General features: G+C 72.0%; 96 protein-coding genes and 1 pseudogene (2 of these 97 running past the window's edge). 46 read left to right on the top strand and 51 right to left on the bottom strand.

The features are described 5' to 3' along the window. Together IL992_RS18620 and IL992_RS18615 are read left to right on the top strand one after the other, a co-directional pair. Positions 1-331, top strand: partial view of an ABC transporter permease gene (locus IL992_RS18620; RefSeq protein ID WP_193204622.1) — the 3' portion only. Its footprint begins 509 nt before the window's first position; 331 of the gene's 840 nt are visible here — the last part of the coding sequence; its start codon lies off the left edge, out of view; the stop codon is at positions 329-331. Positions 332-392: 61 nt separating this feature from the next. Continuing rightward, complete coding sequence (locus tag IL992_RS18615; RefSeq protein ID WP_193204621.1) at positions 393-1,664, top strand: nucleotidyl cyclase domain-containing protein; 1,272 nt, start codon at positions 393-395, stop codon at positions 1,662-1,664. Positions 1,665-1,670: 6 nt separating this feature from the next. Here the strand turns inward: IL992_RS18615 and IL992_RS18610 are convergent, their stop codons facing one another. From IL992_RS18610 to IL992_RS18595, 4 genes are all read right to left on the bottom strand, one after another. Continuing rightward, positions 1,671-2,951 (bottom strand): M20/M25/M40 family metallo-hydrolase, encoded by a 1,281-nt coding sequence (locus IL992_RS18610; RefSeq protein WP_193204620.1) that lies wholly within the window; start codon positions 2,949-2,951, stop codon positions 1,671-1,673. Then, positions 2,948-4,786, bottom strand: a complete 1,839-nt coding sequence (locus IL992_RS18605; protein WP_319018649.1) for a S9 family peptidase — start codon at positions 4,784-4,786, stop codon at positions 2,948-2,950. The genes IL992_RS18610 and IL992_RS18605 overlap by 4 nt, the downstream gene beginning before the upstream one ends. Then, on the bottom strand, positions 4,783-5,904 hold the full coding sequence (locus IL992_RS18600) for a C39 family peptidase (RefSeq protein ID WP_319018648.1): 1,122 nt from the start codon (positions 5,902-5,904) through the stop codon (positions 4,783-4,785). Before IL992_RS18600 ends, IL992_RS18605 begins: the two co-directional genes overlap by 4 nt. A 115-nt stretch (positions 5,905-6,019) precedes the next feature. Beyond that, complete coding sequence (locus IL992_RS18595; protein WP_193204618.1) at positions 6,020-7,141, bottom strand: DUF5925 domain-containing protein; 1,122 nt, start codon at positions 7,139-7,141, stop codon at positions 6,020-6,022. Positions 7,142-7,303: 162 nt separating this feature from the next. Here IL992_RS18595 and IL992_RS48405 point away from each other — a divergent pair, with 162 nt between their 5' ends. Further along, positions 7,304-8,092, top strand: a complete 789-nt coding sequence (locus IL992_RS48405; protein WP_193204617.1) for a peptidoglycan recognition protein family protein — start codon at positions 7,304-7,306, stop codon at positions 8,090-8,092. Here the strand turns inward: IL992_RS48405 and IL992_RS18585 are convergent. The 3 genes and pseudogenes from IL992_RS18585 to IL992_RS18575 all read right to left on the bottom strand — a co-directional run. Next, positions 8,089-8,406, bottom strand: a pseudogene (locus IL992_RS18585) (protein kinase domain-containing protein); the annotation flags it as partial. The gene IL992_RS48405 and the pseudogene IL992_RS18585 sit on opposite strands and share 4 nt — an antisense overlap. A 247-nt stretch (positions 8,407-8,653) precedes the next feature. Continuing rightward, a complete protein-coding gene (locus IL992_RS18580; protein ID WP_193204615.1) occupies positions 8,654-10,642 on the bottom strand; it encodes a sensor histidine kinase in 1,989 nt (662 codons plus the stop codon). Beyond that, positions 10,635-11,303 (bottom strand): response regulator transcription factor, encoded by a 669-nt coding sequence (locus IL992_RS18575; protein WP_193204614.1) that lies wholly within the window; start codon positions 11,301-11,303, stop codon positions 10,635-10,637. Before IL992_RS18575 ends, IL992_RS18580 begins: the two co-directional genes overlap by 8 nt. Before the next feature lie 187 nt (positions 11,304-11,490). Here IL992_RS18575 and IL992_RS18570 point away from each other — a divergent pair, with 187 nt between their 5' ends. From IL992_RS18570 to IL992_RS18545, 6 genes are all read left to right on the top strand, one after another. Then, complete coding sequence (locus IL992_RS18570) at positions 11,491-11,877, top strand: hypothetical protein (RefSeq protein WP_193204613.1); 387 nt, start codon at positions 11,491-11,493, stop codon at positions 11,875-11,877. Continuing rightward, a complete protein-coding gene (locus IL992_RS18565; protein WP_193204612.1) occupies positions 11,874-12,578 on the top strand; it encodes a hypothetical protein in 705 nt (234 codons plus the stop codon). The genes IL992_RS18570 and IL992_RS18565 overlap by 4 nt, the downstream gene beginning before the upstream one ends. 75 nt (positions 12,579-12,653) lie before the next feature. Continuing rightward, positions 12,654-14,486 (top strand): methylmalonyl-CoA mutase subunit beta, encoded by a 1,833-nt coding sequence (locus IL992_RS18560; RefSeq protein ID WP_193204611.1) that lies wholly within the window; start codon positions 12,654-12,656, stop codon positions 14,484-14,486. Beyond that, positions 14,483-16,624, top strand: a complete 2,142-nt coding sequence (gene scpA, locus IL992_RS18555) for a methylmalonyl-CoA mutase (RefSeq protein WP_193204610.1) — start codon at positions 14,483-14,485, stop codon at positions 16,622-16,624. Before IL992_RS18560 ends, scpA begins: the two co-directional genes overlap by 4 nt. Then, positions 16,621-17,598, top strand: a complete 978-nt coding sequence (gene meaB, locus IL992_RS18550; protein ID WP_193204609.1) for a methylmalonyl Co-A mutase-associated GTPase MeaB — start codon at positions 16,621-16,623, stop codon at positions 17,596-17,598. The genes scpA and meaB overlap by 4 nt, the downstream gene beginning before the upstream one ends. Positions 17,599-17,697: 99 nt before the next feature. Next, complete coding sequence (locus tag IL992_RS18545; protein WP_193204608.1) at positions 17,698-19,662, top strand: CehA/McbA family metallohydrolase; 1,965 nt, start codon at positions 17,698-17,700, stop codon at positions 19,660-19,662. A gap of 14 nt (positions 19,663-19,676) precedes the next feature. On the opposite strand, the gene IL992_RS18540 is transcribed toward IL992_RS18545, so the two are convergent. The 9 genes from IL992_RS18540 to efeU form a co-directional block, all read right to left on the bottom strand. After that, positions 19,677-20,297, bottom strand: a complete 621-nt coding sequence (locus IL992_RS18540) for a hypothetical protein (RefSeq protein WP_193204607.1) — start codon at positions 20,295-20,297, stop codon at positions 19,677-19,679. After that, positions 20,284-21,891 carry an extracellular solute-binding protein gene (locus IL992_RS18535; protein WP_193204606.1) on the bottom strand — a complete coding sequence of 536 codons (1,608 nt, stop codon included), beginning with the start codon at positions 21,889-21,891 and terminating at the stop codon, positions 20,284-20,286. The genes IL992_RS18540 and IL992_RS18535 overlap by 14 nt, the downstream gene beginning before the upstream one ends. Beyond that, complete coding sequence (locus IL992_RS18530) at positions 21,888-23,051, bottom strand: toxic anion resistance protein (protein ID WP_319018647.1); 1,164 nt, start codon at positions 23,049-23,051, stop codon at positions 21,888-21,890. Before IL992_RS18530 ends, IL992_RS18535 begins: the two co-directional genes overlap by 4 nt. Positions 23,052-23,123: 72 nt before the next feature. Beyond that, complete coding sequence (locus tag IL992_RS18525) at positions 23,124-24,239, bottom strand: hypothetical protein (protein WP_193204605.1); 1,116 nt, start codon at positions 24,237-24,239, stop codon at positions 23,124-23,126. A 190-nt stretch (positions 24,240-24,429) separates the two neighbouring features. Continuing rightward, positions 24,430-25,551, bottom strand: coding sequence for an MFS transporter (locus tag IL992_RS18520; RefSeq protein WP_226873302.1), 1,122 nt, complete (start codon positions 25,549-25,551; stop codon positions 24,430-24,432). A 105-nt stretch (positions 25,552-25,656) separates the two neighbouring features. Next, complete coding sequence (locus IL992_RS18515) at positions 25,657-26,133, bottom strand: RrF2 family transcriptional regulator (protein WP_193204602.1); 477 nt, start codon at positions 26,131-26,133, stop codon at positions 25,657-25,659. Between the two features lie 50 nt (positions 26,134-26,183). Then, positions 26,184-27,455 (bottom strand): iron uptake transporter deferrochelatase/peroxidase subunit, encoded by a 1,272-nt coding sequence (gene efeB, locus IL992_RS18510; RefSeq protein WP_319018646.1) that lies wholly within the window; start codon positions 27,453-27,455, stop codon positions 26,184-26,186. Beyond that, positions 27,452-28,588, bottom strand: a complete 1,137-nt coding sequence (gene efeO, locus IL992_RS18505) for an iron uptake system protein EfeO (RefSeq protein WP_193204601.1) — start codon at positions 28,586-28,588, stop codon at positions 27,452-27,454. The genes efeB and efeO overlap by 4 nt, the downstream gene beginning before the upstream one ends. Positions 28,589-28,603: 15 nt before the next feature. Then, positions 28,604-29,446, bottom strand: coding sequence for an iron uptake transporter permease EfeU (gene efeU, locus IL992_RS18500; protein WP_193204600.1), 843 nt, complete (start codon positions 29,444-29,446; stop codon positions 28,604-28,606). A gap of 365 nt (positions 29,447-29,811) precedes the next feature. Here efeU and IL992_RS18495 point away from each other — a divergent pair, with 365 nt between their 5' ends. Both IL992_RS18495 and IL992_RS18490 read left to right on the top strand, forming a co-directional pair. Continuing rightward, entirely contained in the window at positions 29,812-31,395 is a 1,584-nt protein-coding gene (locus IL992_RS18495; protein ID WP_193204599.1) for an ABC-F family ATP-binding cassette domain-containing protein, read from the top strand. A 43-nt stretch (positions 31,396-31,438) separates the two neighbouring features. Continuing rightward, entirely contained in the window at positions 31,439-32,404 is a 966-nt protein-coding gene (locus IL992_RS18490; RefSeq protein WP_193204598.1) for a hypothetical protein, read from the top strand. A 68-nt stretch (positions 32,405-32,472) separates the two neighbouring features. On the opposite strand, the gene IL992_RS18485 is transcribed toward IL992_RS18490, so the two are convergent. Further along, positions 32,473-32,730, bottom strand: coding sequence for a TFIIB-type zinc ribbon-containing protein (locus IL992_RS18485; RefSeq protein ID WP_079319226.1), 258 nt, complete (start codon positions 32,728-32,730; stop codon positions 32,473-32,475). 19 nt (positions 32,731-32,749) lie between these two features. Next, the gene (locus IL992_RS18480; protein WP_319018645.1) at positions 32,750-33,595 is read right to left on the bottom strand and encodes a phosphotransferase family protein; all 846 of its coding nucleotides are present in this window, start codon (positions 33,593-33,595) and stop codon (positions 32,750-32,752) included. 23 nt (positions 33,596-33,618) lie between these two features. On the opposite strand from IL992_RS18480, the gene IL992_RS18475 reads away from it, so the two are divergent. Next, positions 33,619-34,512 (top strand): LLM class flavin-dependent oxidoreductase, encoded by an 894-nt coding sequence (locus IL992_RS18475; RefSeq protein WP_193204596.1) that lies wholly within the window; start codon positions 33,619-33,621, stop codon positions 34,510-34,512. 10 nt (positions 34,513-34,522) lie between these two features. Here IL992_RS18475 and IL992_RS18470 read toward each other — a convergent pair whose 3' ends face one another. The 4 genes from IL992_RS18470 to IL992_RS18455 are packed head-to-tail and all read right to left on the bottom strand — an operon-like array spanning position 34,523 to position 36,482. Further along, on the bottom strand, positions 34,523-34,792 hold the full coding sequence (locus IL992_RS18470; RefSeq protein WP_193204595.1) for a hemerythrin domain-containing protein: 270 nt from the start codon (positions 34,790-34,792) through the stop codon (positions 34,523-34,525). A 55-nt stretch (positions 34,793-34,847) separates the two neighbouring features. Beyond that, positions 34,848-35,168 carry a hypothetical protein gene (locus IL992_RS18465; RefSeq protein ID WP_193204594.1) on the bottom strand — a complete coding sequence of 107 codons (321 nt, stop codon included), beginning with the start codon at positions 35,166-35,168 and terminating at the stop codon, positions 34,848-34,850. Further along, a complete protein-coding gene (locus IL992_RS18460) occupies positions 35,165-35,875 on the bottom strand; it encodes a DedA family protein (RefSeq protein ID WP_193204593.1) in 711 nt (236 codons plus the stop codon). The genes IL992_RS18465 and IL992_RS18460 overlap by 4 nt, the downstream gene beginning before the upstream one ends. Next, the gene (locus IL992_RS18455; RefSeq protein ID WP_193204592.1) at positions 35,868-36,482 is read right to left on the bottom strand and encodes a class I SAM-dependent methyltransferase; all 615 of its coding nucleotides are present in this window, start codon (positions 36,480-36,482) and stop codon (positions 35,868-35,870) included. Before IL992_RS18455 ends, IL992_RS18460 begins: the two co-directional genes overlap by 8 nt. A 135-nt stretch (positions 36,483-36,617) precedes the next feature. On the opposite strand from IL992_RS18455, the gene IL992_RS18450 reads away from it, so the two are divergent. Further along, complete coding sequence (locus IL992_RS18450; protein ID WP_319018644.1) at positions 36,618-37,811, top strand: sensor histidine kinase; 1,194 nt, start codon at positions 36,618-36,620, stop codon at positions 37,809-37,811. A gap of 49 nt (positions 37,812-37,860) precedes the next feature. After that, positions 37,861-38,520 carry a response regulator transcription factor gene (locus tag IL992_RS18445; protein WP_193204591.1) on the top strand — a complete coding sequence of 220 codons (660 nt, stop codon included), beginning with the start codon at positions 37,861-37,863 and terminating at the stop codon, positions 38,518-38,520. Here the strand turns inward: IL992_RS18445 and IL992_RS18440 are convergent. Then, a complete protein-coding gene (locus IL992_RS18440; RefSeq protein WP_193204590.1) occupies positions 38,517-39,575 on the bottom strand; it encodes an LLM class flavin-dependent oxidoreductase in 1,059 nt (352 codons plus the stop codon). The genes IL992_RS18445 and IL992_RS18440 overlap by 4 nt on opposite strands. Before the next feature lie 89 nt (positions 39,576-39,664). Here IL992_RS18440 and IL992_RS18435 point away from each other — a divergent pair, with 89 nt between their 5' ends. Continuing rightward, the gene (locus tag IL992_RS18435) at positions 39,665-40,444 is read left to right on the top strand and encodes an HAD-IIA family hydrolase (protein WP_079319985.1); all 780 of its coding nucleotides are present in this window, start codon (positions 39,665-39,667) and stop codon (positions 40,442-40,444) included. A gap of 42 nt (positions 40,445-40,486) precedes the next feature. After that, positions 40,487-41,122, top strand: a complete 636-nt coding sequence (locus IL992_RS18430; RefSeq protein WP_193204589.1) for a hypothetical protein — start codon at positions 40,487-40,489, stop codon at positions 41,120-41,122. A gap of 6 nt (positions 41,123-41,128) precedes the next feature. Here the strand turns inward: IL992_RS18430 and IL992_RS18425 are convergent, their stop codons facing one another. Then, the gene (locus IL992_RS18425; RefSeq protein ID WP_319018643.1) at positions 41,129-42,298 is read right to left on the bottom strand and encodes a PucR family transcriptional regulator; all 1,170 of its coding nucleotides are present in this window, start codon (positions 42,296-42,298) and stop codon (positions 41,129-41,131) included. A 122-nt stretch (positions 42,299-42,420) separates the two neighbouring features. Between IL992_RS18425 and IL992_RS18420 the strand changes: the two genes are divergently transcribed. Genes IL992_RS18420 through IL992_RS18405 form a run of 4 tightly spaced genes read left to right on the top strand, consistent with a single transcriptional unit; the run spans position 42,421 to position 47,610 of the window. Then, entirely contained in the window at positions 42,421-42,987 is a 567-nt protein-coding gene (locus tag IL992_RS18420; protein ID WP_193204588.1) for an urease subunit gamma, read from the top strand. After that, a complete protein-coding gene (locus tag IL992_RS18415) occupies positions 42,984-44,636 on the top strand; it encodes an urease subunit alpha (protein WP_193204587.1) in 1,653 nt (550 codons plus the stop codon). Before IL992_RS18420 ends, IL992_RS18415 begins: the two co-directional genes overlap by 4 nt. A 19-nt stretch (positions 44,637-44,655) precedes the next feature. Continuing rightward, positions 44,656-45,948, top strand: a complete 1,293-nt coding sequence (locus IL992_RS18410; protein WP_226873300.1) for an MFS transporter — start codon at positions 44,656-44,658, stop codon at positions 45,946-45,948. Between the two features lie 27 nt (positions 45,949-45,975). Then, entirely contained in the window at positions 45,976-47,610 is a 1,635-nt protein-coding gene (locus IL992_RS18405; protein ID WP_193204585.1) for an amidohydrolase, read from the top strand. Positions 47,611-47,699: 89 nt separating this feature from the next. Here IL992_RS18405 and arfB read toward each other — a convergent pair whose 3' ends face one another. After that, positions 47,700-48,122 carry an alternative ribosome rescue aminoacyl-tRNA hydrolase ArfB gene (gene arfB, locus IL992_RS18400; RefSeq protein ID WP_193204584.1) on the bottom strand — a complete coding sequence of 141 codons (423 nt, stop codon included), beginning with the start codon at positions 48,120-48,122 and terminating at the stop codon, positions 47,700-47,702. Between the two features lie 161 nt (positions 48,123-48,283). Here arfB and IL992_RS18395 point away from each other — a divergent pair, with 161 nt between their 5' ends. Both IL992_RS18395 and IL992_RS18390 read left to right on the top strand, forming a co-directional pair. Beyond that, positions 48,284-49,117 (top strand): hypothetical protein, encoded by an 834-nt coding sequence (locus IL992_RS18395; RefSeq protein WP_193204583.1) that lies wholly within the window; start codon positions 48,284-48,286, stop codon positions 49,115-49,117. A gap of 30 nt (positions 49,118-49,147) precedes the next feature. Next, positions 49,148-49,726, top strand: coding sequence for an HAD family hydrolase (locus tag IL992_RS18390; protein ID WP_193204582.1), 579 nt, complete (start codon positions 49,148-49,150; stop codon positions 49,724-49,726). A gap of 73 nt (positions 49,727-49,799) precedes the next feature. On the opposite strand, the gene IL992_RS18385 is transcribed toward IL992_RS18390, so the two are convergent. Together IL992_RS18385 and IL992_RS18380 are read right to left on the bottom strand one after the other, a co-directional pair. Next, the gene (locus IL992_RS18385) at positions 49,800-50,465 is read right to left on the bottom strand and encodes an AIM24 family protein (RefSeq protein ID WP_193204581.1); all 666 of its coding nucleotides are present in this window, start codon (positions 50,463-50,465) and stop codon (positions 49,800-49,802) included. A 107-nt stretch (positions 50,466-50,572) separates the two neighbouring features. Continuing rightward, a complete protein-coding gene (locus IL992_RS18380) occupies positions 50,573-52,027 on the bottom strand; it encodes an MFS transporter (protein WP_226873298.1) in 1,455 nt (484 codons plus the stop codon). A 151-nt stretch (positions 52,028-52,178) separates the two neighbouring features. On the opposite strand from IL992_RS18380, the gene lon reads away from it, so the two are divergent. The 7 genes from lon to IL992_RS18345 all read left to right on the top strand — a co-directional run bounded on the left by lon (position 52,179) and on the right by IL992_RS18345 (position 61,561). Next, positions 52,179-54,539 carry an endopeptidase La gene (gene lon / locus IL992_RS18375; RefSeq protein ID WP_193204579.1) on the top strand — a complete coding sequence of 787 codons (2,361 nt, stop codon included), beginning with the start codon at positions 52,179-52,181 and terminating at the stop codon, positions 54,537-54,539. Positions 54,540-54,865: 326 nt separating this feature from the next. Continuing rightward, on the top strand, positions 54,866-55,810 hold the full coding sequence (locus IL992_RS18370) for a methionine ABC transporter ATP-binding protein (protein WP_193204578.1): 945 nt from the start codon (positions 54,866-54,868) through the stop codon (positions 55,808-55,810). Then, complete coding sequence (locus IL992_RS18365; protein WP_193204577.1) at positions 55,807-56,463, top strand: methionine ABC transporter permease; 657 nt, start codon at positions 55,807-55,809, stop codon at positions 56,461-56,463. The genes IL992_RS18370 and IL992_RS18365 overlap by 4 nt, the downstream gene beginning before the upstream one ends. 22 nt (positions 56,464-56,485) lie before the next feature. Then, on the top strand, positions 56,486-57,319 hold the full coding sequence (locus IL992_RS18360; RefSeq protein ID WP_193204576.1) for a MetQ/NlpA family ABC transporter substrate-binding protein: 834 nt from the start codon (positions 56,486-56,488) through the stop codon (positions 57,317-57,319). A 67-nt stretch (positions 57,320-57,386) separates the two neighbouring features. Continuing rightward, positions 57,387-58,526: a Fic family protein gene (locus tag IL992_RS18355; protein WP_193204575.1), complete on the top strand. Its 1,140-nt coding sequence runs from the start codon at positions 57,387-57,389 to the stop codon at positions 58,524-58,526. 59 nt (positions 58,527-58,585) lie between these two features. Beyond that, entirely contained in the window at positions 58,586-60,121 is a 1,536-nt protein-coding gene (locus IL992_RS18350; RefSeq protein WP_193204574.1) for an acyl-CoA synthetase, read from the top strand. A gap of 135 nt (positions 60,122-60,256) precedes the next feature. Further along, positions 60,257-61,561, top strand: coding sequence for a S1C family serine protease (locus IL992_RS18345; RefSeq protein ID WP_193204573.1), 1,305 nt, complete (start codon positions 60,257-60,259; stop codon positions 61,559-61,561). 72 nt (positions 61,562-61,633) lie between these two features. Here the strand turns inward: IL992_RS18345 and IL992_RS18340 are convergent, their stop codons facing one another. The 8 genes from IL992_RS18340 to IL992_RS18305 form a co-directional block, all read right to left on the bottom strand. Further along, positions 61,634-62,521 carry a MurR/RpiR family transcriptional regulator gene (locus IL992_RS18340; RefSeq protein ID WP_319018642.1) on the bottom strand — a complete coding sequence of 296 codons (888 nt, stop codon included), beginning with the start codon at positions 62,519-62,521 and terminating at the stop codon, positions 61,634-61,636. Between the two features lie 12 nt (positions 62,522-62,533). Further along, positions 62,534-63,364 (bottom strand): carbohydrate ABC transporter permease, encoded by an 831-nt coding sequence (locus tag IL992_RS18335; RefSeq protein WP_319018641.1) that lies wholly within the window; start codon positions 63,362-63,364, stop codon positions 62,534-62,536. Continuing rightward, a complete protein-coding gene (locus IL992_RS18330; RefSeq protein WP_319018640.1) occupies positions 63,361-64,260 on the bottom strand; it encodes a carbohydrate ABC transporter permease in 900 nt (299 codons plus the stop codon). The genes IL992_RS18335 and IL992_RS18330 overlap by 4 nt, the downstream gene beginning before the upstream one ends. Positions 64,261-64,343: 83 nt before the next feature. Further along, positions 64,344-65,654 (bottom strand): extracellular solute-binding protein, encoded by a 1,311-nt coding sequence (locus IL992_RS18325; RefSeq protein WP_193204572.1) that lies wholly within the window; start codon positions 65,652-65,654, stop codon positions 64,344-64,346. A 160-nt stretch (positions 65,655-65,814) separates the two neighbouring features. After that, the gene (cydC, locus tag IL992_RS18320; RefSeq protein WP_319018639.1) at positions 65,815-67,545 is read right to left on the bottom strand and encodes a thiol reductant ABC exporter subunit CydC; all 1,731 of its coding nucleotides are present in this window, start codon (positions 67,543-67,545) and stop codon (positions 65,815-65,817) included. Continuing rightward, entirely contained in the window at positions 67,542-69,290 is a 1,749-nt protein-coding gene (cydD, locus tag IL992_RS18315) for a thiol reductant ABC exporter subunit CydD (RefSeq protein ID WP_193204571.1), read from the bottom strand. Before cydD ends, cydC begins: the two co-directional genes overlap by 4 nt. Positions 69,291-69,300: 10 nt before the next feature. Further along, the gene (locus IL992_RS18310; protein ID WP_193204570.1) at positions 69,301-70,047 is read right to left on the bottom strand and encodes a cytochrome d ubiquinol oxidase subunit II; all 747 of its coding nucleotides are present in this window, start codon (positions 70,045-70,047) and stop codon (positions 69,301-69,303) included. Between the two features lie 14 nt (positions 70,048-70,061). Continuing rightward, on the bottom strand, positions 70,062-71,249 hold the full coding sequence (locus IL992_RS18305) for a cytochrome ubiquinol oxidase subunit I (RefSeq protein WP_193204569.1): 1,188 nt from the start codon (positions 71,247-71,249) through the stop codon (positions 70,062-70,064). Positions 71,250-71,332: 83 nt separating this feature from the next. On the opposite strand from IL992_RS18305, the gene IL992_RS18300 reads away from it, so the two are divergent. Beyond that, complete coding sequence (locus IL992_RS18300) at positions 71,333-71,656, top strand: helix-turn-helix transcriptional regulator (RefSeq protein ID WP_076436494.1); 324 nt, start codon at positions 71,333-71,335, stop codon at positions 71,654-71,656. Here IL992_RS18300 and IL992_RS18295 read toward each other — a convergent pair. Then, positions 71,616-72,332 (bottom strand): permease prefix domain 1-containing protein, encoded by a 717-nt coding sequence (locus tag IL992_RS18295; RefSeq protein ID WP_193204568.1) that lies wholly within the window; start codon positions 72,330-72,332, stop codon positions 71,616-71,618. The two genes, IL992_RS18300 and IL992_RS18295, sit on opposite strands and share 41 nt — an antisense overlap. Before the next feature lie 358 nt (positions 72,333-72,690). Here IL992_RS18295 and IL992_RS18290 point away from each other — a divergent pair, with 358 nt between their 5' ends. The 3 genes from IL992_RS18290 (at position 72,691) to IL992_RS18280 (ending at position 76,737) form a co-directional block, all read left to right on the top strand. Then, a complete protein-coding gene (locus IL992_RS18290; protein WP_079314503.1) occupies positions 72,691-73,161 on the top strand; it encodes a universal stress protein in 471 nt (156 codons plus the stop codon). Positions 73,162-73,242: 81 nt separating this feature from the next. Beyond that, positions 73,243-74,124, top strand: a complete 882-nt coding sequence (locus tag IL992_RS18285; protein ID WP_193204567.1) for a universal stress protein — start codon at positions 73,243-73,245, stop codon at positions 74,122-74,124. Between the two features lie 159 nt (positions 74,125-74,283). Next, on the top strand, positions 74,284-76,737 hold the full coding sequence (locus tag IL992_RS18280) for an ExeM/NucH family extracellular endonuclease (protein ID WP_193204566.1): 2,454 nt from the start codon (positions 74,284-74,286) through the stop codon (positions 76,735-76,737). 48 nt (positions 76,738-76,785) lie between these two features. Here IL992_RS18280 and ctaD read toward each other — a convergent pair whose 3' ends face one another. Next, entirely contained in the window at positions 76,786-78,471 is a 1,686-nt protein-coding gene (ctaD, locus tag IL992_RS18275; protein WP_193204565.1) for an aa3-type cytochrome oxidase subunit I, read from the bottom strand. A gap of 121 nt (positions 78,472-78,592) precedes the next feature. On the opposite strand from ctaD, the gene IL992_RS18270 reads away from it, so the two are divergent. Next, positions 78,593-78,958, top strand: a complete 366-nt coding sequence (locus tag IL992_RS18270; protein ID WP_193204564.1) for a thioredoxin family protein — start codon at positions 78,593-78,595, stop codon at positions 78,956-78,958. Between the two features lie 120 nt (positions 78,959-79,078). Here the strand turns inward: IL992_RS18270 and IL992_RS18265 are convergent, their stop codons facing one another. Together IL992_RS18265 and IL992_RS18260 are read right to left on the bottom strand one after the other, a co-directional pair. Beyond that, positions 79,079-80,449: a class II 3-deoxy-7-phosphoheptulonate synthase gene (locus IL992_RS18265; protein ID WP_193204563.1), complete on the bottom strand. Its 1,371-nt coding sequence runs from the start codon at positions 80,447-80,449 to the stop codon at positions 79,079-79,081. An 11-nt stretch (positions 80,450-80,460) separates the two neighbouring features. After that, positions 80,461-81,708: an FAD-dependent oxidoreductase gene (locus IL992_RS18260; RefSeq protein ID WP_193204562.1), complete on the bottom strand. Its 1,248-nt coding sequence runs from the start codon at positions 81,706-81,708 to the stop codon at positions 80,461-80,463. A 119-nt stretch (positions 81,709-81,827) separates the two neighbouring features. Between IL992_RS18260 and IL992_RS18255 the strand changes: the two genes are divergently transcribed. Further along, positions 81,828-81,995, top strand: a complete 168-nt coding sequence (locus IL992_RS18255) for a hypothetical protein (protein WP_161627906.1) — start codon at positions 81,828-81,830, stop codon at positions 81,993-81,995. A 29-nt stretch (positions 81,996-82,024) separates the two neighbouring features. On the opposite strand, the gene IL992_RS18250 is transcribed toward IL992_RS18255, so the two are convergent. The 4 genes from IL992_RS18250 to IL992_RS48400 all read right to left on the bottom strand — a co-directional run bounded on the left by IL992_RS18250 (position 82,025) and on the right by IL992_RS48400 (position 86,939). After that, the gene (locus IL992_RS18250) at positions 82,025-83,053 is read right to left on the bottom strand and encodes a phosphotransferase family protein (protein WP_193204561.1); all 1,029 of its coding nucleotides are present in this window, start codon (positions 83,051-83,053) and stop codon (positions 82,025-82,027) included. Next, positions 83,054-83,950 carry an aldose 1-epimerase family protein gene (locus IL992_RS18245; protein ID WP_319018638.1) on the bottom strand — a complete coding sequence of 299 codons (897 nt, stop codon included), beginning with the start codon at positions 83,948-83,950 and terminating at the stop codon, positions 83,054-83,056. Positions 83,951-84,409: 459 nt separating this feature from the next. After that, positions 84,410-85,732 (bottom strand): GH1 family beta-glucosidase, encoded by a 1,323-nt coding sequence (locus IL992_RS18240; RefSeq protein WP_226873297.1) that lies wholly within the window; start codon positions 85,730-85,732, stop codon positions 84,410-84,412. 4 nt (positions 85,733-85,736) lie between these two features. Then, positions 85,737-86,939, bottom strand: a complete 1,203-nt coding sequence (locus tag IL992_RS48400) for a 2-oxo acid dehydrogenase subunit E2 (RefSeq protein WP_193204558.1) — start codon at positions 86,937-86,939, stop codon at positions 85,737-85,739. 155 nt (positions 86,940-87,094) lie between these two features. On the opposite strand from IL992_RS48400, the gene IL992_RS18230 reads away from it, so the two are divergent. After that, complete coding sequence (locus tag IL992_RS18230; protein ID WP_193204557.1) at positions 87,095-88,297, top strand: RNA-guided endonuclease InsQ/TnpB family protein; 1,203 nt, start codon at positions 87,095-87,097, stop codon at positions 88,295-88,297. 13 nt (positions 88,298-88,310) lie between these two features. Here the strand turns inward: IL992_RS18230 and IL992_RS48395 are convergent, their stop codons facing one another. After that, entirely contained in the window at positions 88,311-89,288 is a 978-nt protein-coding gene (locus IL992_RS48395; RefSeq protein ID WP_193204556.1) for an alpha-ketoacid dehydrogenase subunit beta, read from the bottom strand. Then, complete coding sequence (locus IL992_RS18220; RefSeq protein ID WP_193204555.1) at positions 89,285-90,295, bottom strand: thiamine pyrophosphate-dependent dehydrogenase E1 component subunit alpha; 1,011 nt, start codon at positions 90,293-90,295, stop codon at positions 89,285-89,287. The genes IL992_RS48395 and IL992_RS18220 overlap by 4 nt, the downstream gene beginning before the upstream one ends. Before the next feature lie 441 nt (positions 90,296-90,736). Here IL992_RS18220 and IL992_RS18215 point away from each other — a divergent pair, with 441 nt between their 5' ends. The 9 genes from IL992_RS18215 to IL992_RS18175 are packed head-to-tail and all read left to right on the top strand — an operon-like array spanning position 90,737 to position 108,233. Further along, a complete protein-coding gene (locus IL992_RS18215; RefSeq protein WP_193204554.1) occupies positions 90,737-96,379 on the top strand; it encodes a non-ribosomal peptide synthetase/MFS transporter in 5,643 nt (1,880 codons plus the stop codon). After that, on the top strand, positions 96,376-97,962 hold the full coding sequence (locus IL992_RS18210; RefSeq protein WP_193204553.1) for a class I adenylate-forming enzyme family protein: 1,587 nt from the start codon (positions 96,376-96,378) through the stop codon (positions 97,960-97,962). The genes IL992_RS18215 and IL992_RS18210 overlap by 4 nt, the downstream gene beginning before the upstream one ends. Before the next feature lies 1 nt (position 97,963). After that, positions 97,964-99,550, top strand: coding sequence for a condensation domain-containing protein (locus IL992_RS18205; protein ID WP_193204552.1), 1,587 nt, complete (start codon positions 97,964-97,966; stop codon positions 99,548-99,550). Then, positions 99,544-99,777, top strand: coding sequence for a phosphopantetheine-binding protein (locus tag IL992_RS18200; RefSeq protein ID WP_193204551.1), 234 nt, complete (start codon positions 99,544-99,546; stop codon positions 99,775-99,777). Before IL992_RS18205 ends, IL992_RS18200 begins: the two co-directional genes overlap by 7 nt. Continuing rightward, positions 99,774-101,552, top strand: coding sequence for a condensation domain-containing protein (locus tag IL992_RS18195; RefSeq protein WP_193204550.1), 1,779 nt, complete (start codon positions 99,774-99,776; stop codon positions 101,550-101,552). The genes IL992_RS18200 and IL992_RS18195 overlap by 4 nt, the downstream gene beginning before the upstream one ends. 16 nt (positions 101,553-101,568) lie before the next feature. Next, on the top strand, positions 101,569-101,784 hold the full coding sequence (locus tag IL992_RS18190; RefSeq protein WP_404804766.1) for an MbtH family protein: 216 nt from the start codon (positions 101,569-101,571) through the stop codon (positions 101,782-101,784). After that, positions 101,781-103,220: a condensation domain-containing protein gene (locus IL992_RS18185; protein ID WP_193204548.1), complete on the top strand. Its 1,440-nt coding sequence runs from the start codon at positions 101,781-101,783 to the stop codon at positions 103,218-103,220. Before IL992_RS18190 ends, IL992_RS18185 begins: the two co-directional genes overlap by 4 nt. Before the next feature lie 13 nt (positions 103,221-103,233). Next, positions 103,234-105,129: a non-ribosomal peptide synthetase gene (locus IL992_RS18180; protein ID WP_193204547.1), complete on the top strand. Its 1,896-nt coding sequence runs from the start codon at positions 103,234-103,236 to the stop codon at positions 105,127-105,129. Continuing rightward, positions 105,126-108,233: a non-ribosomal peptide synthetase gene (locus IL992_RS18175; RefSeq protein ID WP_193204546.1), complete on the top strand. Its 3,108-nt coding sequence runs from the start codon at positions 105,126-105,128 to the stop codon at positions 108,231-108,233. The genes IL992_RS18180 and IL992_RS18175 overlap by 4 nt, the downstream gene beginning before the upstream one ends. A gap of 192 nt (positions 108,234-108,425) precedes the next feature. Here IL992_RS18175 and IL992_RS18170 read toward each other — a convergent pair whose 3' ends face one another. Further along, positions 108,426-109,379, bottom strand: a complete 954-nt coding sequence (locus tag IL992_RS18170; protein ID WP_193204545.1) for an SDR family oxidoreductase — start codon at positions 109,377-109,379, stop codon at positions 108,426-108,428. Positions 109,380-109,500: 121 nt separating this feature from the next. Between IL992_RS18170 and IL992_RS18165 the strand changes: the two genes are divergently transcribed. Further along, entirely contained in the window at positions 109,501-110,091 is a 591-nt protein-coding gene (locus IL992_RS18165) for a TetR family transcriptional regulator (RefSeq protein ID WP_193204544.1), read from the top strand. 91 nt (positions 110,092-110,182) lie between these two features. Here the strand turns inward: IL992_RS18165 and IL992_RS18160 are convergent, their stop codons facing one another. The 5 genes from IL992_RS18160 to IL992_RS18140 form a co-directional block, all read right to left on the bottom strand. Next, on the bottom strand, positions 110,183-111,202 hold the full coding sequence (locus IL992_RS18160; protein ID WP_193204543.1) for a LacI family DNA-binding transcriptional regulator: 1,020 nt from the start codon (positions 111,200-111,202) through the stop codon (positions 110,183-110,185). Between the two features lie 28 nt (positions 111,203-111,230). Beyond that, positions 111,231-112,622 carry a GH1 family beta-glucosidase gene (locus IL992_RS18155; protein WP_193204738.1) on the bottom strand — a complete coding sequence of 464 codons (1,392 nt, stop codon included), beginning with the start codon at positions 112,620-112,622 and terminating at the stop codon, positions 111,231-111,233. Positions 112,623-112,663: 41 nt separating this feature from the next. Continuing rightward, complete coding sequence (locus tag IL992_RS18150; protein ID WP_193204542.1) at positions 112,664-113,470, bottom strand: carbohydrate ABC transporter permease; 807 nt, start codon at positions 113,468-113,470, stop codon at positions 112,664-112,666. Positions 113,471-113,553: 83 nt separating this feature from the next. Then, the gene (locus IL992_RS18145; RefSeq protein WP_193204541.1) at positions 113,554-114,528 is read right to left on the bottom strand and encodes a carbohydrate ABC transporter permease; all 975 of its coding nucleotides are present in this window, start codon (positions 114,526-114,528) and stop codon (positions 113,554-113,556) included. Positions 114,529-114,612: 84 nt separating this feature from the next. Next, positions 114,613-115,343, bottom strand: the 3' portion of a protein-coding gene (locus tag IL992_RS18140; RefSeq protein WP_193204540.1) for an ABC transporter substrate-binding protein. The gene runs 619 nt beyond the window's last position; only the last 731 of its 1,350 coding nucleotides appear in the window; the start codon falls outside the window, past its right edge — the gene reads right to left on this strand; it ends in the stop codon at positions 114,613-114,615.

Below are 115,343 nucleotides of genomic sequence, written 5' to 3'. Positions count from 1 at the left end.
GGACTTCGTCGCGGCGGCCCGCATGCTGGGCGCGAGCGACCGCAGGCTCATGGTGCGGCACATCCTGCCCAACTCCGTCGCGCCGGTCATCGTGGTGGCCATGCTGAACGTCGGGAACGTCATCGCGGGGGAGGCGACCCTCGACTATCTCGGCGTCGGCCTGCAATATCCCGACGTGTCGTGGGGCCTGCAGTTGAACATCGCCCAGACGTTCTTCGCCGAGCACCCCCACCTGCTGGTCTTCCCGGCGTTGTTCCTCACCGCGACCGTGCTGAGCTTCCTCATGCTCGGCGACGTGGTGCGCGACGCCCTCGACCCCCGCCTGCGCTGAGGCTCCAGCTTCGTCACCCGAAGTCCCGGAACGAACACGGTGCGTGCGTTAGCGTGCGCCCGTGTCCACCGATCTCCCCGCCCGGCACGACCCGGGAGCCTTCGACCTCGCCAGGGACGCGGCCCCTGGCCTGCCGCTGACGCTCGTGGAGCGGTGGCGGGCGAGCGGCCGTACCGCCGCCGACGCCCGGCGCCTGCTCGGCGCGCACGTCACGACCGGATACAGCGTGGTGTCCGACTCGGCCGGGCTGACCAGGCTGAGCCGCAGCCTCGGTCTGCTGGAGGTGCTGGCGCTCATCGACGGCCCGAAACGCGTCCTGCACGCGTACGGGACCGGCGCGGGCGGCCGGGCCGTGGGCGTCTGGGCGGCCGACAACGCGCAGATGTTCCATCCCGCCTCGACCGGCGCGGGGACGCTGCTGTCGGCGCTGCTGCGGGCCCAGGACGAGATCGGGCGCACCTGCCGGATCCGCGTCGGCATCGGCGTCCACCACGGCGACTACTACGACCTGGACGGCGGCCTGTACGGCCCCGAGGCCGACGCGATCGAGCACCTCGCGGAGAACCACACCGAGGGCGGCGAGATCGCGGTCACGGCGGCGGTGGCCGAGCGGCTGCCCACCGGCCACGGCTTCGTCCTGCGCCGCAAGGACGGGCACGACGGGCGGGACGGGCCTCTGGGCGCCGTCTACCGGGTGCTCGACGGCCCGCGCGCCGGCGACGCGGCGCCCCCCGGCGGCTGGTACCCCATCCCCTATCCGGCGGCCTTCTACGAGGACCTGCTGCGCCTCGACCCACAGGACGCCGGGGCACAGGACGCCGGGCTCGCCGCGACGCTCGCGGAAAAGCACCTGCGGGAGCGGACGGTGGTCCTGGTCGAGCGCGGCGAGGCAGGGACGGGGAACGACGCTTCCGAGGTCGAGCTGCTGCGGAGTCTCGACCTGTCGGCCCGCATGCGGGAGATCGGCCTGCGCCTCCTGCCCGCGGAGGGCGCCGTCGAGGTCAAGGTCGCCGGTCCGCTGGCCATCTACCTGTTCGACGATCCCGGCCCCGCCGTGCCCTTCGCCCTGGACCTGCGCGCCGCCCTGGCCGAGGCCGGGATGACCTGCCGCATCGGGCTGGACAGCGGGCCGGTGCTGTCCGGGCGGACGCCGGACGGCGGCCACGACGTGGCCGGCGCGCCGGTGAACCAGGCCTCCAAGATGGCCCAGGACCTCGCCGCTCCCGGCCTGGTCTGCCTGAGCGAGGCGGTCGCCGCGCATGCCGACCTGGACGGGTTCGCCCTCGTCCGGCACGCCGTCTCCGGCGTGGACCTGACCTTCTACCAGAACTGATCGCTTCTACGACGGCGCGACGAGCAGCCGGTCGAGGACGCGGACGCCGAACTCCAGGCCCTCGACCGGCACGCGCTCGTCGAGGCCGTGGAACATGCCGAAGTAATCGAGGTCCGGCGGCAGCAGCAGCGGCGCGAAGCCGTACCCCCTGATGCCGATCCTGGCGAACCACTTGGCGTCGGTGCCGCCGGTCATGACGTACGGCACCGGCCTGCCGGCGGGGTCCTCGGCGAGCAGGGCGGCGGTGAGCTCGTCGAACAGGCCCTCGGCGGGGGAGGAGACGGCCTCCTCGAAGCTGACGAACTCGCGGGTGACCTTCGGGCCGAGCAGCCGGTCGACGGTCTCCAGGAACTCGTCGCGCTGCCCCGGCAGGAACCGGCCGTCCACGTGGGCCTCGGCCGTGCCGGGGATCACGTTGACCTTGTATCCCGCGTCGAGCATGGTCGGGTTGGCCGAGTTGCGCAGCACGCCCTTGAACAGGGCGGCCGCGCGGGGAATCCGCTCGATCTCCTCCTCCAGCCGGTCGACGTCGATTGGCCGGCCGAGCGCGCGCGACAGCTCCTCGATCAGCCGCGCCACCTCGGGCGTCAGCCGTACGGGCCAGGGGTGGTCGGCGAGGCGGGCGAGGGCCCGGGCCAGCTCGGCGACGGGGTTGTCCACGGCGGGCTTGGACCCGTGACCGGGCACGCCGCGGGCCGTCAGGCGCATCCAGGCGGTGCCGCGCTCCCCGACGGCCACCGGGTAGACGCGGACGTCGCCCTCATACCAGGAGAAGCCGCCGGACTCGCTGATCGCCTCCGTGCAGCCCTCGAACAGGTCGCGGTGCCGCTCGACCGCGTGGCCCGCGCCGTACTCGCCGGTGGACTCCTCGTCGGCCAGGAACGCCAGCACGAGGTCGCGCCTGGGGCGCACGCCCCTGCGCGCGTTCTCGCGGGCCCAGGCGAGGGTCATGGCGAGCGTGCCCTTCATGTCGACCGCGCCCCGGCCGTGCACGCAGCCGTCCTCGATCTCCCCGGAGAACGGGTGCGTACGCCATTCGGCGGGGTCGGCGGGCACGACGTCGAGGTGCCCGTGCAGGAGCAGCGCGTCGGGGCTGTCGCCGGGGATGCGGGCCACCACGCTGGTGCGACGCGGCGCCGACTCGAACACCACCGGCTCGATGCCGACCTCGGCGAGCAGGGACGCCACGTACTCGGCGGCCCGCCGCTCGCCCGGCCCGTCGCCGGACCCGTCGTTGGTGGTGTCGATCCGCAGCAGTTCCGAGCAGATCGCCGCGACCTCGCTCACGACATGCCACCTTCCAGCTTCAGGGGCGGGACCTCGGGCGTCGGGAAGCCGAAGACGATCCCGTAGAACGCCAGCTCGGCCTCCAGGGCCCGGACGATGGTCTCCTCACGCCGCCACCCGTGCTGTTCCCCCTCGAACGTGAGGTACGCCCACCGGTGCCCGTGGCGGGCCAGCGCGGCGGCGAAGCGCTCCGACTGCGCCGGATCGACCACCTTGTCCTCCAGGCCGTGCAGGAGCAGGGCCGGGCCGGACGCCCGTTCGGCGTGCAGTTCGGGCGACCTGTCGAGGTAGCGCTGCCGGGTCTCGGGCAGCGGGCCGATCAGCCCGTCGAGGTAGCGCGACTCGAAGTCGTGCGTCTCCGCCGCCCAGTGTTCGGGGTCGGAGATGCCGTAGTGGGACACCGCGCCGCAGAAGACGTCGCTGTGGACGAGCGCGGCCATCGACGTCCAGCCGCCGGCGCTGCCGCCTCTGATCGCCACCTTCTCCGCCCGTCCGCTGTCCAGCAGCCACCGCGCCACCGTCTCGCAGTCGCGCACGTCGACCACGCCCCAGTTGTGCCGCAGCCGCTCGCGGTAGGCCCGGCCGTAGCCGGTGGAACCGCCGTAGTTGACCTCGGCGACGCCGATCCCCCTGCTGGTGAAGTACGCGATCTCCAGGTCGAGCACCGGCGGGGCCGCGCTCGTCGGCCCGCCGTGCACGAACACCACGTACGGCGCGGGCCCGTCGCCCGCCGGGGCGTACAGGTGCGCGTGGACCCCGTCGACGGTCACGGCCTCGGGCGTGGGCAGCTCGGCGGCCGCGGGCACCGGCTTGCCCGGGGACAGCACCTCGTGCGCCCCCGTCTCCAGATGGACCCGCACCACCTCGGACGGCCGGTGGGGCGAGGCCGCGACGCCCACGACGTGGGAGCCCCGGGCGGACAGGGCGGGCGCCCAGTAGGTGTAGCCGCCGCCGACGTCCCTGATGGATCCGGTTGCCCCACCGGCCGGCACAGGGGCGTCGATGACCCCGAGCCGCCGCTCGTCGGCCGTGCCGTACACGGTGGCGATCCGTCCGTCCGCGACGGCGAAGAACGTGCCGCCGATCTTCCAGGTGGCATCGCCGAACTCCAGCGGCACCGGGGTCAGGTCGCGGGCCGTGCCGTCCATGCCGACGAGGTGGATGTTCCACCAGCCGGTGGGGTCGCTGACGGCGTACAGGCTCTCGTCGTCGCGCCACTCGGCCTGACAGGTGGACGCCCCGGACAGCAGGACGCGGTGGGGACCGCCGTCCACCGAGCCGACGCAGAGCTCGGTGGCGTCCCACGGCATATCCGGATGGTTCCAGCCGATCCAGGCGAGCGACCGCCCGTCCGGCGAGACGCGCGGGTTCATCAGGAAATGATGGGTCTTCACCACGCTGCGCAGGGGGGAGCCGTCGAGCGGCACCGCGACGATGTCACGCTCCCCGCTGCGGGCGTCGCCCCGCTCGCGCACGCACCACACCTCGTCGCCGTGGACGACGAGGTCGGCGTAGCGGGCGGGGTCCTCTGGGGTGAGCGGCACCGGCTCCCCGCCGGGGGAGCACAGGTAGATCCGGCCGTCCGCCCAGTTGGTGAACACCAGACGGCCCTCGTGGGCCCGCCAGGACCGTCCGCCGTACTCCATGACCCGGTTCCTGGCGTTCCAGCCCTGCGGGAGCACGTCCTCGATCACGCCGTCGGCCCTGCGCCGCACCACGCAGCGCCGGCCGCCCTCCCGCGGGCGCGGCTCGTCCCACCAGACCTCGTCTCCCGAGATCTCCACCCACAGCGGGCGGTCGTCCACCCGCGCGACGTCGACGGCCCGAATGGTCACCAGTTCCCCCCGGAGTCTGGAAGCGGAGTGCCGGGGGGATGCACGATGTGCGCGATCCCCCCGCTGCTCGTGGCGCGCAGCCAGACGCTCTCGAACGCCGTGCGCGGGTATACCCGCCGCACGCCCTCGTCGTCCGGCGCGGCCGGATCGTTCGCGATCACGTCGCCGTCCGCCGTGAATCCGGTGACGACCATGAGGTGTCCGCCGGTGGAGTATCCGGAGCCGGGAAGCTCGTGATCGCGGAACGCCTGAGAGGTGATCACCGGGATCCCGGCGGCGATGAACCGCTCCAGCTCGGCCAGCGAGCGCAGCCGCGTCACGAAGCCGTCCAGCCCGTAGCGACCGGCGTACGCGACGCCGAAGGGCCAGTTGCCGGTGCCCTGGTAGCTGTGGTCGTACATGTCGCGCGCGGCGTGGTCCACGGCCGGGCACGGGTCGCCGGGGCTGACCCAGGCGAGGTCGGCCGGGGCGGGCCCCAGCCCCCAGTAGCCCAGGACCATCGTGAACGACGCGGGGCTGCACCAGGACTCCCCGCCGCCGTCCCACTGCGGGTAGTGCCCCACGTGGACCTTCTGCGAACGGCGCGGCACGTCGAGCTCGACCGCCCGCGGCCCGGGCGGGCCGCCTCTGCCCGCCTGCCCCACCGCCGAGGCCATCACGGTGAGCGAACGCACGCCGCCGCCGCTGCCGTACAGGGTGACGCGCACGCGGTAGGACGTGACGGGGCGGGCGGCGACGAAGGTGTCCACGGCGACGTCCCCGTCGGCGTCACCCTGCCCGGGCAGCGACGTGCGATGGATGTCGGCGTCGGTCTCGGCCCACCGGCCCATGACGTACCACTTGGTGAGCTCGCCGGTGACGGTCCGCGCCTGGATCTCGATCTCCAGCCAGGCGCCGGGCGGCGCGGCGGCCGTCCACGACGGCACCAGCTCGGTGGCCGCGAAGCCGATCTCCCGCTCCGGTGACGTCCAGCGGAGGTAGGGCCACTCCCGCTCGCCGCCGGGCGCGAACGGATCCAGATATTTCGCCGTCCCCGTCTCCCGGGCCTCGACGGACCACCGGTGGAGGACGACGGGGCTCACCTGGGGGCTCGGTCCGGCCGACAGCAGGGTGACCACCTCGCCGATTGTTGTTACCGCCCCGACCTGGCACATCGGATGGTTTACGTATCCGACACATGGGACGCTACGCCATCGGCGACGATGCTCCGTGCGGCCGGTCGGAGACAGCCGGTCAGAGATAGAGGCCGGTGGCGGGGGCGGGTTCGGCGGCGACGGCCGGGCGGCCGTCCCGCAGGGCGAACAGCTCGGCCAGCGTCGCACCGCCCGGACCGGCGCCTCCGGCATGGCCCAGCCACTCGGCCGCCTGCGCGGCCTCGAACCGGCCCACCTCGATCTGCGCCAGGCACCGCCCGGGCCGTACGACCGCCGGATGGAGCCTGCTGAGGTCCTCGTTGGTCGTGATGGCCACGAGCACGTCCCTGCCCTGGCCGAGCAGCCCGTCGGTCAGGTTGAGCAGGCGTGACAGGCCCTGGCCCGTCGACTGCTTGGCCTCGGCGCGGATCAGTTCGTCGCAGTCCTCCAGGACGAGCAGCCGCCAGCGCGGCTCCTCGTCCTCGCCCGGGCCGTCCCAGCCGACGGCGACGTCCATCAGGTAGCCCGGGTCGTTGAACAGCAACTCGGGGTCGAGCACGCAGTCGACCTGGCACCAGGACGCCCACTCGCGCGCGAGCGTGCGCAGCAGCGTCGTCTTGCCGGTGCCGGGCGGGCCGTGCAGGAGGACCAGCCGGCCCGTCACATCGGCCGCGGTGGTCGCCATGAGGGCGTCCAGGCGACCGGCGGCGGCCGTGGGGTAGTTCCTCCTGATCTCCCGCCAGGAGGAGGTCGTGATGGGCTTGGCGGAGCGGTGCGGCCCGTGGCTCGACCGCCACCAGAAGCCCATCCGCACGTGATCGGCGTCGGGCGCCGCCTCCTCCGCGTTCCTGGTCGCCTGCTCAAGGACGGAGCCGGCCAGTTCCTCGCTCACCGCCGTGGCGGTGAGCGTCGCCGACCGGTTCGCGCTGCGGACCACCCGCAGCGTCCATCCGTCTCCGGCGATCAGCCGGGTCTCGTGCCCGTCGGCGTGCTGGGCGACGCGCAGCAGCCGGCCGCCCTCGGCGGTCAGCGGCGCGTCGGCGCGGACCCGGCCGAGGTTGGCGGTGCGGGACCAGGGCTGCTCGCCGGTGGCGAACGGCGACAGGGCCATGGCGTCGATCACGTCGGCCGGGCTGTCGGTGTCGTCGAGCCAGATCCGCATCGGCACCGGCGGTGGGGGCGTGGAGTGAGGAGAGAAGTCGACCTCCTTGACAACGGACATACAGCGATGATCTCGACGTACGACTCGCTCTGTCGAACGGATTTATGCGGCAATTCAGTTTCCTTGCCGTTTAAGCAGTTTCTTATGGGCAAAAAGCAGTACCTGCTGGGGCGTTACCGCTACGCTCGGTGTCCAGTCGTACGGTTTTCAACGGAGAGCACTGTGGCCATCGATCTCGTGTCCCGCGCTGAATGGGGCGCGCGTCCTCCCAGGGGCTCGTACTCGTCGCTGTCCTCCACGCGGGGCGTGAAAGTCCACTACACCGGCGGCCGGGTGGACCCGGGCATCGTCACCGACCACGCCAAGTGCGTGGCCATGGTGAAGTCCATCCAGGACTTCCACATCGACGGCAACGGCTGGATCGACATCGGATATTCGATGGTGGCCTGTCCGCACCGGAAGGTCTTCGTCGGGCGCGGGCCCGGACACCTGCCGGCCGCCAACGGCCCCGGCCTGAACTCCGGCCACTACGCCGTGCTCGGTCTCGTCGGCAACGCCGGCCTGGTCCAGCCGACCGACGGCATCCTGCACGCGATCCTGGACGCGGTGGAGTATCTGCGCGCCAAGGGCGGCGCGGGCAAGGAGATCAAGGGCCACCGCGACGGCTACTCCACCGACTGCCCCGGCGACCCGCTGTACGCCTGGATCAAGAAGGGCGCGCCGCGTCCCGGCACCACGCAGCCGCAGCCCGACCCAGAACCGGAGCCAGAACCGCAGCCCACGCAGAAGTGGCCCGGCCGCCAGCTCAGGTATCCGCCCGTGATGCGCGGCGACGACGTGCGCACCTGGCAGGCCAGGATGAAGGAGCTCGGCTACGACATCGCCGTGGACGGCGCGTACGGGCCGGACTCCCAGAACGTGTGCCGCAGATTCCAGAAGGACCGGCACCTCGACGTGGACGGCGTCGTCGGCCCCGACACCTGGAACGCCGCGTTCGCCGCCAAGTCTTAGGCGCACCGCCTGAGGAGCCCGGCGGGATCCTTCGCGACGCAGGCCCAGATGATCTGCCACAGGGCGTCCGGCATCCCGGGCAGTCGCCGGGGCACGGCCGTCGCATGCCGCCGCAGCACCACCATCGGATGGTCGGCCACGAACGGGGGACGCCCGGCGAGCAGTTCGTAGAGGATCAACCCGATGGCGTACACGTCCACCGCCGTCGTGGGGGTGCCTCCCTCGGCCACCTCCGGAGCCAGGTACGTGGGCGTGCCGATGACCGAGGTGGTCTGGGTGAGACCCGGCCCGTGCAGGATGCGGGCCACGCCGAAGTCGGTGAGCCGCGGCCCCGTCCGCGCCCATCGTCCCGCCCCTCCCGTCCATGACCGAGATCACAATACTGAGGAAGATCCAGACGGAACCCGTCCGTAAGCCGCGGGACACCCGGTCGCGGTCCGCCCCGGCCAGCGGGATCTCTGGGCACGAGTCCGCGCGCCCAGCACTGTCTGGGCGAAACGCAGGGAATGCCGGCATGCCACGTAGTGGGCGCACCTGGCCGCCTTCGCCGCCACGCCTTCGCTAGTTCACCGGCAGCGGCAACCTCGCCCTGACCTCCCAGCCGTTCGCGGTCGGCCCGGCGGTGGCCGATCCACCGATCTCCTCGGCCCTGTCCCTGATCGAACGCAGGCCCACCCCGGGAGACCAGGAGGACGGCGGATCTCCGTCGTCCTCCACGGTGACGACGAGATCGCGGTCGGCCGACACGCTGATGACACACCGGCGCCCGTCGGAGTGCCTGATCACGTTGGCGAGCGCCTCGTTCGCGATGCGGTACGCCGCCAGTTCGACCGCGGGTGACAGCGTGGGAAGCGACCACGGCGCGTCGAGTTCCACGGCGATCCCGCGGCGGGCCTCACCGGACAGCCCCGCCACCTTCTGGCTCAGGGCGCCGACGAGACCGAGATCGTCGAGTTCAATGGGGCGCAGCCCGTAGACGACGTCGCGCACCGAGTCGAGCGCGGTGCGCAGATCGGCACGCACCTCCCCGAGCAGCCGTTCCGCCTCGTCGGTGTCCGAACGGATCAAGTTGGACGCCGCGTCGGCGAGGAAGGTGACGCTGGCCAGCATCGGCCCGAGACCGTCGTGCAGCTCGCGCTGCAGCCGCACCCGTTCGGCCGCGCCGGCTTCAATCGTTGCGATGCGGGCCTGCCGGACCTGCTCGCTCAGCGCGGTGGCGTGCAGGGCGACGGACAGCGGAGTCGCGATGAGGTCGAGCGCCCGCCGGTCGCTGTCGTGCAGCCGGCCCTCGCCGCGGCGCAGTCCCACAACGAGGCCGCCGACCGGGGTGCCCCGGTATCCGAGCGGGATCTCCGACGACGGGGAGCCGTCCGGGACGCCGGCCGCGGCCAGCTCAGCGCCGGTGGGGCCGTGCAGGACGAGCCACGGAAGGCGCAGTGCCGCTCGCGTCCGGTCGAGCACGTCGGTCAGGTCGTCGTCGTGGCGCAGCCGCTCGCCGATCCGTGAGGCCGTGGCGGCGGGATCGGAGCGGGTGCCGTAGAAGACGCGGTCGATCAATCGCTGCAGTGCCAGTCGCAGCGGCGTGAAGCAGATCGCCACGACGATCGACGAGCCGATCGCCACGCCGCGCTCCGCGCTCTCCGGCACCAGCAGTGAGAACGCGGCGACGAGGCCGGCGTAGACCGCGACGACGACTGACACGGTCAGGCCGTACAGCAGCGCCCTGGACAGCACGAGCCGGATGTCGAACAGCTCGTACCGCACGATCGCGATCCCGATCGCGATCGGGAAGAGCGTGAACGACAACAGGAACAGGATCGGCCCGTCCCCGGTGAGCCAGCGCTGCGAGTTGATCAGCAGACCGGCCAGCAGCGCCAGGATCAGCCAGAGCAGCCGCCGCCGAGTGCGTTCGCCGCCGCGGACGTAGCGTCGAACCAGGGCGACGATCACCGCTACCCAGAGCGCCGAGTTGAGGTAGCCCATCGCGTCGTCGAGCGGGCCGGAAACGGTCAGCCCAGCGGAGAGGATCGTGGTGGCCTGCGGGTGATCCCAGTAGTAGGCGTCGGAGAGCAGTCCGCTCACCAGTTGGTAGCCGCCGCTCACCCAGAGGAGACAGGCCACCGGCAGCCAGCGCCGGGACGGCAGGCGCCCTGTCGGGAACATCAGCAGAGCCACCGGGAACAACCCCGGCAGGCCGGCCTGCCATGCCCCCATGGACACGGTGGCGAGCGCGCGGACGGCCGGAACCGGCCAGCCGGCGCGGATGGCGAACAGCAGCAGCATCACCGCGGCGGCCGTCATCAGGTGACCGATCCCGCACACCAGGAACATGGGCCCGATGAGGTTGCGCGTCCCAAACCACGCGATGACCGCTCCCGAACCGAGGAATCCGATCCCGATGACGAGGTTGGTCAGCGTGTAGGAGTCGACGAAGGCCCGCCACCCGGCCCCGGTGACGACGGTGAACGCGATCGAGACCAGGGCGAGCACGCCGCCGGCCGCCACCGTGACGATCAGCGGAGCCCGCGCCCACCGGACGGCGTCAGTCACGCCGACCCAGCCCAGCGTCCTTGGCGATCACGATGGCCTCCCCCCGGGTGGCCACGCCCAGTTTGAGGAAGATCGCTGAGATGTGGTTTCCGACGGTCTTCGGCGAGAGCGCCAGCCGATGGGCGATGGCGCCGTTGGTCGCGCCGGTGGCGACCAGGTCGAGCACTTCCCGCTCGCGTGGCGACAGTTGGGGCAGCACAGGCGAGTTCCGGTCGTCCGTGAGCCGCCCGAGCACCCGCCCCGCCACGGCCCCGCTGAAGATCACGTCTCCGGCGGCGATGGCGCGGATGGCGCGCTCGATCTCGTCCTGGTCGGCCGTCTTCAGCAGGTATCCGCGCGCGCCGGCACGCAACGCCTGCGCGATGAGGGTGTCCTCGTCGAACATCGTGAGCACCAGCACGGCCGTGGCGGGATGGTCCCGGGTGATCCGCCGGGTCGCCTCGACGCCGTCCACGCCCGGCATGCGCAGATCCATCACCGCGACGTCGGGACGGAGCAACGCGACCTCGCGCAGCGCCTCCGCGCCGGTGCCGGCCTGGGCGACCACCTCGATCCCCGGCAGGGTGCCGAGCAGCGCGGCGAGCCCGCGCCGGACGACCGGGTGATCATCAGCCAGGAGCACCCGGATGGGCGGGGAGCCGTCCGCCTGCTGGGGGGTCATGGGCCGATTATTTCGCCGCCCGACCGGGGCGAATAGGGGCGCGGTCCCGGCAGCGCCGGGAGAATTCCCGGTCCGGACGGGCGAGGACATGACGGCGGCCTCATGCCGCGGTGGCACGGGAGGCCGAATCTGGACGAGATCCCGCACGCGATGGTGCGGTGACCCTTCGGATCGGAGCAGAAATCTGATGTCCGCCACCATTCCTCCGGAAACCCCCGCCGCGCCCGCACGCAGGTCCTCCCTGCTCGCCCGAACCGGGCTCGTCCTCGCCGGCCTGCTCGCCCTCGGCGACATCCAGACGTCGGTGTCGCAACTCCCCGACGACCCGGTCGTCCCGGGCGTGCTCATCGCGGTCTCTGTGATCTCGCTGGTCGCCATCCCGTTCGCCTGGCTGGGGGCGAAATGGGCCAGGAACGTCGTGGTCGTCGTGCGGGTGCTGGCCGCCCTGAGCGCGGTACCGGCCTTCATCGCGCCCGGAATCCCCACCGAGTGGATCATGATGGCCGCAGCCGGGATCGTCCTGTCGCTCGTCGCCGTCGTCCTCCTGCTCGTCACCCCGAGGGGGGCGCGATGAGCGCGGGATCGCTCTCCGGCGCCGCACCGCGGCGGGACCTGCGCACGGCGAGCCGGGTGGTGTCCGCGATCCTGATGCCGATCGGTCCCGCCTGCGTGGCCGTCATCCGGCTCGTCATCCCCGGCGGATCAGGCGACGTCGGGGCCGAGGTCGCGGCGAATCCCGGCGCACAGCGGCTCGTGCTGCTTCTCGGCATCCCGGCGCTGTTCACCCTGCTGCCGGGCGCGTACGCGGCGCTGCACCTCGGCCGGCGGCACCGTCCCGTCCTGGCCGCCTGGGCCGCCGTGTTCCTGATTCCCGGCTACCTCGGCATGACGGTGCTCGGCGCGGGAGACTCCGCGGTGCTCGCGGGTCGGAACATCGGCTTGGCGCCGTCGGATATCACACGTCTCAGCGAGGAGATCCTCTTTCTGAACATGGTCCCGGCCCTCGTCTTCGTGGTGGGTCACATCGCCGGCACGGTGTTGCTCGGTGTCCTGGCCATCCGGGCCAGGCTGATCCCGCTGTGGGCGGCGGCCCTGCTGACGGTCTCGCAGCCGCTGCACCTCACCGCGATCGTCGTCGTGAACGCGTGGCTGGACCTGGTCGCCTGGGGGCTGACCGCCGTGGGCATGGGGTTCCTCGGGCTGCGGGTGCTGCGCACGCCGAACGACGAGTGGGAGCTTCCGTCCTGCACGGCCGCCTTCGCCGACAAGAAGTAGCCGCCCAGACAAGCTTGTCCGCAGACCGGGACCCCGGGGCCCCGGACTTAAGCCGCTGCATTTAGCATCCGGTTCATGACGGTGCCGCCTGTTGAACTCGACGATCTCGCCGATCCCGCAGCGGGGTTCCCGCAGGCCACGCGGGAGCAGTGGAGGACGCTCGCGGCCGAGGTGCTGCGCAAGTCCGGCTGGGACGGTTCGCCGGACGAGGCCGAGGCCGCCCTGACCACCACGACCTACGACGGGGTGGCGGTCGCCCCGCTGTACGACGCCGCCGACCTGCCGGCCGCGGCGGGAACGGCGCGCGCGGTGCGCGGCCCGGGCGCATGGGATCTGCGTCAGCGGCACGCCGACCCCGATCCGGCCGCGACCCGGGAGGCGATCCAGGCCGACCTGGAGAACGGCGTCACGTCCCTGTGGCTCGACCTGAACGCGATCGATCCGGCCGCGCTGCCGGCCGTGCTCGACGGCGTCCTGCTCGACCTCGCCCCGGTCGTCCTCGACGCCGGCCCACGTACGGCGGAGGCGGCGGAGGCGTTCCTGCGCTTGACAGATGGGATGGCCGCGGGGGCGGCGCTGCCCGGGGGCAACCTGGGCGCCGACCCGATCGGGCTGGCCGCCCGCACCGGCGCGACCGTGGACACCGGCGCCGCCGTGGCGCTCGCCCGCCGGTGCGCCGCCGATCACCCCGGCCTGCGGGCGATCACCGTCGACGCGCTGCCCTACCACGACGCGGGCGGCGCCGACGCCGAGGAGCTCGGCTGCTCGGTCGCGACCGGCGTCGCCTACCTGCGGGCGCTGACCGGCGCGGGCCTGACGGCCGAGCAGGCGTTCGGGCAGCTCGAGTTCCGCTACGCCGCGACCGCCGACCAGTTCCTCACCATCGCCAAGCTCCGGGCCGCCCGGCGGCTGTGGGCGCGGGTCGCCGAGGTCACAGGGGTCGCCGGAGAACCCGGCAGGCAGCTTCAGCACGCGGTCACCTCGTCGGCGATGATGACCGTCAGGGACCCCTGGGTGAACATGCTGCGCACGACCGTGGCCTGCTTCGCGGCCGGGGTGGGCGGGGCCGACGCGGTCACCGTCCAGCCGTTCGACGCCTGCCTCGGGCTGCCCGACGCGTTCGCCCGGCGCGTCGCGCGCAACACCCAGTCGCTGCTGGTGGAGGAGGCGAACGTCGCCCGGGTGGCCGACCCGGCCGGCGGCTCGTGGTACGTGGAACGGCTCACCGACGACCTCGCCGCCCGGGCCTGGGAGTGGTTCAGGGAGATCGAGCGGGCCGGCGGCATGGCCGCCGCGCTGGAGCGGCTGGTCCCCGAGCGGCTGGCGGCGACCAGGGCCAGGCGCGCGGACAACCTCGCCCACCGCCGCGACCCGGTCACGGGGGTCAGCGAGTTCCCCGACCTGAAGGAGAGGCCGGTGTCCCGGCGGCCAGGCCCCGGGCTCGCCGTCACCTCCGGCAGCGTGTCCGGTGGGGGACTGCCGGTGATGCGCTACGCCGAGGAGTTCGAGGCGCTGCGCGACCTCGCCGACGCCCAGCCGAGCCGGCCCACGGTGTTCCTCGCCACGATCGGGCCGGTCGCCGCGCACACCGCGAGGGCGACGTTCGCCGCCAACCTGTTCGCTGCGGGCGGCATCGCGACCGTCACCAGCGGCCCGGGCACCGACCCGGCGGCGATCGCCGCGGCCTTCCGCGACTGCGGCACCCCCGTGGCCTGCCTGTGCTCCAGCGACCGGCTCTACGGTGAGCACGCCGCGGTGGTCGCCGCGGCGCTGCGGGAAGCCGGGGCGCGCACGGTCTGGCTGGCCGGGAAGGGGGAGTATGAGGGCGTGGACGCCACCCTGTACGCCGGGTGCGACGCGCTCGGGGTGCTCCGCGCGACGTTCGACGATCTGGGAGTGAGCCGATGATTCCGGATTTCTCGGAGATTGACCTGGGATCGGGCGCCGCGGTGGCGGACATCCCCGACGGCCCGGCCCGGGAGACTTCTGCCTGGGAGACGCCCGAGGGCATCGCGGTCAAGCCGTTCTACACGGCGGCCGACCTGGAGGACGGCCCGTCCCTCGAGACCTACCCGGGCATCGCGCCCTTCCTGCGCGGCCCGTACCCGACGATGTACGTCACCCAGCCGTGGACCATCCGGCAGTACGCCGGGTTCTCCACGGCCGAGGAGTCCAACGCGTTCTACCGGCGCAACCTGGCGGCGGGGCAGAAGGGCCTGTCGGTCGCCTTCGACCTCGCGACCCACCGGGGCTACGACTCCGACCACCCCCGCGTCGCCGGCGACGTCGGCATGGCGGGCGTGGCGATCGACTCGATCTACGACATGCGGCAGCTGTTCGACGGGATCCCGCTCGACCGGATGAGCGTGTCGATGACGATGAACGGCGCGGTGCTGCCGATCCTGGCGCTCTACATCGTCGCGGCCGAGGAGCAGGGCGTCACGCCCGACAAGCTGGCGGGGACCATCCAGAACGACATCCTCAAGGAGTTCATGGTCCGCAACACCTACATCTACCCGCCGGACCCGTCGATGCGGATCATCTCCGACATCTTCGAGTACACCTCCAAGAACATGCCGAAGTTCAACTCCATCTCGATCTCCGGCTACCACATCCAGGAGGCCGGGGCCACCTGCGACCTCGAGCTCGCCTACACGCTGGCCGACGGGCTGGAGTACCTGCGCGCCGGGGTGCAGGCCGGGCTCGACATCGACGCGTTCGCGCCGCGCCTGTCGTTCTTCTGGTGCATCGGCATGAACTTCTTCATGGAGGTCGCCAAGCTCCGCGCCGCCCGGCTGCTGTGGGCCCGCCTGGTCAAGGGCTTCGGCCCGCGCAACCCCAAGTCGCTGTCGCTGCGCACGCACAGCCAGACCTCCGGATGGTCGCTGACCGCGCAGGACGTGTTCAACAACGTCGTACGGACCTGCGTCGAGGCGATGGCGGCCACCCAGGGGCACACCCAGTCGCTGCACACCAACGCCCTGGACGAGGCGCTCGCGCTGCCGACCGACTTCTCGGCGCGGATCGCCCGCAACACCCAGCTTCTACTCCAGCAGGAGTCGGGCACCTGCCGGGTGATCGACCCGTGGGGCGGCTCCTACTACGTCGAGCGGCTGACCCGGGAGCTGGCGCGGGCGGCCTGGGGCCACATCCAGGAGGTCGAGCGGGCCGGCGGCATGGCCCGGGCCATCGACCAGGGGCTGCCCAAGATGCGCATCGAGGAGGCGGCGGCCCGCACCCAGGCCCGCATCGACTCCGGCAGGCAGCCGGTGATCGGCGTCAACAAGTACCGCCCCGAGGCCGACGAGCCGATCGAGGTGCTCAAGGTCGACAACACGGCCGTGCGCAACCAGCAGATCGACAAGCTGCGCAGGCTGCGCGAGGAGCGCTCGGCCGACGCCGTCAACGAGGCGCTGGAGGCGCTGACGAAGGGCGCGGCCGGCGGGGAGAACCTGCTGGAGCTCGCGGTGAACGCCGCCAGGGCCAAGGCCACGGTCGGGGAGATCTCCGACGCGCTGGAGAAGGTCTTCGGACGGCACGCCGCGCAGATCCGTACGATATCGGGCGTGTACCGGGCGGAGGTGGGCGGCGCCGCGGACCGGGTCCGGGAGGCGTGCGCGCAGTTCGAGAAGGCGGAGGGCCGCCGGCCCCGCATCCTCGTCGCGAAGATGGGCCAGGACGGCCACGACCGGGGCCAGAAGGTGATCGCGAGCGGCTTCGCCGACCTCGGCTTCGACGTCGACGTCGGCCCGCTGTTCCAGACGCCCGAGGAGGTCGCCCGGCAGGCCGTCGAGGCCGACGTGCACGTGGTCGGGGTCTCCTCGCTGGCGGCCGGGCACCTGACGCTGGTGCCCGCGCTGCGGCAGGCGCTCACCGGCCTCGGCGCGGAGGACATCATGATCGTGGTCGGCGGCGTGATCCCGCCGGGCGACGTCGCGGAGCTGCGGGTCGCGGGCGCCTCGGCGATCTTCCTGCCCGGCACGGTGATCGCCGACGCCGCCCTGGAACTGCTGCGCGAGCTGTCCGCCCGGCTGGGTCATAAGTGACCGCGCCGGGGATCGAGGACTACGTCGAGGGCGTGCTGTCGGGCGACCGGCGGTGGACCGCCCGGGCGATCACGCTGGTGGAGTCGACCAGGGCCGACCATCGGGAGATGGCGCAGCGGCTGCTGGTCGAGCTCACCCCGCACTCCGGCAAGGCCCGCAGGGTGGGCGTGTCCGGGGTGCCCGGGGTCGGCAAGTCGACCTTCATCGAGGCGCTCGGCACCCATCTCACCGGGCAGGGGCACCGGGTGGCCGTGCTGGCCGTGGATCCCTCGTCGCGACGCTCGGGCGGCAGCATCCTGGGGGACAAGACCCGGATGGCCAGGCTGTCGGCCGATCCGAACGCCTTCATCCGGCCGTCCCCCACGGCCGGGACGCTCGGCGGCGTGGCGAAGGCCACCCGGGAGGCCATCGTCGTCGTGGAGGCGGCGGGCTACGACATCGTGCTCGTCGAGACGGTCGGAGTCGGTCAGTCGGAGACCGCGGTCGCCGACATGGTCGACACCTTCCTCCTGCTCACCCTCGCCCGCACCGGTGACCAGCTCCAGGGCATCAAGAAGGGCGTGCTGGAGCTGGCCGACGTCATCGCGGTCAACAAGGCCGACGGCGAGCACGAGACGGCCGCGCGCAAGGCGGCGCGGGAGCTGTCCGGGGCGCTGCGGCTGCTGCGCTCGGCCACGCCCGTGCTGACCTGCAGCGGCCTCACCGGCGCCGGGCTGGAGGAGCTGTGGGCGCACGTCGTGCGTCACCAGGAGGGCGCGGACCTCGCCGCCAGGCGCAGCCGTCAGCAGGTCGAGTGGACGTGGGCGCTGGTCAGGGAGCGGCTGCTGGGCATGCTCCGCGACGCCACCGGGGAGATCGCGCCGGAGATCGAACGGCAGGTCCTCGACGGCACCCTCACCCCGGCGCTGGCCGCCGACCGCATCCTGGCGGCCTTCCTTCATGACACTCGGGGGATCCCCTTTCCTCCCGGGTGAGAAAGATCGCTACCCGTGTGACCGGGAATGCACTGTTGCACGTTTTCCCCGGCCGGAACCGTGCCACCATGTGGCCGCTTTCGATTACGGGGAGGTGCGATGAACCACGATCCGATGATGCCACCGCAGGTGGAGCGCGCTCTGCGGGAGTATCGCGCGTTACTTTCCGCACACGGGATCACCTGGGGAGAGCCACCACTGGGATACGTGCGGATGATGCCGTTCCTCCGGTTCCCGGAGGAGGCCGACCGGATGAGCATCAGGCCGGACCTCGACGCGGAGTTCCGTGACGCGCTGGACGGCGAGGTCCCCCGGGGCCTCGTGGCGCTGCGGCTGACCGCGGACGGCCACCGACTGAAGCACCGTCTGGAGCACGGTCCGGCCCGGCCGCTGCTGTCGCCGGGGCCGGTGCCCGTCGTCCTGCTGGTCGATTCCGCGCTGCCGCACCCGGTGGAGGTGACGGCCGACGGCGTGCCGTACGGGATCGTGGCGGGCGGGGCCAAGCTCCTCGACGTGACGACCGCGACCGTGCTCACGGTGGACGGCGAGGCGGTGGACCTGTCGGGGCTGGCCCGGCCCGCGCCGGCCGCGCGCCTGCGGTTGCGCGCGGGCTTCCCGTGCCGCTGGAGCGTCACGTCGGCGGACGGCCAGGGGTGGTATCCGGAGGGAGTGCCGGAGCGGCGCGACAACGACGACAGGCCGTTCTTCCACGGCGACGACATCGTGCTCGCCGTGCCCTGCGAGCCGGTCACGATCCGGGTCACGCGTGGCATGGAGTACGGCATCACCGAGACGACGGTCGTCCCCAGGACGGGGGAGGAGACGCTGGTCGGCCTCGCGCCGCAGCGGCTGTACCACGCCGCCGCCCGCGGCTGGTACGGCGCCGACCTGCACGTCCACATGAACTGGGCGGGCGACCTGGTCGCCGTCCCGGCGGAGGCGGCCGCCGCGCAGCTCGGCGAGGACCTGCACGTGCTCAACCTCGTCGCCGGGAACGTCGCGGGAGACCGGGTCTACGACCGGGAGGCGCTCCAGCACTGGGCCGGGCGCGACCTGCCGTGGTCGGACGCCGGGCACGTGGCCCGGATGGGCGTGGAGTATCGCAACGACCTGTTCGGGCACGTCCACGTCTTCGGCGTGGCCGCGCCGCCCGCCGTCTACCACACGGGCTTCGGCGCGGACGCCGACTGGCCGCCCAACGCGGCGGTCTGCGGCGACCTGCGGGAGCCGCGCGCGGTGCTCGGGTACGCCCACCCCTTCCACGGCCCGGTCTCCTCCCCGGAGGACGTGGCCGCGAACGGGACCAGGAACTGCACCGGCCGTGCCCTGGTGGTGGACGCCGCGCTCGGCCTGGTCGACGGAGTGGAGGTGCTCCACTTCAGCGACCTGTCGCCCGCCCCGGGGACGGCCGAGGTCTACCGGAGGCTGGTCGGCGCGGGCAACCGGCTCGCCGCGCTCGCCGGGACCGACACCATGCTGTCGTTCACCCGCCAGGACACGGTCTCCAGCCCGCCGGGCTGGGAGCGCGTCTACGCCCGTGTCGACGGGCCGCTCAGCGCCGAGTCGTTCGCCGAGGCCGTACGGCGGGGCCGCACGTTCGCCACCACCGGCCCCTGGCTGGAGCTCACGGTGGACGGCCTGGGGCCGGGGGAGACGCTCGTCCTGGAGGGCGGCGAAACGGTCGCGATCCGGGCGCGGGCCGTCGGGCCGGAGGTGGAGCACATCGAGATCAGGACGGCGGCCGGAGTGCTCGCCGAGGGGCCGGGCCACGAGATCACCGCGTCCCTGTCCGTGACCGACCCCACCTACGTGGTCGCCGTGGTCCGCGGCGGCCCCCATCCGCGCTCCCCGCGCGGGCGCGCGTACGCCCACACCAGCCCGGTCTACCTGGACGTGCGGGGACGGCACGTGGCAAGAGAGGAGGACGTGCGCTGGTGCCTGCGGTGGCTCGACCTGCTCGACGAGCTGGTCAGGGTCAGGGCCCGCCTGCGGACCCGGGCACAGCTGCGCGACCACCTCGACCTGATCGAGAAGGCCAGGGCGGTGTACGAATCGCGGCTGTGAGCAGAGATCTGTGACTACAGGTCGAGCGACGACCCGCCGAAGCGGTCCCGTAGGAACCGGCCCTGGTCCCTGAGCGCCTGCTCGTCCCCCTGGTAGACGGCCTCCGCGATCGCCGACAACCCCGACTCCAGCAGGCCGAGCTGGGCCATCAGCTCCTCGTGCGCGCTGCGCTCGCGCGACCCCCGGCGGGTCAGCGCGTACGACCTCGGCAGGTTGGCGTACGCCTCCAGGCTGGTGGGCAGGTAGTCGCGGATGGCCTGGGAGACGACGTGCAGGTGGTCGGGGGCGGAGGTGAGCGCCTCCGCCCTGGCGAGCACGTCGCGCAGGATCGCGGCGAGGTCGCCGACCTTGGCCACGACGTCCTCGGGGAAGCGGGGTGGCGACACCTTGGCCACGAGGACGTCGAGATCGTCCCGCAGCGCCCGTGTCTCGACCTCGGCGTGGGAGATCGTCAGCCGCACCCGGTCGGGCGGGGCGAGCAGAGCGCCCACGCCGTACAGCCCGGCGACGACCACCGGCCACAGCGAGCCGGCGAGGCCGAGGAAGTGCAGCCCGAGGCCGCCGAGTGCGAGGGCGGAGCCGACGATGTTCCGCGTCGAGCCGAGGTAGGACAGGATCCGGTCACTGGTAGCCACGGATCTCCTTGAACGCCGAGGCGAGCGACGCCTGCCTGGCGTCGAACACCGCGCCGCCGGTGAGCGTGGCGACCTGGCGCATCTCGGACACGTCGCTGTCGCCGAACAGCACCACGAACGTGGGGATCCGGGTGCCCAGGGCCCGGCAGAAGCCGGCGAAGTCCTCGTAGGAGGAGCCGTCGGTGTTCTCGCCGTCCGTCATGAGCACGACCGAGGTGAAGTCCTCGCCGCCCTGTCCACCACCCTGTCCACCACCCTGGCCGCCCCGGGCCGTCTCGTACGCGTCGCGCAGGCCGTCGTAGATCGCGGTGCCGCCTCTCGCCGTCAGGCCCTCGCCGTACGCGCGGATCTGACGCAGGACCGCCGCGGGATCGCGGTCCGGCACCGTGAACGTGCTCGCCGGGCCGGCCCCGGTGCTGAACGGCAGCAGCGTGACCGTCTCCCTGTTGCGGAACCGGGAGAACTGGCCGGAGGCCGAGGCGTCGGCGCCGGTCAGCGCGGCGAGCGCCTGCTTGAGCGCGTCGATGCGGTCGCCCTCCATCGAGCCGGAGGTGTCCAGCACGAACACCGTGCGCGACGGGCGCCGCACCTGGTTGAGGTACACGTTGATCAGCGCGTCGGCGGCGCTGCGCCGGTTGGGGAAGGGCAGCTCCAGCAGCGGGGCCGTGCCGAACCTGGCGTCCGGCCGCACCTCGGGCACGATGGGCCGCCGCGCCGTGGTCGTCATGATCTCGCGCTGCACCCCGGGTGTGCGCAGCCAGGCTGCCAGCTTGCCGTACAGCTCCTTCTTGGGAGAGGAGGCGAGCAGCGTGAGCGGGTAGTCGGCGGTGACGACGCCGTCGCCGGGATAGACCAGCGTGAGCGGCTCCCCGGAGGCGGTGCGCAGGCCGAGCAGCACGGACTCGTAATTGATCAGCCCGTCCACGTCGGTGCGCCGCCGGAAGGCGTCGGCGAGCCAGCCCGAGGAGCCCGCGGTGAGGGTCTGCGCGGAGAAGAACCCGGTGAGCCGGGGAGTGACGGCCGTGATCTGGGCCTGGTCGAGCGCCTCGCCCGCGTCCGACAGCGCCGCCGCCACACCGACCAGAGCGGAAAAGCCCGAGTTCGACGACGCGGGGTTCGTCATGCCGAAGGTGAAGCGGTGTTTCCTGGCGGCCTCGGCGATGTCCGACCAGGTCGACCGGCCGGTGTCCCAGCCGAGCTCGCGGGCCTTGGCGCGGCTGAGGCCGAGCACCACGGGCGAGACCATGATCTTGGTCTGGGTGGACAGGCGCGCGCTCGCCCCGTCGATCAGGGACAGGTAGCGGTTGGAGGAGAACCAGACCGCGTCGTAGCGGCCGTCCGCGCCGCCGTTCGCCACCTGCTCGGCGCCGTCCAACGTGCCGGTGTAGGAGAGCGACACCTTCACGCCCGCCGCGCCGGCCGCCTTGGCGAGCAGCGGCTCCAGGTCCTTGATCTCGCTGCCCGCGAGGACGCGCAGCACGTCCGGGCCGTCTTCCGTCGGGGCATCCCCGCCCGCGCCCGAGCAGGCGGCGGCGACGGTGAGCGACAGGGTCAGCAGCAGCGCCAGGGCGGCGGCCGTGATCGCTCTCCTCACGACCCCGCCTCGTCGCCGCGGCGGGACCGCTCCAGATAGGCGCGGGCGTGGTCGAGCTCCGCGGTGAGGTTGTCGACGGTGACGGCCATGCTCTCCACGGCCTTGGCCTTGAAGCCGTCGATCATGTCCATCGTCGAGTAGATGTTGTCGAACGCCTTGCTCAGCGCCTCCATGCTCACCGTCGTGGCGGCGGCCTGGGTCTGGATGTCTCCCGCCTGGGTGCGCAGCATCTCGCTGGTCGCGAGGATCAGGTCAGAGGTGGTGGTGTTCAGCGCCGTGATCTGGTCGAGCACCAGCTTCTGGTTGGCGAGGGCCTGCGCCACCGTGACGGCCGTGCGCAACGCCGCGATCGTCGTGGTGGTGGCCCGCTCCACCCCCTTGATCAGCTCCAGGTTGTTCTTGCGCACCAGATCCAGCGCGAGGTAGCCCTGGGCCGACACGGCGAGCTGGGTCAACAGGTCCTGATGCTTCTGGCGCACGCCGAACAGCGCGTCCGACCGCAGGGCGTTCGCCTTCTCGGGGTCGGTGAGCTCGATCTGGTCGATCCGTCCCTGCAGCTCCGCGTCGAGTGCCGCCGCCAGCACCGCGTACTCCTGGAGCTTCGTCATCGACTCCCAGAGGTTCGCCTTCTCGCCCTCGATGGCGGCGTTGTCCTTGCGCAGCTCGTCCTGCCCGGACTTGAGCGCCCGGATGATGTCGTCGATGTGCTTTTGCGCGCTGCGGTATTTGGCGAAGTAGTCGCGGAGCCGGTCGCCGAACGGGATGATCCCGAGCAGCCGCCGGGTGCCGGCGGTCGCCTGCTTGGGGTCGAGGTCGACGATCGTGCGGCGCAGCGCGACGAGCTGACCGGCGACCCGCGCCTGGCCGTCGGCGCCCTCGCCCTTGGCCGACGCCAGCGCCGCGACCGGGCGCTTGAGCATCCGGTTGGCCACCTGGGAGGAGGCGCGGATCTCCGAGTCGCCCATCGAGGTGATGTCGTGCACCTTCCCGGTGAACTCCGGCGACCGGTGATCGAGCGTGGTGAGCTCCTCGGCGAAGCCGGCCGCCTTGCGGGCGAGTTCGGCGCCGCGCTCGCCGGGGAGCGGCAGCATGCCGGCCGCCTTCTCGGCCGGCACCGCCGCCACCGGGGCGGGCGGAGTCAGCACCAGATCTTCGGACACGGGTGTCCTCTCTTCCTGGGACTCTTCCTGGGCCCTGTCTTCCTGGACCCTGTCTTCCCGAACAAAGGGGGGTCAGGACGACGGCTTCGCACCGGCCAGGTAGCGCTGCTCGACAGTCGAGATGAGCTCTTCCAGCCGGTCGTAGGCCGGCGGCTCGACGACGTCGACCAGGCTCGCGGGCACCGGTGCCTTGGTCGTGGCCACCAGGTCAGCGAAGACCTTGGGGTCGGCGGTGCGGAAGCCGTACCTCGCGGCGAGACGCGCGAACTCGGGATCCTCCTGCAGCAGCCGCCCGACCTCCGCGGCCCGGTCCGTGAGCGGGACGAGCGTGTGCTTGCTGAGCACGGTCGGCGCGGGGTAGATCAGCCGCATGTCGGGCCGGATCGCCCCGCCGCCCGCGAACAGCCGCGCGGCGTACTGCGCCTCGTAGATCACCACCATCGGCGTCTTGCCGATCCCCAGCGCGAGGTAGTCCTCGAAGGGCGCCTCGGTGGAGGACTCCGAGTAGCCCTGGTCGAGGAACAGCGGGGCGACCGTCCGCGCCACCTCGGCGACCTGCGCCCGCGAGGTAACGACGTCGTCGCCGTTGGCCACGTAGCTGGTCGCCGCGAGATACATGGCGGCCGAGTTCGAGGTACGGACGTCCGTGGTGGTGAGCAGGACCCGCTTGCGGGCACGGTAGGAGGTGTTGCCCGGCAGCGCGTCCCAGCGGGTGCCCTTGGCGACGAGGCCGAGGAACCCGCGCAGGTCGAGGACCTGGTAGCCCGCGCCCGAGTCGTGGACCACGCCCGCCTTCGCGAGCACGTCCACGATCGGCTGGAACGTCGCGACCGCCATCGGCGAGTAGAACGGCGAGTACGTCCGCGCGATCTTGTGCGCCTGCCTGATCTTCTCGGCGGCCGGGACGCTCGAGGGAAAGGCGAAGTCGTAGGGGCGCAGGTCCACCGTGGTCGCGATTTCGCGGGATCCCGCGGTGTCGACCTCGACCCGCAGTCCGTGCCTGGCGAACGCCGCCCTGACCGCGGGATCGTCAAAGAAGGGCTTCTTCTCCGAACCGATCACACCACGGACCGTGGTGAGCGTCCGCTGCTCACCGTCGCTGCCGCCCCCGCCGTTGCCCAGCACGAGGGCGAGGACGACGGCGGCGCCCAGCGCCAGCGCCAGCCCGACCCCGATCCAACGTTTCATTCATGCTTTCCTTCGCCCCGTGGCTCTGATCCCCGTATTCCGGATTATGGGAGATAGAGGGATTGGGTGAGCGAGAGGAGAAGGGCGCGACTGAGAATTCAGGAAATGTTCATTGGGAAGTAATGAATGGGGTCGGCGGCGATTTAATGCCGAGAATACCGCTATATCACCTTTTGTCGACCGGGTGGCGTCAGCGGTACCGGCGGGTGACGGCCAGGTAGGGCAGGCACATCAGGGCAAGTCCCGCGCAGACGGCGAGCGCCACGGGTGGGCCGACCGGAAGCAGCGTGCCGGCCAGCGCCGTGCCGAGGCCGATCCCGGCGTACAGGGCCGAGGAGTTCAGGCCGACGACCACGGCGGTCTCCCCGGGCGCGGCGTTGATCAGGCGGACCTGCTGCGCCGGGGTCTGGAACCAGGTCGCCGCGCCCCAGGCCGTCATCAGAGCGGCGGTCAGCGGCAGCCAGTGCGTGCCCGCCCCGGCCGCCCAGGCGAAGACGGCCAGCGTCGCGGTGAGCAGGGAGAACCCGGCGGCCTGCACGGGGATGGGCCCGTGCCGGTCCACCATGACGCCCGCCACCAGGTTGCCCGCGACCGCGCCGACGCCGTACAGGAACAGCAGCCAGGTCTCCGCCCGCGCTCCGGCCCCGAGCGCGCGCATCACGGGAACGGCGAAGGCGTAGAGCCCATAACTGGCGGCCAGGCCGAGCACGGTCAGCGGCAGCACCGCGACCACCCCCGGCCGCCGCAGCGCCGCCAGTCGCTCCCGCAGCGGGATACGGGGGTTGCCGGGCAAGGCGGGCATCGCGGCGAACACGCCGAGCGCGCAGACCGCGCACAGCGCCGCGACCAGACCGAGCGCCGCGCGCCAGTCGAGGATCTTCCCGGCCAGGTTGCCCAGGGGCACGCCGAGGGCGGTGGCGACGGTCAGGCCGCCGACCACCACGGCCAGCGCCCGGGCCCGCTGCGTGGGCGCGACCAGCGACGCGGCCACCGCGCCCGCGTTCGGGGTGAACGCCGCGGCTCCGGACGCGGCCAGGACCCGCGTGATCATCAGCGCGGCGAAGTTCGGTGCCAGTGCCGAGGCGAGGTTGGCCAGGGCGAGCACGGCCAGGGCGCCGACCAGCAGGGCGCGGCGCGGCATGCGGGCCAGCGCGGTGGCCAGGACGGGCGACAGCACGGCGTAGGCGATGGCGAACGCCGTCGCCGACTGCCCGGCGGTGCCCTCCGTCACGCGCAGGGAGTGCGCCATCGCGGGCAGGAACCCGGCCACCACGTACGCGTCGGTCCCGACGGCGAAGGTCCCGAGGGCCATTACGAGGGTCGAGCCGAGTCCTCGGGGTGCGGCCTCGCGGGGGCTAATCGGGACATCCAACGTCCCTGTTTTGTCCATGAGAATTCTCCGTGCCAAGGTGGGGGATCAGTCGGTCATGCGGCCGTAGTTGCGGCGGGTGCGCGCCGCGCCCGCGGGGGCCTGCTCCATCAGGTCGGCGATCGTGCGGCCGGCCAGTTCGCGCCGCCACGCCAGCTCGGCCCGGCGCATCAGGCTGGAGATGCCGCAGGGCCGGTCGAACTCGGGGCCGGCGTCACGCCCGCTCACTCCGCGCTTGCGGATCTCCGTGCAGCGGAACGCCTCGAGCGGCCCCTCCACGGCGGTGACGACGTCCATCACCGTGATCCGCTCCGGTGGGCGGGCGAGCGACCAGCCGCCCCGGACGCCGGGGGTGGAGGTGAGGATCCCGGCGCGGGCCAGCGGCTGCAGCCGCTTCTTCAGGTACTCCTGCGGCAGGTCGAACCAGGCGGCGAGGCGGCGGATCGACACGGGGGCCTGGTCGTCGAGCCAGCCCAGCGTCACGCAGCAGTGCAGGCCCCACTCGACGCCCTCGCCCATCCGCATAACCGGGACTATACACGTCCCGGTTTTTCGCGGAGGCGGCGGGGGCGGTGTCAGGCGAACAGCGTGCGGCCCCAGTAGTCGCCGCCGTCGGCCACCCCGGGCGGGCAGGCGAACAGGCCGCTGGAGACGTGCTTGATGTACTCGTTCAGCGCGTCCTTCTGGGACAGCATCCGCTGGATGGGGACGAACTGCTTGCGGGGGTCACGCTGGTAGGCCATGAAGAACAGGCCGGCGTCGAGCCGCCCGAGGCCGTCGGAGCCGTCCACGTAGTTGTAGCCGCGCCGCAGCAGCCGCGCGCCGCCGTGGGCGTCGGGGTGCGCGAGCCGTACGTGCGCGTTGCCGGCGATCACCGGCGTGCCGTCCGGGCCCTTCTTGGCGAAGTCCGGCGCGTCGAACTCCCCGTGCCCGGTGAGCGGCGCCCCCTTGCCCTTGTCGCGGCCGAAGATGGCCTCCTGCTCGGCCAGCGGGGCGCGGTCCCAGGTCTCGATGTGCATCCGGATCTTGCGGGTCACCAGGTAGGTGCCGCCGTCCATCCAGGCCGGGCCGTCGCCGGGCGCGGCCCACAGGTGGTCGCGCAGCATGGCGGTGTCCTCGAGCTTGAGGTTGTTGGTGCCGTCCTTGAAGCCCATGAGGTTGCGCGGCGTCGCCTGCGCCCGTGAGGTGGACGAGGTGCGCCCGAACCCGAGCTGCGAGTAGCGGACGGAGACCTTGCCGAAGCCGATACGGGCGAGGTTGCGGATGGCGTGCACCGCCACCTGCGGGTCGTGCGCGCACGCCTGCACGCAGATGTCCCCGCCGGAGATCCCGGGCTGCAGGTCCTCGCCGGGGAAGGCGGGCAGGTCGGCCAGTGCGGGCGGCCTGCGGTCGGCGAGGCCGAACCGCTCGTCGAACAGCGACGGGCCGAAGCCGACGGTCAGCGTCAGGCCGGAGGCGGGCAGGCCGAGCGCCTCGCCGGTGTCGTCCGGCGGCGCCTCGGGCGCCCCGCCCACGGCGCCGAACGTGCCCGCGTCCTTGCCCTGGGTCATCCGGGCCGCGGCGGCGGTCCACTCCTGGAGCAGCTCCACCAGCTCGGCCTTCTTCTTCGTGATCACGTCGAACGCCACGAAGTGCAGCCGGTCCTGGGCGGGCGTGGTGACGCCCGCCTGGTGCGGGCCGTAGAAGGGCACGGGGTCGGAGGTGGAGGCCGCGTGGGCGACCGGCTCCTCCGCGAACGACCGGCTGACGACGGCGCCGGCCCCGACGGCGGCCACGCTCGCCGCGCCGAGGCCGAACAGCCGTCTGCGGCTGATCCCCGTGCCGCTCGCTGTGCTTTTCCGGGTCACCGGGCCACCACCGAGGCCACCTTGCTGATCGGCTCGGCCAGGGCGTTGATCGCGTCGGACAGCGCCTTGAGGTCGTCCTTGGACAGATCCGTGTGCAGCTTCCAGCCGTCGCCGCTGCGGTGGGCGGCGAGCGCGTTCTCGGCGTCGGCGAACTTCGCGTCGAGCGTCTTCACCAACTCGGCGTCACGCTCCTCGAGCACCGGCCGCAGCGCCTGGACGGCGGCCTTCGAGCCCTGCAGGTTGGCGTCGAAGTCCCACAGGTCCGTGTGCGAGTAGCGGTCCTCCTCGCCGGTGATCTTGCCGGTGGCGACCTCGTCGAGCAGCCCCTTGGCGCCGTTGGCGAGCTGCACGGGGGAGAGGTCGACCGTCGCGGACTTCGTCACGATCGTGTTCACGTCGGTCATCAGCTTGTCGGCGATCGGGCCGTCGCCGCCGACGTCCTTCTTGACCCACAGGTCCTTCTCGATGCGGTGGAAGCCCGTCCACTCCTCGCCGTCGGCCACGTCGTTCTCCCGCGCGTCGATGGCCGGGTCGAGGTCGCCGAAGACCTCGGCGACCGGCTCGATCCGCTCCCAGTAGGTGCGGGCGACCGGGTAGAGCTCCTTGGCCTTGGCCACGTCGCCTGCCTTGACCGCCTCGGTGAACTCCTTGGTCTTGTCGAGCAGCGTGTCGGACTGGCTCTTGATGTAGCGCTTGTAGCTGGCCACGGCCTCGGCGAGCTTGGCGTCGCCGGTGAGCGGCTTGTGCTCGCCGCTGACCTTGAGGGGGCCGCGGATGCCCTTGCCGGTCATCCCGGGCTTGCAGGCGGTCTCGTACACGCCCGCGGGGAGTTCCACCACGACCTCGCGGGTCAGGCCGGGCACGATGTTCTCGACCTCGCCCATGACCCGGTCGCCCGCGGCGTACACGTAGAACTCGGTGACCTTCGTGCCGTTGTTGGTGATCGAGAAGGTCGAGGTGCCGGCGGCCAGGTCGGACTTCGCCACCTTGCACTCGGTGTCGGTGGCGGCCACGGTGATCTTCCCGTCGCCGGCCGCGGCCGCCTCGGTCGTGGTGCCCGAGCCCGTGGACGAGCAGGCGGTGAGGCCGGCGAGGGCCAGCGCCGCGGCGGCCAGGACGGTGGGGGTGCGCATGTCGGTGGACTCCGGTCAGGAAGCGGGCTGGGGAGACTTGGAAGCGGGACTCGCCGGCGTCTTGGCCGCGGGCCGCAGGAACAGGATGAGGACGGGAACCAGGTAGACGACCCAGGCGACGGCCTCCAGCACGCTGGGCTGCGGGGTGATGTTGAACATCCCGCTCAGCAGCGTCGAGTACCAGGCGCTGGGGTCGAGCACGCCGCTGATGTCGAAGGCGTAGGTGTTCAGGCCGGGCACCAGCCCCGACTCCTGCAGGTCGTGCACGCCGTACTTGAAGATCCCGGCGGCGACCAGGACCAGCAGCAGGCCCGTCCAGGTGAAGAACTTGGTGAGGTTGATCCGCAGGGCGCTGCGGTACAGCCCCCAGCCCAGCGCGACCGAGGTGAGCAGCCCGAGCGTGATGCCGATCAGCGGGCTCGCGCTGCTGGTCGCGCCCTGGACGGCGGCGAACCACAGCAGGGCGGTCTCCAGTCCCTCGCGGGCGACCGACAGGAACGCCACCACGACCACGGCGGTGGCCCCGAGTTCCAGGGCCGCGCCCATCTTCTCGCGCAACTCGCCCGACATCTTGCGGGCCGCCGTGCGCATCCAGAAGATCATGAAGGTGACGAAGACGGTCGCCGCCAGGGACGTCACGGCGTCGAACATCTCCTGCTGCTGGGTGGCGAGGTGGGCCGCGGTGAAGGTCAGCAGCGCGCCGAACGCGACGGAGAGGAGGACGGCCACGCCGACGCCCGCCCAGACCATGGGCAGCCGTTCGCGGCGGTCGCTCTTGACCAGGAAGGCCACGAGGATGGAGACCACAAGAGTGGCCTCAAGGCCCTCGCGAAGGCCGATGAGGTAACTCGCGAACACATCGTCCTCCGGACGCTCGGTAAGCCTTACCTAAGTTAGGGCAGGTTCACCTTACCGACAAGGTCCCGAACTCGTGGAGCGGGGTAGGACTTTTGTCACCTTCAGGGGCGGCTGAGGCGACGCCCCGGCGGGCGGTGGATTAATTCGGTGGCGTCCCATCTCCGCTCCCCGTTATCGTGACGGACGTCCTGCCGCCGCACCCTGGAGGGTCACTTGGAGCTCTGAGGTCCCGACACCGCGCCCACGGCCGCCATCGGTGGTCCGGCGCAGCGACCTCAGGCAGACCCTCGCCTCGCGGCCCGTGCCCGCGGTGTCTCCGTGCGTTTGTTCACCATTTCGCCCTTGGGGATACCCGGAGCCGCTTCATGTCTCATTCCATTGTCTGTACGGATCTGTCGTTTTCCTGGTCCGACGGGACGCCCGTCTTCGAGGAGCTCGACTTCACCTTCGGCGCCGGCCGGACCGGGCTCATCGGCGTCAACGGCAGCGGCAAGTCCACGCTGCTCAAGCTGATCGCCGGAGAGCTGACCCCGACGGGCGGCTCGGTGTCGGTCACCGGGCGGCTGGGCTACCTGCCGCAGAACCTCCCGCTCGGCGCGAGCCGTACGGTGTCCGACCTGCTGGGGATCACGCCCGCGCGGGAGGCGCTGCACGCGATCGAGAGGGGCGACCTGAGCGAGGCGAACTACGACGCGGTGATCTGGGACGTCGAGGAGCGCGCCCGGGCCGAGCTCGACCGTCTCGGGCTGACCGGCGTGGACCTCGACCGGACGGTCGCGACGCTCTCGGGCGGCGAGACCGTCATGGTGGGCCTCGCCGCACGCTTCCTCGCCGAGCCCGACGTGCTGCTGCTTGACGAGCCGACCAACAACCTCGACCTCGACGCGCGCCGACGCCTGTACGACGCCGTCTCGTCGTGGACGAGGACGCTGGTGGTCGTCAGCCACGATCGCACGCTGCTCGACCTGGTGGACCAGATCGCCGACCTGCCCGCCCGCCGTACGTACGGCGGCACGCTCAGCGAGTACGAGGAGGTGCTCGCGGTCGAGCGGGAGGCCGCCGAGCGGATGGTCCGCGCGGCCGAGGGCGACCTGCGCCGCCAGCGGCGCGAGCTGGCCGAGGCGCACACCAAGCTGGCCCGGCGGGTGCGCTACGGCAACAAGATGTACGAGCAGAAGCGCGAGCCCAAGATCATCATGCAGGAGCGCAAGCGCCAGGCCCAGGTCTCGGCGGGCAAGCACCGGCTGATGCACGAGGAGAAGGTGGCGGCCGCCCGCGAGCGGCTGGCCGAGGCGGAGGACGCGGTGCGCGACGACGCCGAGATCCGGGTGGAACTGCCCGCCACGGAGGTGCCGGCCGGGCGCACCGTGCTCGAACTGGACGGCCTGCGCACGGCCGCCGGGCCGATCGGCGACCTGATCGTCCGCGGCCCGGAGCGGGTCGCCCTGCTGGGGCCGAACGGCTCGGGCAAGACGACGCTGCTGCGCACGATCCTGGGGGAGATCCCGCCGGGCGAGGGCTCGGTCCGTCGAGGCGTCCCGGTGCGTTACCTGCCGCAGCGGCTCGACGTGCTCGACGACGCGCTCAGTCTGGTCGACAACGTGCGGGCGGTCGCGCCCGCGGCGTCGGTCAACGCCGTCAGGGCCGGGCTCGCCCGGTTCCTGTTCCGGGGCGCACGGGCCGAACGGCCGGCCGGCACGCTCTCCGGAGGTGAGCGGTTCCGCGCCGTGCTGGCCTCGCTGCTGCTGGCCGAGCCCGCGCCGCGGCTCCTGCTGCTGGACGAGCCGACCAACAACCTCGACCTGGCCAGCGTGCGCCAGCTCGCGCAGGCGCTGTCGGCCTATCGGGGAGCGCTCGTGGTGGCCTCCCACGACCTGCCGTTCCTGGAGTCGATCGGCATCACCCGGTGGCTCACCCTGGGCCCGGAGGGGATGACGTCGTCGGCGTGAATACGTGTTGACAGCGTCCGCTCACCGGCTGACAGTGTTTCGCGTGATCTCCCCCCGGACCTTCTCGCGCACCGTCCCGGCCGGCGCCGTCGCCGTGCTGGCCGCGTCCGTCACGCTCGCGGCCTGCACGGCATCGCCCGGCGGATCGGGAAAGGCCGTCTCCGGCGAGGAGGCGGCGCCGTCCGCCGCCTCCTCAGGCCCGCCGGCGCTGACCCCGGAGGCGTACCGGAGCGCGCTCGACGCCGCCGGCCGCCCCGCCCGCACGACGCTCGCCGCCATCGCCAAGGCGCGGACCTTCCGGTCGCTCCACCAGCGCATCGGCCGGGCGGAAAGCGCCCTGGAATCCGCGCTGGAGCGGCTCGGGGGCCTGCGGCCTCCCGCGGACGTCGCCCCCGAGCACACCGACTACGTCGCGGCGCTGCGCGGCCTGAACGGCAGGCTCGGCGCGCTGGACGAGGACGTGACGTCGCACGCCCTGTGCAACGGGACGGCGGTGCTGGCCAGGCTCGGCCGGTCGGGCGAGTTCAAGGCCCTCAGGGCGTCCGCGGGCGACCTCGCGAAGGCCGGAGACTACCCGGTGGTCCAGATCAAGCCGCCGGCCCAGCGCGCCCGCCGCCTCGGCAACGGCACGATGCTGCTCTCCGCGATCCGGGGCGGCCGGAGCAGCCTGACCGTGCAGAACGGCGGCGCGCAGGACGGCGTGGTGACGCTCGTGCGCGGAGGGCGCAAGGCGGTCAGCTTCTACGTGCGCAAGCGGTCGAGCGCGAAGGTCGCGAACATCAAGGACGGCACCTACCGTGTCTACTTCACCACCGGGGTGGACTACGACAGGAGCAGCCGTGCCTTCACCAGGAACTGCGGCTTCTCCAAGTTCGACGACCCGCTGACGTTCCGGACCCTCTACTCGGGCGGCGGCGTGAGCTGGAAGGACTGGACGCTCACCCTCGACGCCGTGTTCGGCGGGAACGCCACCACGAGCGAGGTGGACCCGGACGCCTTCCCGGCATGACCGGACACGGCAGAGGCCGCGGCCCGGATCCGGGCCGCGGCCTCTTTCTGAAGCCTCTGGGAAGGGGCTCAGCTGGAGAACAGCATGCCGACCCAGCTGTTGCGCCGGTGGCCGTAGTGGCCCCCGTGGTGGCCGCCCCAGGCGGGCCCACCGTGCGCCGGCGGCGGGGGAGCGTAGTGCTGCTGAGCCCACTGGGACTCCATCCGGGTCAGCGTCTCCAGCTCGCCGTAGTCGAGGAAAATCCCCCGGCAGTTGTCACACTGCTCGATGTGGACCCCGTTGCGGTCGAACGTCCGCATCCGGCCACGGCACTTGGGGCACTCCATGTGACGAACTCTCCCTCGGTCAGGTCTCGGCCTCCGTGGCCGCGACGATCCTCACACAGGCGGACACCAGGGCCTCGGCGGCGTCGTCGGGCGGTTCCCCCGCCCGCGCCGCCGTGGCCACCGCCGTCGCGGCCAGTTGGACGGTCAACGCCCGGGCCGGCCCGTCGAGTTCCCGCCACGGGTCCTCGGCGGAGACGGCGGTCCCGCCGGTCGCGAGATAGGCGGTGAGGAAGCGTTCCCAGTCCCGGGGGTCGAGCAGGCCGGCGGCGTACCACGCGGCCGGGCGGGCGAGGTCCCACGCGGGGTCGCCAGCGCCCAGGTCGTCGGGGTCGATGAGCAGCCACGCCCCGTCGTGCCGGACGATCTGGCCGAGGTGCCAGTCGCCGTGCGTCAGCGTGCCGCCCTCCCTGACCGGCGGCAGCGTCGCGTACGCCGCTCTGATGGGCGCGGCGACCTGGTCCGGGACGCCGGCCGCCGCCAGGTCGGCCATGGCCCTGGGCAGCCGTGACGGTCCCCCGGCGGGCGGCAGCCCCGCGGGAGCCGGCCGGGCGTGCAGCAGGGCGAGCAGCCGTCCGCCCTCCTCCCACGGGGTCGTCCCCGCGTCGACGTCGGCGATGGTGAGGGGCTCGCCGGCGGGCCAGATCGTGACGAGCCTGCCGCCCAGCCGTTCGAGGCCGAGGGGAGGCAGCATGACGCCGGGCAGGTTCCCGGCGGTGTCGAGGCGGGCACGCAGGGCGTGTTCGTCGGTGTCCGGGGGATGGGCCTTGACGACGACGTCCCCGGCCCTGACCACGAGCACGCGGGTCTGCTTGAGCACCGTCACCGGCCCGTCGCGGCGCGCCAGCCGCGCCAGTTCCTCGATCACGGGGGACACCCTAGGGTGCCCTCATGAGGATTGGGTTTTCGGTGCCGGTGTCGGGCTCGTGGGCGACGCCGGAGAACATGAGGCGGATCGCGCGCCGCGCGGACGAACTCGGCTACCACGGGGTGTGGACGTTCCAGCGTCTGCTCTATCCCGTCGGCAACCCGATGGGGCCGGTCTACCGGAGCGTGCACGACCCGGTCGTCGCGCTCGCGTACCTGGCGGGCGTGACCGAGCGGGTACGGCTCGGGGTGGCCGTGCTCAACCTGCCCTTCGTCTCCCCGGTCCTGATGGCCAAGCAGCTCGCCTCCCTGCAGGAGGTGTCCGGCGGCAGGCTCGACGTGGGCCTGGGGCTCGGCTGGCTGCCCGAGGAGTTCGCCGCCTCCGGCGTGCCGATGGAGCGGCGCGGCAGGCGCGGTGAGGAGTACGTCGGCCTGCTGCGGCGGCTGTGGACCGAGGACGTCGTCGAGCACAAGGGCGAGTTCTACGAGGTGCCGCCCTCCCACCAGGACCCCAAACCGGCCACGCCGCCGCCGGTGATGCTCGGGGGCACGGCCCGGGTGGCGCTGGAGCGGGCCGGGCGGATCGCCGACGGCTGGATCAGCTCCAGCCGCGCCGACCTGGACACGATCGACCAGCAGATCGCCATCGTGAAGGAGGCGGCCCGGCGGGCGGGCCGCGACCCCGGCGCGCTGCGGTTCGTCGTCCGCGGCGTCACCCGCGTCCGCCCCGGGGACGAGGGCCCGCTGACCGGGTCGTACGACAAGATCAGGCAGGACGTCGAGGCGCTCGCGGCCAAGGGCGTGACCGAGGTCTTCCACGACCTCAACTTCGACCCGGAGATCGGCAACCCCGAGGCCGACCCCCGCGATTCCATGCGCCGCGCGGAGGAGGCCCTGGAAGCCCTCGCCCCCCGATGAGCCGCACGGCCTAGAGTCCTTCGGGAATCTCGGCCATCTGGTTGAGCAGGGGCACGAGCAGCTCCTCCTCGTAGTCGAGGTGGGCCTCCAGCTCCGCCGCGAGGCGATCGAGTTCGGCGGCGACCTCCGGAGCGTCCACTCCGGGGGCGGCGTTGTCGAGCAGAGCGCGGCTCCGCGCGAGGATCCGCCCCACGACCCGGTGTTCGCGGCGGAGCCGGGCCAGCACCTCGGACGACGCCGCGCGCTGGGGCGTCCGGCACTGGGGCGCCGGGCGCCTCATACGGCGTTGTCGTTACCGGGCGGACGCCCGCTCAGGCGGGCGTCCGCGACGCGGCTCAGGAGCAGTTCCACCTGATGCCCTGGTAGTTCAGCCCGTTGCCCCACTTGTACGTCCGGTAGTGACCGGGTCGGACGATGTAGCAGGGGCTGTCGGGCCCCACCCGCCGGACGGAGAAGGAGACGGTGTAGCCGCAGTTGTTGGTGACCTTCACGGTCTGGGTGACGTAGCCGGACGAGTGGTTGACGCGCGCGCAGCTCGCGGCGCTCACGGACGCCGGGGCGGCGGACGCGGCGCCGGCCTGAGCGGCGGCGGCGGCGGTCAGCAGCGCCGCCGCGGACAGGGTCACGGCGCCGTTGCGGATCCCCCGTAGGATCATGATGCTTCCTTTCGCCGGATAACCCCGGAGGGGCCCCTCCCCTCCGGTCTCGTTGTCTTGGATGTCCGGCGGCCTGCCGATGTTCGCGGTCTCCGCGATTTTCCTGGAACGCGTCCGCGCGGAACACGCCCTCGCTCCGTGACCGCCAGGGACACGACGAGGACGACCCCCACGGCGAGCGGCCCGGCGACGGCCAGGTGGGCGGGCATCGCGTCCACGAGGTCGGGGACGAACCGGCTGAGGGTCACGAGGGTCGTCGCCCACGCCGCCGCCGTGGGCACGCTGACGCGGGCGAAGGCTCCGTACGGCACACCCGCCCAGCCCGTGAGCCTCGGCACGAGGGTGCGCGCGGCGCCGAGCCACTGACCGCCCGCGACGGCCCAGGCGCCTCTCCTCGCCACCATGCGGCGGGCCCGCGCCCACGCGGCGGGGGCGAACCGGCCCACCAGAGGGTGGATGGAGGCGGCGCCCTCACGTCTGCGGCCCTGGGCGTACGACAGCTGCGTGCCGGCGACGGCGGCCGCCACGGCCACGGCGAGTGTCCCGGCGAACGGCAGCGCGCCGAGGCGGGTGAGGCAGCCGAGGGCCACCAGAACGCTCGTCCCCGGCAGCGCCACCCCGGCGAGCGTGCCGGCCTCGGCGACGATCAGCATCGCCGCGACCCCGAGCACGAGGGGAGCGGGAAGCCGGCCGAGCAGCTCAGTCACGGCCCACCGGCCTCCGGCACACGTACGCCAGGCCGGGCGGCACGTTGCGCCAGACCGGCCCGGTCGTGAGCACCTCGTCGAAGGCGGCGCGCAGGCGCCGCCGGAAACGCCGCGCCCGGGCCAGCGGCACCGCGGGCAGGTAGGTCACCGTCGTGAACGCCCCCGTCGGGCGCAGCACCCGCCCGACCTCCCCGAGGATCGACTCCTGCACGTCCTCGGGGAAGAGCGTCCACGGCAGCGTGCTGACCACGGCGTCGACCCGGGAGACTCCCCGTTCGCCCAGCAGCGCACCGAGGCGGGCCGCGTCGCCCTGGAGCACGTCCAGCCAGGGCCGGGCGCGTCGCAGGTGCGCCACCATCCCCGGGTCGATCTCGACCGCGAGCTGGCGGGAGCCGGGGGCGAGCCGTTCCCGGATGGCCTCGCTGATCGCGCCGGTGCCCGGGCCGAGCTCCACGATCACTGCGGGGCCGGTCGTCGGGACGACGGCGGTGAGCGCCCGCGCGAGCGAGCGCGAGCTCGGGGCCACGGCTCCCACCACGCCCTGCCGGCGCAGCGCCACGCCCGCGAACGCCCTCAGATCGGAGACCTGCCGGACTGTCTCGTTCATGCGGCCCATCAGACCGGTGCGGGATCCGCGCCCGCCAGCCGCCCCGGCCTACTCGCGGAGGTATGGCCAGCCCTACCTCCACAGGTGGGCCTGGCCGTCTTCGACCGGGCACGGACCGCCTCTAGGGTGGGTCGGGTGCGCCCCAACGGCTCGTGGCAGGCCGTCGCCCGCAAGGACCTGCTGGCGACCTCGCTGCCCTGGCGCGCCCTCGCCTACCTGGTGACGGGCGCGGTCGTCGGTGTGGTCGTACTGGCGTCGCTGGTCGTCTCGCTGACCGCCGGGGCGCTGCTCACCGTCTTCCTGGTGGGCGTGCCGCTGCTGGCGGTCCCGGTGGTCGCCGCCGTGCCGCTGGGCGCGGTCGAACGCCGGCGGCTGCGGATCATGGACGCCGAGCCCGCGCCGAGCCCCCACCGCCCCGCGCGCCCGGGTCCGCGCGGATGGCTCGGGACGCGCCTGCGGGAGCAGGCGACATGGCGGGCCCTCGCCTACACGGGCCTGCTGGCCGTCGTGCTCGGCCCGATCGAGCTGATCGCCCTGACGTACGGCCTCCTGGCACCGCTCGTGATGATCTGCGCCCCGATCAGCGTGGCGGAGGCGGGGCCCATCGTGCTGCTGAAGTTCTGGCCGCTCGACTCCCTCACCGAGGCGTTCGCCGCCGCGCTCCTGGGAGTCGCGGTGCTCGTGCTGGCGGCCTACCCGATCACCGCCCTCGCGACCGCGCACGCCCTGCTGGCCCGGTTGCTGCTCACGTCCACGAAAGCCGAGTCGGGCGAGCGGCTCGCCGAGCTGACCCGCTCCCGGAGCCGCCTTGTCGAGGCGTTCGAGGTCGAGCGGCGGCGCATCGAGCGCGATCTGCACGACGGCGCGCAGCAGCGCCTGGTCGCGCTGACCATGACGCTCGGCCTGGCAAAGGTCTCCCGGGGAGAGGAGGCGGCCGAGCTCGTGGCCAGGGCACACGAGGAGGCGAAGCTCGCCCTCGCGGAGATCCGCGACCTGATCCGCGGTATCCATCCCCGCATCCTCGCCGACCGCGGGCTGCCCGCCGCGGTCGCCGAGCTGGCCGACCGGTCGCCCGTCCCGGTCGAGGTCGACGTGGACGTCCCCGGCTGCCGGAACCGGTGGAGTCGGTCGCCTACTTCGTCGTCAGCGAGGGCCTGGCCAACGTGGCCAAGCACAGCGGAGCCGAGCAAGCCTGGGTGCGGGGCCGGCTCGACGGCCGGCTGCTCACCGTCGAGATCCGGGACGACGGAGTGGGCGGCGCGGACGCGACGGCCGGCACCGGGCTCGCCGGGCTCGCCGACCGCGTCTCCGCGGTCGAGGGCAGGCTGATGCTGTCGAGCCCGCCGGGCGGCCCCACCCTGCTGCGCGCGGAGATCGAATGCCTGCCGGCCCTGCCCTGACCGTCGTCATCGCCGAGGACGGCGTGCTGCTCCGCGAGGGACTGGCCACGCTGCTGGCCCGGTTCGGCCACCGGGTGGCCGCCACCGCCGGCGACGCCGAGGCGCTGGTGGAAGCGGTGGAGGAGCACGCCCCCGACGTCGTCGTCACCGACGTGCGGATGCCGCCCGGCTTCTCCGACGAGGGACTGCGGGCCGCCGTGGCGTTGCGCGCCGCGCACCCCGAGCTCGCCGTCCTGGTGCTGAGCCAGTACGTCGAGCAGACCTACGCGGCCGAACTGCTCGACTCCGGGGACGGCACCGGCGTGGGCTACCTCCTCAAGGACCGGATCGGGGAGGTCGAGGAGTTCGTGGACGCCCTGACCACCGTCGCCGGCGGGGGGACGGTCGTGGACCCGGAGGTCGTACGTCAGCTCCTGCGCCGCCGCCGTGACCCGCTGCGGCGGCTCAGCCCACGGGAGAGAGAGGTCCTCGCCCTGATGGCCGAGGGCAGGTCGAACGCCGCGATCGCCCGCGCGCTGGTGGTGTCGGAGGCCGTCGTCGGCAAGCACATCGGGAACATCCTCACCAAGCTCGACCTGCCTCCCGACGAGGACGCCCATCGCCGCGTGCTCGCCGTCGTCGCGTTCCTGCGCGGCTAGACCATCCCGTACGCCTTGGCGATCAGCTCGTAGGAGCGCAGGCGCGCCGCGCCGCCGTGGACCTGGGTGGTGATCATCAGCTCGTCGGCCCCGGTGCGCTTGCGCAGCTCCTCCAGCCCGTCCCGCACGGTCTGCGGGTCGCCGTGCACCACCGTGGACAGCCGTTCGCGGACGAACTCCCGCTCCATCGGGGTGTATGGGTACGCCTCCGCCTCCTCGACGGTGGGCGTACGGCCGGGCCGCCCGTAGCGCAGGCGCAGCCACGACAGCGCGCCCGGCATGGTCTGGCGCAGCGCCTCCTCCTCGGTGTCGGCCGCGACGGCCGCCACCCCGATCAGCGCGTACGGCCGGTCGAGCACCTCCGAGGGCCGGAACGAGGAGCGGTAGAGGTCGAGCGCGGGCTCGGTGTTGGCGGCGCTGAAGTGGTGGGCGAAGGCGAACGGCAGCCCGAGCAGTCCGGCCAGCCTGGCGCTGAACCCGCTGGATCCGAGCAGCCAGATCGGCGGCCGGCCCGTGGCCGCCGAGTCGTCGCCGCCCGGCACGGCCCGGATCTTCTCGTACGGATGGCCGGGCGGGAAGGAGCCGTCGAGGAAGCCGGTCAGCTCGGCCACCTGCTGGGGGAACTCGTCGGGGTCCACCTCGGCCGAGCGGCGCAGGGCGTTCGCCGTGGCCATGTCGGTGCCGGGGGCACGGCCGAGGCCGAGGTCGATGCGGCCGGGGTGCAGCGCGTGCAGCGTGCCGAACTGCTCGGCGATCACCAGCGGGGCGTGGTTGGGCAGCATCACGCCGCCGGAGCCGATCCGGATCGACCGGGTCGCCGCCGCGAGGTGCGCGATGAGCACGGCCGGGGAGGAGCTGGCCACTCCGGGCATTCCGTGGTGCTCGGCGACCCAGATGCGGTGGTAGCCCCACTCCTCGGCCCGCCGGGCCAGTTCGGTGGCGTCGCGCAGCGCCTCGGTGGGCGTGGAGCCCTCGCCGACGGTCGCGAGCTCCAGGATCGACAGTGGCACCTCGGCCGTCCCACGCGGCACACCGCGGATGTTGTCCTCGCTCATGCTCGCCCCAACCTGAGGTCGCATCCGGATATTTCCGGACACGGCGAGGGATGTGCTTCGCCGCTCCGTCACCTGCCATGCTTGGACACATGAGCGAGCGAAAGCCCATCGAGTCGTGGCTGTCCGACATGGACGGGGTGCTGGTCCACGAGGGGCAGCCGGTGCCGGGTGCCGACGAGTTCATCAGGCGGCTGAAGGAGTCGGGGAAGCGGTTCCTCGTCCTGACGAACAACTCGATCTACACCCCCCGCGACCTGTCCGTACGGTTGCGCGCGGCCGGGCTGGAGGTGCCGCCCGAGGCGATCTGGACCTCCGCGCTGGCCACCGCCAAGTTCCTCGCCGACCAGCGGCCCGAGGGCTCGGCGTACGTGATCGGTGAGGCGGGGCTGACCACGGCCCTGCACGAGGTCGGCTACGTGCTGACCGACCTCGACCCCGACTACGTGGTGCTGGGCGAGACCCGCACCTACAGCTTCACGTCGATAACGCGGGCGATCCGGCTGATCGACAACGGCGCCCGCTTCATCGCGACCAACCCCGACCCGATCGGCCCCTCGACCGAGGGCTCGCTGCCGGCCTGTGGCGCGGTGGCCGCGATGATCACCAAGGCGACCGGAGTGGAGCCGTACTTCGTCGGCAAGCCGAACCCGATGATGATGCGCAGCGCGCTCAACCGGATCGACGCGCACAGCGAGACCACCGCGATGATCGGCGACCGCATGGACACCGACGTCGTCTGCGGCATCGAGGCCGGTCTGCACACGATCCTGGTGCTCACCGGCGTCACGCAGAAGGACCAGATCGACCGGTATCCGTTCCGGCCCACGCAGGTGGTCAACTCCGTGGCCGACCTCATCGACCTGGTCTGAACCTGACGTGGCCTGTCACGTACAGGTGCCATGCTGACCGGCATGAACCATCGCGTCTACCTGGAAATCGGCCCCAAGAAGGCCTTCGCCTGCTCGATCGACTGGCCGGGCTGGTGCCGCATCGGCAGGACGGAGGAGGCCGCGCTCGACACTCTGGTGGACTACGCCCCGCGCTTCCGGGTGATCGCCGAGCGGGCGGGGCTGGAGTTCGCGCCGGGGGACCCGGCGATCGTCGGGCGTGTGAAGGGCGACAGCACGACGGACTTCGGCGCGATCTCCGCCATCCCGGACTTCGACCGGGAGCCGGTGGACGCGCCGGAGGCCGCGCGTGCCGCCGCCCTCGCCCGGGCGGCCTGGGCGGTGCTCGCCGAGGTGGCCGCGGCGTCCCCTGAGGAACTGCGCAAGGGCCCCAGAGGCGGCGGCAGGGACAGGGACAAGATGGTCGCCCATGTCGTGGAGGCCGAGCGCTCGTACGCCAGGAAGATCGGGGTGCGGCACAAGCCCTTCAAGGACGAGGCCGGCCTGACCGCCATGCGCGAGGACATCGCGGGGGTGCTCGCGCAGCCCGCGGGGGCTTTTCCCGCCGACGGCGCGGGCTGGCCCGTACGGTACGCCGCCCGCCGCATCATCTGGCACGTGGTCGACCACATCTGGGAGATGGAAGACCGCCGCATCTAGCCGGATCTAGGGGAGGGCGTCGGCGGCGCGCAACGCGAGGGCGACGACGGCGGCGTCCTCCGGGATGCGCACATCCCGGCCGGTGAGCTCGCGGAAGCGCGCGAAGCGGTGCTGCACGGTGTTGCGGTGGCAGTAGAGGGCCGTGGCCGTGTCGGCGACCGAGCCCGAGCCGGCCAGATGGGTCCGCACGGTCTCCAGCAGCCGCTCGCCCTCCACCCCGCCCAGAGCGGAGAGCGGGCCGAGCACCTGGTGCGCGAGCTCGGCCGCGAGTTCCCGGCTGCCGCCGACGAAGACGTCCAGCCAGGCGTCCTCCAGCCGTCGCGGCCCCGCACCGGCCCGCGACGCCCCCGCGGCCGCCGAGGCCAGCCGTACGGCACGGGGCACCTGCGACAGGCCGCCGACGACGGGGGAGACGCCGCAGCGCACCCCCGCGAGCGCGGCGAGGACCGAGCGCGGCGGGTCGGCGGTTCGGGCCGGCGGCTGCACGATCAGCACGTCGCCGGTCGGCGACTCGTGGCGGTAGCAGAGCACCCCGCTCACGGCCATTCCCGCCGCCGCCGCGCGGAGCGCCGCCCCCTCACCGGGATGGGCGACCACGGCGAGGAGCGGCTGTGCCGGGTCGAACCCGAGGACCCGGCCGGCGTCGCGCACCACGTCGGGGTTGCGCCCCTGGTTGTCCATGAGCCGGGTGAACCAGGCTCTGCGCTGGTCCTCCCGCTGCCGCCCCATCTCCAGCACCGCCCGCTGGTAGCCCGTCATGAGCCCGGTCACGTGCTGCTCCACCGCCTCCCAGACCAGGTGGGCACCGGCGATCAGGCCGGGCAGCCCCTCCGGCGTCGCCCGCGCGTTCATGGCCTGCCAGAGCACCCGGGCGTCGAGCCGCGCGGCGGCCAGCAGCGACTCCAGCGGCACCCCCTGGCCGGCCCTGCGCTCCCCGACGCGCTCGGAGAACCCGTCCATGCCGGGGGCGACCGATCCCGTGGCGATGTGCCGCAGCAGCATGTCCAGCCCGGTCAGCGCCGTGCCCCGCAGTTCGTCCCGGGAGACGGGCGGGTCGGGAGACCCGTACGGATCGATGAGCTCGACCTGGGCCAGCCACCCCTCGACGATGTCGTCGATGTCGTCGAGGCAGCGCAGCGCGAGCTCGGTCACCGGGGCCGGAGGGGGAATGTTCACCTGCACAATCTAGCCGCCGATTTCCGCGACGGAATGCCGTTGGGCAAGCCCCTGGCCTGCGCCTACGGTTGACTCGCCCGCAAGGACGGGCCACCGAGCGGAGACGAAAGCGAGGGCGGACTGTGCACCTGACGCCTCGCGAGCAGGAGCGGCTCACCCTCTTCACGGTCGCGGAACTGGCGCGGCGGCGCCGGGCCCGGGGCCGGCGGCTCAACGCCCCCGAGGCCATCGCCCTGCTCTGCGACGAGATCCTCGAACGCGCCTGGGACGGCGCGTCCCTGGAGGAGGTCGTGGCGGCGGCGCGGTCGCTGCTCACCGCGGACGACGTGATGGAGGGCGTGCCCGACCTGGTGCCGCAGGTGCAGGTCGAGGCGCTGTTCCCCAACGGAACGGCCCTGGTCTGCGTCGACGCCCCCTTCGGCGCGGGGGACGGGCGCGGTCCCGGCGCGGTGGAGGTCGCCGACGGGGACGTGTGCCTCAACGCGGGGCGCGACCGGGGGCGGATCACCGTACGCAACGTGGGCGAGCAGACCGTCTACGTCTCCTCGCACTTCCCGCTCGACCAGGTCAACCCCGCCCTGTCCTTCGACCGGGCGCAGGCGGAGGGCATGCGCCTGGACATCCCGGCGGGCACGGCGCTCGCCTTCCCTCCGGGAGAGGAGCGGATCGTGGAGGTGGTGAAGGCGTGACGACCGTCCCGAGGGAGACCTACGCGAGGATCTACGGCCCGACCACGGGCGACCGCGTACGGCTCGGCGACACCTGCCTGTGGATCGAGGTCGAGCACGACGACACGCCGTACGGCGACGAGTTGCTCGGCGGATGCGGCAAGACGCTGCGGGACGGGCTGCTGGCCTCCCCGCGCGCCGACCGGGAGTCGGCGCTCGACCTGGTCGTCACCAACGTCGTGCTGCTCGACCCGGTGCTCGGGGTGCGCAAGACGGCCATCGGCGTCAAGGACGGCCGGGTCGTCAGCATCGGCGTCGGGGATTTCGCGATCGACTCCCACACGGCGATCGTCACCGGCGAGGGCCTCATCGCCACACCGGGCGTCATCGACTCGCACGTGCACCTGTCCTCGCCCGAGATCGCGCCGGCGGCGCTCGCCTCCGGCGTGACGACCGTCGTGGGCATGGGCCTCGGCGGCGTCTGGGACGTGGGCTGCAACCCCGCGCACAACCTGCACACGCTGATGACCGCCTGGCGGGGCACCCCCATGAACGTCGCCTTCCTCGCCCGCGGCTCCTCCAGCTCGCCCAGGCTCCTGGAGGAGGCCGTGCTCGCCGGCGCCGGCGGTTTCAAGATCCATGAGGACTTCGGCGCGACCCCCCGGATCGTGGACACCTGCCTCGGGGTCGCCGAGCAGGCGGATCTGCCGGTCGCGCTGCACACCGACTCGATGAACGAGTCGGGCTACCTGGCCGACACGATCGCCGCCACCCGGGGCCGCACGGTCCACGCCTACCACGTGGAGGGCGGCGGCGGCCATCCCGACCTGCTCCAGATCCTCTCCGAGCCGAACATCCTGCCGTCGTCCACGACGCCGACCATTCCCTACACCACCAACACGGTCGGCGAGCTGTTCCCGATGACGATGACCGTCCACCGGCAGAACCACCACATCGACAGCGACGTCGAGGTGACCCGCAGCCGGATCCGGGCGCATGCCATCGCGGCCGAGAACGCGTTGCACGACCTCGGCGCGATCAGCATCGTCAACTCCGACTCGATGGGCATGGGACGGGTCGCCGAGACGATCCGCAGGACCTGGCAGCTCGCCCACCTGCAGGCGCTGCGCGCGGGGGCCGCGCAGCCGGACAACGCACGGGTGCTGCGCTACCTGGCCAAGCTCACGCTGAATCCCGCCCTGGCCCACGGAATGGCGCACGAGGTCGGCACCCTCCAGCCGGGGCGCCTGGCCGACATCGTGCTGTGGAACCCGGCGTGGTTCGGCACCAAGCCCGAGCTCGTCATCAAAGCCGGTTTCGTCGCCTGGGGCGTGTCCGGCAGCGGCTCGGGCTCGACCCGGCTGACCCAGCCCAGGGTCTACCGCCCGTACTTCGGCGGGCTCGGCGACGCGCCGGCCCGCCTGTCGCGGATCTTCGTCGCCCACGAGGCGCTGGACTCCGCGGACGCCCGTGAGGCGCTGCCCGCGGGCCTGCGTTACGCGGCCATCCGCCGCGCGCGCGGCCTGACCAGGGCCGACATGTGCCGCAACACGGCGACCCCGCGGGTCGAGGTGTCCCGGGAGCCCGGCCCCGTCCTGGTGGACGGGGCCGAGGTCCATGTGGACCCGGCCACCGAGGTGCCCCTGTCCCGACTGCATCACTTCGCCTAGTCCCCCTGGTGATACGCAATTGAGTACGAGCAAGGCCCGCGGCGCGGGCATCGCCTCCTTCGTCGGCACCTCCATCGAGTGGTACGACTTCTACATCTACGGCACGGCCTCGGCGCTGGTGTTCGGCAAGCTGTTCTTCCCCGAGGCCAGCCCCACGGCGGGCGTCATGGCGTCCTTCGCCACGTTCTGGGTCGGGTTCCTGGCCCGCCCGCTCGGCGGTGTGGTCTTCGGCCACCTCGGCGACCGCATCGGGCGCAAGGGCACGCTCATCACCACGCTGCTCCTCATGGGCGGCGCGACGACCCTGGTGGGCGTGCTGCCCACGTACGCGTCCGTCGGCATGGCCGCGCCCGCGCTGCTGGCCGCGCTCCGCCTGGTGCAGGGCATCGCGGTGGGCGGCGAGTGGGGCGGCGCCGTGCTGATCGCCGCCGAGCACGCCGGACCCAAGCGCATCTTCTACGCGGCGTTCGCCCAGCAGGGCTCGCCCGCGGGCTCGATCCTCGCCACCGGCATGTTCGCGCTGGTCAGCCTGCTGCCCGACGACGCGTTCCGGTCGTACGGCTGGCGCATCCCGTTCCTCGCCTCCGCCGTCCTGCTCGTGATCGGGCTCGTCATCCGGCTGCGGGTCGAGGAGTCGCCGGAGTTCGTGCGGATGCGCGAGCAGCGGGAGGTCGCCAGGCTTCCCGTCGCCGAGGTCCTCCGCACGGCGTGGCCGCTGGTGCTGCTCGGCATCGGGGCGAGCGGCGTCGGCATCGCCTCGGCCTACTTCACCAACACCTTCATCCTGTCGTGGGCCACCACCGACCTCGGCATCGCGAAGGGAACGATGCTGAACGTGCTGCTCGTCGTGTCGGCCGTGCAGTTCGTCACGCAGCCCGTGGGGGCCGTGCTCGGCCAGCGCTGGGGCGCCGCGAAATTCATGCTGGCGGCGTTCACCGTGCTGATCGTCATGACGCCGGTGACGTTCCTGCTGGTCGGCACCGGTTCCGCGCCGCTGGCCACGCTGGGCCTGGCGCTGAGCATCGTGTTCGGCGGCTCGTCGTACGCGGCGCTGGCGGGGTTCCTCGCCGAGGCGTTCCCGGCCAGGGTGCGCTACACCGGCATTTCGCTGTCCTACCAGCTGTGCGGCGCGCTGATCGGCGGCACCACCCCGCTCGTCGCGCAGGCGCTGCTGACCTGGTCGGGATCGATCTGGCTCGTCGTGGCGCAGTACATCGTGATCATCCTGCTGACGATGGCGTGCGTCGCCGGCCTGCGATACCGCGCCACCGCCGTCGCGGCGAAGGCCGGGCCCGTCACCACGGCCATCTGAGGCGACCTCGAAGGGAAGCAAAGCACCATGCGTCTGGACGTCCTGTTCGTCAACGGCCGGTTCACCACCCTGGACCCCGACCGGCCCGCCGCGACCCGGCTCGGCGTGTTCGCCGGGCGGATCGCCGGGCTGGACGAGGACCTGGACGGGCTCACCGCCGAGGTCGTCGTCGACCTCGGCGGCGCGCCGGTGGTGCCGGGGTTCAACGACGCCCACCATCACCTGAGCATGCGGGGCCAGCGGCTGCGCGAGCTGGACCTGCGCGACGGCCAGGTGCGGACGCTCGACGAGCTGTACGCGAAGGTCGCCGAGCGCGCCGCGGGCCTGCCGCGGGACGCGTGGGTCAAGGGAGCGGGCTACGACCAGAACAAGCTGGGCGGGCTGCACCCGAGCCGCGAGGCGCTCGACCGGGCGGCCGGCGGCCGGCCGGTCTGGCTCCAGCACGTCTCCGGCCATATGGGCGTGGCGAACACGGCGGCGTTCGCCCGCATGGGCTTCGAACGCGTCGAGGACGTGCCGGACGTCGCCGGCGGCACGGTCGGGCGGGACGCCGACGGCCGGCCCGACGGGCTGCTCGCGGAGCAGGCCCAGGGCCTGGCGGACGCCGTGCTGCGCCCGGTGCCGTTCGAGGACTTCGTCGAAGGCATCGCGCTGGCCGGCCGGGTGGCGGCGAGCGAGGGCCTGACCAGCTTCACAGAGCCGGGCGTCGGACGCGGGCTGGCCGGCAACGGCGCCTGGGACCTCGCGGCCTTCCAGGAGGCGGTGCGGCGGGGCGTCCTGCCACAGCGGGCCACGCTGATGCCCGGCTCGCCCAACCTGCACGACATCGGCGACGGCTGGTTCGGGCTCGACCTCGGGTTCCGCACCGGCATCGGCGACGACCGGCTGCGGATCGGGCCGGTGAAGCTGTTCTCCGACGGCTCGCTCATCGGCCGCACCGCCGCCATGTGCTGCGACTACGAGGGGGAGCCGGGTAACCGGGGACTGCTTCAGGAGGACGCCGAGGCGCTGCGCGCCTTCATCCTGCGGGCGCACGCCGCGGGCTGGCAGATCGCCACCCACGCCATCGGCGACCACGCGATCGACGTGGTCCTCGACGCCTACGAGGAGGCGCAGGCGCGCGATCCCCGGCCCGACGCCCGCCACCGCATCGAGCACTGCGCGGTGACCAGCGACGCCCAGGTGGCGAGGATCGCGAGGCTCGGCGTCATCCCGGTGCCCCAGGGCCGGTTCGTCTCCGAGCTGGGCGACGGCATGCTCGCCGCCCTCGGCCCCGAGCGCTCGCTCGGCTGCTACCGGCAGAGGTCGTTCCTGGAGGCCGGCATCGTGATCCCGGGCAGTTCCGACTGCCCCGTGGCCGACGGCGCCCCGCTGCTCGGCATCCACGACCTGGTCAACCGCCGTACGGCGAGCGGCGTGCCGTTCACCCCTGCCGAGTCCCTCACCGTGGAGCAGGCGCTGCACGCGTACACGATCGGCTCGGCGTACGCCGCCGGGGAGGAGCGGCACAAGGGCACGCTGTCGCGCGGCAAGCTGGCCGACTTCGTCGTCCTGGGCGACGACCTGTTCACGGTCGCCCCCGAGCGGATCAAGGACGTCGCCGTGCTCGCCACGGTCGTCGGCGGCGCCGTCGTCTTCGACGAGGCCGGCCTGTCCGTCTAGGGCGGTACATTTGGGGTCCACGAGGCTCACCCACCTGGAGGCGGCACTGCACATGGGCGTCCGGCACCTGCGCGACAGCGCGTCGCGGGTCAGTCGTCCGTACGGCGCAGGCGCTTGAGGTCGGAGCGGTGTTTCTTGGCCGCCAGGCGGCGCTCGACCGCGCCCTTGGACGGCTTGGTGGGACGGCGCCGCTTGGGCGGCGGCGCGATCGCGTCGCGGAGGAGGGCGGCGAGCCGTTCCCGCGCCGCCTCCCGGTTGCGCAGCTGCGAGCGGTATTCCGAGGCCGCCAGCGTGATCACGCCGTCGACCAGGCGGGCGGCGAGCCGTTCGAGCGCGCGGGCCTTGAGCGCCGGGCCGAGGGCGGTCGTACGCGCGAGGTCGAAGCTCAGCTCCACCCGGCTGTCGGTGGTGTTGACGCCCTGGCCGCCCGGGCCGGACGAGCGGGAGAAGCGCCAGGCGAGCTCCGCCTCGGGCACGACGACCGAGCCGCGCACGTGCAACGGGCCTGACATCGGTGCTCTCCCTTGACGTATGGACGGGGACGACCAACCTATCCCGGTGAATATCACCGCCGCTCTTCATTTATCACCGTAAACACCGCTTGTGGTTGTCGCGGTCCAACGCGTCGTGCACAGTGACCCCCGTATTCCAGGCGACAGGGATGGGCGGGAGCATGACCTCGATCGTGGGCGTCCACGGCATCGGCAAGTACCACTACTACGAGGAGGCCGGCGGGTCGGCGGGCGGCGCCGCCGAGACCATGCGGGCCAAGTGGAACGCCTACCTGCACCAGGGGCTCACCGGCCGGGCGGACGGCGCGGGCGACTACTTCGCCGAGATCGCCTACTACGCCCACCACCTGCACACCGGGCCACAGAAGCCGCCGCGGCAGATGGAGGCGCCGGCCAAGCTGGTCCTCGCCGACTGGGCGGTCCAGCTCGGCGGTCCGTTCCGCGACGTGGCGGGCGAGTCGCTCACCGGTCTCGCGCACCGGCTGGCCGAGTGGCTGCTGACGAGGATGGGCCCGCGGGCGGTGCGTTTCGCCCAGGACTTCTGCCCGGAGGTGGCCGCTTACCTGGGCGGCGGCGACCCGCGCGTGCGGGCCCGCGACGCGGTGGCCGACGTCGTCCGCAGGCGCCGTCCCCGGGTGGTGGTCGCCCACTCCCTCGGCAGCGTCGTGACGTACGAGGCGCTGTGGGCGCATCCCGATCTCTCGGTCGAACTGCTCGTGACGCTGGGCAGCCCGCTCGGCATGCGCGACGTCGTCTTCGAGCGGCTCGCGCCGGTCCCGGTGCGGGGCCGCGGGGCGCGCCCGCCGGGAGTGCGCCGCTGGATCAACATCGCCGACAAGGACGACATCGCCGCGATCCCGGCCGTGCTGGCGTCGTGCTTCGACGGCGTCGATCGGGACGTCTCCTGCGACATCGACTGGCTCGACTTCCACACCGTGCGCAACTACCTGCGCTGCGGGAGCGCCAACGAGTACCTCAAGCCCTACGTGACCTGAGTTCCGCACACGGGTTATGATCGTACGACCATGAAGACTGTGCTTTTCGACTACGGCAACGTCGTGTCGCTTCCCCAGGCCCCCGAGGACGTCGCGCGCATGGCGGGAGGTGATCCGGGGTTCGAGGACCGCTACTGGGAGGTGCGGCTCGACTTCGACCGGGCCACGCTCGACCCGGCCGCGTACTGGTCCCACGTGTACGGCAGGCCGATGAACGGAGCCGAGCTGGACGCGGTGGTCGCCCTCGACGCGGCGAGCTGGTCGCGGCCCAACGAGGAGACCGTGGCGATCATCGACGAGCTGGCCGGGGTCGGGGTGCCCATGGCGCTGCTGTCCAACATGCCGGTCTGCATCGCCGAGAGCATCGACGCGCTGCCGTTCATGCGGCCGATCGGCCCGCGGTTCTACAGCGGCCGGATGGGCATGGTGAAGCCGGAGCCGGAGATCTTCCACGAGACCGTGGCCTGGCTCGGGGTGGCCCCCGGCGACCTCGTCTTCGTGGACGACCGGCTGGAGAACGTCACGGCGGCCGAGCGGGCGGGGCTCGCCGCCGTCCACTTCCGCGACGCCGCCGCCCTGCGCGAGGACCTCAAGACGCTGCTGGTCTGAGCTGTCCTCTGGTGGTTCCCGGCGGGGTCACCGCCATGGGGGCCAGGGCGTCGCGGAGATCTTCAGTGGGCTTCTACTGGGCCTGCACCACCGGCGGGCCCTCGCTCGCCTGGACGAGGACGAACCCCTGGCCCCGGAAGGCGAGCTGCATGGCCTCGCCGCTGCCACGGCCGATCAGCGCACCGGCCTTCATCGTCCGGTTGACGCCCACCTGCAGGTGGGCGCTCCAGCAGACCGCGGACTGGCCGTCGGCGAACGTCGGCATCTGGGAGGTGTCGAGGAGCACCGGCGTGCCGTGCGCGGTCACCGCGACCCAGCCGGTGCCGTTGATCGTCATGTTGAACAGGCCGCCCGCGGCGATCCCCGCGCCCTGCACACGCTGGATGTCCCAGGTGAGCTGGGGATCGAAGGCCAGCAGGTTGCGGCCGTTGACGGTGAGGGCCTCGTTCTCCAGGTAGAACAGGTGGATGTCGTGGGCGTCGTCGGCCAGGAACAGCAAGCCCTGTCCTCTGACGCGCATCAGCGGCGCGCCCTCACCGGTCACCATCTTCTTGAGCAGCCTGCCGACTCCGCCGGAGCCTTCGTAGTCGAAGTCCATCTGGCCCTGGAAGGCGACCATCGAGCCCTGCCTGGCGATCACCTCGTGCGGGAGGTGGACGCGGAGCATCTTGGAGTTCTGCAGGACGAAGTTGCCGGGGACCTGCTGGCCGTTCAGGTTTCCGAAGAGCGCGCTGCGCATGGAGAGTCCTTCGATGAGTGTGATCGTGCACGGGTAGTGACGATCGGGGACAGGGCTCCGGTTCCGCGCCCCGGGCATTCGGCCTCAGCCGGTCGCGTTTCCGAGCCTCAACTCGCCGGGGGGCGGGGATCGAGGGGTGGTGCGTCGACCGGGCAGCCGGGGGCGGGCGGTTCGGACGCGGTCGCGAGGACGTTCGACCTGATCGTGGCGAACGTGATGACCGCCGCGACGGCCATCATGGCCGCGCCGACCAGCATCGACGTGTGGAACCCCTGGGTGAAGGCGGCAGGGGAGTCGTAGGCGTCCCCCGTCAGCCCCACCAGTGGCGGGACGGCCGCGACGGCCAGGAGGCCGCCCGTCCGGGCAAGGGCGTTGTTGACCCCGCTGGCGACGCCCGCGTACCGCTCCTCGGCCGTGGCGAGCACGGTCGCGGTGAGCGGGGCGACGGCGGCGGACAGGCCGAGCCCGAACACGACCGCCGCGGGCAGCACGCCGGCGAGATAGGACGACCCCGGGGCGATGCGGCTCATCAGCAGCAGCCCGGCCGCGCACAGGAGGATGCCTCCCGTCATGGGCAGGCGCGGGCCCGTCTTCCTCGCCAGCTCGCCGGCGCGGGGCGACAGCAGCAGCATGAGGACCGTGACCGGGAGCATCGCCGACCCGGCGGCGATGGGAGAGAACCCGGCCGACACCTGGAGCTGGACGACCAGCAGGAAGAACACCAGGCCCATCGCCGCGTACATGACCAGCGTCACGACGTTGACCGCGGTGAATTCCTTGGAGGCGAAGACCCCCACGGGGACGAGGGACCGGGGCGAGCGCCGGATCTCCACCACCACGAAGCAGGCGGCCAGGACGAGTCCTGCGGCCAGCGGCACCAGCCCGTCGCCCGCCAGGATCAGGCCGTACGTCAGCCCGGCCAGCGCGGGGGCGGCGAGGACGGTCCCGAGCACGTCGAAGCGGCCGTGCGGCCCCGCGTCCCGGGTCTCGGGCACGTGCCGGGCGGCGACGCCGACCACGACGGCCGCGAGCGGCAGGTTGAGCAGGAACACCCACCGCCACCCGGCCGCCTCCACGAGCCATCCGCCGAGCAGCGGCCCGAGGGCGGCGGCCACGCCGCCCAGCCCCGACCAGGCGCCGACGGCGCGGGGCCGGTCGTCCCGCACGTAGCTCGCCTGGATGATCGCCAAGGACCCGGGGATCAGCAGGGCCCCGCCGATGCCCTGGAGTGCTCGGGCGAGCACGAGTACGGGCGCGTTCGGCGCGATTCCGCAGAGGGCGGAGGCCAGGGCGAACCAGGCCACCCCGGCGACGAAGACCTTCCGCCTGCCGAGCCGGTCGCCCAGCGACCCGCCCAGCAGGATCAGCGCCGCCATCGTGAGCGTGTACGCGTTCACGGTCCACTGGAGGCCGGACATCCCGGCGTGCAGGTCGCGCCCGAGGGCGGGGAGGGCCACGTTGACCACGGTGCCGTCGAGCGTCACCATGCCCGACCCGAGGACCGTGGTCAGCAGCACCCACCGGCCTGGCGCCGAGCGAAGCCGGATATGTCCGGATGTCATGGACGTCATCATGCGCCACTCGGAGGAATGGGTGCGCCACAGCGGCGGGGATTACACGATTACGATCGCTCACAGCGAACTGACGCAGAACAGGGAACAGGATCGGGCTCCTGTTAGTTGAGCCGACATAACTCAACCTAGTGGAGTGCTGATGTCCCAGATCCTTCCCGTCCTCCCGCTCGACGACGAGGTCGTCCTGCCCGGCATGGTCGTGCCCCTCGATCTGTCGGCCTCCGAGGTCCGCGCGGCCATCGACGCCGCCCGCGCCAGTGGCGAGAGCACGGTCCTGCTGGTGCCCCGCATAGACGGCCGCTACGGCCCGGTGGGGGTGAGCGCCGTCGTGGAACAGGTCGGCCGGCTGCCGGGCGGGGAGCCCGCGGCCGTGGTGCGCGGCGTCGACCGCATGCGTGTCGGCACCGGCACCACCGGCCCCGGCGCGGCGCTGTGGGTCGAGGCGACCGTGCTGGAGCCGGTCGCCGCCGGACCGAGGGCAGAGGAGCTCGCCAAGGAGTACAAGGCCCTCACCACCACGATCCTGCAGAAGCGGGGCGCGTGGCAGGTGGTCGACGCGGTCAACCAGATCGAGGACCCCGCCGTCCTCGCCGACAGCGCGGGGTACGCCCCCTGGCTGCAGACGCCGCAGAAGCTGCTGCTGCTGGAGACCGCCGACCCGGCCGAGCGCCTGGACAAGCTGGTCGGCTGGGCCCGCGACCACCTCGCCGAGCTGGACGTCGCGGAGACCATCCGCAAGGACGTCCAGGAGGGCATGGAGAAGCAGCAGCGCGAGTTCCTGCTCCGCCAGCAGCTCGCGGCCGTGCGCAAGGAGCTCGCCGAGCTCAACGGCGACCCCTCCGACGAGGAGGAGGACTACCGCGCCCGCATCGAGGCCGCCGACCTGCCGGAGAAGGTCAGGGAGGCCGCGCTCAAGGAGGTCGGCAAGCTGGAGCGGGCCTCCGACCAGTCGCCCGAGAGCGGCTGGATCCGCACCTGGCTCGACACCGTGCTCGACATCCCGTGGAACGTCCACACGACCGACGAGTACGACATCGCCGGAGCTCGCGCGGTGCTCGACGCCGACCACACGGGCCTGGACGACGTGAAGGACCGCATCGTGGAATACCTCGCGGTTCGCAAGCGCAGGGCCGACAAGGGCCTCGGCGTGGTCGGCGGCCGCCGCAGCGGCGCCGTCCTCGCGCTGGCCGGCCCTCCCGGAGTCGGCAAGACCTCGCTCGGCGAGTCGGTCGCCCGCGCCATGGGCCGCACGTTCGTCCGCGTCGCCCTCGGCGGCGTCCGCGACGAGGCGGAGATCCGCGGCCACCGGCGCACGTACGTGGGGGCGCTGCCCGGCCGCATCGTCCGGGCGATCCGCGAGGCGGGCTCGATGAACCCGGTCGTGCTGCTCGACGAGATCGACAAGGTGGGCGCCGACTACCGGGGCGACCCGACGGCGGCGCTGCTCGAGGTGCTCGACCCGGCGCAGAACCACACGTTCCGCGACCACTACCTGGAGGTCGAGCTCGACCTGAGCGACGTGCTGTTCCTCGCCACGGCCAACGTGCTGGAGCAGGTGCCCGGGCCGCTGCTCGACCGCATGGAGATCGTCACGCTGGACGGCTACACCGAGGACGAGAAGGTCGCCATCGCCCGCGACCACCTGCTCCCGCGCAACCTGGAGAAGGCCGGCCTCACCGCCGCCGACGTGACGGTGGAGGAGGCGGCGCTGCGCCGCCTGGCGGGCGAGTACACCCGCGAGGCAGGCGTCCGCTCTCTCGAGCGCTCGATCTCCCGGGTCCTGCGCAAGGTGACGGCGAAGGTCGCCCTCGGCGAGGCCGAGCTCCCGGTGACGGTCACGGCCGGCGACCTGGTCTCCTACCTGGGCCGGCCGCGCCACGTGCCGGAGTCGTCCCTGCCGGAGGCCCGGCAGCGTACGGCGGTGCCGGGCGTGGCGACCGGCCTCGCGGTGACCGGCGCGGGCGGCGACGTCCTCTACGTCGAGGCGTCGCTGGCCGACCCGGAGACCGGGGCGACCGGTGTGACCCTGACCGGCCAGCTCGGCGACGTGATGAAGGAGTCGGCACAGATCGCGCTGTCCTTCCTGCGGTCGCGGGGCGCCGAGCTGGAGCTGCCGGTCGGGTCGCTCAAGGACAGGTCGGTGCACATCCACGTGCCCGCGGGCGCGGTGCCGAAGGACGGCCCTTCGGCCGGTGTCACGATGACCACCGCCCTGGCCTCGCTGCTGTCGGGCCGGCCGGTCCGCGCTGACGTGGCGATGACCGGCGAGGTGTCCCTCACCGGGCGGGTGCTGCCGATCGGCGGGGTCAAGCAGAAGCTGCTGGCGGCCCACCGGGCGGGGATCACCACGGTGCTCATCCCGGCGCGCAACGAGCCCGACCTGGACGACGTCCCGGCCGAGGTGCTGGCCGACCTCACCGTCCACGCGGTGAGCGACGTCCGCGAGGTCCTCGACCTGGCTCTCACCCCGGCGACGGTCGCTCAGCAGGCGGCCGCCTGAGCCACTCCACACGGCCCGCGTCTCCGCTCCGGAGGCGCGGGCCTTTCCCTGTGACGAAGCACACATTCCCGGTATGGAATAAGGATTAGCCCACTCCTGTTTCAGCCCGTCGTGAGCGTATCGAACCTGGTGAACCCGCCCGAGCGAGGGTGTCTCGCGGTCTGAAGCCCGCGATCCCCATCCCTCCCACGAAGGCACTCACCGATGACGCTCTCCCCGCCGCCCGATCTGATCCTGCGCCGGATCACGCATCTGCCCTTCCCGCCCGGCACGCGCTAGCCGCACGTGCATGAGGAATCGGCCGCCAACTTCTTCGGGGACAGCAAGTGATCACGGTTTCCGGCCTGCGCAAGGCCTACGGCGACGTCGTCGCGCTCGACGGCGTCGACCTCCACGTCGGCAAGGGCGAGGTCTTCGGCGTGCTCGGGCGCAGCGGCGCAGGCAAGAGCACCCTGTTGCGCTGCGTCAACCTGCTCGAGCGTCCGGACGAGGGCGTGGTGACCGTCGACGGACGCGAGCTGACCGCCCTCGGCGCGGCCGACCTGCGCCGCGCCCGCCAGCGCATCGGCATGATCCACCAGCACTTCGCGCTGCTGTCCTCGCGCACGGTGGCGGGCAACGTGGCCTTCCCCCTGGAGGTCATGGGCGTCGGCAGGGCCGCCCGGGCCCGGCGCGTCGCGGAGATGCTCGACCTCGTGGGGCTGGCCGACCGCGCCGGGGCATATCCCGCGCAGTTGTCCGGCGGCCAGAAGCAGCGGGTCGGCATCGCGCGGGCGCTCGCCGCCGAGCCGTCGGTGCTGCTGTCGGACGAGGCCACCTCCGCGCTCGACCCCGCCACGACCCAGTCGATCCTGGCCCTGCTGCGGCGGCTCAACCGGGAGCTGGGGCTGACCATCCTGCTCATCACCCACGAGATGGACGTCATCAAGGCCGTCTGCGACTCGGCGGCGATCATGAGCGACGGGCGGATCGCGGAGGCGGGCTCCATCCCCGGCCTGCTCGCCACCCCCGGGTCGCGCCTGGCGGCCGAGCTGTTCCCGTTGCCGCCCGCCGAGCCCGGCACCGTGACGGTCGCCCTGGCCGCGGACCAGACCCTGCTGTCGCGTCTCGCGCGTATGTACGACGTGGACGTCGCTGTCGCCGCAGGCGCGGTCGAACAGGTCGCGGGGGTCCCGGCGGGCCGGCTGCGGCTGCGGATCACCGGATCCGGTACGGCTGCCGCCCTCGCCGACCTGCGCGAGCGCGGCCTGCTGGTGGAGGAGGACGCATGACCTGGTCGGAGATGAGCCCCCTGCTGTGGGAGGCCACCGGGCAGACCGCCGTGATGGTGGGCTGGTCCACGTTGTTCACCGTGCTGTTCGGGTTGCCGCTCGGCGTCTGCCTCGCCGGGACGGACCGGGGCGGGCTGTTCCCGGCCCCCGCCGTGCGGCGCGTGCTCGGCCTGGTCGTCAACGTCGGCCGGTCGCTGCCCTTCATCGTCCTCATGATCGCGGTCATCCCGGTGACCCGCGTGCTCACCGGCACCACGATCGGGACCGCCGCCGCGGTGGTTCCGCTGACGATCGGCGCGGTGCCGTTCTTCGCCCGGCTGGTCGAGACGGCGCTGCGCGAGGTGGGCCGCGACGTCGTGCAGGCGGCCGAGGCGATGGGGGCGGGAGGGGTGACGATCGTGGCGCGCGTCCTGCTCCCCGAGGCGCTGCCCGGCCTGGTCGCCGGGCTGACCGTCACCGTGGTCACGCTCATCTCCTACTCGGCCATGGCCGGGGTGATCGGCGGCGGCGGTCTCGGCGACCTCGCCGTCCGCTACGGATACCAGCGGTTCGAGACCACGCTCATGGTCGTCACCGTGGTCGTCCTGGTCGTCGTGGTGCAGCTCGCGCAGACCCTGGGCGACGCCGTCGCCCGCCGTCTTTCCCACCGTTAACCCATCTAAGGAGTTCTGTCCCATGCGTAGAACGCTCGGCCTCGTCATCGCCGCCGTGGTCGCGCTCGTGTTGTCCGCCTGCGGGTCCTCGTCTTCGGACACGGCGACCGCCTCCGGCACGGCGGCGGCGGACGCCCCGCTCAAGGTCGGCGTGAGCCCGGTGCCGCACGCGCAGATCCTGAAGTACGTGGCCGACAACCTGGCCGCCGCGAAGGGCCTGAAGCTGGAGATCGTCGAATTCAGCGACTACGTGCAGCCCAACCTGCAGCTCCAGGACGGCCAGCTCGACGCCAACTACTTCCAGCACAAGCCGTACCTGGACGACTTCAACGCCTCCAAGGGCACGAAGCTGAGCTTCGTCGCCCCCGTGCACCTGGAGCCGCTCGGCCTGTACTCCAAGAAGGTCAAGGACCTCGCCTCGCTGCCGCAGGGCGGCACGGTCGCGGTGCCCAACGACGCCACCAACCTCGGCCGGGCGCTCAAGCTGCTCGCCGACAACGGCGTGGTCACGCTCAAGGACGGCGTGGGCACCGCCGCGACCGAGCGCGACGTGACCGGCAACCCGAAGAACCTGACCTTCCGCCCGCTGGAGGCCGCGCAGCTGCCGCGCTCGCTCGACGACGTGGACGCCGCTGTAATCAACGGCAACTACGCGCTGGAGGCGAACCTCAACCCGTCCTCCGACGCGCTGGTGCTGGAGAAGGCCGAGGGCAACCCGTACGCCAACGGCCTGGTGGTCGCGCAGGGGCACGAGAGCGACCCGCGGGTGAAGACGCTGGTCGGGCTGCTGACCGGCCCCGAGGTGAAGAAGTACATCGAGGACACCTTCAAGGGCTCGGTCATCCCCGCCTCCTGACGCGTACATAAATGGACGAATCATCCAGTCGCTTGACCGGATGATTCGTCCATGCTGTCATGGCCCCATGTTGTACGGCATACCGGCACTGGAGGCCGCGGACGAGAAGGTGCTCGCCCAGATCGAGGAGATGCGGCGGGACCTGAAATACCGGCTGGCCGAGGCCCACCGCTGGGACGGCCTGCTGCGGCGGCAGTTGCAGGCGCGGGCGATCCAGGGGTCGAACTCCATCGAGGGCTACCACGCCAGCGTCGAGGACATCGAGTCGATCATGTCCGGCGAGGATCCCCTGGAGACGTCGGCGGCCGTGGCCCGGGAGATCGCCGGCTACCGGCAGGCGCTCACCTACATCGGCACCCTGTCGTGGGCACGGGTCTTCCGCTACGACGCGGGCCTGCTGCACGCGCTCAACTTCATGATGATCGGCCATCACGTGGACAAGACGCCGGGCACGGTGCGGCCCGGCGGGATCTACGTGCGCAACTCCGCCACCGGCGAGGTGGTCTACGAGGGCCCGGACCACGAACAGGTCCCCGGCCTGCTGGCGGAACTGGTCGAGTGGCTCAACGAGGGCGACCTCGGCGCGCCCGGCTACGTGCGCGCCGCCATGGCGCACCTCAACCTCGTCAAGATCCACCCGTGGCGGGACGGCAACGGGCGCATGTCGCGGGCGCTGCAGACGCTCGTGCTCGGCCGCGACCAGATCACCACGCCGGAGTTCGCCTCGATCGAGGAGTGGCTGGGCGAGGGCCGCACCACCTACGACTACTATGACGTGCTCGGCGAGGTGGGACGCCGCCGGTGGAGCCCGCACGGGGACACCCTCTCGTGGGTGCGGTTCGTCCTGCGGTGCCACCACATGCAGGCGCAGCGGGTGGGACGCCGGCTCGCAGAGGCGGGCGAGGTGTGGACGCTGCTGGAGGAGCAGACCGGGGCGCAGGGCTTGCACCCGCGCACGGTCTCGGCGCTCTACCAGGTGTTCGTCTCCCGGCGGCTGCGGCGGGGCATGTACCAGGCCGACGAGGGGCTGAGCCAGGGCCAGGCCGCACGCGACCTGCGCGAGCTGGCGGCCACCGGGTGGCTCCAGCCGTACGGCGAGACGAAGGGCCGCTTCTACGCGCCGGGGCCGAAGATGACGGAGATCAAGGCCGCGTTCGCCGAGCGGGCCAGTCCGCTGCGCGACCCCTACCGGACGCTGGAGGGCTGAGCGGACGCATCGGGAACTCGCGCCTACCGCGCGGAAAGCAAACCGAGTAACGTTCGGTTATGCACCCTGGGGCGATCGCGGCGGTGACGCCGGACAAACCGGCGGTGATCATGGCGGGCTCCGGCCGTGTGATCACCTTTCGTGAACTCGACGAGGAATCCAACCGCCTGGCCCACCTGCTGCGGGCCGCGGGCCTGCGGCCGGGCGACCACATCGCCTTCATGCTGGAGAACCATCCGCTCTTCCTCGTGATCGCGTGGGCCGCGCACCGCTCGGGCCTGTACTACACCGCGATCAGCTCCCGCCTCCAGGCCGACGAGCTGTCGTACATCGTGGACAACTGCGGGGCGCGGGTCTTCATCTCCTCGGCGAAGCTCGCCGGCGTCGCGAGCGCCGTCACCGAGGCCACACCCGGGGTCGAGCTGCGGCTCATGATGGACGGCGTCGCCCCGGGCTTCACGTCGTACGAGGAGGCCGTAGCGGGGCAGCCGGCGACGCCGGTCGGCGACGAGTGCCAGGGCGCCGACATGCTCTACTCGTCGGGCACCACGGGACGCCCCAAGGGCGTCAAGCCGCCGCTCAGCCAGGCGCCGCTGGAGGCCCCCGGGGCCCTGGTGCAGCTCATCCAGTTCCTGTTCGCCCCCTCGGCCGACAGCGTGTACCTGTCGCCCGCGCCGCTCTACCACGCCGCTCCGCTGCGCTACAGCATGTCCTTCCAGCGCCTCGGCGCGACCGTGGTGGTGATGGAGAGGTTCGACCCCGAGGAGTCGCTGGCGCTCGTCGAGCGGCACCGGGTCACCCACGCGCAGTGGGTGCCCACGATGTTCGTCAAGATGCTGAAGCTGCCCGAGGAGGTGCGCGAGCGCTACGACCTGTCGTCGCTGCGCTGCGCCATCCACGCCGCCGCGCCCTGCCCGGTCGAGGTCAAGGAGCGGATGATGGAGTGGTGGGGGCCGATCATCCACGAGTACTACGCGGGCACGGAGGGCAACTGCTTCCTGTACGCGGGGCCGGAGGACTGGCTCGCCCACAAGGGCACGGTGGGCCGGCCGCTGCTCGGGGTCACCCACGTCTGCGACGAGGACGGCGACGAGCTGCCGCCCGGTGAGCACGGCACGGTCTACTTCTCGGACGGGCCGAAGTTCGAGTATCACGGCGACCCCGAGAAGACCGCGTCGGTCCAGGACCCCAAGGGCCGCGGCTGGACCACGCTGGGAGACATCGGCTACCTGGACGAGGACGGCTTCCTCTACCTCACCGACCGGCGCTCGTACATGATCATCTCCGGCGGGGTGAACATCTACCCGCAGGAGGCCGAGAACGTGCTGGCGATGCATCCCGAGGTGGCCGACGTGGCCGTCTTCGGGGTGCCGGACCCCGAGATGGGCGAGCAGGTCAAGGCCGTCGTGCAGCCGGCGGACCCGGCCGGCGCCGGTCCCGGGCTGGAGGCCGAGCTGATCGCCTACTGCCGGGAACGCCTGGCCCACTACAAGTGCCCGAAGTCGGTCGACTTCCGTGACGAGCTGCCCCGCCACCCCACCGGCAAGCTGTACAAGCGCCTGCTCAGGGACGAGTACTGGCCCCGGACGAGCTGACATAAAGTACGCGTAGGGCGCTCGGGGATCCCCACCGCTGATCGCTTAGCGAGACCTTATCGCCGATGCGTCATCGTATTACGTGTACCGGCGGAGAGCCGGGATCACCGGCGAAATCCATTGAGGGGGATGGCGATGAGCTCACCTGAGCACGTTCCCGGCGACGAGAACACCCAGATACTCCCCGGTCACGGCTGGAGCCAGTTTGGAAGCACTCCGCCGCAGCACGGGCAGTACACCGGGGCGTACCAGTCGTACGGCGCCTACGGGAACGGTTCTTATGACACGGCGCAGTTTCCGCCGCCTCCGGCGCGGAAGGGCACGCTGACCGCCCGACAGAAGGCGGGTGCGGGCCTCGCCCTCGTGGCCGTGGCGCTGGGCGGCGGGGTCACCGGGGCCCTCGTCGCGAACAGCGTGAACGGCGGGCAGACGGTGATCGCGAGCCCGGTGGTCAAGGGGGTGTCCAACTCCTCCACCACCACCATCGCCGCGGTGGCCAAGGCGATCATGCCGTCCGTGGTGTCCATCGAGGTGAAGACCGCCACGGCCGGCGGCGAGGGGTCCGGTGTCATCCTGTCGGCCGACGGTCTGATCCTGACGAACAACCACGTGGTGAGCATCGGCGGCGGAGGCGGCGGCACGGTCACCGTGAAGTTCAGCGACGGCAAGACCGCCAACGCCGTCATCAAGGGCACCGACCCCACCACGGACCTCGCGGTCATCCAGGCGCAGGGCGTGTCCGGCCTGACCCCCGCCTCCCTCGGCGACAGCGACAAGCTCCAGGTCGGCGACGCCGTTCTCGCGATCGGCAGCCCGCTCGGCCTGGAGGGATCGGTCACCTCCGGCATCGTGAGCGCCCTCGACCGCACGCTGACGGAGGCCCCCGAAGAGCAGCAGCAGCCGCAGTTCCCCTGGGGCATGGAACAGCAGCAGCAGCCGCAGAGCCAGGGCACCACGATCGGCGGCATGATCCAGACCGACGCCGCGATCAACCCCGGCAACTCCGGCGGCGCGTTGGTCAACTCCTCCGGGCAGGTCGTCGGCGTCAACACGGCGATCGCCACCTCGGGCTCCAGCTCCGGCAACATCGGCGTGGGCTTCGCGATCCCCATCAACACCGCGAAGCTCGTCTCCGAGCAGCTCATCAAGACGGGCAAGGCCACCCACGCCTTCTTCGGTGTGAGCGTGGCCGACGCGGTCGGCGGCGCGTCCGGTGCGGTGGTCAGCTCGATCACGGCCGGCAGCCCGGCGGAGAAGGCCGGCCTCAAGGAGGGCGACCTGATCACCAAGATCAACGACAAGCTGGTGGACAGCGCGGAGGCGCTCGTCGGCACCATCCGCAGCTCCCGCCCCGGCGACAAGGTGACCGTCACCTACACCCGTGACGGCAAGGAGAACACCATCACCACCGCGCTCGCGGAGCAGTCGTCCACGAGCTGACGGTCCACGATCGTCGCCGGCGGGCCTCTGGGGGGACGGCCCGCCGGCGATCGCTTTTCTTGGGAAAAGTGCCTACCTGCGCCGGCGGCCGCTGATCGCGCGGAAGGTGTCCTCCAGGGCGGTGAGGGTCTCGTCGTACGTGAGCCGGGCGGCCACTCCGACGGAGAGGCAGTCGACGACGGTGAGCTGGGCGATCCTGCTGCCCATCGCGCCGAAGCGGAACGGGGTCTCGCGGGCCGCGGTCTTCAGCACGATGTCGGCGAGCTCCGTGATCGGCGAGGGGTCGAAGTTCGTGATCGCGATCGTGGTCGCCTGCCGGTCGGCGGCGAGCCGCAGCGCGTCCAGGACGTCGACGGTGGTGCCGGTGTGCGAGATGCCGATCGCGACGTCGCCCCTGCGAAGCAGCGCGGCCGAGGTGAGCGCGCTGTGGAAGTCCTGCCAGGCGAAGGCCATCAGGCCGATCCGGTGCAGCTTCTGGTGCAGATCGGCCGCGACGAAGCCGCTCGCCCCGGCGCCGTAGAGGTCCACGCGGCGGGCCGCGGCGATCGCGGTGACCGCACGCTCCAGGGCGGCGGTGTCGAGGTGCTCGGCGGTCTCCGCGACCGCGCGGGAATCGCTGTAGCCGATCTTGGCGACGATCTCCTGCAGCGGATCGTCGGCGCTGATGTCGCCGTCGAGCGGGCGGGAGTCCCCGGCACGCGACGCCTCCAGCGTCGCCTCGCGGGCGAGCGCGATCCGCAGCTCGGGGTAGCCGCGCAGCCCGATGGCCCGGCAGAAGCGCAGCACCGTGGCCTCCGAGGTGCCGCACTCGCGGGCGAGCGCCCCGATCGGCCGGTCCGCGACGCCCTGGGGGTCGGCCAGCACCGCGCGCGCGACCCGTTGCTCCGCGGGCCGCAGAGACCGGATCGCGCCGCGCAGCCGCACGAGAATCCCGTTCGAGTAGTCTCCGCCGGAGCTCACGCCGCCCTGCCTCTACTTGCTCATGCCGGCGGTCAGCCCGGCGATGATCTGCTTGGTCGCCAGGACGAACAGCACGAAGAGCGGCGCCGTGGCGAGGACCAGCCCGGCGAACAGCGCCGACCAGTCGGTCGTGTACTCGCCGAAGAACTGCGACAACCCGCGCGGGATCGTGAACTTCTCGTCGGAGCGCAGCAGCACCAGCGGGTAGAGGAACTCATGCCACAGCGGCACGAACTGGAACAGCGTCACCGACGCCAGCGCGGGCCGCACCAGCGGCAGCATGATCTGCCCGAAGATCCGGAATTCACCGGCCCCGTCGAGCCGGGCCGCCTCGTCCAGTTCCCCGGGCAGGGAACGGTAGAACGCCGACAGCACGAACATGCAGAACGGCACCCCCGACGCGGCGTACAGCAGCGTGAGCCCGAGCAGCGAGTCGATCAGCCCCATGGAGTCCATGAGGTAGAAGATCGGCACCAGGCCCAGCCGGATCGGCAGCATCAACCCCGCCAGGAAGTACGCCCCGAGCACCCGGTTGCCGAAGAAGTCGTAGCGGGCCAGCGGATAGGCCGCGAGCGCGGAGACCGCCGTGCCGAGCAGCACGGCGCCGCAGGTGACGGTCAGCGAGTTCAGCAGGTAGGTGCTGAACGACGCCTCCGTCCACACCCGGCCGTAACTGTGCAGCGTGGGGGACGCCGGCAGCCCCAGCGGCGCGGTGAAGATCTCGCTGGTGGGCCGCAGCGAGTTGAGCAGCATGACGACCAACGGCAGCAGCGCGACGACCGCGTACCCCCACAGCAGCAGGTGGACGGCGACGCGCCCCGGAGCCTGGTGCCGGGCCGTCACAGCAGCCTCCTCTCCCGGCGGCGGAAGTACGAGCCGGCCAGCAGCGACACCCCGAAGATGAACACGAACATCAGCACGGCGAGCGCCGACGACCGCCCGATCGCGTTCACGCCGCCTTCGACGAACGCGACCCGGTAGAACAGCAGACCGAGCACGTCGGTCGAGCCCGCCGGGGACCCGGTCGACCCGGCCATCGCGTAGACCAGCCCGAAGGCGTTGAAGTTGCCGATGAACGTCAGCACGCTCACCACGCCGATCGCCGGGGTGAGCAGCGGCAGCGTCACCCGCCGGAACGCCTGCCAGGCCGAGGCCCCGTCGACCCGGGCCGCCTCGTGATACTCGGCCGGGATTCCGGCGAGAGCGGCGGAGAACAGCAGCATGGGGAAGCCCACCCACTGCCACGCGTTGACCAGAATGACGACCGGCAGCGCCGTACGCGTGTCGCCCAGCCAGGGCAGCGCCCACGAGTCCAGCCCGGCCGCCTCGAGCAGCGAGTTGACCGGGCCGAACGTCGGGTTGAGCAGCAGGCTCCACAGGTAGCCGACGACCAGCGGATCCACCAGGTAGGGCGTGGTGAACGCGGCCTGCAGGAACCGCTTGCCGCGGCCGTACCGGAACAGCAGGAGGGCGAACAGCAGCCCGACCGTGTTCTGGATCAGCATCGTCCCGGCGAAGAACAGCGCGTTGTGCGCCAGCGCCCGCCACAGCTGCTGGTCGTAGGGGTAGACGCCGAACAGGTCCCGGTAGTTGCCGAGCCCCGCGAACCCCGTCTGCCGGATCCCGCGCCACTCGAAGAAGCTGTAGTCGAGCGCGGTGACCAGCGGATAGACGATGAAGACCGAATAGAGCAGGAACGCGGGCAGCAGGAAGACGGCCAGCACCCGCCACCGCGGCACGTACCGGCGACCGGCGCCGGTGCGTGCCGCGCGACGTCCGGAAAAGCGCCCGGAGAAGCGTCCGGGAGAGCGCCGGGGCGTGCTCAGTTCCCCGGCTTGAACCACTGCCCGACGCCCTTCTGCACGCTCTCGGCGACCGCCTTGGGATCGGTCTGGCCCACCAGCATCTTCTGCACCTCGTCCCGGAAGACCGCGTCACCGTTCGGCTGGCCGTACCGGAAGTCGACGAGCAGCGTGTACGGCGCGCCGTTGACGGCGTAGTTCTTCGCCATCTCGGCCAGCAGCGGGTCCGGCGGCGTGACCCCGGGGACCGCGGACAACTGCTTCAGCTCGCTCGCGTAGAGCTGCCCGAACTCCGGCGTCGCCATCCACGTGACCAGTTCGAGCGCCTCGGCCTGGTGGGCCGACTTGGCGTTGACGCCGAACGAGCCGTCGGCCCAGCCCGGCGTGACGGGTGTGGTCACCGGGGAGCCGGGCGGCGGCGGCACCTGGAAGGCGCCGATCTCCAGGCTCGGGTTGGCCGCGAGCACGGGCGCCAGGTCGAAGCTGCCCGTGGGGTACATCGCGGCCTTTCCGGTGGCGAACAGCGCCTGGACGTCGGGGATCTTGACGGCCACCACGTCCTTGGGGAAGTACGGCTCCAGGTCCTTGATCAGCTTGATCGAGGCCGTGAAGTCGGGGTCGGTGAACTTCTTCTCGCCGCTCAGCAGCGCGTCCCGGAACTTCGTGCTGCCGTAACGGGCGTTGCCGAAGATCTCGTGGACGATCGGCAGCGTCCAGGTCGCGTCGGGGCCGGCCGCGACGGCGAACGGCGTGATCCCGGCCGCCTTCAGCTTCCCGGCCGCCGCGATCATGTCGTCCCAGGTGGCGGGGGGCCGGATGCCGTTGTCGCCGAACAGCTTCTTGTTGTAGAGCACCTGGAGCGTCTGGTAGGCGAACGGCACGCCGTAGATCTTGCCGTCCTTGTGGCCCTTGGCGCCTTCCAGCAGCTTGGCGTCGAAGCCGGACAGCGCCTCCACCTTGCCGTCCAGCGGCACCAGCTGGCCCGCCTCGACCAGCGGCTGGAGCCCGCCGTACGCCCGCAGCTGGGCGACGTCGGGCCCGGCGGCGCCGGACAGGCCGGTGGCCAGGATGTTGTTGTACTCGGTGGCCTGGAACGGCTTGAACTCGACGTGGATCTTCGGGTGCGACTCCTCGAACTTGGCGAGGATCTTCTCGTACGCCTTGACGTCCTCCACCCGCCACGACCACAGACTCAGCGTGACCTTGTCACCGCCCGCCTTGCCGCCCTGCTCGGATGCGCCGCTCTGCGCTGTACTGCCCTGCCCTGGAGCGCACGCCGCCAGCGTCACCGCGAGCACGCCGATCGCTCCCGCGATCCATCTTCTCTTCATGAGACTCCCTGTCGGCTCGTAGCCAGTCCGGCGAGTGCCATGCGTGTAGGTAAATGCCATGCAAGGTCATCGCGTTGTCTGAAAATTACTTACATCTGACAAGATCCGCAATGCCTTCTTCACGGAAGGTTCACGCGAACAGGTGGCGGGGCGAGAGCGTTCAGCCGCGGTGGCGGGTGAGGGCCTCCGACTCCCACAGGTCGCGGTAGTACCCCGGCACGGCGACGAGGTCGGCGTGCGCGCCGCACTGGGTGACCCTGCCGCCTTCCAGCACGACGATCTCGTCGACCTGTTCCAGGCCGCGCAGCCGGTGGGTGACCAGCAGCGTGGTGCGGCCCCGGGTGGCGTCCAGCAGGTCGGCCATCAGCAGGTCGGCCGTCTCCTCGTCCAGCGCTTCGGCCGGCTCGTCGAGCAGCAGCACCGGCGGGTCGTACAGCAGGGCCCGGGCCAGCGCGAGCCGCTGGAGTTGACCGCCGGAGACCGTCCGGCCGTCCTCGCCGAGCACCGCGTCCCAGCCGGTGCGCTCGGTCCAGGCGTCCAGGCGGGCCCGCCGTACGGCCGCCTCGATGTCGTCGATGGACGCCTGCGGTCCGGCCAGGCGCAGGTTGTCCCTGACCGTGGCCTGGAAGACGTACGGATCCTGGGTGAGGCCCGTGATGAGCGCCCGCACGTCGTCGGAGGACAGGCGCCGCACGTCGACCCCGTTGAGCCGGACCGTGCCGGACTCGATCTCCACGGTCCGCATCAGCGCCGACAGCAGGGTGCTCTTCCCCGCGCCGCTCGGGCCGACCACCGCGACCCGGCGGCCCGGCGTCAGCGTCAGGCTCACGCCGTTCAGCGCCGGCTCGCGCCCGCCGTGACGCACCACGAGGTCGTCGACCTCGACCGTCAGCGGTGGCTCGGGTGCGGGCGCCGGGTCCGCGGGCTCGCGCACCGCCGGGGGAGTGGCGGCGGTCTCCCTGAGCCTGCGCAGCGCCGCGACCACCCCCGCGAACCGCTCACCCGCGGCCGCCAGCGGCAGCGCGGGCTCGAAGGCGACCAGCGCGGTCAGGGCGGCCACGGCGGTCGCGACCCGGCCGAGACCGGCGGCCTGGGCCGTCAGGACCACGACGACGACGGTCAGCCCCTGCGTCAGCATGCCGACGCCGAGCGCGGCGGCGTTGATCCGGGCCTGCCCCCGCTCCAGCCGGGACAGCCGTCCGTCGGCGTCCATCGCCGCCGACAGCGCCCGGTCGCGCGCGCCGTACGCCGCGAGGTCGGCCGCGCCGTGGACCAGGTCGGCCACCCGGGCGGCCAGGTCGGCGCGGGCCGGGGCGATCCGCGCCGACCAGCGCCGCGCGGCGGCGGCCGTGCCCGCGGGCAGCAGCACCCCGGCGACGAGCAGGCCGGCGGCGAGCACGAACGCGGCGGCGGGCAGCAGGAAGCCCGCGATGACGACCGCGGCGACTCCGGTGATCAGTGCGGCGGCGGCCGGCAGCAGGCAGCGGACGAGCAGGTCCTGCACGGCGTCGGTGTCGTCCACCATGCGGCTGAGCAGGTCGGCTCCGCGCTGCGGCAGCGGCCCGGCCGGGATCAGCGCCCGGTAGAGACGCTCGCGGGTGCCCGCCTGGGCGCGCAGCGCGACGTCGTGCCCGGCCAGGCGCTCGCCGTACCGGAACACGCCGCGGGTGGTGGCGAACGCCCGCACGGCCACGATCGCGACCGACAGCGCCGCCAGGGGCGGCTGCTCGGCGGCCCGAGTGATCAGCCAGGCGGCCGACGCGATGAGCGCGACCCCCGCGAGGTCGGCCGCCGCCCCGGCGAGCGCGGCGAGCACGAGCCGCCGTCCCATGCCGGTGCCGGCGACCACCGACAGCGGTGAGGCCACTCTGGTCGTCTCTACGCGGCTCATCGGGCCTCCCCGCCCTGCACGGAGATCGGGGGGGCCGGAACCGGGGGGACGAGGGCGCCGCCGTCGAGGCGGACGACCCGGTCGGCCAGGTCGATCATCGCCGGGCGGTGCGCGACGATGATCGCCGTACGGCCCTCCGCCAGCCTGCGCGTGGCCGCCACGATCGCCGCCTCGCTCCTGCCGTCGAGCCGCGCGGTGGGCTCGTCCAGCAGCAGCACCCGGGCGGCGGGGCGGCAGAAGGCCCTGGCCAGGGCGACCCGCTGACGCTGGCCCGCCGACAGGTTCGCGCCGCGCTCGCCGAGCGGGGTGTCGTATCCCTGTGGCAGGGCGCCGGCGAACTCCGCGACCTGCGCCGCCTCGGCGGCGGCCCTGATCTCCTCCGGATCGGCCGCCGAACCGAGCGCGATGTTGTCGGCCACCGACGTCGCGAACAGGTGCGGGCGCTGCGGCACGAAGGCGAGCCGCCGCCGCCACTCGTCGAGGTCGAGGCCGGCCAGATCGGTCCCGTCCATCAGCACCCGCCCCTCCGACGGGGCCACGAACCCGAGCAGCAGGTGCAGCAGGGTGCTCTTGCCCGCGCCGCTGGGGCCGACGATCGCCACCCGCTCGCCCGGCTCGATAACCAGCGAGACGCGGTCCAGCGCGGTCTCCTCGCGGCCCGGGTAGCGCACGGTGACGTCCTCCAGCCGGATCTCCGGCGGCCCGCCGGCCGGCGCGGCACGCCCCGCGCTCCCTGCTTTTTCCGCGCTCCTCGGGCTTGGTGCCTTCCCTGCCTTCCCCGTGCCCGTGGTGGCTCCGGCCGGTGCGGTCGCCTGCCCGGCCTCCTGCGGCGGGTTGATGACCGCGAACGCCTCGTCGGCGGCGGCGACGCCCTCCATGGCGGCGTGGAAGCGGGTGCCCATCGCGCGCAGCGGCAGGTACGCCTCCGGGGCCAGCAGCAGCACGAGCAGCGCCGTACGCAGGTCGAGCGAGCCCGACAGCAGCCGCAGCCCCACGGGCACCGCCACCAGCGCCAGCGACAGCGAGGCCACGAGTTCGAGCACCAGCGACGACAGGAACGCCACCCGCAGCGTGCGCATCGTCGCGGCGCGGTGGGCCTCGGCGACCTCGCGGATCACCGACGCCTGGTAGCGGGCCCGGCCGAACGCCCGCAGCGTGGGCAGGCCGCGCACGACGTCGAGGAAGTGGCCGCCGAGGCGGGCCAGCGCGCGCCATTGCCGTTCCGTCACGGTCTTGGTGGTCCACCCGACCAGCGCCCCGAAGATCGGGATCAGCGGCAGCGTGAGCACCACGATCACGGCGGTGGCCAGGTCGGCGACGAAGAGCCGGACCACGACCGCGAGCGGCACGACCCCGGCCACGGCGACCGACGGCAGGTAGCCCGTCAGGTAGGGGTCGAGCGCGTCGAGCCCCCGGCCCGCGAGCGTCACCACCTCACCCGACCGGTACGCGGGCCCGAGACCCTCCACCCGGCCGAGGAGCAGCCGCCGCAGGGCCGACTTCAGCGCGGTGGCCGCGCGGCCCGCGAGCACTCCCTGCGCCCATCCGAGCAGCCCCCGGCAGGCGACGACGAGCGCCAGGGGGAGCAGCGCGGCGACCGCGAACCGGCCGGACAGCACCCCGGCCAGCAGTTCCGCCTGCACGAGCACGAGCAGCCCGGCCACCACCGCCGCCGCCAGGCAGCAGGCGAGATGGATGCGGACGCTCCGCTCCGCGCGGGCCAGCCGGAGGAGATCCTTGTGCAACGGTCCCCAATCAGAAGAACGTCGGCAGCGCGCCCCTGGAGAAGGTGCGCCACACCCATACTTGCGCGCCCACGAGGATCGGGGCGACCGGGACCACCATGACACTGAGCACAGTCAGTGTCTGATCCGGGGCGGCGTTGCCGAGCATGTGGGCGGACGCGGCCGCCATGACCAGGACCGCGGGCGCGGCGGCGGCGCAGGCCGACAGCAGCAGCGCCCGCCCGCTCCTGCCCGGGCCGTCCTGCAGGCGCCAGGCCGCGAAGGTGCGGCCGTGCCAGGCGAGCAGCGCGAGCAGCGCCACACCTCCCGCGATGCCCGGCGCGTCGAGGGGCGAGGCGGGCAGGCCGCGCGCGACGGCCACGAGGATCGCGCCCCAGGCGAGCGCCAGCCCCGCCGAACCCGCCCACAGCGCGCCGTCCCACACCAGACGCCAGGTGGCGCCGCCGGACCTGCGGCGGAACCACAGCCCCGCGTCGCGCACGATCCACGCCAGCAGCAGGGCGACGACGAGGGGATATAGGCGGCTCAGCGCCTGGCCCTCCAGCACCGGGAACGCGCCGAACAGCACGCCGGCGAGCGCGACCAGCCACACCTCGTTGGCGAGCACGAACGGGGCCATCGCGCCGACGAGACGGTCCCGGGCGGCGGGGGAGCGGCCGAGCGCGGGCAGCAGCACGCCGAGCCCGATGTCGAAGCCCTCCAGGGCGAAGTAGCCGGCCAGCAGGACGGCGAACGTCAGGAACCAGAAGATGTCCATGGGGAGCGTGTCCTCTACAGCGAGTGGGCGGGGACGGGCTCTGCCGTGACCGGAAGGTCCGCGGCGCCGAGGGCGACCTGTGCCGGGCCGCGCCGTACGGCACGGGCGATGAGGGCGTAGTCGACGAGGGCGAGCAGCCCGAGCACGCCCGCGAAACCCGCGAAGGAGGCGGTGATGTCCGCCCGGGTCAGCCCAGGGGTCAGGGCATCGGCCACGGAGAGCTTGCCGTACACCAGCCAGGGCTGGCGGCCCATCTCGCGGACGATCCAGCCGGCGATCGCCGCGACGAACGGCAGCGGGGTCAGGATCATGAGGAGCGGGTGCAGCCAGCGCCAGCGGGCCAGCAGGTCGCGGATGAGCAGGGGCGCCAGCACGAACATCACGGCGAACTGGACGAGCTGCCCGATAAAGATCATCAGTCCGAGTGCGATGCCCGGGGCCGTCCCGTGGAACTTGTCCGGCTGGACGTCGCTGACCGGCCCGAACTGGGCGTAGCCGAACCCGACCGTGAGCAGCGACCCGATGAGGGCGGTCAGCACGCCGATGCGCAGGGAGCGGGTGAAGAACTCCCGCTCGGTGGTGCGCCGGAACAGGTGGTAGGCGCTCGCGCCCATCACGACGAACCCGCCGGTCCACAGCCCGGCGCTCAGCACGTGGGGGAGCGCGAAGACGAGGGTCGGGTTGGTGAACAGCGCGCCGAAGTCATGCAGTACGAGCCGCCCGCCCTCCTCGGCCGAGCCCGCCGGGTTCTGCAGGAAGGAGTTGGCGACCATGATGAACAGCGCCGAGGCGTACGCCGTCAACGTCACCAGCCAGATGCACGCCACGTGCAGCCCGCGTGGCAGCCGATGCCAGCCGAAGATCCACAGGCCCAGGAACGTGGACTCCAGGAAGAAAGCCAGCAGCGTCTCCATGGCCAGCGGCGCGCCGAACACGTCGCCCGCGTAGTGCGAAAGCCCGCTCCAGCTCAGCCCGAACTGGAACTCCATCACGAGCCCGGTGACGATGCCGAGCGCGTAGTTGATCACGTAGATCTGCCCCCAGAAGCGGGTCATCCGCTCGTGCAGGGGGTTCCCGCCGATGGCGTACCGGGTGTGCATGATCGCCACCAGCGGGGCCAGCCCGAGCGTGAGCACGACGAACAGGAAGTGGAGGCTTCCGGTCACGGCGAACTGCAGCCGGGCGAGGACGAGGATGTCCATTGATTTCTCCATGCGTAGGCTGTCTACATATAGACAGCCTACATATAGAGTGGGCGTGTGAAGAACCGGGATAGGCTGCGGGCGTGAACGCCGATGCGCTCCGGGGCCATATGGACGCCCTGCTGCTCTCCGTGCTGGAGCGCGAGCCGCTGCACGGCTACGCGATCATCGAGGCGCTGCGCGAGCGCAGCGGCGGCGCACTCGACGTGCCGACGGGCACGGTCTACCCTGCGCTGCGCAGGCTGGAGCGGGCCGGGCTGCTCGCCGGCGAGTGGGCCTCCGACGGAGGGCGAAAACGGCGGACCTACCGCCTCACCGACGCCGGGCGTAAGGCGCTGGCGGGGGAGCGGTCGGCCTGGCGGTCGTTCACGACCGCGATAGGGAGCGTTCTGGATCCGCTGCGCTGAGCGCGGAAGCCACCCTGGTGCAGCGCAGGCAGTGTGCCGCGCTGTACAGCTGCCACACGGAGAGCAGGTCGCTGACCAGGGCGACGGCCAGCCCGGGCAGGTAGTCGGTGAACCCATCAGGGCCGTGGGCGGCCGCGGCCAGCGTCAGGCCCATCGCCCCGACCAGCGGCGTCTGGATCCAGACGAACAACCCCAGCCAGCGGGTGAGCCGCGCCGGACGGCGGATGCGCCGCGCCCCCCGGCCGAACGCGAGCAGCGCGACGCCGCCTAGCACGCCCACGCTGAGCTGGAGCAGGTCCACCGTCCTGGCCAACGGCCCGAACCAGACCGGTTTGATCTCGTCGATATGCGGGCTCTCGGGGAAGACCCGCCAGATCACCGCCCACATGAACGCGATGAGCGGCACGCTGAGGAACAGCAGCACGGCCGTGCGGCGGCCCTGGCTCACCGTCAGCTCCCCCTGGAAGCCCGGCGCGACCTCGGGCACGGTCCCGAAGTCGGCGACCGCCAGCCGTTCGGCCTCGGCCCGGGGGAGACCCTCGCCCTCGTACGCCTCGGCCGCGTCGAGCAGGCTGTCGCGCGCCTCGGTCAGCAGGTCGCGCTTGGCGCCGCCCGGGCCCCGCAGCGCATGTCGCATCGACGCGACGTACTCGTCGATCGGACCCGCGTTCCCCATCGTCCCTCCCCGGTCTGCGGCAAGCGTACGGCCGGGGCACCCGGAGGCGCATCAGGGTGATCCCTGACCTGGGCCCAAGGTCCCCGTGTGGCCCGAGCCGGGGAGCGGGCAACGAGACGGTCAGTGGGCGCCTGCGGATCGGCAAAGGGGGGGAGCGGCACCGCTCCGGTTCGCAGATACCCTGTCCTCAGATGAGGCCCGGCCCCCAAAACATGGCCCTGTCCCTTCTGGGGTGCGAGGGACAGGGGATTTTTCTGGGTACAGGGATGCTCATGGGCGGTGTCTTCTGACCGTTTCGCCGCGGCAACACCCTGTTAACCCTGGTCGGCGAGACTGAGAGCGGAGAGCGAGGCGGAACGTGAACCAGCCGAAGATCGTGGTGGGCATCAACGGGTCGATGGCGTCGCAGGCCGCACTGCGGTGGGCCGCCGCCGAGGGTTCGCTGCGCGGCGCGCGGGTCGAGGCGGTGTACGCCTGGGAGTGGACGGGCGGGCTGCACGCCCACTACGCGCCCATCGCGAGCCGCACCTCACGCGAGGACGAGCACAGGACCGCTCTCGACGTCGCCGCCCAGGCCGTCGCCGAACTCGGCGAGCGCCACGTCGAGCCGGTTGTCGTCGAGGGGCCACCGGCCCAGGTCCTGCTGCGCGCGACCGACGGCGCGGACCTGCTGGTGCTGGGCGCGCACGAGGCCGAGTCCGAGCCGTACCCCGTGCTCAACCCGGTCGTCTCCGCCTGCCTGCTGCGGGCCAGGTGCCCGGTCGTCGTCGTGCTGCCCGGCATGGAGCACGACCGCCGTCCCGGAGTGCTCGCCGGCAGTCGGGCCTGATCCCACCAGGGGCCGGATGTCCTTCCGGTCTCGGGACTTTCCGCCCTGCCGGGCCGTGCGGCCCGGGCGGAGCATGAGGGCATGGAACCCAACAGCCCGGTCGGCGGCCCAGCCACCAGCCCGGGCATCGTCGTCGGCTACGACGGCTCCGACTTCGCCATGCAGGCGCTCGACTGGGCGATGGACGAGGCCGAGTTCCGGGACTCGCCCATCACCGTCTGCCACGCCTGGCAGTCGCCGTACGGCGCGGGCGAGGAGGAGGCGCGCAAGTCCCTCCACCACGCGGCCGAGCACGTGCTGTGGCACGGCGCCGAGTGCGCCCGGCAGTGCACGAGCGGCGTCCGCGTGCGGGAGGACCTGTTCGAGGGCCCGGCCTCCGACCGGCTCGTCGCGCTGTCGGAGACGGCCGACCTCGTCGTCGTGGGGTCGCGCGGCCTGAGCGGCGCGGCCCGCCGCGTGATGGGTTCGGTCGCGGGGCACGTCGCGACGCACGCGCTCTGCCCGGTGATCGTGGTCCGCGGCACGGGGCCGCTGCCGCATCGCAGGCACCCCGGCCCCATCGTCGTGGGCGTCGGCGGCGGCGACGACCACGTCCTCGCCTTCGCCTACCGCGAGGCCGCCCTGCGGACGCTGCCGCTGATCGCGGTGCACGCCTGGCGCTACCCGGCCGCCGCCTGGAGCGCGGGCATGGCGCCCATGGTGATGTCCGACGTCCCTGGCAGGGAGGCCATCGAGGCCCTGGAATCCGCCCTGAAGCCCTGGCGCGCGCGATACCCGGACGTGCACACCCTGCTTCAGCCCGTCGAGGGGCCCGTGCTCGACGTGCTGGCCGACACCTCACCCGGCGCGACCATGCTGGTCGTCGGCGCGACCCGCGCCAGGGGGATGCTCGGCAGGCTCGGGTCGGTCACCCGGCCGCTGATCGACGCGGTCACCTGTCCGGTGGCAGTCGTCCATTGCTGACCGGGGGACCCGCATGGGACCGATCCATCCCGAATCACGACGCGCAAGGGCAGCACACCTACGGATACGACGTCAGGCAATCGGCAAATCCATACAAGTTTGTGTTAAAGACACTTATTGGTCCTGGTGTCGCGGTGGTCTACCCCTAAAGTCCGGGACATGCGTGCTCTATCCCGGGCCTTTCCCGATGACCACCCCGGTGGCCGCGACACGAGACGCGGCGCTCGCGCGGTCGCCGCGCTCGCGGCCGCCGGTCTCCTGACCGCCGGAGTCACGGTCGCGTCGCCGGCGTCCGCCTCTGCCGAGCCGGGCACCGTGGTGATCAGCCAGGTGTACGGAGGCGGCGGCAACTCCGGCGCCCCCTACACCAACGACTACGTCGAACTCTTCAACCGCGGCACCGCCGCGATCTCGCTGGACGGCTGGTCCCTCCAGTACACCAGTGCCACCGGGACCGGCCAGTTCGGCTCCCAGAAGCAGAACCTGTCGGGCTCGCTCGCCCCTGGCCAATATCACCTCGTCCAGCTTTCCGCCGGATCGACGCCGAGCGGTACGCTGCCGTCCGCCGACACCGTCGGCACCCTCAGCCTGAGCGCCACGGCGGGCAAGGTCGCCCTGGTCCGCTCCACCGAGGGCCTGGCCTGCAACGGCGGCTCCTCGCCCTGCACACCCGAGCAGACCGCGCAGATCGCCGACCTCGTCGGGTACGGCACGGCCAACTACTTCGAGGGTTCGGCGGCGGCCCCGGGCCTGAGCAACTCCACCGCCGCGGTGCGCGCCGGCGGCGGTTGCGCGGACACCGACGACAACGCGGCCGACTTCGCCGCGGGCACTCCCGCGCCGCGCAACACCGCGACGCCCCCGGCTCCCTGCGGCGCCGCCTCGCCGTCGCCGTCCGCCTCGCCGTCCGCGTCGCCCTCGGTGTCGCCCTCGGTGTCGCCCTCCGCCTCGCCGACACCGTCGCCCACCCCCAGCACGGACCCGTGCGACGTGCCGGCGAACCGGCAGATCGCCGAGGTCCAGGGCAGCGGCGCCGCCTCCCCGCTCGCGGGGCAGACCGTCCGGGTCGAGGGAATCGTGACCGGCGACTTCCAGCAGACCGGCCAGCAGAGCGGGTTCTACTTCCAGGACCCGACGCCCGACGCCGACCCGGCCACCTCCGACGGCCTGTTCGCGTTCGCCCGGGCGTCGTTCAAGGACGTCAAGGTCGGTGACCGGGTGCTCGTCACCGGCCGGGTCACCGAGTTCAACGGGCTCACCGAGCTGTCCCCGGTCACGGCCGTGGACGTCTGCGGCACCGGGACGATCACGCCGAAGGTCTACGACCTGCCGCGGGCCGACGGCGCCACCTTCGAGCCGTACGAGAACGTGCTCGTGACCTTCCCCGAGCCGCTGACCGTGACCGACCACTACAACCTCGGCCGGTTCGGCGAGGTGACGGTCGCCGCCGGCGGCCGGCTGTTCCAGCCGACCGACCGTGAGGGCGTGAGCCCCGCGCTGGACGCCCGCAGGTCGCTGCTGATCGACGACGGCTCGAACACCGAGAACCCGGCGACGATCCCCTACACGACGCCGCAGGTCGTCCGGCTGGGCGACACCGCCGTGGGCGTCACCGGCGTGCTGAGTTACGGCTTCGGGGCCTACCGGCTGGAGCCGACCAAGCAGATCGCCTTCCTGCGGACCAACCCCCGGCTGCCGGCGCCTCTGCCGGTCGGCGGGAACGTCCGCGTCGCGAGCCTCAACACGCTCAACTGGTTCACGACGCTCGACTCGCGCGGCGCCGACACCGCGGAGGAGCAGCAGCGGCAGCTCAAGAAGATCGTCGCCACGCTCAAGGGCCTCGACGCCGACGTCGTCGGGCTCATGGAGGTCGAGAACAACGGCCAGACCGCCGTCGACGCGCTGGTCGACGCCCTGAACGCCGAGGTGGGCGCGGGCACGTACGCCGCCCTGACCCACCCCTACCCGGGCACCGACGCCATCCACGTCGCCGCGATCTACAAGCCGGCGAAGCTGACCCTCGTCGGGGAGACGCGGTCCTCGACCGACCCCGTGTTCCGGCGGCCGCCGCTGATCCAGACCTTCCGCCGGGTGGGCGGTGGCCAGCCGTTCACGCTGCTCGTCAACCATTTCAAGTCGAAGGGCTGTGACGAGGAGGCCACCGGGGGCGACACCGACCAGGGCGACGGGCAGAGCTGCTACAACGCCGAGCGCGTACGGCAGGCCAAGGCCGTGCTGGGCCTCATCGACTCGATGGACCTGCCGAACCCGCTGGTGATCGGCGACCTCAACGCGTACGGCGAGGAGGACCCGATCCACACCCTGGAGACGGGCGGCCTGACCAGCCTGTCCAAGCGGTTCGTCCCCGCGGCGCAGCGCTACAGCTACCTGTTCAACGGGCTGTCGGGCGAGCTCGACCACGCGATGGCCGGCAAGCAGCTCGTCAAGCGGGTGACCGGGGCGACCATCTGGCACGTCAACGCCGACGAGCCGCGCATCCTGGACTACAACCTGGAGTTCAACCCGCCGAGCCTGTACCGGCCCGACGCGTTCCGCTCCTCCGACCACGACCCGCTGCTGATCGGGCTGAACCTGCCCGGCGGCAAGGGCTGACGACCCATACGCGGAGGGGCCCCCGGCGACGGGGGCCCCTATCGCCGGTCAGGCGTTGGGATCGACGAAGTCCCGCTTGGTCTCCGGCGGCTCGCCCGGCTTGCCGCCCAGACGCGGGTAGCGCAGGTCGAAGGCGGGCCGCTCGGAGCGGATCGGCGGGATCGACACGAAGTTGTGGCGCGGCGGCGGGCAGGACGTCGCCCACTCCAGCGAGTTGGAGTGCCCCCACGGGTCGCTGACCGTCACCTTCTCCCCGTGCCGTACGGTCCACCAGATGTTGTAGAGGAACGGCAGGGTGGACAGCCCGAGCAGGAACGCGCCGATGCTCGACACCTGGTGCATCCAGGTGAAGCCGTCGCTGGCCGCGTAGTCGCCGTACCGCCGCGGCATGCCCTGCGCGCCGAGCCAGTGCTGGATGAGGAACGTCATGTGGAAGCCGATGAACAGCATCCAGAAGTGGATCTTCCCGAGCGGCTCGTTCAGCATCCGGCCGGTCAGCTTCGGCCACCAGAAGTAGAAGCCGGAGAACATGGCGAAGACCACCGTGCCGAACACCACGTAGTGGAAGTGGGCGACCACGAAATAGGTGTCGGTCACGTGGAAGTCCAGCGGCGGCGACGCCAGGATCACCCCGGTCAGCCCGCCGAGCAGGAACGTCACGAGGAAGCCCACGGCCCACAGCATCGGCGTCTCGAACGTGAGATGGCCCCGCCACATCGTGCCGGTCCAGTTGAAGAACTTCACCCCCGTGGGCACGGCGATCAGGAACGTCATCAGCGAGAAGAACGGCAGCAGCACGTTCCCGGTGGCGAACATGTGGTGCGCCCACACGGTGACCGACAGCGCGGTGATCGCGATCGTCGCGCCGACCATCCCGACGTACCCGAACAGCGGCTTGCGGCTGAAGACCGGGATCACCTCGGTGACGATGCCGAAGAACGGCAGCGCGATGATGTAGACCTCCGGATGGCCGAAGAACCAGAACAGGTGCTGCCACAGAAGCGGGCCGCCGGTCTGCGGGTCGTAGATGTGCGCGCCGACCTTCCGGTCGAGTTCCAGCGCCAGCAGCGCGGCCGCGAGCACCGGGAAGGCCAGCAGCACGAGGATCGAGGTGAAGAAGACGTTCCACGTGAAGATCGGCATCCGGAACATCGTCATGCCCGGGGCGCGCATGCACATGATCGTCGTGATGAAGTTGACCGAGCCGAGGATCGTCCCGACGCCGGACAGCGCCAGGCCCATCACCCACAGATCCCCGCCGAGCTGCGGGGTGAAATCCGCGCGCGCCAGCGGTGTGTAGGCCGTCCAGCCGAACGTCGGCGCCCCACCGGACAGCATCGATCCGAGGACCATCAGGCCGCCGAAGAGGAACAGCCAGTAGCTCGCCATGTTCAGCCTCGGGAACGCCACGTCCGGAGCGCCGATCTGCAGCGGCATGATCGCGTTGGCGAATCCGGCGAACAACGGCGTCGCGAAGAACAGCAGCATGATGGTGCCGTGCAGCGTGAACAGCTGGTTGTACTGCTGCAACGTGACGAACTGCATGCCCGGCTCGAAGAGCTCAGCCCGGATGACCATCGCCTGCAGGCCGCCGACCAGGAAGAAGAAGAAGGTGGTGATCAGGTAGAGATTGCCGATCACCTTGTGGTCCGTGCTCGACAGCCATGAGGCGATCCGGGCGCCTGTGCCCTTCTGGGCCGTCAAGTCGGTCGGCCGTACGGCATGAGTCGTCATCCGGGGCTCCTTCTAGGTCAAGGAGGTCTCCTGCCCAATCACACGAGGCTCATCGCGAAATGGAATGCTGGGATTGTCCGGCTGGTTATGCCCGCTGAAGACCGAGCGAAAGGAGTCGCCCATGGCGACCATCGAGGTAACCGAGAAGAACTTCAACGACATCGCCGACAACGGCATCGTACTGCTCGATTTCTGGGCATCCTGGTGCGGCCCCTGCCGGTCCTTCGCGCCGATCTTCGAGAAGGCGTCCGAGGAGCACAAGGACATCACCTTCGGCAAGATCGACACCGAGGCGCAGCCGGCCCTGTCGGAGGGCTTCGAGATCACCGCGATTCCGACGATCATGGCGATCCGCGACGGCATCGTGGTGTTCGCCCAGCCGGGCGCCCTTCCCGCGCCGGCGCTCGAGGACCTGATCCGGCAGTTGCGCGCGCTCGACATGGACGCCATCCGCGCCCAGATCGAGGCGGAGGCCAAGAACTCCTGAGGCCCCGGGCCGCGCCCGGAAACGGAAACCGCCGTCACCCCGTCCGAGTGATCGGAGGGCGACGGCGGATTCAGACGCCTTCAGACGGCCCAATCAGACAGCCCGATCGGGCGATGCAGATCAGCTCGACCGGTACAGCTCCGCGACGCGGAAGGCGAGGTCGAGCGACTGACCGCGGTTGAGGCGGGGGTCGCACGCGGTCTCGTACCGCAGCGCCAGGTCCTCCTCCACGATCGCGTGCCCGCCGCCCACGCACTCGGTCACGTCGTCGCCGGTGAACTCGATGTGGATGCCCCCGGGGTGGGTCCCGAGCGCGTGGTGCACCTCGAAGAAGCCCGCGACCTCGTCCAGCACGTCGTCGAGGCGGCGGGTCTTGTGGCCGCTCGGCGCCTCGAAGGTGTTGCCGTGCATCGGGTCGCACACCCAGGCCACGGTGGCGCCGCTCGCGTTGACCTTGTCCACCAGCGTCGGCAGCGCGTCGCGGACCTTGCCCGCACCCATCCGCGTGATGAAGGTGAGCCGCCCGGGCTCGTTGTCCGGGTTGAGCTTGTCGATCAGCGCGATGGCCTCTTCGGGCGTGGTCGTCGGGCCGAGCTTCACGCCGATCGGGTTGCGGATGCGGCTGAAGAACTCGACGTGCGCTCCGTCGAGTTGCCGGGTGCGCTCGCCGATCCACACCATGTGCGCCGACACGTCGTACGGCAGGCCCGTGCGCGAGTCGATCCGGGTGAGCGCCCGGTCGTAGTCGAGGATCAGGGCCTCGTGGGAGGAGTAGAACTCCACGGTGTGGAACTCCTCGGGCTCGGCGCCGCAGGCCCGCATGAACGAGAGCGCCTGGTCGATCTCCCGCGCGAGCTGCTCGTAGCGCCGGCCCGCCGGGGACTCCGCGACGAAATCCTGGTTCCACGCGTGGACCTGACGCAGGTCGGCGTAGCCGCCCTTGGTGAAGGCCCGCGTGAGGTTCAGCGTGACCGCCGCCGAGTGGTAGGCGCGCAGCAGCCGGTTCGGGTCGGGGCGGCGGGACTCGGCGGTGAAGTCGAAGCCATTGACCATGTCGCCCCGGTAGGCCGGAAGCTCGACGCCGTCGCGGGTCTCCATGGGCTTGGACCGCGGCTTGGCGAACTGCCCGGCGAGCCTGCCGATCTTCACCACCGGGACACGGCCGGCGTAGGTCAGCACGATCGCCATCTGCAGCAGCGTCTTGAGCTTGTTGCGCACGTTCTCGGCCGTCGCGCCCGCGAAGGTCTCGGCGCAGTCGCCGCCCTGCAGGACGAACGCCTCCCCGCGCGCCACGGCGGCCATGCTGTCCTTGAGCTGGTCGCACTCGCCGGCGAAGACCAGCGGGGGCAGGGACGCCAGCTCCGCGACGACCTTGTCCAGCTCGCCGCGGTCGGGCCAGTCCGGCTGCTGGGCCGCGGGCAGATCACGCCAGGTGTCCAGGGCGCTCGAGGTGTCCAGGGCACTCAAGGTGTCGGGGTTCGTTGCGCTCACGGGAACCAAGGTTATTGCACCACGTCCCGTGTGGGCCCCTTCCTGTCCATTTGCTGAGATCTTTTTTCTCGCGGCGGAAGACGTACGTGCTCGGGCAGCACGCCGAGCCCGATGAACCGGGGCAGCAGCGAGCGCACCACCGGCACGCGGGTGAGGTCGGGGATCGGCGCCACGGGACCGGCGAGCGCGGGCCGGATGAGGCGTTCCTGCACCACCCGCTGCGCGGTCTGCACGACGACCGTGGGCACCTTCCTGCGGCGCTCCACCCTGGCGAGCAGCGCGGCGGGGGCCCGGCCGCGCAGCAGGGCCGGCCCGACGATGTTGGCGGCCGCGACCGCGTCCTGCACCGCGAGGTTGATCCCGACGCCGAAGACCGGCGACATCGCGTGGGCCGCGTCGCCGATCAGCAGCAGCCCGGGCAGGTGCCAGCGCGTGAGCCGGTTCAGCTCGACGCTCAGCACGCCGACCTCGTCGAAGCCGTGCAGCCCGGAGGTCTTGCCGCCGAGGAAGGGCAGCAGCCGCTCCACCTCGCTGCGCAGCCCGTCGATGCCCTTCGCCTCGAGCGCGGCGAAGCCGCCCTTCGGGATGACGTAGGCGAGCTGCCAGTACGTCTCCCTGTTGATGGCGACCATGAGCCGTCCGGCCGACGCCCGCAGGAACGGCTGCTCGGGGTCGTCCTGCGCCCGCGGCATGCGGAACCAGACGACGTCCATGGGCGCGCCGAACCGTCTCGGCGCCAGGCCTGCCGCCCGCCGTACGTCGGAGTGCCGGCCGTCGGCGGCGACCGTGAGCACGGCCCGTATCTCGTGCTCCTCGCCCCGCTCGTCGCAGTAGCGCACCCCGCGGACCGCGCCGTCGTGCCGTACGAGATCGACGACCTTGGCGTTCATCAGGAGGTGGAAGTTGGGATACGCGGCCGCCTCGCGGGTGAGCAGGTCGAGGAAGTCCCACTGCGGGACGAAGGCGATGTACTGGTACTTCCCCGGCAGGCGCCGCAGGTCGGCGACGGGCACCTGGCCGTCGTCGGTCCGCATGGACATCTCGTACGCCTTGCGGTGCGGCAGCCGGTGGAACGCCTCGGCCAGGCCGATCTCGTCCAGGACCTGGAGGGTCGAGGGATGGATGGTGTCACCGCGGAAGTCACGCAGGAAGTCCGCGTGCTTCTCCAGCAGTGTGACGTCGACGCCCGCGCGGGCCAGAAGCAGCGCGAGCATGGCCCCCGCGGGCCCGCCGCCCGCGATCACGCATGTCGTCTCCATAATTCATCACCCGCTGAAATTATCTCACGCGGGGAACCGGCCCGCCAGATGTGGGCCTACCGGAGTGCGTGCGGGACCGCTATTTTGTGATCAATGGAGTCGGCCTTCGGGAGTGCGCTGTGAGTGCTCGTGTCAGTCACCTGCCCCGCGTCGCGGCCGGGGCGATGGTCCTGTCCCTGGTGGCGTCGCTGACCGTCGGAGCGCCCGCGGCCCTCGCCGCGACCGGCGACTCCGAGCCGCACACCGGCAACGGGTGCGGCTCGCAGTCCCTCACGCTGGAGGCGTGACTCCCGTCCTCCGCGCCGGTCCCGGACGCTCAGACGCGGGCGTGGGGGGCGGGCTGACGCTGCCCGCCCTCCCGATGTCCCGCGCGCAGCATGTCCAGGCAGGCGACCAGTGACCGCGTGGTGATGTCCCTGGTGGGGGCGTAGGACTCCTCCGGATACTGCCTCGGGCCGTCCTCCACCAGCATGATCAGGTAGAGGTAGACCCGGTAGAGGGCGATCCGGACGCGGGCGGCGCGGTCCAGCGTCAGCGGGCCGCCCTCCTGCCGGTAGCCCGCGATCATGGGATCGTCCTCACGCAACTCCCCGAAGATGGTGGGGGTGACGAAGTCGGCCAGCGGATCGCCCCAGAACGCCCTCTCGTGGTCGATGAGCGCCTGGACGCGCTTGTCGCCGTCCAGGAACACGTTGCCCGGCCACATGTCGAAGTGCACCAGCGACGGGGCGGTGACCTGGTCGAGGACGTGCACGTTCATGTGGACGAGCCCGACGATCTCCACGATCGTCGCGGGGAGCGGGGTGTTGTAGTAGACCGCGTCGTCGAGCAGCGCGCCGATCATGACGAGGAACGCCTCCCGCCAGGTCCGGCCGGTCAGCCCCGCGTACGGGTAGCCGAAGACGCCGGTGCCCGGGATGGCGTGCAGGCGGGCGAGGTGGCGGCCCAGTTCGAACCGGAGCGCGCTCTCCTCCGCGGGGCTGAGTGACGTCCGGTTCCACGGCGCCCCGTCGAGCGCGGACAGGATGAGGTAGTCGCCGCCCAGCAGCGGGTCGTCGAACGACGCCTTGAGCAGGTCGGGCATCGGCAGCCCCACGGGCTGGGCGAGGTGGTAGACCATCGCCTCGGTGCGCAGCAGGTGCCGCTCGTAGGCCAGCAACCGCAGGTCGGGCGGCGGCCCGAGCTTGAGCACCACCTCACGTCCGTCGTCGAGACCGAGCCGCCAGACGGCGTTGGCGAAGCCGTCGGTGAGCTCCTCCGACGAGGTCACTCCGCAGCCCAGCGCGTCGCGGGTGATCTCGTCGAGCTGTGCGGGGGACAACCGCCTTTTCGTCCTGCTGTCCATTCAGCCTTCCAATGACGGAGTGGTGACCGCGATGGTCCACGTGGCCTCGTGCTTGTCCCCCGGCTGCAAAACAATCAGATCCGTGCCCGAGTTGAACGCGTCGGGCGGGCAGGTCATCGGCTCCACGGCCAGCCCCCGGTGGCCGAGCCCCGTGCCGGTGCAGATCTGGACCCACGGCATCACCGCCGGGTCCCAGGTGAGCTCCACTCCGCCCTCGGGCCCGAGCACCCGCACGCGCCCCTCCGTCACGCCCGTGAAGGCGTGGTCGACGGCGGTGTCCCCGATCACTCGCGGCGTCCTGAAGTCGTACGGCGTTCCCGCGACCTCCACCAGGTCGGTGGGGGCGAGCAGGTCGTCGGTGAGCAGCACCCGCCCGGCCGGCAGGTCGAGCTCGTAGGCGGTGACGTCGGGCCCGGCCAGCAGCCACGGGTGCGGCCCGCAGCCGTACGGCGCCGCCGTCTCGCCCACGTTCTGCGCCGTCAGCGTGGTCGACAGGCCCTCCTCGGACACCGAGTGCCGCACCTCCAGGGCGATCCTGTGCGGGTAGCCCTCGATGGGCTCCACGACGTGCGTCAGCCGTACGTGGCCGTGGTGGTCCTCGACCGACAGCAGCTCCGCGCACTTCCAGTCGAGCTCGGCGACGAGGCCGTGCAGGGCGTGGCCGCGGTCGGGCTCGTTCACCGGCAGGTTGCGGCGCTGCCCCTCGAAGACGTACGTGCCGCCGACCACGCGGTTCGGCCACGGAGCCAGGATGGTGCCGCTGTAGTAGGGGACCGGCCCGCCTTCCGGCCAGCTCGTCACCAGATCGCGGCCCTCATGGAGCAGCGCCCGGAGCGCGCCGCCCCGCTCGCTGATCGTGGCCTGGTATCCGCCGCCGGCAATCGTGTAATCGGGCACGGGGGAGTCCTCTCGCTGACGCGACGTCAAGAAGCGGGTCATCTGACGGTATGCAGGGACTTTATCCCAGCTCATCGCCCTTGATCCAAGCGGGGTGGGAGAGTGGTGGGAGCGCTCCCATAGCGGGTAAAGCTAAGTCTTTTCGGCGGACGCGTCAACATATTCTCGGGATTATCGCGTAGATCGGTATAACGGCACCGATTTGCCGCAGACCGGTTCTCGCATGCACGTGCATGGGCGATCGCCCACCACTCCGTGCTGAAAGTTTCAGCTGCTCCGGACGGCCGTCATCGCGTCACCGCACAACGTGCGCCCGGGCACGCGAATACGCGCGGCCGGGTGTGGGCCATGCCGCGGAAATGGCCGGTGGAATTGCGCCGCGGGCCCGGTGCGTCACGCACCGGGCCTGTCCACTGGGCCTGCTCGCCTGTTACCGGGCCGCGCTGGCCCGGACGGTCGTCAGCGCAGTTCGCCGCTCTTCACGACGTCGCGGTACCAGAGCGCGCTGTCCTTCGGGGTGCGCTTCTGCGTCGTGTAGTCCACGTACACGATGCCGAACCGCTGGCTGTATCCCTCGGCCCACTCGAAGTTGTCGAGCAGCGACCACACGTGGTAGCCCTCGACCTGCGCGCCGGCCTCCATCGCGCGGTGCACGGCGCCCAGGTGGTCGCGCAGGTAGGCGATCCGCCGATCGTCGCGGACGCGGCCGTCGGCGTCGACCCCGTCCACGGTGGCCAGGCCGTTCTCGGTGATGACCACCGGCACCCCGGGGTAGTCCCGCTGCACCCGGACGAGGAGGTCGTGCAGGCCCTCGGGGTAGATCTCCAGCCACTCGGCCTGGGCCCGCTCGTGCAGGAAGACCCGCTCGCCCTTGCCGTCCACGAAGACCGGGGTGTAGTACTGCACGCCGAGGACGTCGATGGGCTCGCTGATGACCCCGAGGTCCCCGTCGAGGATGTGGTCGGCCATCGGGCCGCGCTCGGAGATCCAGCGCAGCGTGTCCTCCGGGTAGCGGCCCTTGAAGATGGGGTCGAGGTAGAGCCGGTTCTCCAGTCCGTCCTGGTGGTGGGCCGCCTCGCGCGCCTCCGGCGTGTCGTCGGCCGGGTAGGTGGGGTGCAGGTTGAGCGCCGGCCCGATGCGGCGTCCGGGGTGCCGCTCGTGCAGCATCCGCGAGGCGAGGCCGTGGGCGAGCAGCAGGTGGTGGCAGGCGACGAACGCGCGCGCGTCGTCCTTGAAGCCCGGCGCGTGGCTGCCGAAGCGGTATCCGCAGTCGACCACGGTCTTGGGCTCGTTGATCGTCAGCCAGTCCCTGATCTCCAGGGCGTCGAAGCAGATCTCGGCGTACTCCGCGAATCGCTCGGCCGTGTCCCGGTTCTCCCAGCCCCCTCGGTCCTGCAGTTCCTGCGGCAGGTCCCAGTGGAAGAGCGTGGCCATCGGCCGGACGCCGCGTTCGGCCAGCCCGTCCACGAGCCTGCGGTAGAAGTCGAGGCCCTTCTGGTTGGGCTTGCCCGAGCCGGTCGGCTGGATCCGCGGCCAGGCGATGGAGAAGCGGTAGCTGCCCAGGCCCAGATCGGCGATCAGGTCCAGGTCCTCGTTGTAGCGGTGGTAGTGGTCGGCGGCGTGCTCCCCGCTGTCACCGTCGCGTACGTTGCCGGGGACCGCGCAGAACGTGTCCCACACCGAGGGCCCGCGACCGTCCTCCGTGGTCGCGCCCTCGATCTGGTACGCCGCGGTGGACGCGCCCCAGACGAAGTCGGCCGGAAACCGTGCGGGTGAGTTCATGGCTTCATCCATTCTCGGTGAGGAAACGCGCGGGTGATTCGAGCGCCGTGCGGAGTTCGCCGAGGAACTCCGCGGCATCGCGACCGTTGATGAAACGGTGGTCGTATGCGAGGCCTATTGTGGCGGTCTTGCGTACGGCGAAGCCCGATCCGTCTTGGACGACCTCCGAGCGCGGCGCGGTCAGCGCCAGCGCGCACGTCTGGCCGGGGAAGACGATCGGGACGGCGAACACGATGCCGTCGTGCGTGTGCAGGGTGAGAGTGATGGCGCCCCCCTGGAGGTCGCGTTCCCGGAACGACCCGGTGAGCGCCGTCTTGCGGAAGCCGACCAGGTCGCCGGCGATCTCCGCGAGCGGCCGGTTGCCCGCGTCGCGGACGACCGGGATGAACAGCCCCCCGCCCACGTCGACCGTGACGCCCACGTCGGCGGTGGCGGCCCTTCTCGCCCGCGAGCCGGGGCCGGGCTCCGCGAAGAACATCGGGAAGCGGTCGAGCAGCCCGCCGACCGCCTTCACCACCATCTCGGGCAGGCCGACCAGGGTGCGCAGCCGGCGGGTGAGGTCGCGGGCGAGCGACAGGACCTCGGTCACGTCGACGTTCATCGCCGTGAAGGCCGCCGGGATCTCGCGCCGGGACCGCTCGACGACCTCGGCCGTCCGCTGCTGCGCCCGCGACAGCGTGATCCACTGTGCGTCGTCGTCCCCGCTCGCGTCGTCCCCGCTCGCGTCGTTCGCGGCCGGGGCGTCGTCCGCGACGGCGGCGGGGGAGGGCGTCTGTCCGCCGAGCAGTTCCTCGACGTCGGTCCGCCTGATCACCTTGCGGCCGAGGGCGTACACCCGCTCCACGGCGATGCCGTGCGCCTCGATCAGTTCGCGCGCGGGCGCCGTGACGACGACGCCGGAGGCGGCGCCGGACGGCACCGGGGTCTCCGGCCCGCCCGGGTTCTCGTCCGCGGTCTCCCCGGCGGCCTCGTCCGCGCTCCCGAGCACGCGGGCGATCACCTGCCCGGGCTCGCATTCGGCACCCTCGGCGAGCAGCCGCCGCAGGACGCCGTCCGCCGGGGCCTCGACCTCCTCCGTCGCCTTGGACGTCTCCAGCAGCACGATCGGATCGCCGTCCCGCACCGCCTGCCCGTCCTCGGCCAGCCACTCGACCAGGACGTACGCCGTGTCGTTGTTGTTGAGCTTGGGCACCCGGAACTCGGTCACCGCAACCTCCGGAGGAAGCCCGGTCCTACAGAGCCGGGAGGAATCCGGACCCTGTCAGGGGTGGCCCGGCGAAGCCGGGACAACCCAGAGTGTGAAGCGTTCACGACTTTGCTCCTTCGCTGACCAAGCGAGCAAGGGGACGGTAAAGTTCGAACGTGCATACGGCGTACAAGGTGCGGGTCTACCCCACCCCCGAACAAGCAGCGGTATTGAACCGCACGTTCGGTTGCGTACGCCTGGTCTGGAACACAGTCCTGGCCTGGCGGCAGGCCCGCTACCGCGCCGAGGGCGTGGCGACCTCGTACGCCCAGACCGACCGATACCTGACCGAGCTGAAACGCGACGGCGGCCATGACTTCCTGTACGAGGTCTCCAGCGTCCCCTTGCAGCAAGCTTTGCGGCACCAGCACACGGCGTTCGTGAACTTCTTCGCCGGACGCGCCAAATACCCGCGGTTCAAGTCCCGCCACGGCCGCCAGAGTGCGACCTACACCCGCTCGGCGTTCCGCTGGCGCGACGGCCGACTGCACCTGGCGAAGATGGACGACCCGATCGAGTTCGTGTGGTCCTGGCCCGAAACTGACCCCGCCACGATCAACCCGACCACGGTGACCGTCTCCCGTGACAGCGACGGTCGCTGGTATGCCTCTCTGGCCGTTGAGGAGGCCACGGAGTCTGAGCCGCTGCCGGCAGGTGGGGCGTCGGCCGGCATCGACCTGGGCGTGACCGACTTCGCCGTGCTTTCGACTGGCCAGAAGGTCGCCAATCCGTGTCATCTGGACCGCAAGGCCAGGAACCTGGCGCGCTACCAGCGGCGTATGGCCCGCAAGCAGCCCGGCAGCAACAACCGGGCCAAGGCCAGGGCGAAGGTCGCCCGCGCCCACACCAAGGTCCGGGACGCCCGCGCCGACTTCCTGCACCGCACCAGCACCCGGCTGGTCCGCGACCACGACCTGATCGTGATCGAGGACCTCAACGTCAAGGGCATGGTCCGCAACCGGCGCCTCGCCCGGGCGATCTCCGACTGCGGGTGGGGGGAGTTCCGCCGTCAACTGGAGTACAAGACCCAGCGGTACGGGCGGCGCCTGGTCGTGATCGACCGCTGGTATCCGTCGTCCAAGACATGCAGCGCGTGCGGGCACCTGCTCGCCGAGCTCTGCCTGTCCGCCCGGCACTGGTCGTGTCCGGGGTGCGGCGCCTGGCATGACCGGGACGTCAACGCCGCCAAGAACATCCTGGCCGCTGGTCGAGCGGTGTCTGCCTGTGGAGCTGACGTGAGTCCGCAAGGGTCCTCCCTTCGGCGGTCGGCGGTGAAGCAGGAAGCCCAGCCCGTGAGGGTGGGAATCCCCCGCCTTTAGGCGGGGGAGGAAGTCAAGACAGCGCCTCCCTCACCGCGGCCCTGATGCTGTCGGCCTGCACGAGCACCTCGCGTTCCAGATGGGGGGCGGCGGGGATCACCCCGTCCGCCGAGTTGACCAGTGTGATCGGGCGGCGCAGGCGGCCCCACAGGCGCGGGTAGAGCGCCGTGGCCACCTCGGCCGCCCAGGTGCCGCCCTCGGTTCCGTCGTCGACGACGCACACGTGCCGCGCGTCCTCCAGCCCCGACAGATGGGGCACGGGGTAGAGCTGGGCGGGCACCAGCAGCTCGCAGACCAGGTCGTCCTCGAGGAGCAGCGCCCGCACGGCGTCGAGCGCCCGGTGGACGAGCCCGCCATGGGTGACCAGCGTGCAGTCGGGCCGGCCCGCGCCGTCGAGGTACACCCGCGCCACGTCGTCCACCAGCTCGAAGCGGAACAGGTCGTCCGTGCGGTACATCTGCCGCGTGTACAGGACCTTGTCCTCGAAGAACAGGCAGGGCCGCGCCAGCCGGAACATCCGGGCGAACAGCTCGCCCGCGTCGTGAAACGGCGTCATCTCGAACAGGGACAGCCCCGGCACGCCGATGAAGTGCTTCTGCGGGTTCTGGCTGTGGGTCGGGCCGTAGCCGCGGTTTCCGCCCGTGGGGCAGCGCACCACGAGCGGCACCGGCACGGGCCTGCCGTACATGGAGGTGGACTTGGCGGCGAAGTTCGTGATCTGGTCGAACGCCAGCGCCACGAAGTCGGAGAACATGATCTCGACGATGGCCTTGTCGCCGGCCAGGGCCAGCCCGGCTCCGACCCCGGTGATCGCGCCCTCGCTCAGCGGCGTGGACCTCACCCGGGAGCCGAACCGGCCGGACAGTCCGCGGGTGACCTTGAACGCACCGCCGTACGGGTCGCTGACGTCCTCGCCGAGCAGGTGGACCGAGGGGTCGGACTCCATGAGATCGTGCAGCGCCTGGTTGAGGTGCTCGGCAACCCTGGTCACGCCGATCCTCCCGGCCGGGCGTGGGGGCGGGCGGAGACCTCGGCGACCACCCGCTCGACGAGCTCTCGCTGCTCCCGGTCGATCCGGGCGAACCGGTCGGGATCGGCCTCGGCGTACGCGTCGTACCAGTCGGACTCCCGGGCCCGGCGGATCTCCTCAGGCGGGCGGGTGTCGTCGCCCTTGCTGTGCGGTCCGAGGCGGTGCGTGGCGAACTCGACGACCAGTGGGGACGGCTCGGCACGCACGGTGTCGACCAGCGGGGCGAGGACCTCCCTGATCTCGCCCACGTCGGTGGACGCGACGTGGTGGTGGCGGACGCCGAAGGCCGCCGCCCGGGCGGCGATGGTGCCGGCCATCTGGGCGGACGTGGGGGTCGACTGGGCGATGCCGTTGTGCTCGACCACGACGAGCAGCGGCACCCGCCATAGGGACGCCATGTTCAGCGCTTCGTAGACGGCGCCCTCGCCCCAGGTGCCGTCTCCGATGTACGCGCAGGCCAGCGCTCCCGTGCCGGCCAGCTTCAGGGCCACCCCGGTCGCCACGGGGAGGCTCTCGCCCTGCACCCCCGTGGACAGGAAACGCCGGTGGTAGATGTGCTGGCTGCCGCCGACGCCCCCGCACAGCGCGCCCTCCCGCCCCATGATCTCGGCGAGCAGTCCGTGCGGGTCGGGATGGCGGGCGAGGAAGTGGCCGTGCCCCCGGTGGTTGCTGAACACGAAGTCGTCGTCGCGGAGCAGGGCCGACAGCGCGACGGGGATGTACTCCTGCCCGAGGCAGGTGTGGGTGGTGCCGCTCAGCACGCCCTGCTCGAACAGGCGGAGCAGGGCGCGTTCGAAGTGGCGGATGAGGAGGAGTGAGCGGAGATCCCCGTCGTTGACGGTATGCCGCGGGCTCCGGGGCGGTGCAGCGGTGACGATCACAGGTGGTCCGCTCCTGGTGCGTCTCTGGTCGAGGGCGCGCTCGACGCCGGGCCCCGCTGCCAGGGACAGGAGCACCACGGCATCCATTGACAGGAGCGTCCTGCCTGGGAGCGCTCCCACGGAGGGTAGGTGGGGTAAGAGGCGCTGTCAATCCCTGGTCATGCGGGGAATTTGGGAGATTAAGACCGCATTGTCCGTGATCTGCAGCAATAACCGCACATTCCCCGCCTTGGGGCTAATAACGGACAGAAACTTCCATGACACTTGACGAACGAAAGGCGCGATCCCTAGCCTCCACTGCCGTGGGAGCGTTCCCACTACCGCGTCCGAAATGGGGGTTACCGGCGCGAGCGGCGGCGGATCCCGCGCCGCGCCAGGCACCAGGCAGGAAGCTCACCGGCGGTGATTCCACCGCCGGCGGATCGTTGGCCGCCCGCGTCTTCGTATAAATCGCCGGCGTACCGGGGCGCAGAGCGCACAGAGGAATGCCATGTTCTTAATGCAAATTTCAACCGAGGTGCCGGCGTCGTGACCCGGACCGGCCTCTCACCGGCCAAGCAGGCGCTGCTGGCGCAGCGGCTCAAAGCCGGGAAAGCCGCGAGGGTCACCGTGCCGCCGCGGCCGGTCGGCACCCACCCGCCGCTTTCGCACGCCCAGGAGCGCCTGTGGTTCCTGGAGCAGTACGCCCCGGGCACCACCGCCTACACCGTCGCCTTCGCCGTCCGGCTGGACGGCGGTGAGATCGACGACGCGGCCCTGGGGCGCGCCCTCACCGAGGTGGCCCGGCGCCACGAGAGCCTGCGCACCCGGTTCGTCACCACCGACGACGGGACGCCGGAGATCGTGCTGGACGACGAGCCCGTGGTCGAGCTGCGGCTGTCGGACGACCCCGCGGCCGTCGAGGAGGAGCTGGGCCGGCCGTTCGACCTGGCGACCGGCCCGCTGCTGCGGCTGCTCCTGGTCCGGCTCGGCGCCCGCGAGCACGTGCTGCTCCTGACCATGCACCACACCGTCACCGACGGCTGGTCCTGCGACATCGTGATGGAGGAGCTGCTCGCCCTGCACGAGGCGTACCGGACCGGGACCGACGCCGGGCTCGCCGCCCCGCCCGTGCAGTACGGCGACTACGCGCTGTGGGAACGCGGCCGGACCCACGAGGACGACATCCGTTACTGGCGGGAGCGGCTGGCCGGGCTGCCGCCGCTGGAACTGCCGACCGACCTGCCGCGCCCGCCGGAGCAGGGGTCGGCGGGCGCCGCCCACGGTGTCGCGCTGGACCGCGAGCTGGTGGACGCGCTGACGGCGCTGGGCGGGGAGAACGGCGCGACGCTGTACATGACGCTGCTCGCCGCCTACCAGGTGCTCCTCGCGCGCTACTCCGGTCAGGACGACTTCGCGGTGGGGTCGCCCGTGTCGGGACGCGACCTCCCGGAGCTGGAGCGGGTGGTCGGGCTCTTCATCAACTCGCTGCCGATGCGGGCCGACCTGTCCGGCGACCCGACCTTCACCGAGCTGCTCGGCCGGGTGCGTGAGACGGCGCTGGACGCCTACACCCACCAGGAACTGCCCTTCGACCGCCTGGTCGGCGAGCTCGGCGTCGAGCGCGACGTGAGCAGGTCGCCGGTGTTCCAGGTGATGTTCGCGCTGCAGAACTACCGGTCGGCCCCGCTGCGCACCCAGGGCCTGACCATGTCGGCGTACCCGTTCGAGGTGACCGCCAGCCGGTTCGACCTCGCGCTCTACCTGATGGACCAGGGCGACGGCCTGCGAGGCAACTTCACCTACCGCACCGAGCTGTTCCGGCCGGCCACGATCGAGCGCCTGGCGGAGTGCTTCGAGAACCTGCTCAGGTCGATCGTCGCCGACCCGCACGCGCGGGTGTCGGACCTGGAGCTGCTCCCGGCGGCGGAGCGCGACCGCGTGCTGGGGTTCGCGGGAGCGGGTCCCGAGGCCGAGACGCCCCCGGCGGACGCGTTCGGCGGGGCGTCGGCCCTGCATGAGGTGATCGCCGCGCAGGCGGCCCGCACCCCGTCCGCGACCGCCGTCGCCTGCGGCGGCGACGCCCTCACGTACGCCGAGCTGGACGCCGCGGCCGACCGGCTCGCCCGGCGGCTGCGCGGGCTCGGCGTACGGCGCGACGACCGTGTGGCGATCTGCCTGGAGCAGTCCATCGGGCTCGCGGTCGCGGTGCTCGGCGTGCTCAAGACGGGCGCGGCCTACCTGCCGCTCGACCCGGAGCACCCGCGCGGCCGGCTCGAGTACGTCCTGGCCGACGCCGGGGCGGCGATCGTCGTGACCAGCCCGGACCTGCGCGACCGGCTGCCCGGATCTGACGGCGGCGCCGTGGACATCACCGCCGTGTACCTCGACGACCACACGGACGACCCCATTGGCGATCCCATTGGCAACCACACGGGCGACGACGCGCCGGGGTTCCCCGCCGAGGAGCAGACGGCGCCGGGCGACCTCGCGTACGTGATCTACACCTCCGGCACCACCGGGCGGCCCAAGGGCGTCGCGGTGCAGCACCACGAGGTCATGGTCTACCTCGCCGGGGTGCGCGAGCGGCTGGACGTGGAGCCCGGCTCGTCCTTCGCCCTGCTCCAGTCCCTCGCTTTCGACTTCGGCGTCACGGTCTTCTACCTGTGCCTGATGACCGGCGGCACCCTGCACCTGGTGCCCTCGCGCACCGCCGGTCCCGAGCTGGCGGAGATCTTCCGGCGGACCGGGATCGACTACCTCAAGATCACTCCATCCCACCTCGCCGCGCTGCTCGCCGACGCCGGGCCGGACGACCTGCTGCCCAGGAAGCTGCTGCTGCTGGGCGGAGAGGCGGCCCCGCGTGGCTGGGCGGCCGAGCTCGCGGCGCTGGGCCGCTGCCGGGTCGTCAACCACTACGGGCCGACCGAGGCCACCGTCGGCGTGACCACCTACGACGTCGCCCGGCTGCCCGCTCCCGACGGCCCGGCCGAGGCGAGCGTGAGCCTGCCGATCGGCTCGCCGCTGCCCGGGGCGCGGGCGTACGTGCTGGACGAGCGGTTGCGGCCGGTGCCCGCCGGAGTGCCGGGGGAGATCTACCTCGGCGGCGACCGGCTGGCCCGCGGCTACCTGAACCGTCCCGGCCTGACCGCCGACCGGTTCCTCCCCGACCCGTACGGCCCGCCCGGGTCGCGCATGTACCGCACCGGGGACCTCGGCCGGTGGTCCTCCTCGGGTGATCTGGAGTTCCTGGGCCGCCGCGACCTGCAGGTGAAGATCCGTGGCTACCGGGTCGAGCTCGGCGAGGTCGAGTCGGTGCTCGCCGACCATCCGGACGTCGCCCAGGCCGTGGTCGAGCCACGCGGCGAGCAGCTCGTCGCCTACCTCGTCCCCGTCCCCGCCGCCGGGAACGCGGAAAACGCCGTGGACGGCGCACGACCGGACAGCGCGGCGGTGCGCGCGTGGCTGGCCGACCGGCTGCCCGCGTACATGATCCCCTCGCGGTACGCCTGGCTGGACGAGCTGCCGCTCAAGTCGCACGGCAAGGTGGACCGCTCGCGGCTGCCCGAGCCGGAGGCCGACGTGGCGGCGGCCGAATACGTCGCCCCGGCGCCCGGCGCCGAGGAGGACGTGGCACGCGTCTGGGCGGAGGTGCTGGAAGTCGAGCGCGTGGGGGCGCTCGACGACTTCTTCGCGCTGGGCGGCCACTCGCTGCTGGCGATGCGGGTCATCGCCCGGCTGCGCAAGGCGCATCCGGACCGGCAGATCACGGTGCTCGACGTGTTCAAGCACCGCACCGTCCGCGAGCTGGCCCGGCTGCTCACGGCCGAGGGGGACGTGCCGCGCTCCCTGCTGCACCGGCTCACCCCCGCCAGGCCCGCCACCACCACCCTGGTGTGCGTGCCGTACGGCGGGGGGAGCGCGGTCGTCTACCAGCCGCTCGCGGACGCGCTGCCGGACGACTGGGCGCTCTACTCGGTCGCCGTGCCCGGTCACGAGCTGGGCGAGGAGTCCCGGCCGTTCGACGAGGTCGTGCTCGGCTGCGTGGCCGAGATCTCCGAGATCATGGACAGGAACGGCGGCTCGCTGGTGCTGTACGGCCACTGCGGCCTCGGCGTCATGCTGTCCGCCGAGATCGCCCGGAGGCTGGAGGCGGACGGCCGCACGGTGGACGCGCTGTACCTCGGCGGCGTGTTCCCCTTCGCCCGGCCGGGCCGTGGCATGAACTGGCTCGGCACCTTCTTCGACAAGCTCACCAGTGACCAGCAGCGCGTCAACGCCCTGACCGCCGCCGGGCTCGACGTGGAGGACCTCGGCCGGGAACAGGTCAAACTGATCGTGCACAACCGCCGCGAAGGCACCCGCGCCGCCGAGCGGTACTTCACGCGGATCTTCGAGGAGGGCGGCGGCCCGGCGCTGCGCGCGCCGGTGATCGCCGTGGTCGGCGAACGCGACCCGGCGGCCGAGTTCTACCAGGAACGTTACAAGGAGTGGCACTGCCTGTCAGACGAGACGGCGTGCGTCGTCCTCGACGAGGCCGGGCACTTCTTCCTGAGATACCGCAGCGACGAGCTGGCCGAGATCGTCACCGGCACGCACGACGCCCTCGCCTCCGGGCGCACGGAGGGGATGGAACGGGACGAGGGCCGCACCTGGTGGCTGCAGGGCGTCTCGCGCCGCTCCGCCCAGGCCGCAGAGAACGGGGCTGAGGCCGAGGTGAGCGGGGCGCAGGACGACCCGGACGGCGCGGCGGGCACACGGGTGCACGTCGGCCCGCCGCCCAGCATGCGGCGCTTCCTCGTGGTCGCGGCAGGCCAGCTCGTCTCGATCACCGGCTCCGCGCTGACCGAGTTCGCCATCCCGCTGTGGATCTACCTCACCACCGGTTCGCTCGCCCGGTTCGCGCTGTTCTCCGTGCTCGGCCTGCTGCCCGGCATGCTCGTCGCCCCGCTGGCCGGCACCATCGTCGACCGGTTCGACCGGCGGAAGGTCATGATCGCCGGGGACGCGGCCGCAGGCGGCACCCAGCTCGCGCTCGGACTGCTGCTGTGGACCGGCAACCTGCAGGTCTGGCACATCTACCCGCTGCTGGTCTGCCTGTCCGTCTCGCTCACCTTCCAACGGCTCGCGTACGGCTCGGCGATCCCGCAGCTCGTGCCGAAACGGTTCCTCGGGCACGCCAACGGCGTGGTCCAGATGGCCACCGGCACCGCGCAGCTCATCGTGCCGCTGATCGCGGTCGGACTGATGGCGGCGATCGGGCTGGAGGGCATCCTCGTCATCGACGTGGCCAGCTACGTCGTCGCCACGCTCACCGTCGCGCTGATCCGCTTCCCGGCGACGATGGCCTGGAAGCGGCGGGAGAGCGTGCTCGCCGAGATGATGGGCGGCATCCGCCACTCCTGGGGCCATCGAGGCTTCCGCGCGATGCTGTTCTACTTCGCGGTGCTGAACGTCTTCCTGTCCCCGCTGTTCCTGATGATCTCGCCGCTGGTGCTGTCGTTCGCGTCGCTGGCCGAGGTCGGCCGGGTGTCGTTCGCGGGCGGACTCGGCGCCTTCCTCGGCGGCCTGGGCATGGCCGCCTGGGGCGGCCCGCGCCGCCGGCGGTTGTTCGGCGTGCTGCTGTCCACGCTCGCCCTGTCGGTGTTCTGCCTGCTGACCGGGCTGCGCGCGGACCTGTTCCTGATCGCGGTCGGCGCGTTCGGCATGTCGCTGTGCCTCACCCTGCTGAACGGCGTCTACGCCACGATCATCCAGGTCAAGGTGCCGCAGCGGTTCCACGGCCGGGTCATCGCGCTGAACACGCTGATCGCCTGGTCCACCCTGCCGATCGGGTTCGGCCTGGTCGCGCCGTACGGCGCGCAGGTCTTCGAGCCGCTGCTCGCCCCGGACGGGCCGCTCGCCGGCACGGCGGGCGCGATGCTCGGCACCGGTCCGGGCCGCGGGATCGGCTTCATGTACGCCTGCTTCGCGGTGGCGATCGCCGTCATCGCCCTGGTCGCGCTGCGGGTCCGGGTGCTGCGCCGGTTCGACACCGACGTGCCCGACGCCCTGCCGGACGACGTCGTCGGCTACCAGGCCCTGACCGAACGCATCGCGGCCGCCCGGACGGCGGACGCCAGCCCCGGCGACCGTACGGACGCACCCGCGGACACACGGACGGCCCGCGAACCCGAGAAGGAGCTCGCATGACGGGGACGAGGACGCGGGGGACGCCCGCGCTCACCGTGCCGGAGCTGCTGCGGCTGCGCGCAGGGCAGGAACCGGACGGCGTCGCGATGATCGTGGAGGGGCAGGGGCAGCTCACCTTCGCCGGGTGGGACCGCAGGTCGGCGGCGCTCGCCGCCGGGCTGGCGGACCGGGGCGTCGCCCCGGGCGACCGGGTGGCGCTGCACTTCGGCAGCCGCGATTGGATCGACTTCGCCGTGGCGTTCTTCGGCGTGCTCAAGGCGGGCGCGGTGGCCGTGCCGATGTCGGATCGGCTGGCGCCGGCCGAGCTGCGCTACATGATCGAGCACTGCGCGGCGTCGGCGGTGCTGCTCGGCCGGGACCTCGCGGCGCCGACGGGGTCGGGACCGGGGGAGAGGGCCCCGGAGCGGTGGACCGCGACCCCGGCGGAGCTGGAAGCCGGCTTCGCGGCGGAGCCGGCGCAGGAAGGGCCGCGGGTGCGGCCCGGCGACCTGGCGCAGATCCTTTACACCTCCGGCACGACCGGGCGGCCCAAGGGGGTCGGCGCGAGCCACGCCAACCTGGCCTACGGGTGCGTCACGCAGCCCAAGCACCGTAGGTTCGCCCACTCGCGGCACCTGCTGCACGCCTTCCCGATCGGCACCAACGCCGGCCAGACCATGCTGATCAACGCGCTGGACGCCCGGCCGACCGTGCTGACCCCGGCGAGGTTCACGCCGGGCCGGTTCGCCCGGCTGATCGAGACCTACCGCCCCGGCACCGTGTTCCTGGTGCCCTCCATGGCGATCGAGCTGCTCGACGCCGGGCTGCACGAGCGGCACGACATGTCCAGCGTGGTGCTGCTGGGGTCGGCGGCGGCCGCGCTTCCCCCCGCCCTGTCGGAACGCCTGGCGACGGCCTTCCCGAACGCGACCGTGACGAACTACTACACGTCCACCGAGGCCGCCCCCGCGCAGACGATCATGATTTACGACCGGACGCGGCCCGCCGCACTGGGGCGGCCCGCGTTCGGCGGCTCGCTGCGCATCACCGACGAGGAGGGCAACCCGCTCCCGCCCGGGGAGACCGGCGAGGTGTGGATGCGGTCGCCCACCGCCACCCGGTCCTACTACGGCGACGCCGAGGCCAGCGCCCGGTCGTTCCGCGACGGCTGGGTGCGCATGGGCGACGTCGGATACGTGGACGCCGACGGCTACCTCTACCTGGTCGACCGGGAGAGCGATGTGGTCAAGACCGGCGCGTTCAAGGTGTCCACGCTCCAGGTGGAGGCCGCGCTTCACGAGCACCCGGGGATCGCCGAGGCGGCCGTGTTCGGGCTCCCGCATCCGGTGCTCGGCTCCGTGCTGGGCGCCGCGATCGTGCCCCGGTCGTCCGGACTGCCGGAAAGCCCGGGATTGTCGGAAAGCCCTGGGTTGTCGGAGAGCGAGGTGCGCGCCTTCCTGATGGACCGGCTGGCCTGGCACGAGCTGCCCGAACGGGTCCTCGTGGTCGACAGCCTGCCCAGGAACCAGTCAGGCAAGGTCATCAAGAAGGAGCTGCCCGCGCTGCTGGGCGACTCCGTGATCAGCACGACGGAAGGCAAGTGAGATGTCACCGACACTCATCGGCGAGGGGGAGCAGGCGTCCCTCGCACAGCACGGCATGTGGATAACGGAGCAGATGGGCTGCGGGGGCCGGGTGTACCACATGCCGCTGGCCATCCGGTTCGACGGCCCACTCGACGTGGACCGGCTGCTGGCCGCCTGCCACGACGTGGTCCGCGCGCATCCCCAGCTGGCCGCGGCCCTGGCGGAGCGGGACGGCGTGGTGCGCCTGGCGCCTGCCGCCGTGCCGCCGCCGATCCGGTCCGAGGACGCCACCGGGTTCGAGGACGCAGGGCGTGAGCCCGGCGAGCTGGTCGACCGCGAGGCGTCGCTCGCCCTGGACCTGGGAAGCGGGCCGACGGCCCGATTCACGGTGTTCCGGCTCGCGCCGGAGCGGCACCTGCTCGTCTTCGTCGCCCACCACGCCGTCTTCGACGGCATGTCGAAAGACATCCTGGTGCGCGGCCTGGCCGACGCCTACGCCGGGCTGCCGTCGCCGGCCCTTCCCCTGACGTACGGCGAGGCCGTGGAGCGGGAGAACGCCCGGGTGGCCGAGCTGCTCGGCGATGCCGCCGAGTTCTGGCGCGACCGCTGGCGGGACCGGCAGGACCTGCGGCTCCCCGGACTTTCCGGGGTCTCGACCCGCGCCGCGGCCGGCGACGCCGTCGACTTCGCGCTGCCCGCCGACCTCGCCGTCGCCGCGGACAAGATGGGCGTCACCCGGTTCGAGCTGGTGCTCGCCGCCGTGCACACCCTGCTCGCGGCGTACGGCAACGAGGACGCGGCGGTGGCCGTCGACCTGTCGACCAGGACCGAGGAGACGCGGGGTCACATCGGCCTGTTCGTGAACGAGCTGCCGGTGCCGGCCCCGCCGCCCGGCGGGAAGTTCGCCGAGTTCGCCCACGCCGTACGCGAGGAGTTGCGGGCCGTCTACCGGTTCCGGCAGGTGCCGCTCGCGCGTGCGGTCGGCGGCGTGAGCCCGCGCACCGCGCTGACGCCGGTCTCGGTCAGCTACCGCAGGCGTGACGGGAGCGCGCCGGAGTTCCCCGGCGTGGAGGCGTCGGTGGACTGGATGTCGTTCAACCAGGCGGTGCGCGGCACGCTGCACCTGCAGGTGGTGGACGCGCCGGACGGCATAGCGGCCCGGCTGCAGTTCAACCCGCTCGTCCTGAGCCGCTCCGGCTGCGAGACCGTCGCCGAGCACCTGCTCGCCCTGCTGCGCGCGGTGGCGACGGCCCCGGACGCCGACGTGGCCGACCTGCCGCTGCCGTCCCCGGTGGTCGGCGGCGCGGTCGAGCCGTCCTTCGCGCGGACCGGGGAGCCGGCCCCGGCCAGAGCAGGTGGCAAGGCGGACGCCGTGCCGTACCTCGCGGAGGTGGGCGACATCTGGCGCGAGGTGCTCGGCATGCCGGAGATCGGCCCGGACGATGACCTGTTCGACCTCGGCGGGCACTCGCTGTCGATCACCCAGATCATCGCGAAGGTGCGCGAGCGCATGGACGTGGAGCTGTCCTTCGACGTGTTCTTCGACGAGCCGACGATCAACGGGATCGCTGCGGAGGTCGCCCGCCTGCGGGAGGAGGCATGCTGAGGGAACGCGTGGCCGAGCTGGTGTCGAAGGCGAGCGGCGGCGACCTGGCCCCCGCCGACATCCTGGCGGCGGACTGCAGCCTGCCCGCGCTCGGCCTCACCTCGATCGCCTACCTCCGGCTGATCGACCTGCTGGAGACCGAGTTCGACTGCGACGTCGACCTGGACGGCGGCCACCTCGACACGCTCGACGGCCTGGTCGAGCACATCGCGGGGCAGCGGAAGTGACCGCGAGCGCGCCGGCGCGGGTCACCGGTCTCACGGCGCTGCCGCCGCGCACCGTGGAGTTCCGCGGCGCACGGGGCGGGCAGGCCGCGCTGACCTGGGGCCAGCAGGGGATCTGGCGCTCCACGCAGTGGCTGGACGACGGCGACCCCTACTTCAACCTGGCCTGGACCCTGCCGGTGACCGGGGCGGCCGGCCTGGACGCCGTGCTGCGCGCCGTGGGCCGTCTCGTCGAGCGGCACGAGACGCTGCGCACGGTGTTCGTCCGGGACGGGGACGGCACCAGTCAGCGGGTGAACCGCGAGGGCCGGCTCACCGTTGGCGTGTACGAGGCGGCGGCCAAGCCGATGAGCGCGGCCAAGGCGCTGGCCGCCGAGCTGGCCGCGACCGGGTTCGACTACGCGGCCGAGCTGCCGATCCGGTGCGCGGTGGTCTGCCAGGGGGGCCGGCCGCGCGCGCTGGCGCTCGCGTTGTCACATCTCGCGCTCGACGGCTGGTCGCTGAACATGGTGGCCGCGGAGTGGCCGAGGCTGGTCGCCGGAGAGGACCTGCCCGGCCCGGACTGGCAGCCGCTCGACCAGGCGGCCGTCGAGCGGTCGGATCCGCCGCCCGGCGGCCAGGCGCTGCGGCACTGGCGGACCGGTCTGGCGTCCGCACCGCGTTCGATGTTCGACTTCCCGGCGCGGGAACCCGAGGAGCCGCGCTTCGTCCGCCACGGGATGGAGTCTCCGGCGGCGGCCGTCGCCGCCGAGGCGCTCGCCGCTCGGCACGGCGTGACGACCTCCAGCGTGCTCACGGTCGCGAGCGCCGCGCTGCTGGCCGCCGTCACCGGGCACTCCACGGCGGCGCTGCAGCTCATCGTGTCCAACCGGCACCACCCGGGGATGGAGGCGATGGCCGGCCCCGCCGCCCAGGACGGGCTGTGCGTCATCGACCTGGAGGCCGGCACGTTCGCCGACGCGCTGCGGCGCGGACACCGCAGGACGATGGCGACCTACCGGAACGGGCACTACGATCCCGCGCTCGTGCTGGCCGCGTGGGAGGCGGAGGCGTGGGACCGCGGCGCCGACATCGACCTGGACGCGTTCTTCAACGACGTCAGGCAGGCGGGCCGCTGGCAGGGCCTGCCGCCGGTCGATCCCGGGGACGCCGCGGCGCTCGCCGCACTGCGGGGCCGGACCAGGACGTTCTTCGTCGGTGCCTACTCGAAGGTCAAGGCGAGGATCTTCTTCGCCACCGGCCCGGCCCCGTCCACCTGCGAGTTCTACGTGCTGGTGGACACCGCCTTCCTGCCCGGGGACGTCGCCGAGCGGATGCTCACCGGCCTGGAGGAGTTACTGGTCCGGGCGCTCTCCGAGGAGGTGCCGCTGGACCAGGTCGCGAAGGTCGCGGGGCTGGACCCGGTGCGGCGCCCCGCCGGGTGGACCGCGATCGGCCACGACTGGGTGGACCTGCCGGAGAGCGAGGCGCTGCTGCGCCGGGTGTGCGGGACCGACCCGGCCGCGGTCGTGGTGGAGGACTCCGGAGACGACACCGCAGACGGGGCGGCGGCCCGGCTGACCGGATATCTCGTCGCGCGTCCCGGGCTGGACACGCCCGAGGCCGTCCACGCCGCCGTGATGCGCGCCGCGGCCGGCCGGACCGACGTGCTCGCCCCCCACCACTACGTCCTGTGCGCGGCGCCGCCGGCCGACCCGACCGGCTGGCCCGCCTGTCCCCGGCTGATCGAGGGCGGCGGGCGGACCCCGTCTTCCACAATGACCGTTTTGGGAAGGTGACATGACCGACTCCCCGATGCTCGTGGTCGTCAACGACGAGGAGCAGTACTCCGTATGGTGGAGCGACCGCGAGCCGCCCGCCGGGTGGCGGGCCACCGGCTTCGCGGGCACGCGGCAGGAGTGCCTGGACCACATCGAGACAGTGTGGACCGACATGCGACCGCTGAGCTCTCGCGACCCGGAAACGCTGAGCTCTCGCGACCCGGCAACGCCGAGCTCCCGGGACAGATGACCACCGCGGAGCGCCGCGCCGCGCTGATCGAGAAGCTGGCCGGGCTGCCCCCCGAGCGCCGGGCGGCGCTGCTGCGCTCCCTCGGGGGCGCGCCGCGGGACCCCGGCGGGCAGGAGTGGCCGCTGTCGCCGGGACAGGAGCGCCTGTGGTTCCTCAGCCGCTTCGACCCCGGCGACACCAGTTACAACACGCCTTGGTGCATGCGGCTGCGCGGGCCGCTCGACGTGGACGCGCTGACCGCCGCGTTCACCCGGATCGTGGAACGGCACGAGGTGCTGCGGACCCGCTTCCGGCTGCGCGGGGACGCCCCCGTGCAGGTCGTGCTGCCGCCCGGGCCGGTGCCGCTGGAGAAGATCGCGCTCTCGGGGGAGGCGGACCTCGACCGGGCGCTGAAGGAGTTCATCGAGCGCCCGTTCGACCTGGAGAACGGGCCTCCCCTGCGGACCGGCCTGGCCGAGCCGGGCAAGGACGACGCCGTGGTGTGCATCGTCCTGCACCACATCGTGATGGACGGCTGGTCGCTCGACGTGCTCATGCGTGAGCTCACGGAGTGCTACGCCGCCGGGCGCGAGGGGCGTGAGCCCGAGTTGCCGGAGCTGCCCACGCAGTATCCCCGCTTCGCCGTACAGGAGAGGCAGCGGGACCACACGGAGGGCCTGGAGCACTGGACGCGCCTCCTGGCCGGAGCCCCCGCGCTGGACCTTCCGGCCGACCACCCCCGGCCGTCCCGGTGGTCCGGGCGCGGCGGACGCGAGGAGCTGCTGCTGCCGCCGGAGGAGATCACGCCGTTGGAGAAGGTGGCCAGGAAGCGGCGCTGCACGTCCTTCATGGCCCTGGTCGCCGCCTACCAGACGACCCTCGCCCTGGCGTCGGGTCAGACCGACTTCTGCGTCGGCGTGCCGGTGGCCGGCCGGTCCCGCAGCGAGCTGGCGCCGCTGATCGGCTACTTCGGCAACACGATGGTGCTGCGCGCCGACCTGTCCGGCGACCCGTCGTTCCACGAGCTGCTGGACCGCGTGCGGGAGACGACCCTGGCCGGGATGCGGCACGCGGAGGTGCCGTTCGAGCACGTCCTGGCCGCGCTGCGCGTCCCCCGCGACATCAGCAGGCCGCCGCTGTGCCAGGCCATGTTCAACCTGCACAACCTGCCCAAGGACGACCTGCTGGGCACCCGGATGGCCGACCTCGGCCGGGAGGTCTACACGGTCCCGCCCAGTCACACCAAGTCGGAGGTCTCGATGGACCTGTGGCGGGGCCCGGAGGGGCTGGGCGGCGTCCTCGACTACAGCAGCGATCTGTTCGCGCCCGCGACCGCGCGCCGCCTCGTCGGCGGCTTCGCCGAGGTCGTACGGCGGGCCGGGGCCGACCCGGACATCCCGCTGTCCGCGCTGGGCGGCGTGGTCTCGAGCGCGTTCTCGAGCGCGTTCTCGAAGTGAAAGGTGCGTGAAAGTGAGTGACGCGGTGAGCGGCGTGACCACTCCTGATACGGCGCTCGCGCTGATCCGCCGGTGGCGTGACGCGAGCCCCGACGCGGTCGCGGTGAGCGGCGCCGGTGGCGTGCTGACATACCGGGAGCTCCACGACAGGGTCGACCGGCTGGCGGCGCTGCTGCGCGCCCGCGGAGTCGGCCCGGAGGTCCCGGTGGGCCTGTGCCTGGAGCGCTGCCCCGGCATGGTCGTCGCCCTGCTCGCCGTGTGGCGGGCCGGCGGCGCCTACGTGCCGCTCGACCCGGGATTCCCCGAGGACCGGCTCCGGTTCATGCGGGAGGACGCGGGCATCCGGCTGGTGCTGGCCGGCCAGGGGATCGAATCGCGGCTGCTCGACGGCGTCCCCGACGTCGTCGAGCTTTCGCAGGACGGCGTTCCCGTCGCGGGCGGGGCGTCCGGCGACGGCGACGTGCCGGCCGGCGGTCCGGTGGGCGACCTGGCCTACCTCATGTACACCTCCGGCTCCACCGGCAGGCCCAAGGGGGTCGCCGTGCCGCACGGCGCGGTGGTCAACCTGCTGGAGTCCTTCGCCTCCCTGCTTGAGCTCACCCCGCGCGACGCCTGGCTGGCGGTCACCACGTTGTCGTTCGACATCTCGGTGCTCGAGCTCCTCCTGCCGCTGGCCTGCGGCGCCCGGGTCGTGGTGGCGTCGGGGCACGAGACGGCGGACGGCCGCGCTCTGCGGTCGCGCGCGGTGGCCGAGGCCGTCACGATCATGCAGGCGACCCCCGCGAGCTGGCGCATCCTGCTCGAATCCGGCGGGGTTCCCGAGAACGTCGCGACCCGGCTGTGCGGGGGCGAGGCGCTGCCCCGCGATCTCGCCGACGCCCTCCTCGACGGCGGGGCCCGGCTCTGGAACGTGTACGGCCCGACCGAGACGACGGTCTGGTCGACGGCCGGGCGGGTGGCCCCGTCTCCGGCCCCCGTCGACCTGGGCGAGCCCATCGGCAACACGACGGTGCACATCCTCGGCCCCGACGGGCGTCCCGTGCCGCCCGGGGAGGCCGGTGAGCTGCACATCGGCGGTGCCGGCCTGGCGAGGGGATACCGGGGCATGCCGGGCCAGACGGCGGCCAGGTTCCTGCCCGACCCGTTCTCCGGAGCGCCCGGCGCCCGCCTGTACGCCACGGGCGACCTCGCCAGGATCGACGACGGCAGGCTTCACTACCTGGGCCGGGCCGACCAGCAGGTGAAGGTGCGCGGGTTCCGGATCGAGCTCGGCGAGATCGAGAGCGTGCTGCGGGCCGCGCCGGAGGTGGCCGACGCCGCCGTCGGCGTCTGCGACGGTCCCGACGCGCTGCCGCGTCTGGTCGCCTACATCGTGCGCGTGGCAGGGGAGCCCGAGGGGACCGACCTGTGGCCGTCCCTGCGTGACCGGCTGCGCCGCGACGTGCCCGAGTACATGGTGCCCGCGCACCTCGTGGTGCTGGACGCCCTGCCGCTCACCCCCAACGGCAAGCTCGACCGCAAGGCCCTGCCCGTGCCCGAGTGGACCAGGGCCCGAAGTCGGCCGTACCGGCCTGCGTCCACCCAACTGGAGGAGGACCTCGCGGCGATGTGGGGGGAGGTGCTCGGCATCGCGGAGCCGGTCGGCGTCGACGACGACTTCTTCGAGCTGGGCGGGCACTCGCTGACCGCCACCCAGATCATCGCCAGGATCCAGGCGCGCTTCGCGATCAACGTGCCGATCGTGGTGCTGTTCGAGAACCCCACGGTGGCCGACCTGGCCGCGGCGATGGACCGGCTCGACGACGACGACCTGGACCTCTCCGAGATCGCCGCGCTCCGCGACGAGCTCGACGGCCTCAGCGCCGAGGACCTGGCGGCCGTGCTCGACGAGATGGCGTCGGACGCATGAGGGCGCCCCTGTCGCCGGGCCAGGAACGGCTCTGGCTCCTGCAGAGGCTGAATCCCCGCGACGCCTCGTACACCATGTACACCGTCCGCCGGCTGCGCGGGCCCCTCGACACCGACACCCTCGAACAGGCCCTCGCCGACGTCGTGGCCCGGCACGAGGGCCTGCGCACCCGGTTCGACGAGGAGGACGGCGTCCCCTGGGCGGTCGCCGAGCCGCCCGGGGCGGCGGGATCCCTCCCGCCGGTCGAGCGGATCCAGGCCGGCGACGAGGAGCATGCCCGGCGGCTCGTCGCCGAGCGGGTGAACGCGCCGTTCGACCTCGCCGAGGGCGTGCCGCTGCGCGTCGCGGTCATCGCGATCGGCGCGCTGGACCACGTCCTGTGCGTCACGATGCACCACATCATCGGCGACGGCTGGTCGCTGGGGATCCTCTTCGACGACCTGGCGGAGTGCTACACGGCGCGCCTGCACGGGCGCGCGCCGAGTCTGGCGCCGCTGCCGGTCCAGCCGTCCGACTACGCCCGCTGGCAGCGCCGCCGCGCCGAGCGCGCGGTGCCGTACTGGCAGGAGCGGCTGGCCGATCCGCCGCCGCCCGACCTTCCCTGCGCCATCGGGAGCGGGGGCGTCGGCAACGAGGATCGCGCGGGCTTCCAGGTCGTCCGGATGGGCCGGGAGGTCGCGGGCGAGCTGGACCGGCTCGCCCGCGAGCACAGGACCACGCTGTTCACCGTGCTCATGACGGCCTACCAGGTGCTGCTGCACCGGCACACCGGCCACACCGACGTCCTCGTCGGCACGGCCGTGGCCGGCCGCGACCGGGTCGAGTTGGAGCCGATGATCGGCTACCTCTCGCAGACCGTCGTGCTGCGCGGCGACCTCGGCGGCGATCCGTCGTTCACCGAACTGCTGGGGCGCATCCGGCAGGAGGCGCTGACGGCGCTGAGCCGGCCTTCGGTCCCGTTCGAGCGGATCGGGCACCCCGCCGAGGCGCTGATGCCGAGCATGTTCATCCTGCACACTCAGGACCTGGGACCCACCCGGCCGTTCGGCGATCTGTCCGTCGGCTTCTTCCCCGACGGATACCGGCAGGTCAAGCTCGGCCTGTACGCCGAGGCGTGGTTAGAGGACGGCGAGATCGTCGTGTCGTTCGGTCACGACGGGTCCAGCGGATCTCCGCACGAGGCGGAGGCCGTCCGCCGGCTCGCCGACCGCTTCCTGCTCCTGCTCGAGTCGGCCGTGGCCGATCCGCATCGCCGGATCTCCGAGCTGCGCGTCTGGACCGGCGACGACGAGGCCGACATCCGTGCCATGGCCGGCGACGGCGCCGACATCCCCGGACCTGCGGTCCCCGAGATGATCGCGGAGACCGTCCGGCGCACGCCAGGCGCCGTCGCGGTGGTCTGCGGGGAGACCGAGGTCACGTACGGCGAACTGGACCGGCGGGCGGCGCGGCTCGCCGCCGCGCTGCGGGCCCGGGGCGTGCGCCCCGGCGACGTGGTCGGCGTCTGCCTTCCCCGTTCGGTCGAGGCGATCGGCGCGCTGCTCGCCGTCTGGCGGGCCGGCGCGGCCTACCTGCCGTTCGAGCCGGACGAGCCGGACGAGCGGCTGGCCTTCTCACTCGCGGACGCCGGGGCGACGCACGTGATCACGAGCCGGGCGCTGCCCGCCGGGCTCGCCGCCGTCGATCCGCTGGCCGGCGAGGACGAGGCGGCCCCCGGCGATCAGGGTGAACCGGCCGGGACGCGTCCGGGTGACGTGGCCTACGTGATCTCCACCTCCGGCTCCACCGGCCGGCCCAAGGGCGTCGCCGTCGAGCACCGGGCCATCGCGGCCCGGATCCGGTGGATGCGCGAGGAGTACGGCCTGGCGCCCGGCGACCGCGTCGTCCAGTTCGCGTCGCTGAGCTTCGACACCCACCTCGAAGAGGTGTTCCCGACGCTCGCCGCGGGAGCGACCCTGGTGCTGCTGCCCGGCGGGGCGGCGACGCTGCCCGACCTGCTGGCCGCCCCGGGCGGTGAGCGGGTCACGGTGCTCGACCTGCCCACCGCCTACTGGCATCACCTGGTCGAGGAGATCGACCAGATCGCCTGGCCGCCCGCGCTCCGTCTGGTCGTCATCGGCGGCGAGCAGGCGGCCGGCGGCGCGGTGGCGCGCTGGCACGGCCGGTTCGGCGACGGCGTCCGCCTGGTGAACACCTACGGGCCGACCGAGGCCGCGGTCATCGCGACCGCGACCGACCTCGGCGCGCCGTACGGCAGGCCGCCGATCGGCCGGCCCGTCGGCGCGACGACGGTCCACCTGCTCGACGCCGGCGGTGCGCCGGTTCCGAAGGGCGTGATCGGCGAGCTTGTCATCGGCGGTGCCGGGGTGGCACGCGGCTACCTGCGCCGACCGGCGCTCACGGCCGCCGCCTTCGTCCCCGACCCGCTCGGACCGCCGGGATCGCGGCGTTACCGCACCGGCGACCGGGCGCGCTGGAACCAGGACGGCACGCTGGAGTTCCTCGGACGGCTCGACGGGCAGCTCAAGGTCCGCGGCTTCCGGATCGAGCCGGGCGAGGTGGAGGCACGGCTGCTCGACCATCCGGGCGTCGGTCAGGCGTTCGTGACGGTCCACGCCGAGGAACTGGTGGCGTACGTGACCGGGACCGCGACCGGGGAGGAGCTCGCCGCGCACCTCGCACGGACCCTGCCCCGCCACCTCGTCCCGACCGCGTGGGTCGTTCTCGACGCGCTGCCGCTCACCAGCCGCGGCAAGGTGGATCGCGCGGCGCTGCCCGCGCCGGTCCGGGCACCGTCGGCCGGGCACGTCCCGCCGGGCACGGACGCCGAGCTGCTGGTGGCCGAGATCTGGGCGGAACTGCTGGGCGCCGGCTCCATCGGCGTGAACGACGATTTCTTCACCCTGGGCGGGCACTCGCTGCTCGCGACGCGGATCGCGGCCAGGCTGCGCCGCGCGACCGGGGTGGAGGTCCCGGTGCGGACGATCTTCGAGCGGCGCACCGTGGCCGAGCTGGCGGTCGCGCTGGAGGATCTGCTGGTCGCCGAGCTGGAGGACATGTCGGAGGAGGAGGCCGAGCGCCTGCTTTCGTCGGCCGGCGGCTGACCGCGAGGCGGGCGCCCTGTGCTCCCTGGGCGTCCGCCCTGTGCTCCCTGGGCGTCCGCCCTGTGCTCCGTGGGCGTCCGCCTTGTGCCGTCTGGGCGTCCGCCTCATGTTGTCCGGGCGTCCGCCTCGTGCTGTCCGGGGTGCCGTCACCCAACGCGGCACCAGCCGCCGAATAGGCCCTGAGCTGGGGTGTCAGCTACCGCTTCCGGCTCGGCGCGCACCCGTCGGCGGTTCGACGGCAGGGCGTGAAATCACGTAGTCGCCGTGCTCCAGGTCTTCGAGCAGTGTCGGGTGGGTGGGCGACCAGCCGAGCAGCTCCTGGGTGTAGGAGCTGGAGACGGGCCCGTCGAAGCCGTAGGCGGTGGCCATGAACGGGCTGACGAAGTGCGTGGCGGCCTCGTCTGGGGTCAGCGAGACCGTGGGCAGATCCAGGCCCCGGGCGATCGTCTCTGCGATGCTCTTCAGGGTGACGCCGCTCTCGGCTACTCCGTGTAGCACGCTGCCCGCAGGCGCCTTCTCCACTGCCAGGCGGAACAGGACCGCCGCGTCGAGCCGGTGCACCGCGGGCCACCGGTTGGTGCCGTCTCCGATATACGCCGAGACGCCGGTCTTTCGCGCGGTGGCGATGAGCATGGGAATGAAACCGTGGTCTTCGGGACCGTGGACGGTAGGAGCGAGGCGGACCACGATCGCGCGCACTCCCCGGGTGGCGAAGCTCAGACACGCTCGCTCACCCGCGATGCGGAAGGCGGCGATCCCGGCCGTGTCGGGCTCGTCCTTCTCGGTGGCCTCCCGGCCCGCGGGCATGACCAGGGTGCCCGAGGTGACGACGAGCGGCTTGCCCGAGTGTTCCAACGGCCGGCCGAGCGCCTCGATCGCGGTCCGGTCGCGCCTCATCATGTCGTCGAGGTCGGAGAAGTCGCCGCCGTAGGCCATGTGCAGGACGCCGTCGGCGGCTTCGGCGCCGCTGCGCAGACTGTCGAGGTCGTCCAGGGAGCCGCGGTGTGGTGTGGCCCCCAGTGACTCCAGCCGGGCGGCGGCGGCATCCGAGCGCGCGAGACCGGTGACGGTGTGACCGGCCGCGATGAGTTCGGCGACGACCGCGGGGCCGGTCTGGCCGGAACCACCGGTGACGAAGACATGCATGTGACACTCTCCCGCGTTACGTCAGTGACTGGCACTATGTAGTGCCAGTCACTGACCTTAGGTAGCGCCAGTCAATGGCGTCAAGTAGCGCCAGTCACTGACATATGCGTATCCTCGGAGGGTGCCACGAAGCGGAGCGGAAGCGCGCCGCCGCCTTCAGCAGGCGGCCCTGGAGCTGTATCGGGAACGCGGGTTCGACCAGACCACCACGGCCGAGATCGCCGCCCGGGCCGGCGTCAACGAACGCACGTTCTTCCGGCACTTCCCGGACAAGCGCGAGGTGCTCTTCGACGGCGAATCCGACCTGCGCGCCGCTCTGACGCAGGCGGTAGCCGAAGCGCCCGAGGGTCTCCAGCCGCTCGAAATACTGCTCTGCGCCTTCCGGAAGGTCGAACGGATCCTTGAGGACAACCGCCCGTTCGCCGAACCACGACTACACGTCATCGCGGCGACACCGGCACTCCGTGAACGCGACCTGGCCAAGGCCGCGTCGATCGCCGAAGCCGTGACGGAGGCGCTGCGGCGGCGCGGTGTCACCGACCGGCTGGCCGGCCTGGCTGCTCAGACCGGGTGGGCCGCCTTTCACCAAGCGGTCCACGCCTGGATCGACGACCCCTCACAGAGCTTGGACGCACATCTCCTCCAAGCCTTCGACGACCTGCGCGCCCTCTCCGTGACCGCCCTGCCGGCACAGGCGCGGCCTGAAGGCTGATACCACTCCATCCAAGGCCATCGACCCCGCGAGCAAAGCGACCGCCGCGCACTTACAGGTGCGCGGCGGTCTCGTCGTTTGCGCGGCCGTGTCAGGCGGAGGCGCGGATCACCAGGTGGGTGTCGAGGATGACGACCGGCTGCTCCAGCGGCTCGCCGTTGATCCGGGCGATCAGGAGCTGGACCATCTGCCGGCCCATCGCCTCGGTCGGCTGGTGCACGCTCGTGAGCTGCGGATCGGTGTGCAGCGCCACCTTGGAGTCCTCGAAACCGATCAGCGCGACGTCGTTCGGCACGACCAGGCCCTGCTCCTTCAGCACCCGCAGGGCGCCGACCGCCATCGGGTCGGAGGCCGTGAACACGGCGTCCAGGTCGGGGTGGCGGGCGAGCAGGTCGCGCATGCCCGCCTCCCCGCTCTCCTCGGAGAAGTCGCCGTACGCGACGCGCTCGGTCATACCGGTGGCCAGCAGCGCGTCGCGATAGCCGGCGAGACGGTCGACGCCCACGCCCATGTCCTGCGGACCGGCGATGGTGGCGATCTTGGTCCGGCCCTTGGAGAGCAGATACTTGACCGCCTGCCGGGCGCCGGCCCGGTTGTCCATGTCGACGAAGCTGTACGGGTTGAGCCCGACCGGGCGGCCACCGAGCACGGTCGGCACGCCCATCTCCTCCAGCCGTCCCGGCAGCGGGTCGGCGCCGTGCACCGAGGTGAGCAGCACGCCGTCGACGTGCTGCCCGGTCAGGTAGTGCTCCAGCCGGTCGTGCTCGGCACGGTTCTGCGCCATCGTGAGGATGAGCTGGAGGCCGGTCTCCGACAGCGCGGAACCGATGCCGCGGATCAGCCCGGCGAAGTACGGCTCGTCGAAGACGCGCTGCTCCGACTCCGACACCACCAGCGCGATGGTGTCGGTCCGATTGGTCACGAGGGTGCGCGCCGCCCGGTTGGGCACGTAGCCGAGCTCTTGGATCGCCAGTAACACCGCGTCGCGGGCCCGGTCGCTCACCTTGGGCGAGCCGTTGATGACCCGCGACACGGTGCCGCGGCCGACCCCGGCGCGTGCGGCGACCGCTTCCAGAGTCGGCCGGCCTCCGGAACGGCGGTCCCCGTTCATCTATACTGCCCCCTTATCGTGTCTGCGCTTATTGTGCCCGACCCAGCAGGCCGCCGTGTCTGATGGTGTCGGCATACCACAAAGCGCTCGATTTCATGGTCCTCGCCTGGGTCTCGTAGTCCACGTAGACGAGACCGAAGCGCTTGCCGTAGCCCCAGGCCCACTCGAAGTTGTCCATCAGGGACCAGGCGAAGTAGCCCTGGAGCGGGATGCCCGACTCGATGGCCGCGTGGCAGATCCGCAGGTGGGCCTCGATGTAGGCCACCCGGTCGGGGTCGTGCACGGCGCCGTCCTCGCCGATCACGTCGTCGTAGGCCGCGCCGTTCTCCGAGATGTAGAGGGGGATCCGCGGGTACTCGTCGGCGATCCGCCGCAGCATCTCGTACAGGCCGCTGTCGTCGACCTCCCAGCCCATGGAGGTGACCGGGCGGCCGCCGTTGACGAAGCCCACGTGCTCGCTGCCGATCCACGGCGACCCGGAGTCCGTCGGCGCGGCGGCCGCGGACGCGGCGCCGCCGGGCGCGCCGGAGACGGTGAAGCGGCTGTAGTAGTTGATCAGCAGCATGTCGAGCGGGGCGGCGATCGTGGCCAGGTCGCCGTCCTGGATGAACTCCATGTCGGACAGGTGGCTCAGGTCGGCCAGCACGTCCTCGGGGTAGGAGCCCTTGAGCAGCGCGTCCAGGAAGAAGCGGTTCTGCAGGCCGTCGATGCGGCGGGCGGCGTCCTGGTCGGCCTCGCTGCCGGTGGCGGGCGTGACCGGGTAGACGTTGACGCACCCGCCGATCAGCGAGTCGGGGTTCTGCGCGCGCATCGCCTGGACGGCCAGGCCGTGCGCGAGGTTGAGGTGGTGCGCGGCGCGCAGCGCGGCGGCCGGCTCGCGCCGGCCGGGGGCGTGCTCGCCGGAGGCGTAGCCGAGGAACGCGGCGCACCAGGGCTCGTTGACCGTGCTCCAGTTCCTGACCCGGTCGCCGAGCTCGGCGTGCACGGTCGCGGCGAAGTCGGCGAAGCGCTTCGACGTGTCGCGCGACGGCCACCCGCCGGCGTCTTCGAGCGCCTGCGGGAGGTCCCAGTGGTACAGCGTCAGCCACGGGTCGATGCCGTAGCTGAGCAGCTCGTCGACGAGCCTCTTGTAGAAGTCGAGGCCCTTGGCGCTGTACGCGCCGGAGCCGTCGGGCTGGATCCGCGGCCAGGAGACGGAGAACCGGTAGGCGGTGAGGCCGAGGTCCGCCATGAGCTTGACGTCCTCGCGATACCGGTTGTAGTGGTCGATCGCGGTCTCGGCGGTGTCACCGCCCACGATCCGCCCGTCCTGGCTGCAGAAGGTGTCCCAGATGGAGCGGCCCCGCCCGTCCGCGGTGAGCGCGCCCTCGATCTGGTAGGCGGAGGTGGCGGCGCCCCAGACGAACCCGGTGGGGAACATCAGGCCGGCCGTCTCCGCTTCGGGTCGTGTGCCTTGCGTTGTCACGCCTTGACCGCACCTTCCATGAGTCCGCCGATGATCTGTCGGCCGAACGCGATGAAAACGACGATGAGCGGGAGAATCGACATGAGCGTGCCGCTGAAGATCAGCACGTAGTCCGTCCCGTACTTCGCGTTGAGCGAGTTGATGGCGACCTGGACCGTGGGGTTGTCCGGCGTCAGCACGATCAACGGCCACATGAAGTCGTTCCAGATCAGCATGAACGTGTTGATGCCCAGCACCGCCATGCCCGGCCGTACGGCGGGCAGGATGACGTTCCACCAGACCCTCAGGGTGGAGGCGCCGTCGACGCGGGCGGCCTCGACCAGCTCGTTGGGCACGGCCTGCTGGGTGTACTGCGTCATGAGGAAGACGCCGAAACCGTTGAGCAGGAAGGGCAGGATCACCGCCTTGATCGAGCCGACCCACTCGAGGCTGACCATGAGCCGGTAGAGGGGGACGATGCCCATCTGCTGCAGCGGGACCATCATGGTCAGCAGCACCAGCAGCAGCAGGATCTTGCCGCCCTTGAAGTTCAGCCGGGCGAACGCGAAGCCGGCGAACGTCGAGATCACCACCACCGAGACCGTCACCGTGGCGGCGATGATCAGCGAGTTGGTCAGACCGGTCAGGTAGTGCGCGTCGGGGTTGGACAGCACGCGCTGGACGTTCTCCCCGAGCTTGCCGCCCGGCAGGAACGGCGGCGGCATGTCGGTCGCCTCGGTGTTGGTGCGCGAAGCGATCACGATCATGTAGTACAGCGGGAACGCCGAGATGATGATCGTGACCGCGAGGACGAGCCTCGTCATCGGCGTGGCGGTCCAGAGGCCGGCGGCACCTCCCGGCGCCTTGGCGCGGCGCCGCCGCGTGGTGGCTGGCGCGGAGAGCGTGGTCACTTGTTGCCCCCGATCCGGCGGATGAGCAGGAAGTTGATGGCCGATCCGATGAGGATGAGCAGGAACAGCAGCCAGGCGGCCGCGGAGGCGTAGCCGTAGTCGAACTCGCGGATGCCCTGCTCGAAGATGAACATCGAGACGGTCTGGAACTGGCTGTTGGTGCCGCCGTGGACGTTGCCGTTGTAGAACGTCGTCGGCTCGGAGAACAGCGTGAGGCCGCCGATGGTGGAGTTCAGCACCACGAAGATCATCGTGGGCCGGAGCATCGGGACCGTGATCTGCCAGAACTGGCGCCGCCGGGACGCGCCGTCGATCGAGGCCGCCTCGTAGAGGTCCTTGGGGATCGTCTGCATGCCGGCCAGGAAGATGATCGCGTTGTAGCCGGTCCAGCGCCAGTCGATCATGGTCGCGATGGCGAGCCAGGAGGGGAGGCGCTCGGCCTTCCAGTCGATGGGGTCGGCCCCGAACCAGCCGAGAACCCAGTTGACCACGCCCCAGTCACGGCCGTACAGCTGGGTGAAGACGACCGCCACCGCGACGACCGAGGTGACGAGGGGGAGCAGGACGCCCAGCCGGACGAACAGCTGTGCCTTCATCCGCTTGTTGAGCGCGTTGGCCAGCAGCAGGGCCAGCAGGATCTGCGGGACGGTCGCGATGACGAACATCGCGAGCGTGTTGACGACCGCCCTCCAGAAAGCGGAGTCGTCGAGCAGTGCGGTGAAGTTGCCGAGGCCCGTCCACTCGACCGTGCCGGTGAGGTCGTAGTCGAAGAACGAGTAGTAGAGGGTGAAGCCGAGCGGGAAGAGCCCGAAGACCAGGAAGAGCAGGTAGTAAGGAGAGACCAGGAGGTACGGCGCGGCCTTGAGGTCCAGCCAGGTGAGGAAGGACCGGCCCGGTCTCGGCCGGACGTGCCTCCGGCTGGGCGGCATCGGTGCCCGGGTGGGTTGCCCGGCGTCGACGTGCAGGCTCATAAGTTACCTTTCGGGTGAAAGCAGGCGACCGGCCCGCCGGCGGGGTGCCGCTGCGGCGGGCCGGTGCTCACCTGGCGGGCGTGATCAGCCCGCGGCCTTCACGGCGTCGTCGACGAGCTTCTTCCAGCCGTTCGCGTACGGCACGGAGCCGTCGTCGATGGCGGAGACGACCGACTCGATGGCGTTCTTGACCTGGGCGTGCTTGACGCCGAGGAAGATCGGCTGGAGCGAGGAGGCCGACTTGGCGAAGATCTCACCGACGGGGGCGTCGTTGAAGTACTCGTTCTTCGCGCCCTGGACGGCCGGGTCCTGCTGCGCCTGGACGTTGCTCGGCATGTTGCCGGCGTAGTTGAAGACGCTGACCTCGGCGTCCTTGCCGGTCAGGTAGTCGAGGACCTGCGCCGCCTCCTTGGGGTGCTTCGACTGCTTCGGCACGGCGAGCCAGGAGCCGCCCCAGTTGCCGCCGCCGCCGGGCACCGCCGCGACGTCCCACTTGCCCTTGAAGTCCGGTCCGGCGCCGCCGTCGCCGCTCACCGCGCCGAGCATCCACGACGGGCAGCCGAGGGTGGCGAACTGCGACTTCTTCATGCCGGTGTTCCACTCGGGCGTGAAGTTGCGCAGCTTGGCCGTGAGGCCCTCCTGGCTGATCTTCTGGGCGAAGTCGTACGCCGTCTTGACCGCCGGGTTCTTGTCGACGATCAGGTTGTTGTCCTTGTCGAAGTAGGTGACGTTGCCGTTCTTGGCACCCTCCTGCACCAGGACCACGTTGTAGAGCGTGTTGGTGCCGTCGACGAACTTCGTGTCCTTGATCTTGT

Source organism: Microbispora sitophila (genome assembly GCF_014892245.1).
Classification (GTDB): Bacteria; Actinomycetota; Actinomycetes; order Streptosporangiales; family Streptosporangiaceae; genus Microbispora; species Microbispora siamensis.
Note: the sequence above shows the minus strand (reverse complement) of the source record. Positions and strands in the feature narration are given on the sequence as shown.

Coding starts and splice junctions, on each gene's coding strand:
- IL992_RS18595 (WP_193204618.1), bottom strand. CDS start 7,141: ATGTCCGTTGTCAAGGAGGTCGACTTCTCTCCTCACTCCACGCCCCCA.
- IL992_RS18575 (WP_193204614.1), bottom strand. CDS start 11,303: ATGACCCCCCAGCAGGCGGACGGCTCCCCGCCCATCCGGGTGCTCCTG.
- IL992_RS18570 (WP_193204613.1), top strand. CDS start 11,491: ATGTCCGCCACCATTCCTCCGGAAACCCCCGCCGCGCCCGCACGCAGG.
- IL992_RS18565 (WP_193204612.1), top strand. CDS start 11,874: ATGAGCGCGGGATCGCTCTCCGGCGCCGCACCGCGGCGGGACCTGCGC.
- IL992_RS18560 (WP_193204611.1), top strand. CDS start 12,654: ATGACGGTGCCGCCTGTTGAACTCGACGATCTCGCCGATCCCGCAGCG.
- scpA (WP_193204610.1), top strand. CDS start 14,483: ATGATTCCGGATTTCTCGGAGATTGACCTGGGATCGGGCGCCGCGGTG.
- IL992_RS18545 (WP_193204608.1), top strand. CDS start 17,698: ATGAACCACGATCCGATGATGCCACCGCAGGTGGAGCGCGCTCTGCGG.
- IL992_RS18525 (WP_193204605.1), bottom strand. CDS start 24,239: ATGAAACGTTGGATCGGGGTCGGGCTGGCGCTGGCGCTGGGCGCCGCC.
- IL992_RS18520 (WP_226873302.1), bottom strand. CDS start 25,551: ATGGCCCTCGGGACCTTCGCCGTCGGGACCGACGCGTACGTGGTGGCC.
- IL992_RS18515 (WP_193204602.1), bottom strand. CDS start 26,133: ATGCGGATGGGCGAGGGCGTCGAGTGGGGCCTGCACTGCTGCGTGACG.
- efeO (WP_193204601.1), bottom strand. CDS start 28,588: ATGCGCACCCCCACCGTCCTGGCCGCCGCGGCGCTGGCCCTCGCCGGC.
- IL992_RS18495 (WP_193204599.1), top strand. CDS start 29,812: ATGTCTCATTCCATTGTCTGTACGGATCTGTCGTTTTCCTGGTCCGAC.
- IL992_RS18485 (WP_079319226.1), bottom strand. CDS start 32,730: ATGGAGTGCCCCAAGTGCCGTGGCCGGATGCGGACGTTCGACCGCAAC.
- IL992_RS18475 (WP_193204596.1), top strand. CDS start 33,619: ATGAGGATTGGGTTTTCGGTGCCGGTGTCGGGCTCGTGGGCGACGCCG.
- IL992_RS18470 (WP_193204595.1), bottom strand. CDS start 34,792: ATGAGGCGCCCGGCGCCCCAGTGCCGGACGCCCCAGCGCGCGGCGTCG.
- IL992_RS18465 (WP_193204594.1), bottom strand. CDS start 35,168: ATGATCCTACGGGGGATCCGCAACGGCGCCGTGACCCTGTCCGCGGCG.
- IL992_RS18455 (WP_193204592.1), bottom strand. CDS start 36,482: ATGAACGAGACAGTCCGGCAGGTCTCCGATCTGAGGGCGTTCGCGGGC.
- IL992_RS18445 (WP_193204591.1), top strand. CDS start 37,861: ATGCCTGCCGGCCCTGCCCTGACCGTCGTCATCGCCGAGGACGGCGTG.
- IL992_RS18440 (WP_193204590.1), bottom strand. CDS start 39,575: ATGAGCGAGGACAACATCCGCGGTGTGCCGCGTGGGACGGCCGAGGTG.
- IL992_RS18435 (WP_079319985.1), top strand. CDS start 39,665: ATGAGCGAGCGAAAGCCCATCGAGTCGTGGCTGTCCGACATGGACGGG.
- IL992_RS18430 (WP_193204589.1), top strand. CDS start 40,487: ATGAACCATCGCGTCTACCTGGAAATCGGCCCCAAGAAGGCCTTCGCC.
- IL992_RS18405 (WP_193204585.1), top strand. CDS start 45,976: ATGCGTCTGGACGTCCTGTTCGTCAACGGCCGGTTCACCACCCTGGAC.
- arfB (WP_193204584.1), bottom strand. CDS start 48,122: ATGTCAGGCCCGTTGCACGTGCGCGGCTCGGTCGTCGTGCCCGAGGCG.
- IL992_RS18395 (WP_193204583.1), top strand. CDS start 48,284: ATGACCTCGATCGTGGGCGTCCACGGCATCGGCAAGTACCACTACTAC.
- IL992_RS18390 (WP_193204582.1), top strand. CDS start 49,148: ATGAAGACTGTGCTTTTCGACTACGGCAACGTCGTGTCGCTTCCCCAG.
- IL992_RS18385 (WP_193204581.1), bottom strand. CDS start 50,465: ATGCGCAGCGCGCTCTTCGGAAACCTGAACGGCCAGCAGGTCCCCGGC.
- IL992_RS18380 (WP_226873298.1), bottom strand. CDS start 52,027: ATGACATCCGGACATATCCGGCTTCGCTCGGCGCCAGGCCGGTGGGTG.
- lon (WP_193204579.1), top strand. CDS start 52,179: ATGTCCCAGATCCTTCCCGTCCTCCCGCTCGACGACGAGGTCGTCCTG.
- IL992_RS18365 (WP_193204577.1), top strand. CDS start 55,807: ATGACCTGGTCGGAGATGAGCCCCCTGCTGTGGGAGGCCACCGGGCAG.
- IL992_RS18360 (WP_193204576.1), top strand. CDS start 56,486: ATGCGTAGAACGCTCGGCCTCGTCATCGCCGCCGTGGTCGCGCTCGTG.
- IL992_RS18355 (WP_193204575.1), top strand. CDS start 57,387: ATGTTGTACGGCATACCGGCACTGGAGGCCGCGGACGAGAAGGTGCTC.
- IL992_RS18350 (WP_193204574.1), top strand. CDS start 58,586: ATGCACCCTGGGGCGATCGCGGCGGTGACGCCGGACAAACCGGCGGTG.
- IL992_RS18345 (WP_193204573.1), top strand. CDS start 60,257: ATGAGCTCACCTGAGCACGTTCCCGGCGACGAGAACACCCAGATACTC.
- IL992_RS18325 (WP_193204572.1), bottom strand. CDS start 65,654: ATGAAGAGAAGATGGATCGCGGGAGCGATCGGCGTGCTCGCGGTGACG.
- cydC (WP_319018639.1), bottom strand. CDS start 67,545: ATGAGCCGCGTAGAGACGACCAGAGTGGCCTCACCGCTGTCGGTGGTC.
- IL992_RS18310 (WP_193204570.1), bottom strand. CDS start 70,047: ATGGACATCTTCTGGTTCCTGACGTTCGCCGTCCTGCTGGCCGGCTAC.
- IL992_RS18305 (WP_193204569.1), bottom strand. CDS start 71,249: ATGGACATCCTCGTCCTCGCCCGGCTGCAGTTCGCCGTGACCGGAAGC.
- IL992_RS18295 (WP_193204568.1), bottom strand. CDS start 72,332: ATGGGGAACGCGGGTCCGATCGACGAGTACGTCGCGTCGATGCGACAT.
- IL992_RS18285 (WP_193204567.1), top strand. CDS start 73,243: ATGGAACCCAACAGCCCGGTCGGCGGCCCAGCCACCAGCCCGGGCATC.
- IL992_RS18280 (WP_193204566.1), top strand. CDS start 74,284: ATGCGTGCTCTATCCCGGGCCTTTCCCGATGACCACCCCGGTGGCCGC.
- ctaD (WP_193204565.1), bottom strand. CDS start 78,471: ATGACGACTCATGCCGTACGGCCGACCGACTTGACGGCCCAGAAGGGC.
- IL992_RS18270 (WP_193204564.1), top strand. CDS start 78,593: ATGGCGACCATCGAGGTAACCGAGAAGAACTTCAACGACATCGCCGAC.
- IL992_RS18260 (WP_193204562.1), bottom strand. CDS start 81,708: ATGGAGACGACATGCGTGATCGCGGGCGGCGGGCCCGCGGGGGCCATG.
- IL992_RS18250 (WP_193204561.1), bottom strand. CDS start 83,053: ATGGACAGCAGGACGAAAAGGCGGTTGTCCCCCGCACAGCTCGACGAG.
- IL992_RS18240 (WP_226873297.1), bottom strand. CDS start 85,732: ATGAACTCACCCGCACGGTTTCCGGCCGACTTCGTCTGGGGCGCGTCC.
- IL992_RS18220 (WP_193204555.1), bottom strand. CDS start 90,295: ATGGATGCCGTGGTGCTCCTGTCCCTGGCAGCGGGGCCCGGCGTCGAG.
- IL992_RS18210 (WP_193204553.1), top strand. CDS start 96,376: ATGACGGGGACGAGGACGCGGGGGACGCCCGCGCTCACCGTGCCGGAG.
- IL992_RS18205 (WP_193204552.1), top strand. CDS start 97,964: ATGTCACCGACACTCATCGGCGAGGGGGAGCAGGCGTCCCTCGCACAG.
- IL992_RS18200 (WP_193204551.1), top strand. CDS start 99,544: ATGCTGAGGGAACGCGTGGCCGAGCTGGTGTCGAAGGCGAGCGGCGGC.
- IL992_RS18190 (WP_404804766.1), top strand. CDS start 101,569: ATGCTCGTGGTCGTCAACGACGAGGAGCAGTACTCCGTATGGTGGAGC.
- IL992_RS18185 (WP_193204548.1), top strand. CDS start 101,781: ATGACCACCGCGGAGCGCCGCGCCGCGCTGATCGAGAAGCTGGCCGGG.
- IL992_RS18175 (WP_193204546.1), top strand. CDS start 105,126: ATGAGGGCGCCCCTGTCGCCGGGCCAGGAACGGCTCTGGCTCCTGCAG.
- IL992_RS18170 (WP_193204545.1), bottom strand. CDS start 109,379: ATGCATGTCTTCGTCACCGGTGGTTCCGGCCAGACCGGCCCCGCGGTC.
- IL992_RS18160 (WP_193204543.1), bottom strand. CDS start 111,202: ATGAACGGGGACCGCCGTTCCGGAGGCCGGCCGACTCTGGAAGCGGTC.
- IL992_RS18155 (WP_193204738.1), bottom strand. CDS start 112,622: ATGTTCCCCACCGGGTTCGTCTGGGGCGCCGCCACCTCCGCCTACCAG.
- IL992_RS18150 (WP_193204542.1), bottom strand. CDS start 113,470: ATGACGAGGCTCGTCCTCGCGGTCACGATCATCATCTCGGCGTTCCCG.
- IL992_RS18145 (WP_193204541.1), bottom strand. CDS start 114,528: ATGAGCCTGCACGTCGACGCCGGGCAACCCACCCGGGCACCGATGCCG.